Origin of the sequence: Rhizobium sp. H4, assembly GCF_003013335.1 — a bacterium.
GTDB classification, from domain to species: Bacteria; Pseudomonadota; Alphaproteobacteria; order Rhizobiales; family Rhizobiaceae; genus Rhizobium; species Rhizobium sophoriradicis.
The window spans coordinates 1-112,512 of record NZ_PSOW01000009.1 but is presented as its reverse complement, the minus strand read 5'-3'; the positions used below and the strand labels follow the sequence as shown (position 1 = coordinate 112,512).

Below are 112,512 nucleotides of genomic sequence, written 5' to 3'. Positions count from 1 at the left end.
TTCGGCCCATTTCGCCTCAGCTCCAGGTGCGATCCCAGGAATATTCATCGTCCCAGTGATCCGTAGGCTGCCAAATGCCGGTGACACCCGGCTGCAGATGCTGCGAGATCACCTCGTCATCGACATCGTCAATCCCCAACCCCGGCTTGTCCGAAACAGTGATGAAGCCGTCCTGCGCCAGCGGCTTGGGAAGGCCGGTGACGATATCGTCCCACCAGTCGATATCGGCAGAGTGGTATTCGAGCGCCATGAAGTTCTCGGTCGCCGTCGCGACGTGTGCGGCGGCCATTGCGGCGATCGGAGTTTCCGCCATGTGTATGGCCATGGCGACACCATGGTCCTGTGCCATATCGCCGATCTTCTTGGTCTCGAGGATGCCGCCACTGGTAAGGAGGTCCGGATGGATAACCGAGACGCCGCCGCTCTTGAGCAGAGGCTCGAAGCCCTCCTTGAGGTATATGTCCTCGCCGGTGCAGATCGGCACCGTGGTGGAGTCCTGTAGTTGTCGGTACTGCTCGGTATACTGCCATGGGATCACATCCTCGAGCCAGGCCGGCACATACTTTTCAATTCGCCTGGCAAGGCGAATGCCGTTCTGCATTGAAATATGGCCGATGTGGTCGATCGCGAGCGGAACCTGCATGCCGATGACCTCGCGAACCTCGGCAATGTATTGCTCAAGCAGGTCGAGGCCCTTGTCGGAAAAGTGGAGACCAGTAAATGGGTGCGCGACGTTGTGCAGATCGTAGGTAGCATTGCGGACGCGCCGCTCTTCAATGGTCTTCAGCGGTCCGCGGCCGGGGCGGTCGCGGTACCCTTCAAGTGAGCCGGCAGGAAAAACGACAGCACCCGGCACATCCGCGATCTGCATCAGGCCCAGATCCATCTTAAGGAAGGTGAAGCCGAGCTCCATGCGCCGTTTGAGGCGTCTGCCGGTCTCGGTGCCGCTCGGCACCGTGGCGTCAGTATCGCAGTAGAGGCGCACTTTCTCCCGGAACCGGCCGCCGAGCATCTGATAGACGGGAACGCCATAGGCCTTGCCGGCAAGATCCCACAACGCGATCTCAACCGCCGATACGCCTCCGCCTTGTCGACCGTGCCCGCCGAACTGCTTGATCCGTCGAAACAGTCGATCGATGTTGCAAGGGTTCTCACCAAGCAGCCGGCTCTTCAGCATCAGCGCGTAGGTGGCACTGGCGCCGTCGCGCACCTCGCCGAGCCCGACGATGCCCTGGTTCGTGTAAATCTTCAGCAGCACTGAGGTGAACGGCGCGTCGACAATTTCGGCTACCCGCATGTCGGTTATGCGAAGGTCGGACGGTTTGGAATGCGTGTTCACCCGATTGAGCGCCTGGTCGGCTCCATATGCCTCTGGCATGATTTACCTCGTTTCGGTAGGCGGGCTCGTCGCCGTCCGCGCTGGGCGACATGGAGTGTTGCTAGTCCAGCTCTATCTCGTGGCTTTCAAGGTAGTCGCGGTTCATCTCGACCCCGAGACCAGGCTTTGCCGAAAGCTTTAGGCTGCCGTTCGAAACATCGAGTGGCCTGTCGATGAGGTGATCGTATTTGCCGAGGTTCCACTCTGACGTTTCGAGTTTGTAGAAATTGGGAACGGTCATCATCACCTGCGCACCCGCAACCACGTTGATCGGCCCTGCGGCGTCATGCGGCGAGACCGGGATGTAGTAGGCCTCGCAGAGGGCGGAAATCTTCTTGAGTTCGGTAATGCCGCCGGTCCAGGTGACATCCGGCATGATGTAGTCGGCAAGCTTGTTTTCCAGCACCGGCACGAAATCCCACTTCGTGTGGCCGCGCTCGCCCCACGAGATGGGGACCGTGACCTTCTCGCGGACCTGTCTGAGAGCGTTGAGGCTCTCCGGTGGACAAGGCTCCTCGAACCAGTCGATCTGACCAGCTTCCTCAAGGCTCCGACAAAGGCGAATGGCGGTGGGTACGTCGAACCGGCCATGCGCATCAATGAGGATGTCGACATCAGACCCCGCTGTCTCACGGATCAGAGAAGTGAGTTCGGCAGCTTCGCGCTCGTCCTTGCGGGTCATGCCGCCATCGAGGTAGCCGTCCCGCTGTTCGCGCGGCATTCCATCGGCGGTGCGTCCCTGGTAAGGGAAAGGATCGAACTTGAGCGCAGTGTGGCCGGAATCGACTATGTCTCGAATCTCGCGGACCACAGCCTCATTGCTGGTAAATTTGGCCTGGTTGGGATGGGTGTAGAGCGAAATTTCATCGCGTACCTGCCCACCCAACAGCTCGTAAATCGGCTTACCAAGGACTTTGCCTCGAATGTCCCACAGGGCTATGTCGACGGCGCTGACGCATTCCACTGCGGCGCCGCGACTGCCCATATAGGTGAAGCTGCGGAATATCTTGTGCCACAGATACTCGATACGAGCCGGGTCCTCGCCTGTCAAAGCGGCACCGATCTGACGCAGGATCGTGCAGAGGGCGCGATTGGCGAGCCTTGTCGTGGTCGTGATCTCACCCCAGCCGCTCAGCCCTTCGTCAGTCGTCACTTCGACGAACAGAAACTCTCCCCAATAAGAAGCATCGGACTTGATTAGCCACGGCCGAACGCTGGTGATTTTCATCTCAACTGCCCTTCAAGTGGTCGGGATAAACGATATTCCAGGCCCGGTATTCTACCCTGCGCGGGCGGCATTACGCGCACGCATGTGTTCGAGGATGTGCCTGCCGGAGCCCTCGACATGGCGCGCAATGAGTTCGCCTGCTTCGTTTGCATTCCCCGCTTTCACATGCGCGATGAGCTCGCGATGCTCGCTAAGGATCGCGGCACGCCGGGCGAGCGTGAAGTTGAAACGCCGGCTCACGGCTCGAAGCACTTCGCGATGTTTCCACCAAAGCTCGGCTGCGTGGCGGTTGTAGTGCCTTTGGTACATTACGGTGTGGAAGGCGGTGTCCAGCTCGCTGTGCCTGAACGTGTCGGCGAAGTCGTTCTCTTCAATCAGGCCCTGGATGCGTTCGAGTTCAGCAATGTCCTCGACGGTGGCCATATTCACGAACCAGCGCGTCAGTGAGGGTTCGATCAAAACGCCTATCTCGTAGATATCCCGAACAAAGTCCTGATCGATGGGCCGGACGCGCGCTCCGCGGTTGGGAACGAAGGTGACGAAGCCCTCGCCGCGCAACAGTTGCAAAGCCTCCCGCACGGGGTTGGTCGAGGTGCCGTGGCGCCGGGCGAGATCGGTGATGACGAGCCGCTCGTTGGCCGCGAGCCTCCCTTCGATGATGTCGTCCCTGATCAGCTGGTAGACAGAGGCGCCCTCGCTCGAGGCCCCGGTAGCGTCGATCCCCTCGGGGGGCTGTGCTTTAAATTCACTTGTTTCAGCCAAGACTGTCCCCAATCCATACACATATCCTGGGGATATCACGCAAATCCCCTCAAAACAATGTACGATTTCTTCAGTTGACAGACAATCTTTGACGTGAAAACGTATGATAAGGTCGAAGGGATACATTAAGTGGGAGAATCCCACGGCCTGGGAGCAAGACCGCCTTGATTGAGAGCGGCTTGGGAGAAACCTGGGAGAATACCTATGACGAGTCTTTCGCTCGGCGGTGTCGTGGTACGCGGCACTGTATCCACTGCTTTGATGGTATCGTTGATGTCCGTGTCTGCGCTCAGCGCGCCGGTCGACTTGAGCAAGTGGTCGCCGCAATATGTGCGCTCCATTGCGGGGACACAGGAGTTTGACACGGCGGCCGATTGCTCCAAGGTCACCCCGCTCGACTACAAGGGGCGACTGACTTTCTGGTATCAGGGCGTGTTCGAGGGCGACCCCGACCTCCTGCGCCAGTATTACAAGGACTTCTTCGAGACCTTCCGCAAAACCTATCCAAACATCCAGCTTGAGGAACAAGCCCTCACCTACAATGACCTGCTGGACAAGTTCCGGACCGCGCTCCTTGGCAATGCAGCGCCCATGGCGGTTCGCCTGCAAATCCTGGGTGGTACCGAGTTCGCCGCGAAGGGCTATTTGCAGCCTCTCAAACCCGAGGACGTAGGATATTCGGCCGAGGATTTCTGGCCCGGCGCAATGAAGGCTGTAAGCTGGGAGGGGGAGACCTACGGCATTCCAACTAACAACGAGACGATGGCGTTCATCTGGAATGCCGACATCTTCAAGCGTGCAGGCCTCGATCCGGACAAGGCCCCGGCAACCTGGGACGACGTCGTCAAGTATTCCAAGCAGATCCACGACAAGCTCGGCATTGCTGGATACGGCCTCGTGGCTCGCAAGAATGCCGGAAATACGCCATACCGCTTCATGCCGCAGCTGTGGGCCTATGGCGGCGGCGTTTTCGACGAAGCTACTGCCAACCCGACCTATAAGGAGGTTCAGCTCAATAGCCCGCAGAGCAAGGCGGCATTGCAAGCCTCCTATGATATGTATGTACGCGACAAGTCGGTTCCGGTTTCGGCGCTCACCAACCAGCAGGCCGACAACCAGCCTCTGTTCCTCGCTGGCCAGCTCGGCATGATGATCTCGCATCCGTCCGACTACAACGTCATGCTCGATCTGCAGAAAAAGGCGACGGATACCGACAAGGACAAGGCGCAGACGGTGATCGACAACATGCGCTACGGCCTCATTCCGACCGGCCCGGACGGCAAGCGTGCCGTCGTGTTCGGCGGCTCCAACATTCACATCCTGAAGCCCGAATATGTTGAGGGCGGCAAGGTAGACGAGCCGGCTGCAAAAGCCATCATCTGCATGTGGACGAGCCCCGAATGGTCGCTGAAGATGGCTTATGCCGGGTCGAACCCGGGGAACCTTAACGGCTTCAAGACCAAATGGATGAAGGAACGTCTGGACAGCATCAAGTTCCTCGATGTCACGACCTCGATGCTGCCATACGGCATCCCCTTCCCGGCGCTGCCACAGTCCCCCGAGATCATGAACATCATCATCCCGGACATGCTGCAAAATGCCCTGACCGGAGCCATGACCGTCGACCAAGCGGCGGACGACGCAGCCAAGAAGGTAGAAGACCTGATGGACGGCGGACTCTAGTCCAAGCCTGACGCTCTGACCGGCTGCGCCTCGATTGCAGCCGGTTTTCTCCGAAGAATAAGGGCACGGCACAGTGACGATCTTGACTGGCAAGGCCGAGCCTCGGCAAAGACCAAAACCCGATAGGCTCGGCGCCCTGCGAAAGACGTGGGAGCATCGCGCTGACTACGCTTACGTGCTGCCTGCGCTCGCCGTGATGCTCATCGTCATAGCCTACCCGATCTACTACACGATCGAGCTGTCGTTCTTTAATACTCCGCCTGGCCTGCAGCTCCGGGACAAGATCTTCGTCGGCTTCGACAACTACACCGCAATTCTCACAAGCCCGGTGTTTTGGAAGGTCACCTCGAACACTCTAATCTGGACACTGGCGTCAACTTTGATCGCATTTGTCCTTGGCTACGCCTGCGCCCTGGCTCTCCATCGTGAATTTGTCGGCCGAGGCATCCTGCGCGCCATCTTGATCATTCCCTGGGTCATCAGCGCGGTCGCCGCGTCCTATATCTGGAAGTGGATCTACCACTCCGACTTTGGGATCGTTGGCGCGGTGCTGGTCGGCCTCGGATGGGCAGACAGGCCGCCGAATTTTATCGACAGCGTCGGCACAGTGCTGCCCTCGCTGATTGTCGTCAATATTTGGCGGGAGTTCCCATTTGCCATGATCATGATGATGGCCGGCCTGCAGACGGTACCCGACCAGTTGCTGCGCGCCGCAAAGGTCGACGGTGCCAACGCATGGCAACGGTTCTGGCACGTAACGTTTCCGCACCTGAGAAACGTGTCGACGGTGACGGTCCTTCTGCTTGCAGTAGCCAACTTCAATTCTTTCATCATCCCATGGATCATGACGGGCGGCGGGCCTTCGAACGCATCACATATCTGGATCACCCACATTTACGAACTCGCCTTCGGCCGCCAGCGCTGGGGGGTGGCATCGGCCTATTCGGTGCTGCTGTTCCTGATCCTGATGTCGCTCGGCTACTTCTACGTCCGTGCGCTGAACGGTAACGAGCGGAAGGACGAGAGCCAATGAGCACGAATGCCGAGACTGCTCATCGTGCCCACGCCCGTCGCCGTATGCGCATCGACGGATGGCGATGGGGCGGACGTATCTTCCTGGTGTTCATGCTGCTTTACACCGCATTACCAATGATCTGGATGCTGATCACCTCGATCAAGTCCGGCTTCGCGGCCATGCAATTCCCACCGCAATGGTGGCCGGACCAGCCCACCCTCGCCAGCTACCGAAAGCTGCTCGATCCGCAAAACAGCGTCGGCCAGGACTTCTTGCGCTTCTTCTGGAACAGCCTTTTTGTCTCCACCGCCACGACCATCCTTTCGGTGATCGTGGCAGTTCCCGCGGCCTACGCGTTTTCGCGCTTCACCTTCCCGGGCCGCAACTTTCTGTTCTTCGCCGTCTTGCTTCGGAACATGTTCCCGGCAGTGATCTTTCTTGTGCCGCTCTTCATCCTGATGCGCGCAATCGGGCTGGTGAACACGCATGGGTCGCTCGTCCTCACCTACCTCACATTCGGCCTGCCGCTGGCAATCTGGCTCCTTAAGGGATTCTACGACAACATCCCGGTGCAACTCGAGCAGGCCGCGCGCATCGACGGGGCAACGCGGTTCCAGGCCTTTCTCCTGATCGTCATGCCGCTTTCGGCGCCGGGCATCATCGCCACGGCGATCTATTCCTTCATCGGTGCGTGGAACGAGTACATCTACGCCTACACCTTCCTCTCCAAAAACGACCAATTGACACTGCCGGTCGGCATCCAGCGCTTCTTTTCAGAAAATACGACGGACTTTCCGGGCCTGATGGCGGCCAGCTTCATGATGAGCGTGCCGGTCGTGGTCCTGTTCCTCGTCCTGCAACGATACTTCGTACGCGCCCTCACGGAAGGCGCAGTCAAGCACTAGGGAGTTGCCGGTGGCCCACGTGGTCCTCAAAAATCTGGTCAAGACCTATGGCAGCTTCAAAGCTGTCAACAATGTTTCGCTGACGGTCAACGACGGCGAATTCGTAGCGCTCGTCGGCCCTTCAGGCTGCGGCAAGACGACCACGCTCAACCTTGTGGCGGGGCTCATCCCCATCACATCTGGCGACATCGTCATCGGCGACCGGGTGGTCAACGACCTCGACCCCAAGGACCGGGATATCGCGATGGTGTTCCAGAACTACGCGCTCTATCCGCAGAAATCGGTCTACAAAAATCTGGCCTTCCCGCTACAGATGCGCAAACTGCCCAGAGACGAGATCGACAAGAAGGTCAAGGAAGCGGCGCGGGTGCTCGACATGACGCAATTGCTCGAGCGCAAGCCACGCGAACTTTCGGGCGGGCAACAGCAGCGGGTGGCGCTGGGCCGTGCCCTGGTTCGCGATCCGGCGGTATTCCTGATGGATGAACCACTCTCCAATCTCGACGCTAAGCTGCGCGTGCAAATGCGGTCGGAGATCAAGCGTTTCCACCAGGACCTCAAGGCGACGATCATCTACGTGACGCACGACCAGCTCGAAGCCGTGACCATGGCCGACAGGATGGCGGTGATGAACGGCGGCTACCTGCAGCAATATGATTCCCCGGCGCAGGTCTTTGCCCATCCGGTGAACATGTTCGTCGCGAGCTTCGTCGGCAGCCCGGCGATGAGCCTTGTTCCGCTGGAGGCATCAACGGCAAGCGGCAACACTGTCTTGACGAGCGCGGAGGGCTGGCGCCTCGACCTCTCGCCAACCAACGCCCAAAAGGTCGCGAGGGCAAGAAGCAAGAGAATCGTGCTCGGCGCCCGTCACTCGACGATCAAGCTGCACAAGAGCGCGACGCCTGGAAGCGTCCCTGCCAGGGCCTATACGGTGGAGCCGACCGGAGACGTCACCTTCGTACAGGCGTTTCTGTCCGGCGCAATCGTCAATGTCAGCGTGCCGCCGACCATTGCCGTCGCGCCCGACGAACGGATCTGGCTCGAATTCGATCAGGAGCGGATGCATTTGTTCGACGGCGAAACAGAAATGGCCCTCAAAGCCCACTGAGGCCAAGCGGATGCGTGTGAAACGAGGGCCTGGATGACTACGAAGCTTAAGATCACTGCGATCAAGCCCTATCCGGTATGGGTAGGAACGCGCAACCAGATGCTGGTCAAGATCGAGACCGACACCGGCGTCTTCGGCTGGGGCGAGAGCGGCCTGAGCGGTCGCGAAAAGGCCGTGGCCGGCGCGATTGAGCATTATCGCGAGTTTCTCATCGGCCGCGACCCGATGCAGATCGGTCGGATCTGGCAGGAAATCTATCGCAGCCAATACTTCGAAGGCGGGCGGGTTCTGCAGGCGGCGATTTCTGCCATCGACATTGCCCTTCACGACATCAAGGGCAAGGCGCTGGGGGTGCCGGCTTACGAACTCTTGGGCGGCAAGCAGCGCGACCGCATTCCCACCTTCGCCTCGACCGGCGACGAGGCCGAGGGCGAAGTAGCCATCGAACGCGCCCGCGAACTACGTGCACAAGGATGGCAGGCGATCCGCTTCTTCCCCATCGGGCAAAACAGCAACGACATTTTTGAGCCGCGCGAGTCGATCGGCGCAACCGCGACGATGCTGAACAAGGCGCGCGAGGCGCTGGGCGACGACGTCGTCCTCGGCATCGACTATCATCATCGGCTCTCGGTGGCAGAGGCGGCGAGCTTCTGCAACAAGCTCGGCCGCGGCGTGCTTGATTTCCTTGAGGAGCCGATACGGGACGAGACACCCGAGGCCTACGAATCCCTACGCACGATGACCGACATCCCGTTCGCCATCGGTGAGGAATTTGCCAGCAAATGGCAATTCCTGCCCTACGTCGAGCGCGGCATCCATCAGTTCAACCGGCTCGATGTCTGCAATGTTGGCGGGCTCACCGAAGCGATGAAGGTCGCTGGTTGGAGCGAGGCGCACTATGTGGACCTGATGCCGCACAATCCGCTGGGCCCAGTCTGCACGGCCGCGACTATCCATCTCGCCGCCGCTGTGCCGAATTTCGCCTGGCTCGAGACCAGAGCGCCAGAGGCAAAGCTGGGCTTCGATAATTCCGACTTCTTCCCCGTGCAACCACGGCTCGACGGCCCCGACTACCCGGTCAGCGATCAGCCGGGGCTTGGCGTCGAGGTCAACGAAGAGGCGGTCAAGGCGGAGAGCTTTCGTTTCTGGGAAGCGCCTCACCTGAAGCGCCGCGACGGTTCTGTCACAAACTGGTAGTTTCATCCACCGGAGCCTAAAATGACCCATACGCCCGACATTACGCGACCGTCCAAAGAGCTGATCGACGCACTGAAGGAGATCGGCGCCGCGACGGTTTCCGGCACGCTTGGCCACATGGGCTTCCGCAATCCGCACATGGTCGGTCCGGTGTCGCAGAATCGCGGAAAGTCGATCGTCGGGCCGGCCCTGACGCTTCAATTCTTGCCGCAGCGGCCGGACCTCTTCACCGAGGGAGAATATGCCGATCCGGAGACGCAGCTGCACCGCCATGTGCTTTATCACGTGCAGGAGGGCGATGTGGTCGTGGTCGACGCGCGCGCCGACATGAGTTCGGGCGTCTTCGGTGATATGATGTCGACCTATTTCAAGGGCCGAGGCGGCGCTGGGATCGTGATTGATGGGTGCATGCGCGACCGGCCCAATGTCGAGAAGCTGGATCTGCCTTTATGGCTGCGCGGCTGGACGCCCAACTATCATGTGCAGACTGGCATCTATCCCAACGCCGTCAACGTTCCGATTGCCTGCGGCGGTGTCACGGTAATCCCCGGAGACATCATCGTCGCCGACGATGATGGGGTGGTGGTGCTTCCCGTCGCAATGGCCCCTGAGGTAGTCGAAGAATCGCAGAAGCATCATGATTGGGAGGAATTCTCGCGAGTGAAGCTGATGGCGGGCGGGTCGTTGCAGCGCTACTATCCGCTGCATGACGATGCCCGCGGAGAGTACGAAGAGTGGCGCAAAACAAACCGCCTGGGAACAACTTAGCCAATGAATTTATTTTGGATTGAGTCGTAACTCAGCCTGCCAGCGCGCATTCCTAAATCGCCCGATTTCTACTCTGCAGACGGATCCGGTATCGATTGTCGCCACCGGCCCCGGACTGACTTCCGCACGCGCCGCCCCTGAACATGGCGATCGCACAGGTTTTCGCCGCCGACAGGCTCTGTTCTGTGTACCGCCTGCGGCATAGCTCGATTTTCGTGCAAGTCACACCACGTGCCGGTTGGGATTTTTACCTTTTGAGGACGATACCCCGCTCAAGCGAGGATGGGCAGTGTAAAAAGCAATCCGTCCCTTCCGCGATTAATTGCGCGCCTCAAAATACTCATCGTGTCCGATCCACTGGCGTCAGAATGAAATCGAAATCTGAACGCCAAATCGTCTGGCCGTCTTCGATCCTTTCGAACGGCGCCACGAGGCTCGACTTAACCCCGAATACCGTATCTGAACCTAGATAGTTATCATCGCCGACAAAGGTGTGGGTGACGAGCTTCTGGTAACCTTCGGCGGTGACCAGATAGTGGGTATGGGCAGGCCGGTATGGATGTCGGCCGAGCGCTTTCAGCATCTGGCCGACGGGGCCATCGTCCGGGATCGGATAGGAGACCGGCTTGATGCCGACGAAGCTGTAGACGCCGTCCGGGCCGGTGATGAAGATGCCGCGATTGTTCCATTTCGGCTGGGTGTCGGGCTGCTGCACATCATAAAAGCCGTCGGCATTGTCGGACCAGACGTCGATGCGAGCACCCTTTATCGGCCGTCCCTCGAGGTCGAGCACGCGGCCATTAAATAGGCAGCTCTCGCCCTTTCCGTCGAGGGAGATATTGTCGCCCATCTGCCGGATCGGCGCGCCTTCGACGTGAAACGGCCCGAATACGGTGTTTTCTGTCGCGCCCGGCGGGCGACGGTTGTTGATCGCATCCACGAGCATGGAGAAGCCGAGCGTATCGCTGAGCAGGATGAATTCCTGCCGCTCGTCATGGCACAGATGGCCGGTACGGGTGAGGAAGGCGATCGCCAGTTCCCACTCGGCCTGGGAGAGGGCGACATCCCTGGCAAAGGCGTGGAGGTGCTTGACCAACGACGCCATGACTTCCGCGAGACGCGGGTTGATGTCCTTCCCCATCCTCGCATTGACGGTTTCAACGGATTTCTCCTCGCTGAAATATCCGGACATGGCAGTTTCCTCCAAACAGGTCATTGCGGCCGCGCACCTTCCCAGGCAGCTTGCAACAGGGCGCGGATCGCTTGCTGCTCGATCGGACGCGGGTTCCAGTAAGGCGCCCGGGTAGCGAGTTCGGCCGCACGGTCGAGATCCGCCTCCTTCATCCCCAGATCCTTCAGCGTGAGCGGCGCACCGAGCGACGCGGCGAACTTATGCAACCCGCCGCCTATTGGCCCGCCGAACAGATCGGCCGCAGGTGCCAGCGCCTCGGCGGCGGCCTTTGCATTGTAGGCTGCAGAATGCGGCAGCAGGACAGCGTGGGTTTCCGCGTGCGGCAGGTCAAAACTGCCGCCCAGCGTGTGACAGAGCTTGTGATGCAGCGCCATTCCAACAGCTCCAAGCACCGTTCCGCACAGCCAGGAGCCGTAGAGCGCTTGGCTGCGGGCATCGATGTCACTCGGCCGCAACAGGATTTTTGGCAGCGACTGCTTCAGTGCGCGGATGCCCTCCATCGCCATCATGGACGAGATCGGGTTGCGGTCCTGCGCATAAAGTCCCTCGACTGCATGCGCCATTGCATTGAGACCGCTGCTGATACTCATGGCGACCGGTAGGCCGAGCGTCAGATCGGGATCGTAGATCACGACTTCCGGCAGGATGCGCGGATGCCGGACCGTCGTCTTTACGCCATTCTCGGTCTGGCCGAGGATCGGCGTCACTTCCGAACCCGCATAGGTGGTCGCAACGACGATCTGCGGCGCGTCGTTGCGATAGGCGATCGCCTTACCGAGCCCGATGGTCGAGCCGCCGCCGATGGCGATGATGCAATCGGCGCTGGCAGCTTTATAAGCGGCTATCGCCCGTTCGGTAACGTCGACCGGGGTGTGCATGGCTGCATCGGCAAAAACCCCAGCCGCGAGCGGTCCGAGCCGTCCGGCAACCTCGTTCGCCATCTGCTGTTGCGGCCGGGTCGACAGGACAAGGGCACGCTTGCAGCCTTGGGCTTCGACCATCTCGGCAAGCCGGCAGACCGAGCCCGCCCCGAAAACGATACGGGACGGACTGACGGCATAGGTGAAGGGCGCGACCATGCTATCGATCGAGCTTGAACAGTGACATCGCGTTGGTACGGCCGATCTTCAGTCGGTCCGCTTCCGCGATCGTCGCGCCATCGAACCAGTCTGCCGCATGGTCGATGTTCTCGAACGGCCAGTCAGCCGAGAACAGAATGCGGTCGGAACTGATTTCCAGCATCGCGTCGATCAGCGACTGGGTGCGGAAGTTGCCTGACGTGGTGATGTAGAAGTTCTCGTTGAAATAGTCGGCAATGCGGCGTTTAGCGGGGTAGCTCTTTTCGACCTTTACCCAGGCATTGCGGTTGTCGATGCGCCACATCATGTAAGGAAGCCCCTCGCCCATGTGGCCGACAATGATGCGCAGCGACGGATGCTCGTCGAACAGACCCGAACCCATCAGGCGCAGGGCATGGACTGCCGTCTCCTGCGCGAAGGCCCAGGTAGGCCCCATCAACCAGGAATGACCGGCATAAATGCGGCTGTCCTGCGGCAGCGGATTGCGCGGGTGCAGGTAGAAGGGAACATCGAGCTTCGCGACTTCCGCCCAGAACGGACGATATTGCGGCAGGTCGTAATACAGCGGCGTCTGTCCGTCGCCTTCCTGCGAGAAGCCGTTCACCAGTGCGCCGACAAAACCCATTGTCGTGACGCAGCGCTGCAGCTCCTGTGCCGCTGCCTCCGGATCCTGCAGCGGCAGAGCTGCAAATCCGAGGAAGCGGTTTGGGTTCTTCGCGCATTGTTCTGCCAGGAAATCGTTCGCACGGCGAGCGATGTCAATTGCATGCGCTTTATCAGGGATGGCCTGGACGGCCGGCGCGTTCAGGGACAGGATCATTTTCTCGATCCCGTAGTCGTCCATCAGCTTCAGACGCTTGTCCTGGATATCCAGAAGGCGGGCGGATAGTTCGGTCCAGTAGTCGCCCGGCACGAAGCCTGCCGAATCCTGCAACGTGTCGGGAATGGCGAAATGTTCTTCAAGTGCGATCTTACCTTGCACGATATGCTCTCTTTCTCTCGCTAAATCGGTGTTTATGCAGCGGTCAGTATTGGCCCTTGGGTGGAAGCCCGAGGAGCTGCTGGCCGACCATCGTGCCTACGGCGTCCCAGTTCATGGAAATGTGGCGTCCGACGGCGTTCGCATCCCGCCATGCCCGCTGCACGGGATTGGACATCTGCAGACCGAGCCCGCCCGTTGAAGCGTTCATGGCCTCGACCGCACGCAGCGCGAGGCTTACGCCGAATGATTGCGTGCGGCGGGCAAGAAGCCGGTCGTCATCAGTGATTTCAACCGTGCCGTCTTCGCGTCGCTGAGCGAGGTCCTGGGCGCGGGCGATGTCGCGCAGCATAATCTCGCGCGCCGCATCGATCGAGGCGGCTGCCTCGGCGACGCGGAGCTGGATCGTCGGAAACTCGGCGATCTTGTTGTTGCCGCCAGCGACAGCGCCGCGCGTCACGCGGCTGCCCATGTGGTCGAGATAGCTCGACAGCGCGCCTTTTGCAGCACCGACCGCCGTGCTGGCGAGGCAGAACGGGACACCCATCAGAAGCGGGATGTTGAACAGTCCAATTCCCTTGTAAAACCTACCGCCAGGCGTACGGCCCGTCGTGGCGTCCGGGAAGGTCAGGGTGCGGTATTCGGGAACGAAGACGTCGTTGAGGGTCAGGCTTTTCGAGCCAGTGCCGCCAAGCCCGACCACGTCCCAGGTCTCTGCTATCGCGTAATCGGTGGCAGGGACAAGGAGGAAGGCCGGAACCGGCCGCTCACCTTCACTGTGCGGCGGAAGGATCGCCGCACAAAGCGCCCACTGGGCGTTCTCGCAACCACTTGCGAACGCCCAGTCACCGGACAGGCGAAATCCGTCTTTGACCCTTTCGGCCATGCGCACCGGCGCATAGGAGCCGCACAGCAGCGCATCGGGATTGGCGTTCCACACGTCCTCCTGGACCCGTTCGCCGAACATCGCCAGAAGCCACTGATGAGCCGACAAGAGGCCTGCGACCCAGCCGGTAGACGCACAGGCCGCTGATAGTTCAATATTGGCAGCGACCAGTTCTGCGAAAGAACCCTGCTCGCCACCAAAGCGTGCAGGCTTGACAATGTCGAAATACCCGACGCCGCGGAGCAGGTCGATATTGCGCGTGGGCACCCTGCCCGCCCTTTCCGTTTCGCGCGCACTGGCGCGGATCTCTTCGAGAACCGGGGCGATACGGTCTGCAAGACATGCTTTTTCTGCCCGCACCGGCGCGGGGAACAGGGCTGCTGTATTGGTCATGGGTTACCCTTTAGCTCTGGGATGTGGAAAGCGCGTGCCGCGGCGCGCAATAACTGGCGTTCTCGTACATCAGCGGCACGGTCGCCTCTGAAAGGCGGGTGTCGATTACCTGACCGATGAAAATCGTGTGGGTGCCATAGGGAACGGCGCCCATGCGGCGGCAAACGACCGAAGCATGAGCAGTTTCAAGCACCATCATGCCGCGTCCATGGCGCACCCATTCGCTCGAGTCGAAGCGAAGCTCCGGCGCAACCTTGCCGCTGAACCCTTCGGAAACCGCCACCTGGCGGTCGGTCAGCACGTTGACGGCAAATTCCGGGCCCTCGAGCAGCATGTCGTGCAGGTAGGTGCGATTGTTGAGACAGATGACCAGTGAAGGCGGCTCCATCGAAAGCGACGTCACGGCGGTGGCCGTCATTCCGTGGTCGGCGCCGTTGCGACACGCTGAAATCACCGTAACCGTGGCGGGAAATCTGCGCATGATGGAGCGGAACGCATCGCTGATCATTGGGTGTGCCAACGTGACCGCGGATTTTGGGGCGGCTGTCGGCACGACGCCGATGGAAGCTGTGGCAGACATGATTTCCTCCCGTGTCTCCTGGGCATAAATTATTGCATTTGCAACTATTGTCAACGCAAATTTATTCGGGTTGGAAAAAATACGGGGTATGGTCCGGTTTTCAGCGCCGTGAAAAGACGACCGTGTTGTCATCGCGGTCAATTGCGTGCATGTCGAAGACTGAACAAAGCAGGCGGAATCCCACCGGCAGATCAGGCACATGTATAAACTTACCGATTCCGTTCCATACCTTCTCAACCGCGCCGGCGTTCGAATTGCCGAAGTGTTCGCGCAGAGAATTTCCGAACATGACCTCACCGTCGCCATGTATCGGGTTCTGGCCATGCTCAAGGAGCGAAACGAGAGTACGCTGGGCGACCTTGCCGACGTCGTCTCGGTTGAGATCTCGACGCTGTCGCGCCTCGTCGGCACTCTGGCGAAACGCAAGCTCGTGTCCCGGACGCGGCCGGAAGACAATGGCCGTATAGTGATCGTGCGGCTTACCCCGCAGGGCGAGGCGCTGACCCAACAACTCATGCCGCTGGCGGTGGAGTTGGAACGAACCGCCGTTCAGGACATGTCCGACGAGGAGATCGAAGCGCTGAAGAAGGCGCTACGCCGGATGCACAGCAACCTGCCCGCCATCTCGACCAAAGGAAAAAGTGCGGAGCGGTAAGTTTGCAGTTGCAAATATTTTATTCGCAAGTATTTAATAGCGCCTAGTCGTTGCTTTGACATCGTCCGTGGAGGGGCGAGGTTCGGCGCTGGGAGGAACCATGCCGGCAACGATCCTGGAGGATTTGTACACGGATTGACGCCAACTTGCCGCAGGCGGAGCGTACTTCCTGTACTCGGAAGTATGGGGAGGAACCAATGGCCATACAAGATATTGCTATCGTCAAGGAAAGCGTGCGCAGCTCGAACATGATCGTCGCCCTTTGCGGCCTGTTGATCCTCTTCGATGGCTACGACTTGATTGTCTATGGCGCAGTCGCGCCAGCACTGCTCAGAGAGGCGAGCTGGGCGCTGACACCAGGCATGGTCGGACGCGCCGCCTCTATCACCCTGTTCGGCATGCTGCTCGGCGCGCTTGTCGCCGGAACGCTCGCCGACCGGATCGGTCGTCGCAAGGTCATCATCGGCAGCTTGCTGAGCTTTTCCGTCATGATGATTGGCAGCGGCTTCGCGCCGAGCTTCCTCGCCTTCGAGGGCACGCGCTTTCTCGCCGGTCTGGGTCTCGGCGCACTGTTCCCGACCGTCACCGCGCTGATCATTGAATTCTCTCCGCCGAAACGGAAGGCCATGGCCTATTCGATCACGCTCCTCGGCTATCTGATCGGCGGTATCCTGTCCGGCATTCTCGGTATCCTGCTGGTTCAGACCTATGGTTGGCGGCCACTGATGATCATCGGCGGCGCGCCGATCCTGCTCCTGCCGCTCTTCCTGCGCCTCATCCCTGAATCGCCCGAATGGCTGGCAAGCAAGGACCGTCAGGCCGAAGCCAACGAGATCGCTACCCAATTCGGCCTGCCCCGCCCGACCCCCCGCCCTGCAGCGGACCGCCAGGCCGGCGTAAAGTCGCTGTTTTCCGAGGGTCGTCTTCTGCCGACGCTGAATGCCTGGGGCATCCACTTCTGTTCGCTTCTGCTGACCTTCGGCATGGTCAATTGGCTTCCGACCATCATGAACAAGATGGGCTACGACCTTGGCTCTGCGCTGCTGTTCTCCGTGACGCTCAATCTTGGCGCGGCGATCGGGCTGTTGATCGGCGCTAGGATCGCTGACCGAGGCAATGTCAAGTTGGTCGTCGCCGGCATGTTCGCGCTCGGTGCCTGCGCCATCTGGCTGCTGACGCAAGTCGATGAGGGCTTGCAGGTCTATGGACTCGTGGCGCTCGCTGGAACCGGCACCATCGGCACACAGATTCTTGCCAATGTTCTCGTCGGCAGTCTCTATCCGGTCGAAATCCGCGGCACGGGCCTTGGCTTCTCGCTTGGCATCGGCCGTATCGGCGGCATGATCGGCCCAGCCATCGGCGGCGCCGTGCTTGGCGCCGGTCTCGCCCCGCAATGGAACTTCTACATCTTCGCGGCGGTCGGCGCAGTAGGTTGCGTTCTTGCAGCCGCCACTCTGCTCTACTCAAGCAAGGCCCATTAAGACGGGTCGCCGGCAGGTCTCGATGTCAAAAAACCTGCCGGCATTTTTTCATGGGAGCTCGAGTTTCCAGGAATGGTCAACCGTCGGACCTCGGCTCAAATGACCGAGGTTTTTTTCCGCAGCTCTAAAGACGCGCCTTATGACGACCCTTGTCCCTGTAGGATGTAGTTGCGCGTCGTTATTTTAGAACTGAAGGAAAAAATCCGAGCGGCTCGGCTAAAGGCGGCGGTTTCCGTAAACCGAGAACTGATGCTCCTCTTTTGAGCAATCCGCCGCGGCCCGCCATGGTGACCCAGCCTCGCCAGATCGGCTTGTCGCGGCGAGCTTACAGCCCCCTGCATTTCGGTCTCACGGCTGGCGTTGTACACGACGTCAATGCCCCGGACACGGATAAAAAAGGCCAAGCAAGTTCCTTCTGCGCATTTGGCTTGGCATTCATCCGGTTCAGCTCGCTCCGGATGGAAATTTGCCGTCGCAGCTGGCTGGTCTGCTGCGTTTCGCCATCCCCCAGGAACCATCAATTTCACAGTTTTCGCCACATCGCAGCCCAGCTGATCGCTGCAATGAATGTCGGTTCTGTCTAGCAGAGGTCGGTTTTCGACAAGCCGACGGTCGTAACGGAGGCGAGTGGAAACCGGGTGATCTGCTAGTCACATAAAGAAGGCGGCCCCAGAGCCGCAAGGTCACAAAGGCGCGTTCAGCGTCGTTAGCTTTACGGCATTGGCATCATGACTTGGCCTCTCGGACAGGTTCTATCGCGATGCCGATTTTAAAATTCAAAGGGAACGTCAGCACATAAACCTTGGAGGGATAAGCATGTCGACTGCGAACAGACTCCGCAGCATAGATCCGGCGGTATTCTGGCCGGCAATAGCAATAGCGGCCGGGTTCATCTCATGGGGAGCGGTGGCTCCGGAGAGCCTTGCCTCCGTCACCCAAGCTGCGCTTTCGGCGATTATCGGCGATTTCGGATGGGGCTTTGTTGTCTCGACCGCGTTCTTCCTGATCTTTGCCGGGTTCCTGGCGATCAGCCGTTTCGGCAAGATCAGGCTTGGGGCCGATGACGAGGTTCCGGAATTCCGGACGGCTTGCATGATGTTCAGCGTCGGCATGGGCATCGGCTTGATGTTCTGGGGCGTTGCCGAGCCAGTTTTCCATTTTGGCGCACCTCCTCACGGTCTGGCGGCCGCGCAAAGCCGGGAAGCTGCGCTAGTCGCAATGAAATACTCCTACTTTCATTGGGCGCTGCACCCTTGGGCGATCTATGCCATTGTCGGGCTGGCGATCGCCTACTTCACCTACCGTAAGGGCTTGCCTATCCTGATATCGAGCGCATTCACCCCCCTGCTCGGTAGCGCCGTCAACGGACCGATCGGTAAGACGATCGATATTCTCGCCGTTATAGCCACGCTGTTCGGCACGGCGACATCGCTCGGCCTTGGCGCCCAACAGATCAACAGCGGTCTGAATTTTCTTTGGGGAATCGGTGAGGGGACGGGAGTGGCCCTTGCGATCATCGCGGTGTTGTCGGTGCTATTTATCCTTTCGGCAGTTTCCGGGGTGGGCAAGGGCGTTCAGTTCCTGAGCAACATGAACATGGTGATCGCGGCCGTGCTGCTACTGTTCCTAGCCATCGTCGGGCCGACCATCTTCATCCTCAACACCTTCACCGAGGCGCTTGGCGACTATCTATCCGATCTCGTCACCATGTCGTTCCGCACCGCCGCCTTCAGCGACGGTAAATGGTTGGGCAGCTGGACAATCTTCTACTGGGCTTGGTGGGTTTCCTGGGCGCCTTTCGTAGGGGTCTTCATTGCACGCATCTCCAAGGGGCGTACGATCCGTGAATTCATCATCGGCGTTCTGCTCATTCCGAGCGGCGTAACCTTCCTCTGGTTCACGATCATGGGTGGCACAGCGCTACATTCCGAACTGATGGGAGCCGGCGGCCTCGTCGAGGCCGTCAACACCAAGGGGGCCGCCATCTCGCTGTTTGCCCTGCTTGAACAATATCCTGCAACCGCGCTCACCTCATTCGTCGCGATCTTCCTTGTCGCCATCTTCTTTATCTCGGGCGCGGATGCCGCCTCGATAGTGATGGGCATGCTCTCGTCTCGCGGCACGCTTGAGCCCGCACGCGGCGTCGTCGTGCTGTGGGGTGGCCTCGCCGGAGCGTCGGCCTGTGTGCTGCTGGTGATGGGAGGCTTGCAGGGCTTGCAGACCGCGTCGATTATCGCCGCAGCACCCTTCCTCGTCGTGATGGTCGGACTATGCGTCTCGCTATGGACGGCACTGCTGAACGACCTCGAAGACCGGCCTGAGCCACTCTCTCCCCTTTCCGAAGGTCCGCAATTGGCCACATCAACTGCTGAATAGATCACGAGTCTCCCCATCCAGCGCCAATAAACCGCACCTGGTGAAATTCAGGTGCGGCTTTGACGTGGGAGTGTACGGCGGCATAATCGAGTTTGAAGCAGAAACGCACGATGCGAGGCCCATGGTTGCAACCCTTAGCCGGCGAACCCCGCGTCGGACACCGTAACGACAACTACATCGAACGGGCTTGATGTCGGTAGTACCCGGCTATTGCCCTTCGCAGTATGGGCGGCTCCGGCTCGTATCACCGGCTAAGCGTTTGCTTGATGCTGGATCCCGCGGCGCTGGATCCCTTGGCGTCTCTGCGCCGCTGCGGCCTTCTAAAGGGTTCCGTCTCGCCATATTGGCTTCCGGACGTCTCGCATTCCGGCCAGCCGCCGGACCTCAAGCTTTCCGACTTCCCATGATGACGGGCAATAGACGTTCACCTCGATGTAAGCACTCTTGTTGCATTCTTGGCAGACAAACCTCAGGCGGCTCAAGGTGGTGTTCCTATGGAGCTTAAGAATGTCATCCGGCAGAAACCGACGTGTAATATTGCAAAGCCCGCAGCGGATAACCAGTAGGTGTCCTACTTGCCGTGCCTCCTCCAACGACCAGCGCGACAGCTTCTTCGATATGTTCATTTCCGGCATTATCGGTCTCGATCGTAGCTCGGGCCAACCGCGGGCTCATAGCGCCTTCTGTCAGTGCCAACTGCCGACGCAGGTGGCGGATGTCGTCCAGCACTTTGCTCTTGCTGCTGGCATATCGCCCCTGTGATAGCGATTACTCGAGCCCTTCGTCTTCCACGACTTTGCCGGTCGGCTGCTCGCGCATATCCGTGCTCTATACATTCGTTTTCAGATTGGCGGCCGCCTCGCCGATGTTCCTATTATGTTCACATTGCGTGATGAGTCAATAATCAATCTTGGTCAACCGCTTTTGAAGGTGTTGCTGATGTCATAGCGGCATGACAAAGCGCGTCAGCGCAAAGACAACAAGAGCCGCGCTCTCATCAAGCCGGGCGTGTAATCATGAGCCAGATAATTGCCAGGACCGCAGCGAAAGCCGGAAAGCCGAAACAGAACCAGGTCCAAAATAGCTTGTGATAGCGCGCCGGCAGCGGCTCACCCTTCACCACTGCTTGCTTCGCGATATTGCGCATCTCCATCTGCATCCAAACGACCGGCAACCAAAAGGCGCCCGTGACCAGATAGAGGATGATCGACCAAAATATCCAACGATCCCAAAGGGAATAACCGACATGCCAGGCCAGCGCTATGCCGGTGATCGGCTGAACGATCACGGCCGTTGTCGTGAAGACGAAATCCGCAAGCACCACGATCCGCGCGACGGCGGCTACGGTGATCGCATTGCCGGTGCGATGCGCCACCAACATAAAGAAGGCGATCCCCGCGCCGGTGCCGAGAAGAACAGCGGCGCCGATGATATGCAGGAATTTCAGTACGAAATAGATCATCGCTCCTCCAGAATCGCCAGAGCGACCAAGTGTAGCACGAGGATCGGCCATATCTTGGTCAGCGGGCCGAGGGGCTCATTCCACAACTCCGGCAATATTGCCGTGCCGGCTGCTGCATAGAAGAGTGATAGCAGGACAGCTGCGTAGAGGCCCCAACGCGCTGTGCGGCGCAAAGCGATAGCGCATCCGACCACGATGTCTGCAAGAGCTCCGGCAACCACGCTTGGTGCCGCGAGCCAACCTGCGCCGCCCGCCAGCATCAGTTCGACGCCCTCCTCGAAACCCGACGTCAGCGAAATTATCCCGGTCGCTATCCAGAAGAGTGGCAGCAGCAGAAAAATGACCGGCTTCAGAAAGTAGAGTTTGGCAAACCAACGCTCCTGGACCGAAACAGGGCGACGCGCCAAAGCATCGTCCAACGATAACGGCCGGATTCCGGTAGCGGCGGTCCAATCCGTTGGATCGCCCACGGCGCCGCGGACGATCTCCCTTGCGGCGGTGCTTCGAACCGGCGGCCGCCATCCCAGCAATCCTGCGATATCGCCGAGCCGATAGAGAAGGCTGGCGAGCGGGCGGGGCAGCAGATAGCGCTTGGCGGGAGGCCAGCCAAGCCATCTCCGGTACCGCGCTACAATCTCGTCGAAATCAAGCGGTTGCGGGCCGACGATTTCAAGCGAGAGTTTCGATGGGTCTGCTTTGTCGACAAAACGAAGGACGGTCTCCGTGACGTCCTCGAGCTGCACCACCTGAAGTTTCCCGGTCGACGGCATCGCCGGCAGAACCGGCAGAGCGGCAAGTCCCCGGAACAATGCACTGGAACCGAACGCGGCGTCCCCAAGGATCACGGCGGGACGCAGGATCACCCAATCGAGATTCGTCTCCATCAGAGCCATGTCGCCGGAAAGCTTCGTGCGTGAGAACGCTGACGGCTGCTGCCGATCCACCCCGATCGCCGAGAAATGAATAATTCGGCGTACACCGGATTGCTCGCATGCACTGAACAAGGCTCGCGGTCCCTGCGCGTGGACGGCCGTCATGTTGTGCCTCATTCCGTCCTGCAGCGCCCCGGCGCAGTTGACGACCGCATCTATTCCTTCGAGGTGAGGCAGCCAGTCAGAGGGTTCAACCGCCTTTGCTATGTCGACTTCAACCCAGGTGCCGAGCCCTCCATCGGGCTGTTTGCCAGGACGAACCGCGCTGATGACATTATGTCCGCCCGTCGCCAGCCCGGCGCAGACGGCGCTACCAACCAGCCCTGTCGCTCCGATAACCAGAATCTTCATGCTTGCGGGCCTTCTCGCTCAACAGACCCGAACTTGTGCGGACAAATTTCGTTCCAGTGCCAGCCTAACCGCACCCCACATGGCGTCCGCCTCGACATCCGCATTCGCCATGAACGGTTGCGGCTTGTTTCGGCGTAAATCTCCAGGTGCCAATGCCATTGCGATCACTGAAGCCGCCATGAACCAGGTGAGTGCCACGCGGTGGATTGTCAACGAATGACGCGTTTCCCTGCGCCTGTCGGATCGGCGTTTTTGCGATCGACTGAACATTCAGACGCGATGGCCTGCCTTGTCGGGCGCCCCGGACAAATTATAGTCCCCTCGCCTTGAAGGGTAGTCGAACCAACTGGCTCAGGTGGTCTTGAGCGTACCGTTCATCCCTTCCGGATAGAAGCCGCCCTTGCTCACTCCGTCCTTGTCGGTGAGGTAGACGATCCGCAGCACCTCCTGCGGCGTTCTGGTGAACGCGATCGCATCGGGCGTCGAGGGAACGATGTTGGCTTTTCCGTCCGCCTGAATCCCCTGGTCCTTGTCGTCTGACCCGTCGATTTTGTCTCGCGCATCGGAGACAGCGTTGGCGGCCTTCCAGGCTTCCTCTCCCTTTCGGTATAGCGTAGATCGCGCCATTCCCATGTGATAGGCCTCGACCGCCAGGATGCCTGCGGCTGCGGCGAGGAAGTCCTTGTTTTTCAGAACTGTCGCCGCACCGGCATAGGCGGTGACGCCGACATCCTCGAACAACATCCCGCCGAGAACGAAGTTCGTCTCGTTGCCGAAGGGGTCGAAATCCGGCCCGAGGCCTGCTGCTTGCGCGACGGCTTTGAAGCCCGCATCGAAATCGATGGCCGGCCGGTCAACCGCGTCGGTTCCAAGCGTCTTGCGGTAGAAGCGGACGTGCGCGAGTTCATTTTCCGCCACTTCCTGCATGAATTCGCCGATGGCGGGCGTCTCGAACGAGACTTGCTTTCCACCAACGACGTCGCCGGGTTTCGAACCGGCATCGGCTGCGTCGATGCCCTTTCCGGTGGTGCCGCGCAGGTAGTATTCAGCCTCCATATATTCGAGGTTGAGCGCAAAACGGAAAATGTCCTCGTCCGATATGTCCTGTGCCAATACCGGAGAAGGCCGCGCGATTCCGCTCAGTGCCGCTCCGGCACCGAGTACGATAAGTCCCTGAAGCGACTGACGCCGGGATAGGTGAAGTGCGCCGTGCATGGCGGTCTCCTATGTTTGTTGATTCAACACCGCTGTCAGCACCGCGGCACCGAATGCATTTGCCTGACGATTAGATGGTCCGGGCCGCCAAAATATTCCCGTGTCCCGCTACAAAGGCCCTGCGAAAGGAGCCGGCGTAATCTCGGCGTGGACGGCGTCTACCTGCGCTCAGTTGCCGCGTTCAACAGATCCTTTGGAACCAAGGATTGCGAGCCGAGCGAGGACTGATTGCGCGAGGCGGTCGCAACGAGCGCCGGCGAAGAGAAACGTATCCGTGAACACGGTTGCGAGCTTGTCCTCCAGCGCCTCGCGGAGCAGCCGGCGTGCGCGATAAAGACGGGTGCTCACTGTCTGAGGTCGCAATGCCAAAAGAAAAGCGGTTTCCTCAATGCTCATTTCCTCGACGTCCCGCATGACAAAGACGATGCGAAACGGCTCCGGCAAGTCACCGACGGCTCGCTCCAGGAGGCCGCGGATTCCAGCGAGAGCGGCCGCCTCTTCGGGATCAGGCTTGTGTGCGCTGAACGGAGCGACCATGCCTTCGATGACTTTCGCGTCCACGGTGGGTCGCCTTTTCCGGCGGCGTCCCAGCGCCTCGTTCAGCGCGATCCGGGTGAGCCAGGTCGACAGCCGCGCCTCCGCGCGGAATTCGGCCAGATGGGTGAAGGCGTGGATATAGGTCTCCTGAAGTACGTCCTCCGCCTCGGTGTCGTCATTCAGGATGGCGCGGGCGACCCGGTGAAGCCGCTGATTGTGACGCTTGATGATCAGCCAGAATGCGGCGGAGTCTCGATGTCGCGCGTGTTCAACCAGCCCCGCGTCGTCAAGGTCCTCGATTCTCACTGCCTCGGTGGATCCGCTCGGCTTCATCATAGGCGCTCCAGATGCATCAGCTTACTATGAGATAAGCGTATTCCTGCTTTTCGGTCTGCGGCCAGGTGGAGACTTGGGACTCTAGCGGACCAGAGGCCTGCTGACCAAGTAAATCGGCGCGGAGCAGTTCCATCTTCTGGTTTCGGTGCAACTGAGACTAACAGAGTGGTCGCCGGCGATATCTGCTTTCAGAAGCCGTAAAAGGTATAAGCCGCTGTTTTCTCGTTGGTTTGTTGTTTGCTTGTCATTGGAGCTTGGCGACAGTATCGCGGTACGGACTACCGTTCTCGATTTCGCTTGCCTGCCGAGACGGCGCCCACGTCCCAGTCGCGCAGTGCTTCGCAGACTTCCACTCTGGTGGGTGCGCCGATGCGTCCGCCGAACTTCCGGCATTTCAGAGCCGCCGCCATCGATGACAATCGCATCGCTTCTTCGATCGGCATGTTTTCCGCAATCGCCAGCGCAAAAGCGCCATGGAAGATGTCGCCCGCCGCAAGCGTATCGATCGCTCTTACCTTCGGAGCGACAAGACGACGGATGTCGCCGCTTGCATCATCGAACCACAGCGAACCGTTCTCGCCAGCCGTGACACTGATGAAGGCATGTGCGAATTTCCGCTTCAGAAGGCCGACGGTGCCGACGAGATCAGCGGTCCCGGCAAGCCGCTCGGCTGCAGGCTGCGAAAAGATGATGTGGCTGGCGGCCGGCGCCAGCATCTCGATGACGCCCTCGCCCGCAACGTCGCCGTCGAGAATGGCCGGCTTGGCAGCCTTGCCGGCCGCGATCAGCGTCCGCAGCGCAAGCTTCGGCCACCGGACGTCGACAAGCACGGCGTCGAAGGCAGAAATCTCCTGCTCGGTGACCGGCCTGACCGTATCGTGCAGCCGCGCATCGTAAAAGGGCACGATCAAGCGCTCGCCCTCATCATCGATGAGGATCGTCGAGACGGCCGAGCCGGCGCCCTGCACAACCGTCATGCCGCTCGTGTCTATGTCGCTATCGCCGAGATCGGAGATGATGCGTTCGCCTGTGGCATCGTCGCCAACCGCGCCCCAGAGGCTGGCATGGCCGCCAAGCCGGGCGACGGCGAATGCCGCGCTCGACGCCATGCCTTCGGCGACCTGCATCATCTCGTAAGGCAGGATCTTGCCCTGGCCCGTGGGCAGCGAGTGCACGCGGAAGAGGGTATCGAGAACCGCCGCGCCGACGCATAGGACGCGGCGCGCCGGATTGGGCGGCAGGTCGAAGCCAGAGGAAGTCATCGACGGTCGCCTCGCCCGTTCATTTGACGGCGCCGGCCGTTAGCCCCGCCACGATCTGCCGTTGCGCAAACACGGTCAAGATCAGCACAGGCAAGGTGACGATCAACGCCGCCGCTGCAAGCGGCCCCCAACTGACCTGTTCGAAGGAGAGCATGTTGTAGACGGCGACGGGGAGTGTGCGCGTCTCGCGGCTGGCGAGCACGATGCCGAAGACGAAATTGTTCCACGAGAAGATGACCGACAGGATGAAGGCGACGACGATTCCGGGTCTTGCGATCGGCAGGGCGACAAGGCGGAAAACCTGCCACGGCGTGGCGCCGTCGATGCTCGCCGCCTCTTCCAGCTCCATCGGCGTCGTCTCGAAATAGCCGATCATGATCCAGACGACGATCGGCACGGTGACCACGAGGTGGATGATGATCTGCGGCATCAGCGTACCGAGCAGGTTCAGCCACTGGAACAGCAGGAAGAGCGGAATAAGGAAGGACAGGCCCGGCGTCATGCGCGCGATCATGATGACCATGGCGGACTTCTCGGCCTTCAGTCGCGCGATGCCGTAGCCCGCCGGCACGCCGATCAGCAGCGCCAGAAGCGTGGCCGATCCCGTCACCAGCACTGAATTCCAGAGATAGAGGAAGAAATTGTTCTCCTCGAAGACCTTCAGATAGTTCGTCCAGGCGAAACGCTCCGGAACGAAGATCGGTGGATAGGCGCCGTTGTCGATCTCGTATTTCAGCGACAGCGAGATCATCCAAAGGAAAAACAGGACGACCGGCGAGATCATCACCAGCGCGACGAACAGCAGTCCGATGCGATCGAGCGTCTTGCGCTTCATCAGCGTGCCTCCCCGTCGGACCAGTTCACGCGCTGCCGGATCATCATAAGGACGAAGGAGAGCAGGACGATGAGGATGAAGAAGACGACCGCCATGGCCGAGCCGTAGCCGATGTCGTAATAGGCGAAGGCGGTGTTGTAGAGATAGATGTTGATCGTTTCAGACGCCGTGCCCGGGCCGCCCTGGGTCATGGCGTAGATAATGTCGAAGCTTTTCACGGCATCGATGCTGCGGATGATCGCCGCAATCATCAGGAATGGCGCGATCATCGGCAGCGTCAGATAGCGGAATTTCTGCCAGACATTGGCGCCGTCGATCTCCGCACTTTCATAAGGTTCGCGCGGAACCGCCGCCAGGCCGCCGAGCACGATCAGCATGACGAGCGGCGTCCACTGCCAGCTCTCGACCAGAACCAGCGAGGGAATGACGCTGCTCTGATTGTAGATCCATTCCTGCGGGCCGATGCCGACGAAGGAGAGGAGATAGTTGAGCACGCCGAGCTGCGGGTGGTACATCATCGTCCAGACGAGCGCGATGGCGACCGGGGTCGCCATCATCGGCATCACGAATATGCCGCGGATAACACCGCGGAGCGGAAATTGGGCATCGAAGATCAGCGCGGCGAGCGTGCCCAAAAACAGGGGGACGACCACGGAGAGCGTCGTATAGAGCACCGTGTGCCACAGCGACTCCCAGAAGCGCATGTCGGTAGCAAGACGGACATAATTGTCGAGCCCCGCAAAGACCTGCGACTGACCGAGCGTCCAGCTGTTGACGCTCATCCACACCGTAAACACCCATGGAAAGACGATGACGGCTGATATGACGATGAGCGCCGGGATGACGAAGGGCCAGTAGTTGGGAGCAAACCGGTCCGGTTTGCTCCCGCCTTTCGGCGCCTTGGCCACTGCGGCCGTTTCGATGCTTGCCGAGGCCATTATCCCTCGCTTTTCGCCAGGACGGGTTCGAACTGCGCCGTCGCCGCCTTCAGTTCGGCTTCAGGATCGGCGCCGCCGATCATGTTGGTGAGGCCGACGCCATAGATATCACGGAACTCGGTGACCGGAATGATGACCGGCAGGGCGAGCTGCGAGATCTTGCCGGAGCCGACGACGGCATCGAGCCAGGCCCCCGGCATCTTGACGCCTTCGCGGACCTTGGCATCCTCGAGCACGGACTGGCGGAACGGAACGCCGGCGCCGGCCTGCAGCAAGCGGGCGCCCATTTCATGCGAAATCGCCCATTGGCAGAAGAGATAGGCGGCTTCCTTCTTCTGGCTTGCCGCGACGACGCCGAGGCCGTCGCCGAAGGTGCCTGCGGCCTGTGCCTTCGGACCCTTCGGCATGATGCCGTAGCCGACCTGGCCGACGACGCGCGACTTTTCCGGGTTCTCGATCGGCGGCGCAAAACCGACGCCATCCAGCCACATGCCGATCTTGCCCTGCAGGAAAGCCGACTGCGCCTCGGCCCAGTTGAAGCCGGAGACGCCGGGAGGGGCGGTCTTGGTCATCAGCTTCTGGTAAAGCTTGGCCGCATCGATCGCTTCCGGCGACGTCGTGCGCAGCTTGCCGTCGGGACCGAGCGGGCTCGAGCCATAGCCGAGCAGCAGCGACGTCCAGACCGGCGTATTGGCGTTCTTCAGGCCGCGGGCGACGAAGCCGTAGGTGTTGGTCGAGGGATCGGTCAGCGCTTCGGCAGCACTTGCCAGCTCTTCGAAGCTGGTCGGGTAGGCCAGGCCCTTCTTCTCGAATAGCGTCTTGTTCCAGTAGATGATCCAGTAATCGACCGAGAAGGGGAGAGAGCGCAGCACGCCGTCACCGTCCTTGGCGAAGGCAAGCCCGGCTTCAGCGAAATCACTTTCCACGAGCGACGGATCGGTCAGCGCGGGATCCTTGAGGAAGCCGCTGATATCGGCAAGCCAGCCACCCTTTTCGAACTGCCGCTTCTGGACGTGGTAGCTCATGTGGACCACGTCGAAGCTCGGCTTGCCGGAGCTGAGCTCGATCGTCGTCTTCTGGCGCTGCTGCTGTTCGGGCGTCGCTTCAGCATTGACCTTGATGCCGGTGAGCTCCTCGAATTCGGGCAGGTACTTCAGAAGGATTTCGCTGCGCGGGCTTTTGACCAAGTTGACTTCGAGCGTGGTGCCAGTGAAGCGCTTCCAGTCGACGGCAGCGGCGGCCGGGCGCATGCCGAGCATGCTGCTGGCCCCAAGCGCGGCAGTCCCCGCCAGAAAACCGCGGCGTGTCGGATTGAAGAATGATGGCATGTTGATCCTCCTCCTTGTTGCCGGCGATCTCCTCATCCCCGGCTGTTCATTCCCGATTATATCCTGAGCGCACGATCCCTTGCATGATTGATATGTGCGACAAGGCTGTTGACGGCGTCCTCCGCCGATCGTCGTTCGATTGCCTCGAGCACTTTCAGATGCTCGCCCATAACGGGTCCGACGTGACCGTCGATGCGAAAGCGATCCTGGCTGATCAGGCGCATCTTGATCGAATTCACGCGGTAGGCGTTCGAAATGATGGTATTTCCCAGGGCATCGATAAAGGCATCGTGCATGCCCCAATCGACGGCCTGGGCACGCAGCTCCAATTCGTGCGAGCCATCGCCGTTTCGGATGGCCGTGGCAATATCCCGATGCTGCTTCAACAGTCCGGCGATCGTCTCGTCCGACGCCGACCGGGTGAAGAGCGCCACCGCCTCCTTTTCCAGGAACACGCGCAGCTGGAAGGCTTCGCGAATGAGGTTCAAATCGATGTGAGCGATCTGCAAGCCCCGCTGCGGCACCGTCTTGATCAGCCCCTCGGCTTCAAGCCTCGGGATGAGCTCGCGGATGGCGCCGAGCGTCAGTCCCGTCAATTCCACGAGACGGCGCTGCGAAACGAACTGGCCGGGACGCACGTCACGCGCAAGCAGGTGGCGCGTGAAACTTGCATAGGCCTTTTCCCGCAGCGTCGGCTGCTCGTCCGTTCCGTCCATCGCCTCCTCCAGCAACATGTCCGACCTACGCGGCTTTCGACCGGAAAAGATCGTCGAAAGCGCGGGCGAGCTGGGCCTGCCCCTCCCCCGATATTGAAACGAGCGGCGGACGAACCGCAAGCCAGATCTCATCCGATGTCTGATGTGCCACCATGGCTTTCACGGCTGGGACGACCGGAAATTTGAGCAGTTCGTCCACGAATGCCTCGATGCGGGGGTCGTCCTTGCCGTCTTCGGCCATCAGCTTGACGTCGGGAGGTACGAAATTCGCCATGCCAGAGATCGCCCCCTGGCCGCCAAGCCGAACGCCTCTAGCGAGATGGCGTTCGTCGCCGATCAGGATGATGAGGTCGCCATGCGCCTTGAGCAGGCTTTCCGTGAACGGCCAGTCGCCGGAAGAATCCTTGACGCCTGTGACGATGTTCGGAAAGGCAGTCCGCAAGCGGCCGATCAGCGACACCGTCAGCGGGACCATGGTGATCGAGGGAATATTGTAGACGATGATGTCGCGTGCCTGATCGCCCAGCATGGCGAAGACCGCTGAAAACCACTGGAACACGCCCTCGTCGCCGACATTTTTGAAATAGGACGGCGGAGCCAGAAGGATATTCCTCGCTCCGAGCGAAAGGGCATGACCGGCCTGTACCGCCGCATCCTCCACCGAGTCGACCAGCACGCCGGCGATGATGTCTTCCGCCGCGATCCCTGCGTCGAGGAACGCCGCGAGCATGCGCTCGCGTTCCCGACTTCCGATGGATGAGCCCTCGCCCGTCGTGCCGAACAGCGTCACGCTGGCGCAGCCAGCAGCCAGGCACCGTTGCCCCTGCGCAATCATCGCCTCGAGGGCGATATCGCTGTTGCCGTCAAACGGCGTGGCAAGGGCGACAGACAGCCCGAATTTTGTTGGCAATATCATTCCTCCCCATCTAGTGGATCAGGCTTAGCAGACTAACATGTTAGTTGTAAAGACCTGGTGGTGGGACTTAGGGAGCAATGGCAAACAATCCTTCAGTAAAGCCGCTCTGCAGGGTCCGTGCCGCTCTCCTGTGCGCTAACTTGGCGCCAACGCCGTTGCGTGTCGGCCAAAGGGCACCCTAGGACGTTCTTTCGATTTCGCAATAGACAATGCTGCGATTTGAGCCGGACCATACCGACACCTTCACATCCGCCCCAGTCACGCTTTCACCTGCGATCAACCCCATCTCGTGTTCTGACCGCAACAGCAGCGCCCAGTTCATGAATGTCTCCATGTAACCATCGACATCCGTTGCCGGTGAGAAGTTGGCGAAGAGGAACGTGCCGCCGGGCTTAAGCATGCCGACGCACTTCCTGGTCAGTTTGACGGCGACCGCGTCCGGCAAATAGTCATAGAGACCGGCGGCGTAGACGAAATCGAACATTCCGAGCGCATGCCTTCCACCGAGCAGGGATTTGACCGACCCGTTCACAGCCTCGACAGGCGTACCGGCGAAATCGCGGGCTACGGTTCCGACGCTCATTGGGTCCTGATCCAAAGCCACCCAGCGTTTGATCGCGCCGGCGCCGAGCGCGCGCGACAAAGGCGCTTCCCGAAGATGCCCCGACGCAATGGCCAGGATCTCGGTGGAGCCCGGCCGAACCGAAGCGATTTCGTCGACGCGGCGCGCCAGAATATCTCGACGCTCCCTTACCGCTAGGGATGACGAAGCGTTTCGGGTATAGGCGTAGATCGAACGTCCCAACTTGCTCGATGATGCGACTGCGTCCTCGATCTCAGGCCTGCCGTAGATGAAGTCGAGAAGACGTGCGTCGCCAGAATAGCCGCGCGGCTTTTCAAACGACCAGCGGGTCAATGGATCCTGATGCAGATAGTCGGCAACCGGATGAGATTGCGCGATCGGAACGATGACGTCCCACACGTCGGGGTGAAAGCGGCGCCGCAACTGATGCAGGGCGTCGGTGAGACGCTGGATTATCGCACCAGGCTCGACGCCGGATTTGAACTGACGGATCGACAGGTCAAGGCTGAGGGCAAGCTCGGCTTTGGCAACAATAAGGTCGCCGGGCTTTGGCGCGGCAAACCTCCTCGTTGCCTGACGAATTTCACCGGGCGCCACAAGACTTTCACCATCCAAGACAAGACTTCGTGCCATTTCGAGACTCCTTGACCTAGCGTTAAGCATAATCAACCTCGAAACAGGATGCGACTAGAATCTACACGGGATAAGGGTAATTCTACTGTTGCGGGTGGGAACCTGCTTCTCTACGAAGGTTAAATAATAAGACAAACCCGTTGCAGGTTGCCGAACGAAATTCTGGAGGGCGCCGAAGCATGGCTTGCAGTTTAGTTTCGATAGATCGTAGCCGGGCTGGCATCGTTACATGAGCGCGGCTTACCCGACTGTGCGGTGCGATGAATCAACCGACAGCTTTTCATTTGCGGAGGCTTGCAAGTCTCTGGAAGCCGAAAATGATTCTGTCAGAAGGCAAAGCGCACGGCATGGTCTTTGGATCGCCGTCGCCGTTTATGTGTCCTTCGCACTTCCCGACCAGTGGCTTATCCCCGACGTTGCTCCTGTGACGATCGCCGCGCGATTCGTCGTCGCAGTGATGGCGCTGCTGGCTTTCGAAGCCCTGCGACTGGCAAAAGCGAAAATCGTCTGGCTCGACATCACGTGCGCCGCGGCATTGCTTGCGGGCTATTTGGGCTGGCTTTATCCGGCGATCGGCACCCGTGACGTCGCTGCCATGTCTTACTATATGATTTTCGGCGCCATCTTCATGATGGGCGCCAACCTCTTTTTCAGTTTCTCGTTTCGGCTGTCGGTGATCACCTCCAGCGTCGTGCTCTGCGCATTTTTCGTCACGATCGAGACGTATTTCCCTTCCAGCCAAGTCTACAAGATTGCCTTCGGGATGTTCTACATTTCCTGCTTTGTATTCACCTCTTCCATCAATTGGCGATTGAATGTCGAGCGTCGAAGCGTGTTGCTGAATGCGGCGGAGGCGCGCTATCAGCACTGGGAAGCGTCCGAGCGCGGACGGTCGCTGCTCGAGCTTTCAAATACCGACTACCTGACGGGGATAAACAACCGGCGTGCGCTCGATCGACGTCTCGACGAATGCTGGGCCGCCTGGAAAGACGAGGGCCGCGACTTCGTCGTGTTCCTCATCGATGTCGACTTTTTCAAACGCTTCAATGATCGCTACGGGCATCAGGAAGGGGACCGATGCCTGGCTGTGATCGCCAATCTGCTGAAGGCGGTTGTAGAATCGTCCGGCGGCATGATCGGCAGATACGGCGGCGAGGAGTTTATCGTGGTCATGCCGGCCGAAACCCCCTCGGTCGCGATGAGCCTGGCCGAGAGGATCAGGATGGAAGTCGAGTTTCTTGCGATCGCTCATGACGAGCGACCAGATGACAGCGCGATCGTAACCGTCAGCATTGGCGTCGCTTTCACCAGCGAGGACGTTGGAGAGAAAGTTGAACGAATAGTGCGAGAAGCCGATCTCGCTCTCTACAATGCCAAAGCGAGTGGCCGAAATTGCATTCGCAGGTTTGATCCCTCGTTGCCTCGGCCCGACGACAACGCTGGTAAACTCGTCCCGCTGCTGACAGCCGCCATTGACCGCAAACTGGTCTCGCTCGTCTACCAACCGATCTTCGACCTGACGAACGAGAGAGCAAAAGCCGTCGAGGCTTTGATGCGCCTCAGGATGCCGGATGGCACTGCGGTTTCGCCGAGGACATTCATTCCGGTTGCAGAACGAACCGGCGCTATCCTCGAATTGGGCAAGTGGGCGATCGAGACGGCGTGCCGTGACATACTGATGACGGATCGGATGGCCACCGTCAGCGTCAACGTGTCGCCCATACAACTGCGCTCCCCCGGCTTCGCCGCGAGCGTCGCTGATATTCTTGCTCGGTGCGGGGTCTCCGGGTCGCGGCTGGCCTTGGAAGTCACCGAGGGTCTGGACATGGATATGCAGTCGGAGGTGCTGAAATGCATTGCAGATCTGCGGGCTCTCGGCGTCGAAATTTGGCTTGACGATTTCGGCTCCGGCTTCGCCGGTCTCTCTTGGCTGAGGGCGATCGAGTTTCAGACGGTCAAGGTCGATCGAACCTTCCTGCACGACTGCTCCAACCAACGCGGTTTGACGATGCTTCAGGACATGGTTGCGCTCATCCGCAATCGTGGCAATACGATCCTGGTGGAAGGCGTCGAAACTGCTGCACAATTGTCCCTGCTGAAGGATCTTCGCATCGATCGCGTCCAAGGCTTTCATATGGGCATGCCGGTGAGCGCCGAACGTCTGAACGCGGCATAACTCGAGCAACGGTTCCAGAAACCGATATCTTTTGGCGACCGGCTGGGAATGTGTTGCCGAAGCTCCGAAGGCAAAAGGGCCGGTTTCGCTGATCACTTTTGTTCAAGAAGCGTCGCGGTAAAACTGTTATATCCGCCCGATGCAGAATATTTCCCAGGAACAGGCGACCGAAGCCATGCCACTCGCGGGAGCAGAGACGACGCGCTTTTGGCGCGATCCGCGCTTCGGCGGCATGGAATGCCTGAGCGCAACCTTCCTGACGCATGAGTTCGCACCGCACGCCCATGATACGTTCAGCATCGGCGCCATCGAGAGCGGCAGCCAGATCGCCACGATCTGCGGTGCTCGCGAAGCCTCCGGCCCCGGCGATCTCTATTTGATCAATCCAGGCGAGACGCATGACGGGGCGCCGACCGATGGCGGCTATCGCTATCGCATGATCTATCCCGACCTGTCGCTCTTTCGCGAAATCCTCGAGGATGTCACCGGGCGCGTCTTTCACGGCACGCCGGCCTTCGGCAAGCAGATCCTTCATGATCCCAAACTGGGCGCGGCGTTTCTTGGTGCCCACCGGACCTTGGAGGCCGGAGTCGGGGCACTGGAGACCAGCCAGAGCATGTTCCTGGTGCTCGACGCAATGTTTCGCCAACATGGAAGCTCGATCATCGTGCCGGCCGACACCTCGGAGCGTTCAGCGGTTCGGCGCGCGCGGGATTATCTGACGGAACACTATGCGACCGATCTGGGGCTGGAAGAACTCGCCGCCGTCGCCGGCCTCAGCCGCGCGCATCTGATCCGCGCCTTCCGCAAGGAATTCCATATCACGCCGCACGCCTTCCTGACCGATGTCCGCATCAGGAGCGCGCGCCGCCGGCTACGGGCGGGTGACCTGCCGGCAGAGGTCGCGCTGGAATGCGGTTTTGCCGACCAGGCCCATTTCACCAGGCACTTCAAGGCGCGCACGGGATTAACCCCTGGCCAGTACCGGGCGCGATAATCACTTTCGTTCAAGACGTCGCTTCGCCACGGTTCTATGACCTCGGCATCAAGCGGAGGTTCGAACGTGCGCAAAAATAAAATCTGGGCCGAATTTTCAGGCGGAATGCGGGCGATCGCGCCACTCGTTGCCGCCGTCATCCCCATTGGGCTGGTGTTCGGCGCCGTCGCCGCGACGAAGGGGCTCTCGGCTCTTGAAGTCGGCCTGATGAGCGCGCTGGTTTTTGCCGGCGGCTCGCAATTCGTGGCGATGGATATCTGGACACATCCCGCCTCCTGGACAAGCCTCGGCTTGGCAGCCCTTCTCGTCAACATCCGCCATGTGCTGATGGGAGCATCGATCGTCACAAAGATGCAGTCGTTTTCACCGCGCGCCCGTTATCTCTCCATACTTTTTCTGGCCGATGAAATCTGGGCGATGGCGGAATTCCGCGCCGGGGTGGCGAGGCTGAAACCGGCATGGTTTGCTGGGCTGGCAGCGCCCTTCTACCTGGCATGGGTTCTTTCCGGGCTGGCGGGCGCCACACTCGGGACGTTCCTCGGCGATCCCGCAACGCTCGGATTGGACTTTGCCTTTCCGGCCGTCTTCATCGTGCTCGTCATGGGTTTCTGGAAGGGACGCGAGACCGGCGCCGTTCTGCTTGCGAGTGCGGCGGCGGCCGTGCTTACCCATCACTTCGTACCCGGCGTCTGGTATGTCGCGGCCGGTGCTCTTGCCGGTGTCGCGGCCGCGACCTTCAGCGGTATGCGCCGCCTGGAGGTGACGCCATGACGCTCGACCTGCAGACCTTGTTCGCCATTCTGGCCATGGCGGCTGCGACGATCCTGACGCGTGTCAGCGGGCTCTTTCTGCTGCGGTATGTGTCGCTGGACGGCAGCAGGCGCAAAGCGATCGAATCCATTCCACCCGCAGTGCTCATGGCCGTGGTGGCGCCGACCGCTTTTGCGACAGGGATCGCGGAGAGCGCCGCCTGTGCCGTTACCGCGCTCGCGGCCCTTCGCTTGCCGATGCTGGTCTCCGTCGCGGCCGGCGTCGTCTGCGTAGCGTTGCTCAGGGCGATCGGCCTGAACTGAACGGCTTTGAAGGGGACTAGGTACCGCGCACAAGTCCGATTCCATTTGCGCTTGCCCATTGTCCGATATCCTGCTTCGTCAGGGCAACGGCCATCAAGTCAGGAAATTGATCCGGCGTGCAGGCGAAGACCGGGCAATCCATGGCGGCGATCGCGCCGGCGTGGCGGGCGTCGTAGCCCGGCCTGCCGTCGTCGGAGAGCGCCAGCAGAACGATGACGTTGACGCCGGATTGCTTGAGCGCGGCGACACGCGCCAGCATGGAGCCGGCATCCCCGCCTTCGTAAAGGTCGGTGATGAGAACGAGATGGGTCTTGTTCGGTCGGTCGATCTTGGTCTCGCAATAGGCAAGCGCCGCATTGATATCCGTGCCGCCGCCGAGTTGCACGCCGAACAAAACCTTGACCGGATCGGCCAGATCTTCCGTCAGGTCGACGATCGCGGTGTCGAAACAGACGAGCTTCGTCGACAGGACCGGAAGCGACGCCATGACGGCGGCAAAGATCGATGCGTAAACGACCGAAGATGCCATCGAACCGGACTGGTCGACGCACAGCATGACATGATCGAGATCGGCCTGCGTCCGGCTTTTGCGCGCGAACCCCACCAGGGTCTCCGGCACGATCGTGTGGAAATCCTCCTGGTAGTGACGAAGATTGGCGCGGATCGTCCTTGGCCAGTCGATATCGGCGTGGCGAGGCCGGTGGGTGCGCTGCGAACGGTTCAGGGCGCCGGTCACCTTCTCCACCGTTTTGGACTGCAATCGCTTCATCAGATCCTCGACCACCTTGTTGACCACCGCGCGGGCAGTCTCCATGGTCTTCGCGGGCATTGCACCGCGCAGGGAGATGAGATCGGCAACGAGATGCACGTCCGCTTCCAGCGTCTCGAGAAACTCCGGCTCCAGCATCAGCGCCTTGAGATTGAGACGCTCGAACGCGTCCTTCTGGATGACCTGGACGACAGGCGAAGGAAAGAACTCGCGGATGTCGCCGAGCCAGCGCGATACTTTCGGCGAGGACGCACCGAGCCCGCCGCGCCCCTTGCGCCCTTCGGATTCGTAGAGAACCGACAGCGCGCGGCTCAGGCGCTGGTCCCGCTCGCCGAGACCCTCCATGTCGTCGTCACCAAGTGCCAGCTTCCAGCGTCGGATACGTTCAGAAGTCATGCGCGTCCATTCCCAGGATCGTCTTCAGCAAAGGCAGCGCCCGTTCGAAGGCAGGGTTGTCCTCGATCACATCAGGCGCGGCCGATCGTTCCTTTCTTCCACCGGCGACGCGTTCCATGATCCGCTTGCGGCCGACCGCATCGAAACCGGTCAGCGCACGCCGGAAGAGCGGCAGGCTCTCCACGAAAACCTCCTCGTCCAGCCCGCAGAGCCATTCGTCGATGAGGAAGAGCAGCGTCTGATCCTGGATCAGCACCTCCGCAGACCCCGAAATGAAGGCTTCGATGAAGGCGCCGGCCCGTGTGGGGCTCTCGCCCACGATCTGCCGCGAGAAGGCAGCCGAGAGCCGCGGCTCGTCCCAAAGGCTAAGGTCATGCAGACGGCGGAGACTGAAGCCCACGACCGGCGCCGCCGCCTGCTCGTCGTCGACCAGGAGGGCAAGTTGGCGCCGCCATTCCGCAAGCAGCGCGGGATCGCCAAACAGGCCAAGAGCTTCGTCATAGGCGCGTCGGCATTGACTTCGACGCTGAGTGCGGTGATCAGCGCGCGAAGCTCCGACTCCGGCAGCTTGCGGGCGGTTCCGTAGCGGACAATGCGCACCAGCGGCGCGACCGCGTTCATCAGATCGGTGATGTCATTGTTCTGCACGGCGGCGGCCTGCAGAAGATCGATACAGGCGCTGGCGGCTTCGGGAAGATCGGCAACCAGCGCGCCGCGCACCAGTTCCGAAAGCGCCGCGATGCCGTTCGCGTTTCTGCCTCGATCGATCGTCGCAGCCGCTGCGGCCTGTTCGATCGTCAGGCCCCAGACAAACGCCTCCGCCAGCCCGACGGACATGTCCGGCGACCATGCGAGGCTCCAAATTTCGCGGTAGGTTCCGCGCCCGGCCTCCGCGTCGATCAGCCGGCCCCAATGGACGCCAATCAGGTTGAGGCGGTGCAGGAAGGTCGATTTGAGCAGCCCCGCCTCGCTGCGCAGATCGAGCTTGATCTCGCTTGCCGTTTCTTCCGGCTTCAGCCGTGTCCTGCGGCACCACAGCTCGAAATCCTTGGCGAGCGGCATTTGCGGCACCGCTTCGTCGATCTCGCCGATCTGGCTGCCGATATAAAGCCTGCGTTCGATCATCGCGAGCGGGATGTCGTCGCCATGGCATAGGCTGGAAAGCGAGGCATCCCGCATTTCGGCCAGTCCGGGCACGCTCAGTCCCCGCATGCTGGCGAGCCCGAGCGCAAGGCGGGCCGCCTCAATGGCTGAGGCTGTCGAAGCGTCAAAACCTTCCTGCCGCAAAAGAGCTGCCGTCCGCGCCTGCCAGACGGCGGCAAAGGCTTCCGGTCCGTCATGACGATCGCTGGAATAGAGGCTCCAGAGATGCCGATACCAGCCGGGCGAAATGTCGCCTGCGCCATAGCCGGACGCGTAGCTCAACCGCCCGTCGCTCCAGGGCGCCCAGGTCGCTTCCACCTTCACCCTCGGCAGATCCTTGACGATGGCGCGGTCCTCGGCGACCGTCGTCTCGGTGCGCAGCCCACCCACATGCCAGGCGCCGATCACGACCGCAACCTCGCCGTCATGCTGCTTCAGCGCATCCCGGATATGCCCGCGCATGAAGGCTTCACGGCGCTTTTCACGCAGCCATTCGGCATCGCTCATGCCGCCGGCATCCGCCTGATGTTGACGCGCTTCCGTCATTGCCGCTTCTATGGAGGCGAAAATTTCAAGCGGCGACTGGCCGCTGCCGTGCTGTTCGATCAATACGTTCCAGAAGCTCTCGCCATCACCATATCCGGCGGCCTCGGCAAGCAGATCGAGCGGGTCGAGGCGGATCGTGGGGGCTTCCGAAGCGCCCTCCTCCGGATCTTCGCCGTCGCTATTTTCTGTCAACTCCGCCGCCTTCCTTTCGAGGGCGGCAAGCCGTTCCTCCCGGGCCGCTTTGGTGAGCGCCAGAGACACGGCGGCGGGCCAGTCGATGAAACGGACAGGACGGCCGTGCGCAAGCGCCCATTGCATGGCCACCCATTCCGGAGAAAATTCCGCAAAGGGCGCGAAGACGGCATTGGCGGCCTCGTCCGCCGCGTAAAACAGCATGGCCAATGGCGGCTTCATGCCAGGCAGCGCCGCATGCTGGATCAGCGCATCGCCTTCCGTCGACCCTTCGATCAGCACGCAGGCCGGATCGAGCGCATCGAGCGCGCCCTTCAGAAGCGCCGCCGAACCCGGCCCGTGATGGCGGATGCCGAAGAGATGAGCCTTCCGCTTCATGGTTCAGATCACCTCGCGGATGGCCTCGTAAAGATCGCGCCAGCCGTCGCGGGTGCGCACTACGGTTTCAAGATATTCCGACAAGGCGACGCCATCCTGCACCGGATCCTTGACGACCGCGCCGACAATATTGGTGGCAAGCGCATTGGCATCGATGCGGCCATCGCCGAAATGAGCGGCTTCCGCCCAGGCCGAAACGCCGACGGAGATCGCCTCGGCGGTCGACAGCGTACCGGTCGAGGTCTTCAGTTTCGTCTTGCCGTTCAGGGTCTTGCCGTCCGAATTTCACGGAACAGGGTAACGACGCGGGCGAGTTCCTTGTCCGCGGGCTGGATCGGCGGCAGACTGAGGTTGGTGCCGATCTCGCCGACGCGCTTCACGACGATCTGGGTTTCCTCTTCGAGCGTGTTCGGCGATGGCAGGACCACGACGTTGAAACGCCGCTTCAGTGCCGAGGAAAGCTCGTTGACGCCCTTGTCGCGATTATTGGCCGTGGCGATGACGTTGAAGCCGCGTTCGGCATCGATCGCGATATCGAGCTCCGGCACAGGCAGGATCTTTTCCGAAAGAACCGTGATCAGCGTGTCCTGCACGTCGGAGCCCATGCGGGTCAGTTCCTCGAGCCGGAGCAGCGTTCCCTCCTCCATCGCCCGCACCAAAGGCGTCTTGACCAGCGCCTCCGGCGACGGCCCCTTGGCGAGCAGCAAGGCATAGTTCCAGCCATAGCGGATTTGATTTTCGTCCGTGCCGGCTGTGCACTGGATCAGGCGTTGCGAAGAACCTGATATCGCCGCGGCCAGATGTTCGGAAACCCAGGATTTCGCCGTCCCCGGCAGGCCAAGCAGCAGCAGCGCCCGATCCGTCGCGAGCGTGGCGACGGCCGTTTCGATCAGTCGCCGGTTGCCGACGTATTTGGCCGATACCGGCGCTCCATCGGATGCCTTTCCGCCAAGGAGATAGGTAACGACCGCCTGCGGAGAGAGCTTCCAGTTGGCGGGTCGGGGACGGTCGTCGCCCTTCGCAAGGGCGGCCAGTTCGCCCGCGTAGATCTGCTCTGCAGGACGGCGAAGTTGGGCTTCAGGCATTTGCGGTCTCCAGGCTGTCCATGAGGTCGAGGAAAAGAATGGCATTGCTGCTTTTGGCGGGATCGAGCCCGGCAAGCTCGGCGCGCAGCGTCGAACGCATCGATGACGGGCACATGACGGCCATGCTGTCGGCGATATCGGCTTCGAAGCGCCCACTGTCCCCGCGCAACGCCTGCCACGGCTTGGAGCGCAGGATATCGCCGAAGACGTTCTCCGTCGTCTGCCCTCCCAGCCATTGCGCCATCGCCCGCATCGCCCAAGGCGACGTGTCGGCCGCCCACCTGCCCGGCCGAAAGATGTATTCGATCCAGAGCTGCCGCATGTCAGCGGGATAATCCGCCAGCATTTCGCTATCGAGCTGGTGAAAGGCCTCCCAACCGTTGAGGAGATGGCGCTCGGTGATCAGCTTGACGATATCCAGCCGCTATCCTGCGTCGCCATGAAAAGCAGTGCCGCCAAGAGGTCGCCTTGCTTCTCGCCGGCAGCCACCACGCCATCTACCGTCATCGACAAGGCGTCGGCCAGAACCTCCAGACCGATTGGGCCGAAGGTCTCGTTGAGCCAGCTCATCTTTGTAAAATCTCGGACGGTGGCGGGCACGTCGAGCGACAGGGCCGCCTTCTTGAAAATCAGCCCGGTCTGCGAAACCTTGATGCGTTCCAGGGCGGCGCGCAAAGCCGGATTGTCCCCGTCGAACCCCGGTAAGCGGACGAGCAGCCTCTGAGCGAGCTCGCGAACGCGTGGCGCGCGATCCTTCTCCAAGCTCCTCAGAAACGGCGCATCTGCTTCCGACAGATTTTTCCAGAACGCTGCGAGAAGGCGGACGCGGCTATCGGCATTCTCCGACGTCCAGGCTGCCTCGACCATCGCCCGCGCAGCATCCGGATCGGAAGTTCTGCGGCCGTTGATGTAGCCAGCTTTCACGGCTGGCGTCGCCAGCATCCAGGTGTCGTCACTCAGGCTGTCGGGCGCGAAGTAATTCTGCTTCTGCGCGACCGGCGTTTCACGCTCGGAAAAAGCAAGCGCTTCCGCTCCGAGATTTTCGGCGTGGGCTTTCACGAACGGTTCGAGCCTGGGCAGATCGAACGGATGCAGCCGGAGCCTCTTTTCGGCAAGCTTTTGGACGATTGCCGCGGACAGTTGACCTGACGCCTGGTTCTTGCCGGAAAGCAGCCGAAGCAAGAGCTTCCTTGCCGCGTCCGGCAGGATTGCCGCATGATCGGTGATAGCCTCCTCGGTTTGGAACTGTCCCGGTGGCGGCGGACGGTCGAACCGCAATGCCTGGCCAGCCAGCGCCAGCGCCTGCAGGGGATCGGTGGCGCCGATACGATCGAGCGGCAAACCGCTCCGGGTACCGGACAGAAGCTTCGGCAGGATCTCGCTCTTCAGGCTGGTCAAGCTCATGCGGTCCACCGTCCAAGCGCCGTTTCAGACCAGCAGAGCGTCAGCTCGGTCCCATCCCAAAGCCCGGCGCCATCGATCGCTTCGAGCTGCAGGAGCGGCCAGCTTGCCGCCGATTGCGATTTCGCAAGCGGAAGACTGATCCCATGGCCGCTGAGGTGGATGGTTTCGCCCGAGCGCCTGAGCCGCGCCCCGCGAAACATGACCGGATAGTCGCCGAGCCAGGGTTTTTCGGTCAAGGCCTCCTCGTAAAGCCCATAGGCGTCGGCGAGATCGTGCGGCGGAAGCGCCAGCGCAGCGTCGGACATGACGCTGCCGGTTGCCTGGCTGGCGATCAGCGCGCGCAATGGCACGCTCGACGGATAAAAAATCAATTCAGCTTCGAAAGTATCGCCAACGCTGTAGCCGCTTGAGGAGGCGCCCGTGGAAACCGGGACGTATTCGATGAGCACCGCATGCCTGTCGCTACCGTGAAGCCAGGTCTCGATCCGGCGGAGCTTATCCGGCTGCACCTCGCTGCGGGTCGCCCAAACTCGCCAGGCGCCGGAAACGCGCAGCGCCCGTTCATCCTCGAGCAGCGCTTCACGCGTGACGTTCCAGCCCATCATCTGCCTGAGATCCTGGCGCAATGGCTCGGACAGGCTATCCTGGCGGCGATAGGCCTCGGCCAGCAGATGCAGGGTAGCGAGTTCCTGAATGGCAGCAATCGGGCGGGCCGCCTCCGCGCGGGCGAAAAGCCGCGCCGGAATGGTATCGACCCGGAGCGCCAGGCCGGAGGCCTTGGCGTCAAACAGGCGCTGAGCCATTACCCGGCAGGTAGCCGTTGCCTTGGCCGGAAAGGCGGCGAAACCAGCATCCATCTGGTCGGCAATCCAGGTATTGAGTTCGTCGAGGCCGTTGGCGATGGACGTCTCGCGCTCAAGCCGGTTGCGTTCCCGAGCCGCCGCCGCGCGGGCCTCCGCCTTCGGATCAACCACCGCCTCGATTTCCTCGGTCGCCGCGATCGACGCTTTGGGTTTATCGGCGCCGGCTGTTGGAGCGCCCGCATAAGGTCCGCGTCGGCGCGACAGCCAGTCGTTCACCCAGTCCGGCGCCGTTCCGGTCGCAAAATCGACCTTGCCGTCAGCGCGCATCCACATCAAGGCGAGCGAATGCTTGCAGGGAAACTTCCGGCTGGGGCAACTGCATTTGTAGCCGGCATCGGGTTCGGTGACGGAAATTCTGTAGGGCGTGGCGCCGGAGCCTTGGCATTCGCCCCAGATGAGGCCCGATCCGTCCTGGGCGAGCGTCGGCCAGCTCGAGGGTTTGAGAAGCTTCTTGGCCGCGGCGAGCGAGCCTTGATCCGGGGCAAGCTCTTCTATCTTTGCCAAACTCAAACTCAAACTCAATGGAACCCCCGACTCGGCCACATTCCACTATCGCGTGTTTTCTGGCATGGCATAGCAGAAAGTGCAACGCCTGCCCGGCGCAACAACCCGTCATGGAATCACTCTGCTTCAAACGAGTGGGATATTCTCGCGAAAGATGATCCGTGGCTCGATGTTCTTCAAAGACAAGGTCGGCGTGCTTGCCGCGATCGAGCCGAGAAGTCTTATGACAACCTGCTCGCCGATCAGGCGCGCATTCTGGTCGATCACGACGTCGATCAGATCTTCTGCCAGCCATGCCCGCGTCGCGTCAGTGAGGTCATGCATGATGACGAAGGGACGCTTGTTTCCTTTCGCTGCTTGCAGAACTTCGGCGATGCCGGCCCTGCCTGCGCCGACGCAATAGACGCCGACGAGATCGTCGGTGTCGCGCAGCATCCGTTCCATCGCCGGCTGGGACAGCTTGTTCTCGTCACGGGTTTCGATGGCAGGAAGGATCGTCAGATGCTTGAATTGCTCCTCCAGCAATGTCCGGAATCCATATTCCCGCTGCTGGTGTCCGTGGAGCGTTCGCGAGCCGAGGAACAGTCCTATCGATCCCTTCTTCTCACGCGACGTGAGGCCCATGATCAGCGCCGCGGTTCGCCCCGCCACCAGATTGTCGACGCCGACGAAGGCAGAGCGTGGGGTCGAGAGAACATCCGTCACGATGGTCACGACGCGGACCCCGGATTCGCACAGGCGCCGGATCGCATGCCGTGTCTTCGGGTGATCGACGGCAATCACCCCGACGCCGTTGGTCCGGAGCGGAAGACCTTCCAGCGCCGCTACGAGCGCGTCAGGGTCGATGCCGTCGAGTGCCGTGACATTGCACGACGCCACGAGCGGCAGGGATGACGCGAAGGTGGTGATCTTCCTGGCGACGTCCTGCATGAATGAGTTGTGCGCAAAGGGGATGAAGAACTCCAGATGTGCGGGGCGCGAGGGCAAGGCAAGCATTCCCTCGGTCGGCAGATAGCCCAGTTCCTTCGCGGCGCGAAACACCCTCTGGCGATTGGCGGCGCTGACACCACCACGGTCGTTCAATGCTCGATCGACCGTTGCAGTCGAGAGGCCAGCCTTCCGGGCGACATCGGAAATGGTCGTTTTCTTCATGGTCCTTCCCTTTGCACAGTTGAGGGAAATGCCGTTTTGTCACATCAAAAGATGAGGTTAATCACATCATACCCCACCTGCAACATAAGTAAGAACCGCGAAATGAAGTGAGCGTCTAAAATATAATAATTACCAAGAGTTCCGCTGAAATCCAATCAATATGGGAGGAGGTAACTGATGTGATTTGATGTGATATCGAGTTGCGAAGCTTCTATCGGCAGCCCAGTTTGGCATCAGCAGGGTCATTACAACATCACCGGGGCAGGCCGAGGATCGGCAGATCTCGCAGCGGCCCTGCGTGATGAATATGGATGTAGGGGCGAACGGGTGATGTGTCCGGAGCGGTCCGAGGTGCCGGCGGCAATACAGGTGAACGGCTTGAGCGGGACCGGTCAGTCGCTTTCAGCGCAGCATTTGTTCCCGCCACCGGAGATGATCGCATGAGCGCCAATTCGGCTAATAGCGAAACATGCGGGCAGTCTGCCGCCCTCCCCCGCGACTACGGTTTGACCGGTGCTTCCGCCAGACAAGCCGTCGAGGCGGGTCTGGTAGCGGCCGAATGGTATCACACCGACGTGCCGCGCAAGCTGATGAAGGAGTTGATGCAGCGCAGCGATCAGCCGGCGATCCGCGACACGATTCTATGGGCAGTTCTCCACGTGGCTTTTGCCGTTGGCGGCATCTGGTTCTGGGGCAGCTGGTGGGCGGTGCCGTTCTGGTTTGCCTATGGGGTGATGTATGGCTCGGCCTGCGATGCACGCTGGCACGAATGCGGCCACGGCACCGCCTTTCGCACGCGCTGGATGAATGACGTGCTTTATCACATCTGCTCGTTTCAGGTGGCACGCAACCCGGTGAACTGGCGCTGGAGCCACGCCCGCCACCATACCGATACAATCATTGTCGGCCGAGACCCTGAGATCGCCTGGATGCATCCAATCGCGCTGACGCTGAAAGCGCTCGCCTATACCGGCGTGGTCGAGGTCTGGCAGAACCTCAGGACGCTGGCGCGTAATGCGGCCGGCGCCCTCTCGCCGGACGAGAAGGACTACGTGCCCGAGAGCGAATGGCCCAAGGCGGTGTTCTGGGCGCGGGTGCATATGGCAATCTACGCGGCCGCTATACTGACCACCATAGGCATGCTCGTCGCCGGTGCAGGTTGGAAGGCGGCGATCCCGCTTCTTCTGATCGGCGGTCCGCGCATCTATGGCTGTTGGCATATGGTGATGACCGGGCTCCTCCAGCACGGCGGGCTCGCGGAGGACGTGCTCGACCATAGGCTTAATTCGCGCACCGTCTATATGAATCCCGTCAGCCGCTTCATCTATTGGAACATGGGCTATCACGTCGAACACCACATGTTCCCGATGGTGCCTTACCATGCGCTGGCAAGGCTGCACGAGGCGATCAAGCACGACCTGCCGCCCGCCAACACCTCGATCTGGGCCGGCTATCGCGAGGTGTTTCAAGCGATCATGCGGCAGAGACGGGAGCCCGGCTATTATCTCAAGCGTGCCTTGCCGCAAGGGGCGAAGCCTTATCGCGAAGAGCTGCATGCGGCTGTGCCGGAAAGGTCCCTCGCATGATCGCCCGGCCATCAGAGATGCCCATTGAACATGGAAACGAGGACCATATGCCCTGGATCGCTGCCTGCGCCGAAGACGACATCGAAAAGGAAGACGTTTTGGGCTGGATCCATGGCGGACGGAGCTTTGCAATCTTTCGCAGCCCTGACGACGAATTCTTTTGCACCGATGGGCTCTGTACCCACGAGCAGGTGGAGCTCTCAGACGGATTGGTGCTCGACTATGTGATCGAGTGTCCCAGACATAATGGCCAATTCGACTATCGAACGGGTGAGGCCAAGCGCTCGCCTGCCTGCGAGAACCTGCGAACCTATTCCGTCCGGCGCGAGGGCGGGCAAGTCCTGGTGCTGGTCGAATGACAGAGTTGAGAAGACAGGAGAGCCGGGGCGCCGCATCACGCCGTTTGCCGACGGTGGCGGACCTGCGCGCCTGGAAGGGCCGGCGTCAGTTGACCATGTTGCGCTATTTCAGCCTCGATGAGGCGGCAGCCGCCGAAGCGGCGGGGATCGATGTCGCCTCCGTGCCGGCCGAGATCGTCCTTGATCCGCACTACCGCGCGGTTGCGCCGACGGTCTTCTCGATGACCGGGCAGACCCATCTCGAGATGGGTACCCCGGACGATTATCTGCGCTGGTGCGGCAATGCGCTGAGCCGCGGCGCCGACGCGGTCTACTGTTCGGGCTCGCTGAAGACGGTCGAAAAGCTCTCCCGTGAATATTTTCCCGTCGTTGGTCACGTCGGGCTGGTTCCTACCCGCGCCACCTGGACCGGTGGCTTCAAAGCCGTCGGCAAGACTGCCGAGGCGGCGTTGCGGCTCTTCAAGGAGGTCAAAGCCTATGAGAGCGCCGGTGCCTTCGCGGTCGAAATTGAAGTGGTGCCCGCCGAAGTCGCGGCCGAGATCAGCAAACGGGTCGAAATCCTTTTATGGTCGATGGGTGCCGGGGCTGGCTGCGACGCGCAGTATCTCTTCGCCAACGATATACTGGGCTACACCGAAGGTCACGTCCCGCGCCACGCCCGAACCTATCGCGATTTCGATGCCGAATATGCGCGGCTGCAACGCGAGCGGATCGCAGCTTTCACCGAATATGCCGCGGACGTCGCCGGTGGTGCCTTCCCGCAGGATTGTCATCTGATCCGCATGGATCCGCGCGAACTGGAGAAGTTCATCGACGGGGTCGATCGGCAATGAGGAGGCCGCCCGCCGCCACGTCACGCGTCATACAACAGCTTTCACCGGCCGGGAGGAGCTATAGACCGGCCAAACCAAAGGGAGGAAACGGGACATGCTGAGACGGACTTTTCTGGGCGCGGTGGCCGCATTGGCGCTGATGCCGGCAGCAGCAATGGCGCAGAGTGCGGCGAACAAAACCTTTTACTGGATATCGCACGGCTCCCCGACCGATCCGGTCTGGACCTACTTTCTTCAGGGTGCCGAGAAATTCGCTGCCGATACCGGCGTGAAGGTGAACACGTCCTTCCATTCGAATGATGTACCGAGCCATCAGGAAGCCATCCGCGCCGCCATCGCCGCCGGCGCGAACGGCATCTGCACGACGAGCCCGGGGCCTGGCACCTTGGTGGATGTTGTCAACGAGGCCAACCGGGCCAACATCCCGGTCATCAACTTCAACACCAAGGACCCGGCGCCGGCCTGGAGAGCCTATGTCGGCGTCGATCTCAAGGTCGTCGGCCGCACCTGGGCACAGTATCTGGTCGACCATAAGCTGGTGAAGAAGGGAGATTTCGTCTGGATGCCGCTCGAAGTTCCGGGTGCAGGCTACGGCGAAGAGGAATCGGCGGGTGCCGACGAAGTGTTCAAGCCGCTCGGGATCACTTGGGAAATCCAGGATGCGTCCTACGACCAGGCCGAGGCCATCAACCGGATGACCGACTACGTGACCGCCAACCGTAAGAAGATCAATGCCGTCATCGGTCTCGGCGATCTCGTAACCGGTTCTGTCAAACGCGTGTGGGATCAGGCCGGCATCGCCAAAGGCGAGATTCCGGTGGTGGGATGGGGCAACTCGTTGGATACGACTACGGAGGTCAGCGAAGGTTATGTGAATGCCGGAATGTGGCAGGATCCGTTGGCGACCTCATACATGTGCCTTTCGGCGCTGATGTCTGAAGCGAGCGGAATCCCGATCAACTTCGACATCATCACTGGCGCACTCTACGAGGCCGATAAGGCGCCGTTCTACGCTAAGATCATGGGCGGCAAATAAGCATGCCAACCCGGCATCCGCGGTAGCTTGCCGCGGATGCCTGTTATAGCCCCAACGCGAGAGTCCACCATGATCGAGCAAAGCAGCGACGCTCTTACTCCGCCACGCGACAGGCCTAGCCTGGTCAGGACGTTTATCGCCTATCCGGAATTCGGGCCTTTCGTCCTTCTGATCGCGATGCTCGTCATTTTCACGGCGATCAACCCCGCCTTCCTGTCGCTGATCAATGTCGGCAATGCCCTCACTTTCACCGTCGAACTCGGCCTCATCGCGCTCGCAATGACCCTTCTGATGACCGCGGGAGAATTTGACCTTTCGGTCGGTTCCGTCTTCGGCTTCGCCCCCGTGGTGATGTGGACTTTGTTCAATGCGGACGTGCTTCCCTTACCGCTGGCGTTCCTTGCGGGCATAGCCGTCGCTCTGGCGATCGGTCTTTTCAACGGTCTGTTCGTCACCCGTCTCGCTATCCCTTCATTCCTGGTGACGCTGGGTACGCTGCTGGTCATCCGCGGCACGGCCTTGTGGCTGACGGCCGGCTTTCCGCAGCGCACCTGGGACGCCGAAGAGCAGTGGTTGGCGCAATTGCTGGTCGGCGACTTCTATATCGGCGACCTGCGTGTTTTCATGAGCCTCATCTGGTTCGTAGTGCTAGCGTTGGCGCTACACTACGTCCTGACCCGCACCCGGTTCGGCAACTGGATCCAGGCGACCGGCGGCAATCCCAATGCTGCCCGAAACCGCGGGGTGCCGATCGCCAGGGTCAAGGTCATCCTGTTCATGCTGTCTGCCGCAATGGCGGCCTTTGCCGGCATCGTCTCGTCGATCCGCGTCTCGGCCGCCAACCCCAATGCCGGAACCGGCTACGAACTCGAGGTCATCGCGATGGTGGTGATCGGCGGCACCGTGCTGAATGGCGGCCGCGGGACAATTCTTGGGACCCTGCTCGGCGTCCTGATCCTGCGACTGATGCGCAACGGGATCGTCCTGATCGGGGTGCCCGGTCTCGCCTACAATATTTTCATCGGTGCGATCATCCTGGCGATGATGGCGCTCCATGCCGGCCTCGAGCGCCGGCACAATACGGGGGTCTGAGGATGAGCGGTACCGAAACCCTCGTCGAGATGCGACACATTGAGAAATTCTATGGTCGCGTCCACGCCTTGCGCGATGTCAACCTCACCATAAGAAAGGGCGAGATCGTCGGCCTTCTCGGCGATAACGGCGCGGGCAAGTCCACCCTGATCAAGGTGCTGTCGGGCGCGGTTCCCTACACGTCCGGCCAGATCGTCATCAAGGGCCGCGAAGTGCGGTTGCGCAGCACCAACGACGCGATCGCGAGCGGCATCGAAACCATCTACCAAGACTCTGCCCTGGTCCCGCAGCTTTCCATTGCCCGCAATCTCTTTCTCGGACGGGAGCTCAGAACAGGCCCCCGCTTCCTCGACCGGCTGGATCAGGAGCGGATGAACGCAGTTGCCGCCGATCTTCTGAAGCGAGTCGGCATTTCGAAGAACATTCCGCCCACTACGCCGATCGGATCGCTGTCCGGCGGGGAACGGCAGGCGGTGGCAATCGCACGCGCCATGTATTTCGACAGCGACCTCATCGTCCTTGACGAACCCACCAACAATCTCGGTGTCGCCGAAACCCAGGGCGTGTTGCGTTTCGTGCGCGAGGCACGCGACACCGGGCACTCCTGCATTTTCATCGCGCACAACATCCATCATGTCTTCCAGGTGGTGGACCGCATGGTGGTGATGCGACGCGGCACCGTCGTCGCCGATGATCTAAGCCCCGCGACCTCATCGATCCAGGAGGTCGAAAAGATCATCACAGGCGAACATATCGCGGCATGATCGAGATCCGTGCCAAGGGAATCCGCTTCGGCTTCGATGCGCGGACCGGTCTCCTCGACGGCTTTACCGTGGAAGATGAGGGGCACGAAATCGCTCTGCTGCACCGTGCGCCCTGGGTCGGCACGGAGGAGATAATGCCGCCCGGTACGCCGCCGCATCTGATGGTGCTCGGCGGCGATTTCTTCTGCGCACCCTTCGCAGGCAGCCAAGAGGGATCACCCCTTCATGGCTGGACCGCCAATTCACCCTGGCACGTCACCGAACAGGAGGCCGGGCGGCTGCGGGCCAGGCTGCAACGCACCGTCTGCGGCGCGACCGTCACCAAGGAACTCGAGGTTGAAGACGGGCACGCCTGGGTCTACCAGCGCCATGTCTTCGCCGGCGGGAGCGGCCGCATTGCCATCTCGAACCATGCCAACGTGTCGCTGCCTCGGGGCGGACTCATCAGTTGCTCCCCCAAATCGGCATGGGAGACGCCGCCGGCGCCGCCCGAAGTCGATTCCGCCCGTGGGCGTTCCGGCCTGCGCTACCCCTCGCGGTCAACGGCGCCCGACCGCTTTCCTGGGATCGACGGATCGGTGGATCTGAGCCGGTTCCCGTGGAACCCGCGGCATGAGGATGTCGTCATCGCCATAGAAGGCCGCGAACACAGCTTGGGTTGGACCGCGGTGACGCGGCCGGTCGAGGGAGATCTGTTTCTTTCCCTCCGGAATGCCCGCCGCTTGCCCATGACTATTTTCTGGCATTCCAACGGCGGCCGCGACTATCCCCCGTGGTCGAGCCGACACTTCGGCTGTTTGGGGGTCGAAGAGAGTGCGGCCGCAGCCTTGCGCAGCCACTCCAGCGAAAACGACCTCTCAGGTCCCGGGGCACTCACCCTCGTCCGGGACGGGGAAGCTGAAGCGAGGCATGCCATAGGCGCCATCTCGTGGCCTTCAGGCGAACGCGTCGAGGATATTCGTGTGGTGGACCGCGCGATAGAAGTTTGCGGCGATCGAGGAGGGTTCCGGCGCCTGGCTTTCCGGACGCACTTTCTCGACTGAGGCGAAGGACGCAAGATCGGTGGGTAGAGCCCTGGCCGAAAACCGGGCCACTGAGTATCGGCGTGTTGGAGCGGTTTCGCACTGCTACCCTGCACTGTCAGTGCTGCGTGCAGAGCGGCTTCGATGGCAAGGCAAAATGACTTGCCTTGCCCGTTGCCGATAAGCCCGGTCCGGGCGCTACTCCTTCACCGCGCCCGTCATCGACGACACGTAGTAGTCGACGAAGAAGGAATAGAGGATGACGACAGGCAGCGAGCCGAACAGCGCGCCGGCCATCAGCGATCCCCATTCGAACACGTCGCCGCGCACCAGCTCGGTCAGTACCCCGACCGGAATGGTCTTATTCTCCGAGGACTGGATGAAGGTCAGTGCATAGATGAATTCGTTCCACGACAGGGTGAAGGCGAAGATGCCGGCGGAGATCAGGCCGGGCACGGCGAGCGGCAGGATGATTTTGACCAGGATCTGCCAGCGGTTGGCACCATCGACCAGCGCGCTTTCCTCCAGTTCGAACGGAATGGAGCGGAAATAGCCCATCAGCAGCCAGGTGCAGAAGGGAATGAGGAAGGTCGGGTATGTGAAGATCAGCGCCAGGCGCGAGTCGTAGATGCCGAGCTTGAAGACGATGAAGGCGAGCGGGATGAACAGGATTGACGGCGGAATGAGATAGGCGAGAAAGATGACGAGGCCGATCTGCCGCGAGCCGGTGAAGCGCACGCGCTCGATCGCATAGGCGCCGAAGACCGAGGCCACGAGCGACAGCGCCGTCGACCCCACAGCCACTAGCATCGTGTTCCACAGCCAGCCCGGATAGGAGGTTTCCAGGAAGAGGTATTTGATGTGGTCGAACGTCGGCCCGACCACCCAGAACGGGCTGTAATTGTTGTAATCCGTCAGCTGCTCGTTCGGCTTCACGGCGGTGATCGCCATCCAATAGAAGGGAAAGAGCAGCACAAAGACGAAGACCGCCATCGGCAGGTAGAGCATCACCACGCGGCGCGGCAGGCGGTTCAAATAGCTCATGCCCTCGGCATTGTCGGTCAGGACCTCATCGGCCGTTTTGAGATTGGTCGACATCGTTATACCCCCTTAATCCTGGCCGCCCTGCTGCCATTTGCGGCGCTGCAGACCGAAGAAGCTGAACATGATGGCTCCGAGCAGGAAGGGCACCATGGCAACGGCGATGGCCGCGCCCTCGCCGAGCTGCCCACCCGGAATGCCGCGCTGGAATGACAGCGTCGCCATCAGGTGCGTGGCGTTGACCGGCCCGCCCTTGGTCAGCACGTAGATCAGCTGGAAATCCGTGAAGGTGAAGAGCACCGAGAAGGTCATGACGACGGCGATGATCGGCGTTAGCATTGGCAGCGTCACATAGCGGAATCGCTGCCAGCTCGTCGCGCCATCGAGCGAGGCGGCCTCCTGCAGCGAGGCCGGGATGGTCTGCAGGCCGGCGAGCAGCGAGATCGCCACGAAGGGGATGCCGCGCCAGACATTGGCGACGATGACAGAGATGCGTGCATTTGTGGGATCGCCGAGGAAGTTGATCGGCGCGTCGATCAGGCCGAGCTTCATCAGAGACCAGGAGACGATTGAGAACTGGGAATCGTAGATCCACCAGAAGGCGAGCGCCGAAAGCACGGTCGGCACCACCCAGGGCAGCAGCACAATCGCCCGGAAGAAGGATTTGAACGGAAGGTGCTGGTTCAGAAGCAGCGCCAGCCACAGGCCGAGCGCGAATTTCAGCACCGACGCGACCAGCGTGTAAAGGATGGTGTTGAAGACCGACAGCCAGAAAACCGCGTCATCGGCGAGGAACTCATAGTTCTCCAAGCCGATGAAGATGCCGTCTCGGCCGATCCTCGTGTCGGTAAAGCCAAGCCAGACGCCGAGCCCCAGGGGATAGGTGAGGAAGCAGACCAGAAACACGGCGGCCGGCAGCATGAACAGGAAGCCGAGCACATTGTTGTTCTGCATGAGCGAGGGGCCGCGCGTATCCCCGGATTTCAAGGTCGACATTGCTGGTCTCCAGATTGCATTCAGTCCTTGAGGACATGCGGCATGCCGGTATCAGGCATGCCGCAACCCTCGGTTCCGGATCAGACGCGGTAGTAGCGGTTCGCCCGACGTTCGGCTTCCTTCATCGCGTCCTCCGGCGACTTCTGGCCGGTGACGGCGGCGGCGTACATGTCGACCAGCACATAATCGGCCATGGTCGCGGCCGAGGCATAGCCGAGCGGGCCGGCATAACCGTTCGGGCGCAGCTTTTCCGAAGCGTGCGCATAGGGTGCGTGGACTGGATCGGCGGTCCAGACCGGATTCTTGGCGAAGGCCTTGAGAGGCTGGCAGCAATAGGCGCTGGAGCCTTGGATCCAGGCGTTCATCTGGTCGGCCTCCATCATGAACTTGATGTAGGCCTTGGCCGCTTCCGGATATTTGGTGTGCTTGAAGAGCAGCAGCGAGCTCGTCTGGAAAAGCTCGACGCTCTTGCCGACCGGTCCGATCGGGAAGTTCGTCGTGCGCATGTCCTTGGCGATCTCGGCGAGCTTCGGATCGTTCTTGGCCGTGTAATAGACCGAGACGCCATTTGCGATCAGCGATACCTGGCCCGCCAGGAAGGCGCGGTTGTTGTTGACGTCCTGCCAGCTTTCCGTGCCCGGAATGAAGGTTGCGTAGAGCTCCTTGGCGTAGTTGATCGAGGCGAGCGTTTCCGGGCTGTTGATCGTCACCGTGCCGCTTTCATCGACCATCTTGCCGCCATGGCTCCAGAGCAGCCAATGGGCGTAGTTGTTGCCGTCTCCGACGGCCTTACCATGCGGGAAGCCGGCGGGCGTGCCCTTCGCCTTCATGGCCTTGCACAGCTCGAGGAAGCCCGCGGTATCGTTCGGAAATTCGTTGAAGCCTGCGGCCTTCACATGGCTGTCGCGATAGACGACCGCATTGCCGATCGCCGTCAGCGGCATGGCGATGAACTTGTCGTCGCGGGTGGCGTAACCCTTCACGCCGTCGTACCAGCCCTCATATTTGTTGCCGAGATAGTTGCCGAGTTCGGTGAGATCGACCAGCTTGTCCGGATATTGATGCGCGTCGTCGAACCAGCACATGATGAGATCGGGACCGGAGCCGACATTGGCCGCGACGGCTGCCTTCGGACGTATGTCCTCCCAGCTTTCCTTGTCGATGCGCACTTCCACGCCTGTGGCTTCGGTGAATTTCTTGGTATTGGCGATCCAGGCATCCTCATCGCCTTTCACGAAAGGCGTCCAGCGCAGGAGCCTGAGGCTCGCACCGCTTTCCGGCGTGTAGGTCGGTTCGGCCTGCGCAAAGGACGGTTTGATGCCGAGGCCGGCGACACCGGCAACGGCTGCCGATGCAGCAAGAAATTCACGTCTCTTGATCGTCATGAGATTCCTCCTCATTGAAACAGCGGGAGCAATTCTCCGGCATTCACCTCCCGCTTGGTGAACGGCGGCCTGGCATCTCCGCGGGAGCTTGCGCTCCCGGAATGCTTGCTCTCCGGCGGCAGGGAGAACTCCTCCTCCCCCGTGCCACCGCCGGATGGCATCAGTCGGTCAATCTCTTGCCGCCTTCGGCATCGAAGAGGTGAACATGCGCGGCGTCGATCGCCACGCGGATGGCTTCACCCGGGCGGGCATTGACACGCTCGCGGAAGACGCAACTGACCTCGCTGCCGCCAAGGCGGACGGTCAGATGTGTTTCATAACCGGTCGGCTCGATCACCACGATCTCCGCCGGCAGCCCATTCGGATCGAGCGAGATATATTCGGGGCGCAGCCCGTAAACGAGGTCGCGGCCCACAGCACTCGCGGGCGGATTGGCGACCGGCAGCCGCGTGCCGTTGGCTGCGACGAATTCACCGGGATTTTCCGGATCGAGCCTGCCGTGGATCATGTTCATCGCCGGCGAGCCGATGAAACCGCCGACGAAGAGATTGGCGGGACGGTCGTAAAGCTCGAGCGGCGAACCGATCTGCTCGACTATGCCGTCATGCATGACGACGATCTTGTCGGCCATCGTCATCGCCTCGATCTGGTCATGGGTGACGTAGACGGTCGTCGTCTTCAGGCGCTGGTGCAGCTCCTTGATCTCGGCGCGCATGGCGACGCGCAGTTTCGCATCGAGGTTGGAGAGCGGCTCGTCGAACAGGAAAACTTCGGGATCGCGCACGATGGCGCGGCCCATGGCGACGCGCTGGCGCTGGCCGCCGGAAAGCTGGCGCGGATAGCGGTCGAGCAGCTTGTCGAGGCCGAGGATGCCGGCGGCATATTTCACCCTTTTCTCGGCTTCCGCCTTCGGCGCCTTGTTGAGCATGAGCGAAAAGCCCATGTTCTGCTCCACCGTCATATGCGGATAAAGCGCATAGTTCTGGAAGACCATGGCAATGTCGCGGTCCTTCGGCGGCAGAGTGTTGACGACGCGCCCGCCGATCTTGATCTCGCCGCCGGAAATATTCTCGAGCCCAGCCAGCATCCTCAGAAGAGTGGATTTGCCGCAGCCCGAGGGACCGACGAGGATGACGAATTCGCCATCGGCGATATCGATGTCCACCCCCTTGATGACCGGATGCGCGCCGAATGATTTCCGGACATCTTCGAATTGAACGTTTGCCATACTCCCTCCTCCCAGGTCATGAGCATTACGCAAGCACTGTATCTATGTCGTTTTCGGCCGGCGGCATCCCGCCTTCTCACCCTCGCCCGACGAAGGGCATCTTCGTCGCCATCACTGTCATGGTCAGCACATTGGCGCTGAGTGGCAGGCCGGCCATATAGACGACGGCATCGGCAATATGCGCCGGGTCGATCGTCGCTTCCGCGGCGATGCTGCCGTTTGCCTGCAACACGCCGGCCGCAATCCTCGTTGTCATGTCGCTTGCCGCATTGCCGATATCGATCTGGCCGCAGGCGATGTCGAATTCGCGCCCGTCGAGGGCGGTGGATTTCGTCAATCCTGTTATGGCGTGCTTCGTCGCCGTGTAAGGTGCGGAATTCGGGCGCGGCGTGGTGGCGGAAACGGAGCCGTTATTGATGATGCGCCCGCCGCGCGGGTTCTGGCTCTTCATCAGCCGGAAGGCCTGCTGTGTGCAGAGAAAAGCGCCGGTGAGATTGGCGGCGACGATGGCGTTCCACTGCTCGAACGAGACCTCTTCCAGCGCCACACCAGGCACGGTGACGCCGGCATTATTGACCAGGAGGTCGAGCCGTCCGTATTTTTTCGAGATGGCGTCGAAAAGAGCCCGCACCGAAGCGGGATCGCCGACATCCGCGGAAACCGCGAAGAACTCCGCGCCGGTTTCGCCGCCAAGCTCGCCTGCGGCCTTTTCAAGCACGTCCGTCCGCCGTCCAGAAATGACGACCGTGTAGCCGGCAGCGCCGAGCCCTCGCGATATGGCGCGCCCGACGCCGGTGCCGCCGCCGGTGACAAGCGCGATCCTTGCCTCTCCGCTGGCCGATATGCTCATGCGATCCTCCCGTCGAGTTCATCCTCGATATGTACCTTCAGAATCTCGTCGAAGCTCGTCTCCGCCTTGAAGCCGAGCGAGGACGCTCTCTCCGCAACGAACTGGGTCGGCCAGCCGGCGACGATGCGTTCGATTATGGGATCGGGAACGCGTTTGATCAGAGCGACTGCCTTGTCGCCGGCTACGCGGCGCAAGGCTTCGATCTCTTCGGAGACCAGCGCGGAAAGACCCGGCATGGTGAGGTTGCGCCGGGCGCCGATCTTTGCGGTATCGATCGTCGCGGCATGGACGAAGAAGCCGACGGCCGCGCGCGGGCTCGCGAACCAGTGCCGCACGTTGTCGCTGACCGGAAGCACCGCTTCCTTGCCGACCAGCGGTTCGCGCAGGATGTTGGAGAAGAAGCCCGATGCCGCCTTATTCGGTGTGCCGGGCCGCACGCAAATGGTCGGCAGCCGGATGCCGATACCGTCGAAAATGCCGCGGCGGGAATAGTCGGCAAGCAGCAGTTCGGCGATCGCCTTCTGGGTGCCGTAGCTCGTCAGCGGCGTCGTGAAGAATTCGTCGGGAATAACCTCGGGAAACGGCGTGCCGAAGACGGCGATCGAGGAGGCGAAGACGAGACGCGGCACATAGGCGCTGGTGAGGCCGGCCTGGCGGACCGCATCAAACAGCGCGCGCGTGCCGTCGAGATTGACGGCATATCCCTTGTCGAAATCCGCTTCCGCCTCTCCCGAGACGATGGCGGCGAGATGGAAGATCACGTCCGGCAGGCCTTCGATCAGCCTGTCGGCGGCGCCGGCACCGGCGAGGTCGACCGTCAGCACCGTCGAGATCGGCCGGAGCGGTTCCGGCACCGGCGGCGCAAAGGCGTCCACCAGCGTCAGCCGGGTGACGGGCCGGCCGAAAGCCAGCGGCTCGCGCGCGATCTTCTCAACCAGCTTGCGGCCGACCATACCGGCTGCGCCCAAAATCATCACATGCATGGCGGCTCTTCCTCCCGTTCAGCCGGTGTCTTCGGCAAGATCGCACTGCTCGTCGCATTGTCCTGGCGGTCACTGCCTGTCGCAGCTGGCGGCGCGATCGGAATGTGTCCGATCGAATTCAGATAGGTATGCAACCTGCAGGTCAAGCCGGATTGGCTGATGCGCAGATCTTGGCAGTCAAACATTTCTACGATGCCGGACGCCCGAAGCTTTGTCCGTCTCGTTTCTGCTCGAGGTTTGTTTGCCGGTATCGATACCGGTATCGGTAACAACGCCTATTTTGGTCGCATATGTCAAGTAGTGCGTGTTTTCCTTTTTTGGAAAAGAGCCTATGAATCTGGTGTTGGCCGCTGGCGAGGCAATTCGACTAAGGAATCGGTTCGATGCGCAAATCTACATTGGAAGAGGTTGCCGCCGCGGCCGGCGTCAGCAAGATGACGGCATCGCGGGCCCTTCGGGGCGCGGCCGACGTCTCCAAGGAGACGCGCGAAAAAGTGCTCCAGCAGGCCGAGCGGCTGAGCTATGTCGGCAACCGGCTGGCGCTCTCGCTGTCGTCGCAGCGCACCAACCTCGTCGCCGTCGTCGTTCCCAGCATGTCGAACATCGTCTTTCCCGAAATGCTGGCGGGCATCTCGGCCGGATTGCGGGGATCCGGCATGCAGGCGGTTTTCGGCATCTCCGACTACGACATGGCGAAGGAGCGCGAGATCATTCGCGACATGCTCTCCTGGCGGCCTGCCGCCATTATCGTGACAGGTCTCGATCAGCCGGCAGAAACGGTCAGAATGCTGCAGAATGCGGAGATCCCCGTCATCCAACTGATGGATCTCGACGGCACGCCCATCGATTTCAACGTCGGCCTTTCGCACGGCAAGGCTGGAGAAGAGATGGCAAGGGCGCTTTTGGCGGCCGGCCGGCGGCGGTTCGGCTATATCGGCAGCGCGATCGACCGAGATTTGCGGGCCGGCAAACGAAGGGCCGGCTTCGAGAAGGTGCTGCGCGAGAGTGGCCTTTCATTCGTGGACGAGCGGATCAACGCCCCCTATTCCTCGGTGGCGCACGGCAAGCGGCTGTCGCTCTCCATGCTCGCGGCGACCCGGGATCTCGATTGCATCTATTATTCCAACGATGACATGGCCACAGGCGGCGCCTTTGCATGTCTGGAGCTCGGCATTGCCAGCCCCATGGAAATCCTGATCGCCGGATTCAACGGGTTGGATGTTGCCAGTGCCCTCCCCGTCAGAATCGCGACCTCGATTTCGCCACGGCGCCAGATGGGTGAAACCGCCGCCGCGCTTCTGCTCGCTGCGAGCAGCGGAGACGAAAGCCGCATATCCGAGAAGATAATTGCCTTCACGCCGGAGATCACCGGGGTCGGTTGATGTCCTTACGAAATAGAATGAGGGGAGAAAGGCCGCGGTCATCATTCTCGACCGAGTTGCTTGAGGAGGTCGGCAATCATTGCGCGCTGGCCCTTGAGGATCTTGATCTCCGCCCTCCCGGTTGGAAACCATTCGGCGCGGTCGACCTCGGGGAAATTCTGGATGCGGCCCGATCGCGGTGGCCATTCGATCTGAAACTCCGAACTCCGTATCGCCTCGACACTCAGCGTCGCGTTCGCCTCCGCTGACCAGACGACCACGACTTTTCCGCTGGGCTGGCGATATTCTCCGAGCCGGGCGAAGGCTCCTTGAATTTCGACGCCTACCTCCTCCTGCGCCTCCCGGATCGCTGCTGACAACTCGTCTTCACCGGGTTCGATCAATCCTTTCGGGATCGACCAGGCGCCCTCGTCCTTCTTCGCCCAGAAGGGACCGCCGGGATGGACGAGCAGGACTTCCAGCCGCGTCTCGAAAAAGCGGTAGATGAGAAGTCCGGCGCTACGGACCGGCATCGGCAACTCCCCGGATGATCATGGTCATTCCTCGATGACAACTTTCCGCGCGGTGGTGCGTTAGGGATGACAGCCACACAGACGCACGGAGAATATCATGCCCAAAGGATTTCGTTTCGACCTGCTTGCGAAGAGCGGTTATGTGGCGCGCGGCGCCGTATTCCTTCTTGTGGCGGGCTTGGCCCTCTTCTCCGGCGTCGCCGGGGGAGAGCCGGAAACGAAGTCGGCACTTTCAACGCTTCTCGGACAGCCCTTCGGCCGCGTTTGGGTCGGGCTCATTGGCCTTGGACTTCTTGGTTTCGTCGGCTGGCGACTGGCGCAGTCCCTGGCCGACAGCGATGGCCACGGCAGCACCGCCAAGGCTGTCGCCATTCGCGCGGTTTTCTTCGGCAGCGCTGTCGTCTACCTCGGGCTTGCCGGATACGCGCTGGGACACGCACTTTTCAGCGGCGGCGGAAGCGAGGGATCGGGTGAGAAGGGCTTGGCCCAATGGATCATGTCGCAGCCGTTCGGCGCCTATCTCGCCGTGGCCGTCGGCCTCGGCTTTATCATCGGCGGGGTGGTGACGGCAGCCAAGGGCATTACAAAGAAATTCGAGCGCTATCTCAGGCTCGCCGACGCCAGCGGCGTGGTGACCACGGTCTGCATATACGGGCTCGTCGCCCGCGGCGTCGTTTTTGCGATCATGGGAATCTTTTTCGCCTATGCCGGCTTCCGCGTCGACCCGCAACAGGCGGGCAGTATGGCGGACGCGCTTGAGTGGGTGAGACAGCTCCCGTTCGGCTCGATCCTCTACATCGCCGTCGCGATCGGACTGGCGGCCTTCGGTGTCTATAACCTCATTGAAGCGCGCTATCGCATCGTGCGAAGCCCTTCCCTTGCCGATGTCAAACATCCGATCGCGACAGCTGGCCATTAGCCACGGCTTTTCAACGGCGCGGGCTGCGCCATCTCTGTCAGATGATCTATTTTACCGGCGATACCCATTTTGCAGATCCGCGCGTCCTCCGCATCGACCGGCGCCCCTTCCCCGACATGGCCTCGCATGATGTGACGCTGATCCGGAACTGGAACGAGATCGTCGGTCCGCAGGACGACATCTGGCATCTCGGCGACGTCATGTCTTTCCGCGGCGGGGACTGCGACCAGCTGCTTTCCATGCTGAACGGGCGCAAGCACCTCATCGTCGGGAACAATGATCCTCCGACGACGACGGAGGCGACGGGATGGGCAAGTGTTCAGCACTACAAGGAGATGACGCTGGACGACCATCTGCTGATCCTGTGCCACTACCCGTTCCGCACCTGGAACAAGATGGGCAAGAAATCGATCAATCTGCACGGACATTCCCACGGCCGTCTGAAGCCCCTGCCGCGCCAGTACGATGTCGGCGTCGATCGGCAGGGCCTCAGGCCGGTGTCTCTGGATGCCTTGTTGTCAACGAAGCGCGGGCTTTGATCCCGCCGCATCGATAGAGGATGATCTGGCCGGTGGCGCCGCCGTTTGCTTTATGGTGGGCGAGAGATTTCGCTAGCGTGACTGGAAACGGATGGAAAGCATGGGTCGGCAGGACGAGATGAAGGCCTGGTTCTCTTCGCTGAAGCCGGTTCGGCCGGGCGAGATGATCGGCTTGTGGAGGGGGGCGGGCATTCCGTCCGATCACCCGCTCGACGGCGTTCTCGAGAACCTTGGCTGGTTCGGCAAGCGGTTTCACGGCGACATGCGCGCGGACGCACTGCTCTTTCAGTGGCGTGCGGATCGGCTGGTGGCCATTGAACCCCGGTTTTTACCAGTCGGACTGGCCATCAAGGCCGCACCGTTCGGGCGCACAAGGGTTGCGCGGACCTGGTTCTCCTATCTGCAGAAGGCATTGCGTGCGCGGGGCACGACCGCATCGCTTGCGCTTCAGACCTCGGGGGACGACGCCACCGCGGCAATGCGTTACGACGGGCAGCCGATCGTCGATTATTTTCGCAGGATGAATGCGCAAGAGCTGGCTGGCATGATGTGTGTTGCAGGTGACGACCGTCGTTATTTCTTCAAGCTGCGCAGAATCGACGCCATCGCAGCGACGGAGGCGTAAGTCGTAAAGCGCCGCCATTCACGCGCAACAAAAACGATCCGACGCCGGGAACAATCTGCCATGCTGATCTGTTGTCCGAACATGCAAATTTGGGGGCTACCATGCGTACTTTCCTGATCGCAACTTTGCTCCTGCTGTCTCGTCTTCCTGTCGGGGCAATGGCGTCAGAGGTCGGTTTTTTGCAGTCTTTGGCCGGCGACTGGAGCGGGACTGGAAAGGTGCTCACGCGGATTGGCGGCACGAACCTGAACGTCTCCTGCACCCTCCGATCTGATGCGAGCGCATCCACCGTTTCGATGAACGGCAAGTGTCGCGGCCTTGCGGTTTTCACCAGAACCTTCTCGGCGACCGTCAAGGCTGACGGAGAGCGTTATACCGGCAATTATGTCGGGCCGTTAGGACTGCCGTCGAAGCTTGCAGGCAGCAGGAAAGGTACCGCCCTCAACCTGCGTGTGACCTGGGCGCGGCTGGTCAACGGTGATCGAGACGCAGTTTTGATGATCGAGAAAGTCGGGCAGAACCGGCTTCGGCTGCAGACCGTCGACCAAGATCCTGCTTCTGGCCAGTCGGTCGTGACCAGTCGCATCGATTTGCAGCGGCCCTCGGCGGCTAAGAGATAGCAGGCCGCGCAACATCCCGATCGCTGCCTTGGTTTCAGTGCTTTTTGGCGTGATGGTCGCCGCGATCGCCTTCTCCGGGCTTCGCATCATTCTTCGCCTTGCGCCGCTTGTCGGCCGACAGCGAGCGGCCGACGTCCGCCGACTCGGTGAAGCGGCCCTGATCGTTGCGGCGGACGTAGCGCTTGTCGGTGCCAGTATCGATGAGCTCACGTTTGGACATGATGTTCTCCCGCTGTTTGATCAGGGAAACGCACAGGATTCCAAAAGGATGCATTGGCCGCGGTATATCAGGTGGCTAGCCGGTGCCCCGGCTCACCTATTAGGCGGCCATTCTGACGAGCGCGTCGCAGAGCTGGCGAGTATCGTAAGGCTTGGGGAAGAAAACGCCACGCTCGGGCAATTCATCTTTGCCCGGCTGCTTCATGCCGGAGACGATGATGATTTCGACGGGCGGCCAGCGATTGCGGACGGCATTTGCGAGTTTCAAACCGTCCATGCTTCCCGGCATGTCGATGTCTGTGAACAGGATCCGAATCCCGGGCACACTTTCGAAGAGCATGAGAGCCTCATCGGCATTGCGTGCTTCGAGCGCTTCCAAGCCTGCTTCCTCGACGATGCCGACTGCCATCATCAGCAGCAGAGCTTCGTCCTCGACCACGACTACCTTGGTTTTCATGTTCTGCTCGTATGCAAGTCATCCTTACCCAGAGGGTCAACTTCGCCTTTCGCAACCGGTTCCCCGATCAAAAATATTACTTCGAAGACGAGACCCCCGGGCCTGTAGTCCGACCTGGAGCGCGCCTGCGCCTTCGACGGGAAGGCCCGCTCGATCAGCACCGAACCGAAGCCCCGTTTCATCGGCGTCGAAACCGGCGGTCCACCCGCTTCCGTCCAGACGAGAAGGACGCGTCCGTCATCGTGCTTCCACTCGATGGTGACGGTTCCATACTCGCTTCCGAGACTTCCATACTTGGTTGCGTTGGTTGCCAGCTCGTGCACCACGAGCGAAAGCGGCAGGGCGATGTCTGCGGGAAGAACCACTTCCGGGCCATCCAGGCGAATGCGCTCGGTCTGCGACGCGACGTGGGCGCGCAAGGCTGCGGAGACAATCTCCCTGACGGGCGAGGCCGACCCCTCGCGCGACAGGATGAGATCATACGTGCCGGCGAGCGCTGCGAGCCTCTCGGCGAAGGAATTGTATCTTTCCGGATCGGAGCGCGAGAAGGTTTGCCGGGCGATCGCCTGAACGAGGGTGAAGCCATTCTTGACCCTATGCGCCAGTTCGCGGACAAGGAGGCTGCGCTCCTCCTCCGCCTCTTGGCTCTGGCGTCTTCGTTCATCGAGTTCGTCAAGCAGCCGGTCGAGGGTCGCACCGACGACATCGAGCTCGTCTGGTCCTTTCATGCCGGTCCGCGCCGTCGTTTGGCCGCCGCGCCACTTTTCCATTACATCCGCGATCCTGGAAATCGGCGCCAGAATGAAGCGGTTGCCGATGAAGATGGCGGCGAGGAAAGCGAAAAGCGCGCCGCCGAAAATGGCGAGCGTGTTCATCAATGTCGCCCGGTTGATCGGCGCGAAAACCTCCGGTTTCGAGAAGCCGGCGCTGACATAAAGGGGGCTGGACGGCAGAGCGATCGGGCGATAGCCGAGGATGCGCGCTGTTCCGTCCTGGCCGATGATCTCGACCACGTCGGGCTGCTCGGCATGGACCAGGCGCTGGTATTCGTCGGATATGACAGTGCCGACGAACCGTTCGGGAAGGGGGACGCGCGCGACGACGATTCCCTTGTCGTCGGCTATGGTCACCTCGTTGCCCGGCGCTACGCCGCGCTCGGTAATGCGGTTCTGCAGCCAGTCCACCCGGATCCCGCTGACGATAACGGCCTTGACGGCGTCGCCTTCCGTCAGCGGCATGGCGAGCGGCAGCACGGGTCTGTCGACAAGGCGGCTCTGGGTATAGTTGCCGACGGCAAAGCTCTTGGTCTTGAGCACCTGCTGGAAATAGTCGCGATCTGAGAACGTCACGCCATCGGGAAAAGCCATGCTGCCGCAGACCGGCCGTCCGTCGAGGCCGACGACGAAGATGGTGCGGATGTTCGGAATGTTCTCGGCGACCGATTTGAGAGCTTCATTGCAGCCTCGGACGTCGAGGTGCCGCACGGACGGCATAGCGGACACGGAGACGAGTAGGGCGCGCAGGCCCTCCACGATCCTGTCGACTTCCGAAGATGCTTGTCTGGCCGCTTGTGCCGCGGATGCGCGCACTTCTTCATTGCGCTGATGGCGGAGCGCGATTTCGTTGTAAACGAGCATCGCCACCACCGGCGCCAGCGCCGCGACCGCAACTGCGACCAGCTTAAGTCTCATCCTGCTCCCTCTCGGAACAAGCTAGTTAGCATGTTCGAAAGGGTCTGGCCCAGATCACGCGGCCAAACTTGTTTACAAAATATCAACGCAGGAATCAGGACGTCCGCGCGGCAGCCTTGCCGAGTTTCCGATTGCGGCTAGATAGAGCAAAGATGAATGATGCCAAAAGCACGTCCTTCGACCGTCCTGCAGCCGGGTCTTTCTCGCCGCAGCCGTTGACCGGCGCGATGGCGGATGAGGTCGAACGCCTTTTATCGGGTCGAACCCGCGACATTCGCCTGTCGGGCGACCTGCGGCGCCGGTTCGACGAAAGGCTATGGCGCCAGAGGGCGAAAGTCATTCGGTCCTGGATGACATGGGTCGCTTTCGTCGGCGTTCTGACGCTGGCGCTGAATGCCATGCTGCTTCCCCGTGAGGTTGCCCTGTTGATGGTCGCCCCGGCCTGCCTGCTGCCGCCGGCGGCGATCCTGACGGCGCTCGTCTGGACCAAGCCGCGCCCGGCGGCGGTTCAACGCGCATCGCTCCTCGGCGGAATGTGCCTCATTCTGCTGTCGGTCGCACTCGTCGGCGTCTTTGCGGGAGGCGAATTCTACGAGCGCCATCTGACCATCATGCTGTTCGTCGCCACAAGCGCCATCACCATCTTCAGCGTGCCGCTCGGCTGGACGATCGCCATCGCCTGTTATGCCCTCTGCCTCTATTTCGCCTTTCAATGGTACAACCCGCTCGTGGAAGCGGGCAGTGTCGTGGCCGGGACCCTGTTCTTTTCCTGTGGGATCATCGCGACCGTGGTCGCCAGGCGAACGATGAACATCCTGGCGCAGAAGACATTTCTGCTCGACTGCAGGGACCAGCGCCGCGTCGCGGAATTGGCCGATGCGAATGCCCGATTGGAACGGCTGGCCAGAACCGATCCGCTGACGGGGATCGCCAACCGGCGCTGGATGATGGAAACGCTTGAGAGCCTCTGGCGCCACGGCCGTGAAACCGGCATCGTCGCCATGCTCATGTGCGACATCGACCACTTCAAGGCGCTCAACGACAAGCTCGGGCATGGCGAAGGTGATCGCTGTCTTGTCAAGATCGCCGGCATCATCCAGAGCTGCGTGCGTGCCGATCGCGACCTCGTCTCACGACACGGCGGCGAGGAATTTCTCATCGTCCTTCCCGATGTCGAAGAAGAAGATGCGGTCGCGGTGGCGAAGCGAATACGTGAAAGCGTGGAAGCCGCCGCGCTTCCGAACCCGTCTTCCAGCGTCGGCCCGTCGGTGACGCTGAGCGTCGGCGTGGCCTTCAAATCGGCGGTCGACACCGGCGTTTCCCTGGCTGATCTCCAGCACGAGGCCGACATGGCTCTTTATCGCGCCAAGGAAGCGGGGCGCAACCAGGTCTCAGTCTTTCGCCGTCCGCCGCCTGCTGCGGAACAGATCGCCGCCCGACGCTGACATGTCCGGGGCTGGTTTGCCGTCAGGGCGCGAAACCAAAAAGCTGCGAATGGAAAAATTGTCCTCGGGTGAACCGCACTCGGAATGGTAGAGCGGCCCAGACTGGTTGGGTGGCGAAGACACGGTCCAGACCGAAGGCAGCCCATCATGGCGGTCCGGAACTCGCGGAGCAGAAAAGGGCTGCTATCAGTCATACTCGCCTGCGGATCATTGTCCAGCCGACAGCGAGCATGACCGCTCCCCACGCTAAGAAGCCGATATCCCAGTAGAGCCATGCTGACCGATCGGCAGTTTCATTCACATGATGGATGCCCAGCAGCTGGTGGTTGACCAGTCCTTCCACAAGGTTGAACAGGCCGAAGCCTGTCAGCGCCGTGCCGATCAATTCCTTGGTTGACCAGCGGAAATGCGGGCGGCGCGCCGAGCGCCAGAAAATGAACAGGCCGGCGAGAAGGAACAGATAGGTCGCCGAGTGGAAAACCCCGTCCCAGAAGGTGTTGAACGCGAGGTTGTCGATAGAGTCGATCGGATACCAGGCACTGAACATGTGGTGCCACTGCAGCAGCTGGTGGAAGACAATGCCGTCGAAGAAGCCGCCGAGGCCAAGGCCGAACAGGATACCCGAGGACCGTGGGAAGTGCCGATCAATGGCCACGCGGGTGGTTGAGCTCATCGGATCACCGGGATCGCCGCCGTGGAAACTGCGGAGATGAAGCCGGCAGCGCTCAGGCCGAAGGTCAGATATTCTGCCGCTCTTTGCCGGTGGACGAGCTCCGCATTTTCACGGCCGGCCGCAAGGCCGCCAGCTATCCAGCGCGCCAACGTCAACCAACCGAGGAGCAGCGCCGACTGCCTTGCCGTGTTCATTGCCTGCTCCCGTTCCTGATGGCCGCCGGCAGGGAATTTCCCGTGCGGATTTACCAGTAACAAGGCGAGGTTCGCTTTGTTTCTGTGCGGTATCGCACGTTGCTGTGGATGCTGGCCGTGGCGCAGGAGCGTGGGCGAGGCCTCTTGCGGAGGGCATGTCTGCGTGTGCAATGTGACGGCAACGGTTGGTGACTTTCGTGGGAGGAGGTAGCCGGATGATTGCCATACCGCGATAATGCGGCTTCAGATCGGTTTGACGCGGCGGCGAACTTTCTCTTGCAATCGCCCGCGCTCCAAACGGTGTCGGCGGCACGGTTGAACGCCGAAGAATCCCTGCCTCTTGCGACCAACGATTACTGTTTCCTCAGGTAGATATCAGGCGCATGATCTGCCGCGGGAGGAAAGGAGGTCCACATGGACCGGACAATGGTGGAGAAACATTTGCAGCAGGCGCGCGAGCATGTCGCTGCGGGAGAACTGCACCTGGCTCGGCAGCGTGAGATCGTGGCTGAGCTGATCGATCGCGGCGCCGACGTCACGGAAGCGAATCGGCTTCTGATGAATTTCGAAGAGTCTCAGATCATGCATGTTGCTCACCTCGACAGGCTCAAGGCGGAGCTTCTTGCGTTGGCAAGCGGGGCGTGAGGCAAGCAGACAGGCGGAGCCTGACGGTTGCAGCGCTTATCGACGGACCGGCAATTTGTCCGACGATAGTGGACATGGGATTATGACTGGTGTGCGGCGGCGATTGCCGCTTGCAGCGTTTCTATCAGCCGCGACATGTCGACGGGCTTGGCATAGCAGCTCATCGACTTGAACCTTGCTGGTAACGTCGAGGCGTCGTAGCCGGTGGTGAACACGAAAGGAACATGGCGTTCCAGAAGCGTGTCGGCAATCGGATACACCTGCTTTCCATGCAGATTGACGTCCAGGACCGCTGCGTCGAGGACATCGGCTGCGGTCAGCAGCTCGAATGCGCGCTCAAGAGATTGCGCCGGTCCCAGCACGAGCGCACCCGCCTCGGCGAGTTGCTGGGACATGTCCTCCGCCAACATGAACTCGTCCTCAACGATGAGCACGCGGCGTCCGCGCAGCAGCCCTTCAGCCATAGACTTCGGCCTCGATCAGATTGCTGAGAGAAACCGGAATTGCGATCGTGCAATGAACCCCGTCCTCACCGAGAACGTAGGACGTCTTCGCATCGAGCTGATAAGGCAGCGCTCGCTCTATCAGTTCGCGGCCCTGACCACCCCCTTGCGGCCCGGAATCCGCGGGTGGCATTTTCACCCCGCTTTCCTGCCATTCGACATGCAGCCATGGCTTGCCGCCTTCGCCGGATTGCTCGACGCGCCAGGTGATGGCCAGATGCGCCCGGGCCTGGCTGAGCGCTCCATATTTGGCCGCGTTGGTGCCGAGTTCGTGCATGGCCAATGCCATTGTCTGCACGGTCGTGGAACGAAGCCTGACGCCATCAGGACCTTGCAGGCTTATCCGGCTGTTTTCGCCTTCCAGCGTGCCATGCGCGGCTAGTTCAGAGCGGATGAGCTGGTCGAAGGTTATGCGATCGCCTTCCTGCAGCCGCGACAAGAGGCCCTGCACTCGAGCCAACACGTCCAGACGGTCCCGGAACCTTTCGTGGAAGTCGGCCAGATCGGTGCTGGTGCGCATGGTCTTTTCGGCCATCGACCGGACGACGGCCATCAGGTTACGCGTGCGGTGCTGAAGCTCGGCGACGAGAACCTTCATCCGCTCGGCAGAGGCTTTTTCCTCGGTAATATCGCGGCCGATACCGCCGATCTGCTTGACGTTTCCTTCCTCGCCGAAAAGCGGGAAATCCGCGTTCCGCAACCAGCGGATCTCGTGGTCAGAGGCGCGCCTGATGCGGTACTCGAATTCGACGCGCTCGCCATTCCGCACCCGGCCGATCTCGGAGAGCGCCTGTTCCCGATCTTCGGGAATGATCAGTTCCGCCCAGCTTCGGAAATTGTTGCCGGTCATCGCCTGCTCGCGGTCGACACCATAGATGGTCTCGAAGGCCGGCGTCAGATAGACCCATTGCAGCGTCTCCGCATCGCGGATCCACAATACGTCGGTGGAGGCTTCGCCGAACAGGCGGAACTGCTCCTCCCCCTGCCGCAGAGCTGCCTGCGCCTGTTTTCGGGCCGAGATGTCGATGCAGAACTCGGCGACCGTGCCGTCGCCAAGATCGCGACCGGCAAACAACATCCAGCGACGCGTCCCGTCGGCGAGAAAATACTCCTTCTCATAGGGGCCGATTTTGCCCGTTTCTTGCAGAACCTCCATCTGGGCCTCGCTCTCGGCGTGGTGCTCCTCCGGGGTCAGCCGGCGCCAGTGCAGGTCGCCGCGCTCCATTTGCGAGCGGGTGTAACCCGACATCTTCAGGAAGACTTCGTTGGCGTCGAATATGACACCATCCTGATTGAGGAAAATTACGCCGACCGCATCCGTTTCCAGGACTCGCTGCAGGCGCTCCTCACTGCGTCGAAGCGCAACTTCAGCCTCGTAAGTGGCGGTCAGGTCGGTGAAGGTTACGACAGCACCGCTGATATAATTGTCGACGCTGCGGTAAGGCAGGGCGCGTGCGGCGTAGTGCCGGTTGTTGGTGGGATCGCTGACCTTTCGGTCAGTAGGCACAAGCGTTCTGAGAACGAGGCGAACATCATCCAGCAGTTCCGGATAGGCGACGCGAGAGACGACATGGTCGAGCGGCCGGCCGACATCGGTGTCGAGCAGATGGAATATTTCGGTCGCAGCCGGGGTAAAGCTCCTGACGCGCAGATCGTTGTCGAGGAAAACGGTGGCGATCTGCGTTGCCTCGAGGAGGTTCTTCAAGTCGGAATTGGTCCGGTCAAGTTCGGTAACACGGTGGGCAAGCTCGCCGTTGACCGTCTGCAGTTCCTCGTTGACCGACTGCAGCTCTTCCTTCGAGGTTTCCATCTCCTCATTGGCCGACTGCAGCTCTTCGTTGATCGACTGATATTCTTCGTTGGAGGATTTGAGCTCCTCGTTTGTCGATTCCAGCTCCTCGATCGTCGCCTGCAACCGGTCACGAGTGACGCGCAGATCGGTCTCGAGACGTTGGACGTGCTCTTCGCTCGTCAGCCTTCCGCCATCGGGCGCAGTGCCTTCGGCCACCTGCCCCGCGTCTTGAAACAGGACGATCAGCGAGGTGACGTCGCCGCTGCCGAGCGGTTCGACGATGATGTTAACGGCGTAGGTGCGGTCATCCTGGCGCAGCAGCACCCGTGGCACCTCGACCTTGACGGCTTCCGTCGTCGCACGCTGCAGGGCCGAACGCATGTCGAGTCGGAGGTCGCGATGGGCAAGGCTCAACAGGTTGAGCGTCGCCGTCCCCGACGCCGGTTCGAGATAGCGGCCTGTGCGTCCGGAGAAATGCAACACGTCGTAATGCGAATCGACGACCACATAGGCGGGGGCGAAGCGCTCGGCGACGACCTCCGCCTGCCGGCTGATCGTAGCCGACAGCCGCCCGGTCTGCAGCATCGGAGCCGGTGCCGAAAGCGGATGGTCGGGGCTCCGCGGGCGCGGACTGAGCGGGAAATCGGGAATAATGCGAGTGGCCGTTTCCAGCCTTCGAAACAGCCGATTTTTGCGGTCGACGGGTGCAAAAAGCTTGGCGTGGCGGGTGACGTTTTCCGAAGAACCCAAAAACAGGATGCCGCTTGGCCTGAGGGCAAAGTGGAAGATCGGGATCACCCGGTTTTGCAGCTCACTGTCGAGATAGATCAGCAGGTTCCGGCAAGACAGGATGTCGATGCGCGAGAATGGCGCATCCTTGACGATGTTGTGCGGCGAGAAGATGCACATTTCCCGCAATTCCTTGACAACGCAATAGGTGTCGCCTTCACGCACGAACCAGCGGGCCAGCCGTTCGGGCGGTACCTGTGAGGTTATCGCCGCGGAATAGCGGCCGCCACGCGCGATCCCCAGCGCGCGCGCGTCAAGATCGGTCGCGAATATCTGCACATCCGGGGGGTAATCCATGGTGGCCATATGCTCGCGTAGCAGCATGGCGATCGAGTAGGCCTCCTCGCCGGTGGCGCAACCGAGCACCCAGACGCGCAACTGGTCTCCCGGCTCCTTGCCTTCGAACAGCCTAGGAATCTCGCGCTCAAGCGCTTCGAACTCGGCCGGATCCCTGAAGAACTGCGTCACGCCGATCAAAAAGGTCCTGGAAAAGGTTCTGGACCTCGTCGCGGCTGGCGCGCAGCCGCTCGATATAGGCCTCGATGCTGCCGATCTGCAGCACCTGCATGCGTCGCTGAACGCGCCGCGTGAAGGTGCCGCGCTTGTATCCGTGGAAGTCATGGCTGGTGACATTGCGGAGAATGGTGGCAATCTGCGTGATCTGCGCCTCGATCGCGCTTGGCGGTTCGTCATCGAGACCAGCGTCTTCTTCCTCGGTCACATTGCCGGCGTATAGCGAGATATGCGTTGCAATCCCCTGTGCCGCCAGGCGCAGGTCGGCAATTGCCAACGCCCCTCCCCCTTCCTCGGGAGATCCACCATCGGCGCCTTCGCCTGACTCCACAATCGACAGGCCGCCAAATTTCTTGGTCGCCGCCACACCGGCTGTTCCGTCACTCTCGAGCCCCCTGAGGACTACGGCAATGGCACGCTCCTGGGCATGCTCCGCGAGTGAGATCAACATCGTGTCGATCGTGCCCCGATGGCCGATCGGCTCCGATGCCGGCCGAATGCGGATGTGACCGTCTTCGAGGGTCATCATATCGTCCGACCCGCCGATGTAGATATGATTTGGAACAATCCGCTCTCCATCGACTGCGACCGTCACCGCCAGTCGATCCTGCCGACCGAGCATATCAAGAACGGCAGCGGCATCGACCCCTTCCTGACGCACCGCCACAAGGTAGGATGCACCGAGGTCTGGGTTGATCTGCGAGAATATCTGTTCGAGTGAGCTAACAGATTGCGCACACACGGCTATGCCGACGATCACGACCGGCTGTTCGTGGCGGCCCTGGTCAGGCGCGCTTGCCTGCTGCTCCATGCTTTGCTGTTCGTCGTACGCCATCATCGATCCATGCCTCTGCTGCGCCGACTCTAGACGTTCGGCACAGCAGAAAGATACAACTTTATCAGCTATCTTGGAAACGCGATGCGCGACCGAGGCGCAGAGACGTCAGGGCAGCTTGCCGCAAAGTCTCCGAATACTGCTTGTACTCGACAGCCCTTGCCTCGTAGAGCTCGGCGACGGCGGGGCGGCCGGTGTCGCGCGCGTCCCGTGCCATCCGCTCCACCAGCGTCAGCCGCTCCTCCATCACCCGCATGGCAATCCTGATCGCCGCGTCGAGCTCATCGATATGCGCGACCAGCGCGTCGGCGGTATAGGCGTGGCCGATCTGACAGCGAAACCGCAGCGGCTGTGAGCCGCGAACCTCGGAAAGCACGCCGTGACAGTCGGGACAGGTTAGGGCAGTCGGAGAGGCGATCTTGCGAAGTTCGGCACTGCCAAGTCGTGCGCCAGCCGCAATATCGACTTCCAGCCGCAGACCGTCCGATGGCGAACCGCAAGCCGGCCCGGCATCGCTTCCCGCGATGCCTGCGAGGAGCTTGCCAAGGTCAGCCGCAGGGGCCACATGATCGACCTCCACTGCCTCAAGCGCCGCCAAGGGCATCTGGTCTGCCTCCGCGTCGAGCGGGTGCTGCACTACGGTCGTCCCCCCATTGGTTTTGATCGCGTGCAATCCTGCCGCTCCGTCGTTCAGCATCCCGGTCAGCACGAGCCCGACCACCCGCGGGCCGAAAGACAGGGCAGCAGAGCGAAACATGGGATCGATCGACGGCCGGACCATGTTTTCCCGGGGGCCGGCACCGAACTTGATCGTCTCGCCCATGAGCAACAAGTGGCGATCGGGTGCAGCGAGATAGATGTGGCCCCCGCTCGATCGGCTGCCCGTCGATCGCCTGCGTGACCGGAAGCTTGGACCGTGCCGATAGGATCTCCGGCAGAAAGCCCGGAGAATTCGCGGGAATATGGGTACTGACGAAGACGCTTGCAGGAAGGTCGGCGGGCAAATCAGCGACCAGGGTTTTCAAGACAGCACTGCTCCCTGCCGACCCGCCAATCGCAATGATATCCTTGGTCGCGCTGGAAGACATAGATTTTGACCTTTCCTGATCAGGTTCAACAACCGACGAGCCCTCTTGGTTCCGCCGGGCACCCGGAATCGCTCCGCTCGTTGCTGCATGCACCGCCGAAAGCTGCAGATTCCCGGAGCCCGACTGGGGTGATCAATTCAGAGGCTGGGACCCTGCCCGGCCAAAGAGCGCGACGGCGATCTTTTCGAGCTCGGTCGGTTTCTCGCAGAGAGCAAACCCTCGATACTTTGCGGGGATGTGTGACGGGTCGTAGCCGGTCGCAAAGACAAAATTGATCTCTCGTTCCTCCAGTTCATCGGAGACAGCAAATACCAGCTCGTCGCCAAGAAAGACGTCCAGGATCGCCGCATCGACGCGTTCGCGATTGATGAGGTCAAGCGCGCGGCCAACATTCGCCGCAGGGCCAATGACGGTCGCGCCGAAATCCTCCAATTGCCGGCGGGTCTCGTCGGCAAGAAAATACTCGTCCTCAACGATCAGGATACGCTTCCCCGAGAAGAGTTTCGTGTAATTGCCTTTTTCCACTGGGTTCTTTCCAATCGGGCCGGAGGTCAAAGAGAGCGGCGGACTCCGGGCGGCTGCCGTACCGGCAGACCAGCCAGGACCGTCAGCAGCTCTCGTTCATCGCAGGGTTTGTTGAGACAGGGCATCATGCTGAATGGCTCGGGAACGGAATCGCAGTCGTAACCCGTGACGACAACGAAGGGGATTCCTTGCTCGGCAAGCCTCTCGGCCACCGGGTGGGCCATTATCCCACGCAAGTTGATGTCGAGAATTGCGGCATCAAGTTCGGACGCGCGCTCAGAGACGAGCTTCAAAGCGCCGGCGACATTAGATACAGGCCCGGCGACTTCGGCTCCTGCGTCCTCCAGCGCCATGACCATGCTGGAAGCGGCGAGGTACTCGTCTTCGACGACCAGGTAGAATCGCCCCGCGAACGAAAATGGTCTTTGCATGATCCAGCTCCTTCGCATGCCGAACTCCCGCTGCGGGCGAAAGTTGCGCCGTCGAACGGATAATAGCTTCACGATGTTCCGGCCGTGACAGAATCTATTCGCGTCCTTTTTGCCCGCGTATGGGGGGTGCTAAAATGGGCGCGTGATTGACGGTGTTTTTCCCAGCGCTCCTTGCACCGTTTAACGGGAATCCCATCAGGCGCTCGTACTCAGCTTCCGGAATGCCGTAGGAGCCGTGAGCTTTGAGAATGAGTCCGGCCCGGTCCACAATGATGACCTTCCCTCGTAAGGACCTGATGAGCTTCTCGCCCTCCAGGACGTGGAGCGCGCCCGTCACGCCGGAACGCCTGACGCCGAGCATGAAGGACATGTATTCGTGAGTCAGATGCAGCACCGGGTTGTCTGTTCGGTCGAGGAGCATCAGCAACCAACGCGCCAGTCTCTGTTCTATGGAGTATCGTCCGTTGGCCAAGGCGGTGTAGCTGATTTGAATTCCGAGCGCTCGCGAAAAGGAATGTGAAAGAGAGCGCAACTGCGGGGCTCGGTGCGTAAGACGAAGGAAACTATCGACATCGATGCGCTGCGCGGTTCCTTCGATCTGCACCATAAGGTTGTAAGGCGTTCGCCAATCGCCCTCCAACAACCCGGCACCGGTCACGCCTTCACGTCCGATCAGGCCGGCTTCGACCTGCCTGCCATCGAGAGACGCGGCGACAAGGGAAACGACACCGGTTTCGATGAAGGACACCGTTGTTATTTCTACAAACTGCTGCTCGAGGACCTCACCTTGGATCAGCTGCACCGGCTTCAGATGTGGCCGGATGATCTCGCTTTCGCGTCGAGAAAGCATCGAAAGGATCAAGTTCTTTTGGCCACCCGCCGCCTTTTCAATTGAGCGCCGGCAGTCGGAAAGCGCATCGTAAACCGCGCTCTTGTCCAACGGCTTTTCCACGAAAATGCGATCGGCAAAACGCGGAGGAACAACGTCTCGGCTGTAGCCGGTTGCAAAGAAGAAGGGGATATTGCGCCTTGATAGCTCGTCGGCAACCGGAAATACCATGGTTCCGGCCAGATTGATGTCCAAAATGGCAACGTCGATTTGGGAGGAATCATCAATATATTTCAGTGCCTGCTCGACGTTGGGGGCAGGGCCGACAATCTTGACGCCGATTTCGCTCAGGTTGGAAGCGAGATCACTCGCCAGCACATAGTCATCCTCGACGACCAGGACAACCCTTCCCCGAGGTTTGTCAAAAGCCGTATTCATGCGGATCTGTCTCCCAGCGCCATGTCGATTTATACTGGAAACGTTCGCGTTGCGCACCTGTTCCGAAGCGGCACGACCGACCATCGACCGTAGGTTCGCCGATAGCCTCAATAAGCTGAGGCTCCCCGAGCGCGCCGCGCTTTTGCGCCATGTCGTCGCCCGCGAAAACTTCCGTGCTCTATAAGGTCAGCTGCACCTTGCAAGCAGCCGTACGGTCACCGGCAAGGATGAAAGCGGCGTCGGCCTCTTCGAGGGGCAGGCTGTGACTGATGATTGGCCGCACGTCGATCTCGCGACTTGAGATCAGCGCGACGGCGGCGGCGAATTCCTCGTGGAACCGCTGCGTGCCATGGATATGGAGTTCCTTGCCGACGATGGCGTTGAGCGGGACCGGAATCTCTCCCGTGACACCGACCTGCACGATCGTGCCGCGCGGCCTGATGGCGGCAATGGCGCTGCGGATGGCGGGCGCGGCGGCCGAGCATTCGAAGACGAGATCGAAATAGCCCTTCCCCGTCTCGAATTCGGCAAGCGCCGCACCCTCTCGAGACACATTGATCGTCCGGCTCGCCCCCATCGCCTCTGCCCTCTCCAGTGCCGCATTGGCCAGATCGGTCACGACGATTTCGGCCGCGCTGTGATAGCGGGCGGCGGCAACCATCAGGCAGCCGATCGGGCCGGCGCCTGTGACGAGGACGCGCTTGCCCGAGATCTCTCCCGCACGCGATGCCGCGTGCAGGCAAACGGCCAAAGGCTCGCTGCAGGCGGCTTCCGCGGCGGTCGTCGCCGCTCCGACTTCGAAGCACTGCCTGGCCGGCACCACCAGCCATTCCCGGAACATGCCCTGCTCATGAGGCAGGCGCATCGCGCTGCCCATGAAACGCATGTCGAGGCAGTGGATCGGCAGTCCCTTCCCGCAATATTCGCATTCGCCGCAGGGCTGGCTGGGGTTGACCGCCACCAGCGTTCCGGGTTTCAGGTCTGCCCCCTCCCCTGCCCTCTCGACGATTCCCGATGCCTCGTGACCCGGAATGATCGGCTCGCGCACCCGGATCGGTCCGAAGCCGCCATCCTGATAATAATGCAGGTCGGAGCCGCAGATGCCTGCGGCTGCCATTTTCAGCAGCACCTCGCCTGGGCCGGGAGCCGGAACGGTGTCGGTCTCCACCCTGAGATCGCCCTTTTGGTAAAGCCGTGCCAGACGTGTCCGCATCATCGCCCTCCTATCTCAACAGTCCGAGTTGCTGCGGCAGCCAGAGCGATACGGCTGGGATGAAGGTGATCAGGATCAATGCGAGGAAGAGCGGCACCAGCCAGGGCAGGATCGCCATGGTGGTGCGTTCGACCGAGAGTTTCGCGACTCTGGACAGCACGAACAGCACCATGCCGAGCGGCGGATGCAACAGGCCGATCATCAGGTTCAGCGTCATGATCAGGCCGAACTGAACCGGATCGATACCGAACCTGGCGACAATCGGCAGCAGGATCGGCACGAGGATCGTGATTGCGGCGATCGTATCCAGGAAGCAGCCGACGAAAAGCATCAGCAGGTTCACGAGGATGAGGAACACCCATTTATTGTCGGTGATCGACAGGATTGCATCGGAAAGCAGCTGTGCGGCCTGGCTGACCGTCAGCAGCCATGCGAAGACGGAAGCCGCGGTGACGATGAAGAGAACGGATGCCGTCGTCTCGATCGTATCGAAGCTGGCCTTGGCGAGCGTCGAGAACGTCATAGTGCGGTAGCGCACCAGGCCGAGGAACAGCGACCAGAGCACGGCGGCGACCGCGGCTTCGGTCGGCGTGAACCAGCCCATCGTCATCCCGCCGATCAGGATCACCGGGGTCATCAGCGCCATGACGGCGGAAAAGGCGAAATACCAGTCGAGCGCCAGAAGCACGAGAAGGGCGATGCCCGTGGCCGCATTCATCGACAGCCCAGCCCGCATCATCAGATAGATCGCCACGGGCACCATCAGCACGACGAGGATCTCCAATCCGGCCGACAGCAACTGCCTGACGTCGAAGGGTGCGTCCGAGCCCCAGCGCTTGTAATAGGCAAAGGCGGCGACGGTGACCATCATCAGCAGCGTCATGACGACGCCGGGCAGAACGCCGGCCATGAACAGAGCGCCGATCGAGACATTGGCCATCATGCCGTAGATCACGAAAGGCAGCGACGGCGGGAAGATCGGCCCGAGCGTGGCCGACGCCGCCGTCACGCCGACCGCCGCTTCGACGGGATAGCCGTGATCCTTCATCGCCTTGATCTCGATAGTGCCGATCCCGGCCGCATCGGCAAGTGCGGTGCCCGACATGCCGGAGAAAATGACCGAGCCGATGATGTTGACCTGCGCCAGCCCGCCCTTCATCCAGCCGACGAGCGCGACGGCGAAGGAATAGATGCGGCCGGTGACGCCCGCCGAGTTCATCAGATTGCCGGCGAGGATAAAGAAGGGCACGGCCAGAAGCGGGAAGCTTTCGACACCGGCGATCATGCGCTGGGCGACGATTATGTCAGGGGCGATGCCGTAAAGTACGATATAGAGCACGGATGCGACGGCCATCGAAATGGCCACAGGCACGCCGACAAGCATCAGCAGCAGAAACGAACCAAGCAGCAGCAACATCGGATTACCCTTCGACGGTCTGGAATTCTTCCGGCCGCTCCAGGACGGAGTAGCCGCGGCGCATATTGGCGATGAAGACGATGACCGCGCGGATCAGCATCAGTACGAAGGCAACAAGGACGGAGTAAAAGACGATATTGCGCGGCAGCTCGATGGTGACCATCTGCTCGTCGGCGACGATCTCGACGTAACGCCACATCAGATAGCAGCCATAGGCGAAGAAGCCGATGCGGACGATATCGACGAAGGTCGCGAGCACGCGCGCCAGACCCGCCGGCATATAGTGATAGAACACATCCACCTGAATGTGCCGCGACATGCGCACGCACATGGCGGACCCCAGGAAGACGACGCCGATCAGGCAGTTGATGGCGATTTCCTCGGTCCAGGCGTAACTGTCGTTCAGCACATAACGCGTGAAGAACTGCACGAAGACGCAAGCTGTCATCAGCCAGAAGACGATCAACGTGATCCAGTCCTCGATGGCATAATCCGCGACATTTGCAGTCGGCGCGTGCCCTTCGAATTCGTGGCCGATTTCCTCGGCCGTGATTGGCGTGTGAATTTCTTGCGACATGATCGGCCTTGTTCCTGTTGGGGAGGATGGCGCGGCGCGGGCGGCGCGACCTTTAGTTCGTTGAGGCAGGCGCTGCCCCTCATCCGGCTGCCGCCACCTTCTCCCCGCACGCGGGGAGAAGGGACATGCCGCAGCCTCTCGGCTCGCCCCGGCCTCTCGCCTGGCACGTCCCCTCGCCCCGTTTACGGGGAGAGGGTTAGGGTGAGGGGCAGTCTTCGCTGACGAGCTTACTGAATCGCCCGGATCGCTTCCCAGTCGGACTTCTCGTAGCCGAAGTCCTCGAACTTGACCTTCTCCATCACAGTCTTCTCGAAGTCGGACTTATCGACTTCGGCGACATTCAGGCCCTTTTCCTTGAAGGTTGCGACGAGGCTGTTCTCCTTGCCGGCGATTGTCTTGGTGGTGCGCTCTGCCGCCTGCTGCATCACCTCACCGAAGATCTTCTTGTCCTCGTCGGAAAGCTTCGCCCACAGCTGCTTGGAAACAACCGTGTTCAGGTGGTCGACGATATGGCCGGTGAGAATGATGTTCTTCTGGACTTCGAAGAACTTCTTCGCCTCGATCGTCGTCAGCGGGTTTTCCTGCGCCTCGACGGTGCCGTTCTGCAGAGCAAGATAGACTTCGGCAAAGGCGATTGGCGTCGTGTTGGCGCCGCAGGCACGCGGCATGGCGAGATAGGCCGGAACGTCGGGCACGCGGATCTTCAGGCCCTGCATATCAGCGCATTTGGCGATCGGCTTGTTCGAGGTCGTATGGCGCGTGCCGTAGTAGCTGACGGCGGCGATGTGGTTGCCGGTCTTGTCTTCATAACCCTTGGCGAGGCGCTTGAAGACGTCGCTCTTCGTATAGGCGATCAGGTGATCGGGGCTGCGGAAGATATAGGGGAAGTAGGTGACACCGATCGGCTTATAGTCGCGCGCCGCAAAACTCGACCCCGATATGATGATGTCCACGGTGCCGAGCTTGAGGCCCTGGTTGATGTCGGCTTCCTTGCCGAGCTGCGAGGCCGGATAGACCTCGATCTTGTAGCGTCCGTCAGTGCGCTTGGCGATCTCCTCCGCGGCCCAGACGGAATCGGTGTGGAAGGGCTCGGACGTTTCATAGACATGTGCCCATTTCAGCACTGTTTGGGCGTGGGCGATCGCCGTGCTCGCCATGATCGCGGCTGCGGTGCAAAGTATCGTTGCCAGTCTGCTCTTCATCGCTCTCTCCTCCGAGCTCGGTTAAGTCTTGACGGTTCCTTTCGCGCGCCCCTGAGCGGAGCCGCGCTTCTCCTCTCCCGAAAACTCCTCCCCGAAGCTCTCGGAAAACCTCTTCTGTGACATGGTAAGATGGGTGCGCATGGCGGCCTTTGCGCCCGCTGCATCGCCGGCGGCGATCGCATCGCGAATGGCCCGATGTTCGTCGAGAGCGCTGCGCCATGTCGTCGGCCCCTCGAAATGGCTGGCGAGCCTGGCGAAATAAGGGGTCATGCGCATGTCGAACATTTCGCCCGTCACCCGGATCAGCGTCGCATTGCCGACGATGGCGGCAATGCCGGTGTGGAAGGCACGGTCGGCGGCAAGCACCGCGCTCGCATCATTGACGCCGCCGCTCATGCGCATCAGCGCCTCGTCCAGCACGGCGATGCCGTCCGGCTTGGCGCAGCCCGCCGCTTCTTCGGCAATGGCACATTCGATGATGGCGCGCGCCTGCAGCAATTCGAAAGGTCCCTCCACCGGCTCGCGTTCGCTTGCCGCGGCATTGGCGCTATGCTGGCGCACCACATATATGCCGGATCCCATGCGGATGTTGATGAGGCCTTCGACTTCCAGGACGATCAGCGCCTCGCGCACCGTCGGGCGTGATACGGACAATTGCTCCGCCAGATCGCGCTCGGCCGGCAGCCGCTGGCCGACGGCAAGCTCGCCGCTCGCGATCATTAAACGAATCTGATCCGCTACCTGGCGATAGAGGCGGCGTGATTCCACTGGCGAAAACATCACGGTCTCCCTGGCGGCTTCTCCTCAAGCCGCGGTTGGTCAACTGGCCTGACCAATTAACGCATCGATACCATTCCTCGGGTTGTGCGTCAATACGCCGCATAAACGCAGAACACGAATGCTGCTGTTGAGGCCGGTCGCTCTGACCGGGTCGGCGGGTGGTTGCGGAGTGCTGGGAACCTTCGCGGCCATCCAGTGTTTTGGTAGCCGATTTGGGAGCATGATGATGAATTATCTCTGGCTTTTTGCGGTGGCGGGAGGAGCGGCCCTTCTGGGCGTTGCTCTCTGCTTCGGAATGATCAAGCAGGATGGCCGGCGCTCGATCGCCGCCATTGCCGGCGCCTTCGTGGTTGCCATCGGCGCCCTGGGAGTGGGTGTCTATGTCGCCACCGCCCCGACGGCGCCCCTGCGTGCCTCCGATAGGGAGGGCTCGCAAAACAGGCTTCCGGCGGCCGCCACGACTGAAAAGGATCTGCCGGGAAGGTGACTAAAGCATGTTCGCGCAAAAGCGTGCAGCGGTTTTGCGGCAACGACATGCGTGAAAACAAAGATCTAAAGCGCGAGAAGCGAATCGGAAAGATCGCGACGCCGCTTTAGGGCCGCCCGCCCAATACGGCGAGCGGGCTCGCCACCATCGGCAGGAGGTGCACCATGGCGGGTTTTGCGGTTATTCAGGAGCGTGCGTTCGCCGCAGCGCTCAAATCAATGACGGACGAAGAGCTTTTCCGCCTGATGGCAAAACTGGAAATGCGTAGCCAAGGATCGGGCCGATCCTCTTTAACAGACGAAACCTTCGTCAAGATCGTTCTCACCGAAAGCGCCATCGAAAGGCGTTTCCCAGGCCAGATGCTGAGGCCTTACAAGGAATGGCAAGTGCGGCTGCGACGGCAGGAGGCCCATCAGTGGGCGGCAGCTCGTGCGCGGGGCGGTCGGGCGATTTCGGGTGAAGCGGGGCCGGAGACGCCTGGGAGGTCATAGGCATCGGCCGCGAAAGCTTCGAGGGCCCGGCGGTTGCGGATGATCACCAGGCCGCGGGTGGAATAAATGAGATGCTCGCCTTCCAGGATGTGTAAGGCATCGGTAACGCTCGACCGCCTGACGCCAAGCACCGTCGCGAGATGCTCATGAGTAATGGCAATCTCCTCGCCGTTCAGACGATCATTGCACATCAGGATCCACTTCGCCAATCGCACGTCGATCTTGTGTACGGCGTTGGAGAGCGCGGTGTGGGCGACCTGCGCGAAGAAGTTATGGAAAAAATGCGAGAGCAGCGGCAAGACCGCGGGATTCTCACGCAGAAATCCTGCCAGGGCAGCGGTCTCGACGCGACGTCCATGGCCGGCGACCTGCATCGTGATCTCGAAAGGGAAGCTATTCCCTTCCATGATAAGGGCCGGCGGCGACACGCCGTCCCTGCCGACAAGGCCGATCTCCGCGCTCCTGCCCGCGGCAGATGCCGCTACCACGGAGGCTATACCGTTTTCCAGAAAGTAATAGTGACAGACCGGCATGCCGGTATGAACGAGACGCAGATCGCGCGGCAGGATGAGCGGCTCGAGTACCGTCTCGAAGGCCAGAAACTCGGTATCCGTCAAATGCGATAGGATGAGATTTTGGGTGCATCGCATGGCCCTGTCCCTTGCTTGGCAAGAGCACATCGCTCTTAGCCGCCAGCGCCATAAAATCTGCTGAAGATGCCAGCAATTATGGACCCCGGGAGGAGAGATTGCAAGCCGCCTGGCGCTGCCTGCATCGTCGAGCAGGTTGCGCAGACCCAAGGCTTTTGTACGCAAGCGCACGTCGGACCGAAACTGCCGTGGCAGGTGCTAATGTAGCGGAATGGAATTCCGGGAGTGCGCTGGTATGGATCAATATACCTTTCCGGGCGACGACGCAGAAATCTATCGCCACATCGTCGAGAGTGCGCTGGACTACGCCATATTTGCGATGGATCTCGAGGGCACGGTGGCGACGTGGAGCACCGGCGCGGAACGCCTCTTCGGTTATTCAGCACCGGAAATCCTCGGACAGAACAGCGCCGTGATCTTTACCTTCGAGGATCAGCTCGCCGGTGCAGCGCTCAAGGAGATGAGGCTTGCTCTTACCGCCGGACGTGCCAGCGACGATCGATGGCACGTCCGAAAAGACAACAGCATGTTCTGGGCCTCCGGGCTGATGATGCCGCTTCGTAACGACACCGGCCAGATCTACGGCCTGATGAAGGTCGTCCGCGACCGCACACGAAGGCTGCAGCAGGACGAAGCGCTGCGCGCCAGTGAGGAGCGCCTGCAACTTATTCTCAAAAGTGCGATCGACTATGCAATCTTCGCCTTCGATCGGGAAGGAATGATCATCAGCTGGAACACGGGAGCCTGCCGGATCTTCGGCTATGAGGAACAGGAGATTCTCGGGCGCGACGCGCGTATTCTATTTCTCCCGGAGGACCGAGAAGACGGCGCACCGGAACGCGAGATGAAGGCCGCGCTGGGGCACGGCCGCGCGGAAAACGAACGCTTCCACTTACGTAAGGACGGTTCGACATTCTGGGGCAGCGGATTGACGATGCCGCTGCGTGCCCATCACCATGGTGCCGGCTTTCTCAAGGTGCTCCGGGACGACACCCAGCGGCACTCCGCCGACGAACATCAGCAGGTGATGATGCGGGAGATGAGCCATCGCATCAAAAACAGCCTCGCGCTGGTTGCGGGAATGCTCGCGATGCAGGCGCGCTCTACGAAACACCCGGACGTCGAGCAGGCCCTGCGTGACGCGGAAGCACGCGTCGGAACGATCGCCCAGGTGCATGATCAATTGTGGCGGCAGCCGCATATCGAAACGGTGGATCTCGCCGACTTCCTGTCGAGTCTGTGCCAGCGCCTCGAACAGTCGACCTCCCTCCACACCGTCTCCGTCGACGCGGATCCATGCATTGTCGATGCCGACCGTGCCATCCAGATCGCCCTTCTGGTCAACGAGCTGGTAACGAACGCCTTCAAGCACGCCTATTGCGATGGCGGCGGCGCGGTCTGCGTCGTCGCGCGCAACAACGGCGGTGAGCTCCGTCTCGAAATATCGGACGGCGGCAAGGGCCTGCCCCCGGAATTTTCGTCCGACGAAAATGGCGGAAAAAGCCTGGGAATGAAGGTGGTGCGCGCGCTTGTGCAGCAACTGAGGGCCGAGCTCCAGATCGAAGATCGACGGCCGGGTGCGGGTTTCGTCATTCGATTGCCGAGAGATTCTTGAGCGGCCGCTGGCCGGCAACGACCTGCCGCTCACCCCATGAATTCCTGGCGCTTGTGCTCGGCGTGCGGCGCTCCGGCGTGTCGAACGAACTGCATGTCATCGAAGGACTGAGAGCCTCAGGTCGTCCGGTGTGGGGCATGGGATCAATGGTAGGTGATGGCGGCGCCGGTTTGAAGGCGCATGATCGTCGCGCGAAGCTGGAGGAGTTCCCTGAGGATATCTTCCCAGCAATCCTCATCGGCGCTGGCGATCGATGTCATCGACCTGCGGATCGTTTGAAGGAGACGGTGGAGGGCCTGTCGATCGGAACGGTCGTCGCAGAGATGCTGAAGATCATCGATGATCTGTCTGAGGACAATCCGCCGTTCTCGAAAGCTCAGGGACGAGGAACAAGCCGCGATGAGGGCGTTAGGCCGCCTCCTAATCATCATGACACGCTAACCGGTCGGCCTTGACGGCTGGCGAGCGCGCGCCTGATGTGGCTGTCGAGATTGGCAAGCTTTCGAAATCCAGATGCATGTGCCGCATCAAACCACTGAGCCTATGCGGGTTGCGGATCCCGCATTCGAACCAGGAGACAAGTTCCCGCGCAACCTGCTGCGCCGCCGGACTGCCGATTTCGCAGGACTTTTCCCGACACCATTCCTTCAGTACAGAGTGTAACATGCCGATGTCCTCGGGCTGCAGCGCCGGCTTCGTAATTCCCGAATGCTGGGTCATTTCCGCATTCCTCCCCATTACGTGAGGTGATCCTAATCTTCGGATTTTCGATTTCAATCACGGGTACGGAAGCGTACGTATGCGGGTTGCCGGGTTGATTTCCAGCCACAAGACCGTGGAACCAACGAGGTCGGATCAGGTTCGGCAGGAACGAGGAAGAACGTCGCACGGCAGGCTTGAATGTGATACGCAGGGTGCAGAAGCGGATCGCCTGAGGTTTGAGTCGCCATTAGCAGCATGATCATCGTCAAACCAAGGCTATTGTAGGCGCCCGCCATGAAATCGCTCAACCCGGTCGCCGGCAAGACGATCCTCATTATCGGTGAGTCCGGCTTTCTGTCGAACGAGGCAAAACGGGCATTGATCCGCCGCCAGGCTTCGATCGCCGGGCCTGTCGTCGTCTCCAGCGCGATGGAGCGCTTAAGCGAAGGTCTTCAATTCGAGGCGGTAATCATCGACATCAGGATTTCCGATCAAGCCATGCTCTGGCTGAACGACTGGCTCGAGACACGCCGAATCCCCTTCGTCTTTGCCCATCACCAGCAGTCGCAAGCGCCTCCCGGCGGCTTTGTGCTGAGCGGTCGTTCTTCCGATATCGATGCGGTGGCCGCGGCTTTGTTCGGACCTGATGCCTCCTATTATCATTGAGGATGTTCGCTTCCGTACAGTTCTGCCAGGGGAGTTGTACCGGCCTTCGTCGAACGCCATTATTAAGCGGCACAATGGGAAGCTTCGGCATCAGGAAGGGCGCTATGCCTGACTGTCAGTCCAAACATCTCAAAGCACTGGATTCTGCCGATATCAGCCGCTTGCGGTCCATCTTGAATGCGATCTGCCGCGAGACCGGCGAGCCGTTGTGCGGCCCTGCGATGCAGACGATCGCCGCATTGCTGATCGGCCTCTTTCGCCACGGCGTGACAGACCCTGACAAGCTGCTATCGGTTGGCCGCCTCGCACTGACACAGAATGCGCGCGGTATGACAAAAGCCACCGCATTCAAGCCTGGCGGGCAGGTGGAGGCGCCATAGCCGAACGCGATCCGATGTTACAGCGCCAGACGCCCGCAAGGTCGAGCGTGGCGACTTCATTTGCAAAGCGAAAGGGAGAATGGCGTGAACGAGGACAAGAAGGCGCAGGCGGACATCGAAGGGACCGACAAGAAACCATCCGAGGCAACCCGCCTTCCGGCCGCCGGTCCGCATGCCAAGGACCGACTTACAGATGAAAGCAAACCCCCCGGCGCCGGATCGTTACCTGAGAAGGGCGAGCAAAGCGTTCTGCCGGGCTCGGGCTGACCAACGGCCGCCTGCATGAAGGATCAATGGAACCCGATGGCGCGGCCGAAGTTCGGGGAGATGGAACCGAACCACGACATCAGCAAATTTGAACCGACGACCAATCCGGCGATCACTGGATTGCTCGGCCGTTGCCCGCGATGTCAGCGGGGCCATCTGTTTGCGACTTATCTGAAGCTCGCACGCCACTGTGATGTCTGCGGCCTGGACTACTCCTTCGCGGATCCGGCAGATGGGCCCGCTTTCTTCTCAATGAGCATCGCCGCCGTGCCCGCCCTCGCCTTCGCCCTATGGATCCAATTGGCGTTCGAGCCGCCGATCTGGGTTCATCTTCTGGTCACCCTCCCGGTGACCGCACTTGCCTGTGTCCTCCTTCTGCGTCCGCTCAAGGGCTGGCTCGTCTGCTCGCAATTCTTCCATAAAGCGGAAGAGGGCAGGATTGATGCTGACTGGCACGCGTCAGAAGCCGAGCGGAAAAGCAAAAACTGATCGGCGCAGCCGCAAGATTCCAGGCAGGTCCGTTCCAGACGTGGCGGATCGAACGTCGGTACAGGCTCAACGCGTGAGTTGAGTGCCGATCAATCGTCTATATTCCTCTTCGGCTGCACCGTAGGATCCGTGCGCCTCTTCGATCAGTCCGCGCCGGTTGAGGATAACGATCTGCCGACGGGTGGAGCGGATTAGCCCTTTGCCTTCGAGCAGGTGTAGCGCGACGGTGACGCCGGCCCGACGGACGCCCAACATCACAGCCAGAAACTCATGCGTCAGCCAGATGGTCGTGCCATCGGTTCGGTCATGCACCATCAACAGCCAGCGCGCGAGCCGCTCCTCAAGCTTGGCATGGCCGTTGGCAAGAACCGTCGAGGTCGTCTGGGCAAGCAGCGTCTGAACATAGGCAAGAAGAAGACTGCGCAGGGCGCGGCTTTCTTCCACGGCGGCAGAAAGGACGGGTGCGGGCAATTTGAAGCCGTGTCCGGAAATCTGCATGAATGTCCGGTTCGCGGACTGTTCGCCTCCGAGTATGACTGCGGCGCCGGTCATGCCCTCACGGCCGACGATTCCCACTTCGAGGTCGCGCCCGCCCGGAAATCTCGCCACGATCGACGCAAGCCCAGATTCCAGAATATAGACATTGCTGATCGGCGTATCTTCCAATTCAAGGACCAAGGGAACCTCGAGATCGAGCGGCTCCAGATAGGGCACGAGAAGTGCACGCTCCTGCGGCCCCATGGCCCGCAAAAGTTCGTTTCGAAAAGTCAATTGCTGGTGATCCATATTCATTCGCGCATCTATGGTAATGCGACCCTCTCGCGGGCGAACCTAACCATATAGAATCGTTGAGCAACACACTGTGCACTAGCGTACAAATCTGCGGCTGCTGCTGATGCGTCTGATGAACCCTCCAGCCTTACCTTGGGGCCGCTCGATGTCGTCTTCGGCGACAGATTTTGATGTTGAGAAGTGCTGATAAGCCGGAACATGCCAGATGACCGCCTAGCTCGAGCCCTCCGCCGTCGCGATCGTCCTCGATATCCATTCACGGACAAGTCTGTTTGCTCTCGCCGCCAGCTTCGTCGGGAAGCGATTGAAGCCGTGCGGGGCTTCGGGAAAGATCACGCAGTCGGCGTTGCTGCTTTGCTGCTGCCATTGCCGCGCCATGGAAAGGCTGTCGTCGATGATCGGATCGAGTGCTCCGGCGATCAGCAAGGCGGGCGGAAGCCCCGAGAGATCGGCAAACAGCGGACCTTTGGCCTCTCGCCCGTTTAGGCTCCGTGTCAGCCGCTGAAGGTTGCGGAGTGCCGATGGCCCGTCGATCACGAGACTCTTTCCGCTCGACCGCCGCAGGCTCTCCGATCCGGTCAAGTCGAAACCACCGCACATGGAAACAAATCCTGCAACTGCCTGTGCCTTGCCGCACTCGCGCAGATGAAGAAGCGCCTCCGCGGCAAGATGGGCGCCGGAGGACTCGCCGCCGAGGATGATCCGTTCAACCTGCAGTTCGGCGAGGTGCTCGACAAGCCACTTGACCGTCGTCCTGCAGCCATCGAGGGTGACGTCGAGCCGATCATCGACGGCGTTATGGAAATTCACCGCGGCCACCAGCATCCCGCAATCCCTTGCGATCGGGCGGGTGATGCCGTCATCGAGACGGGCATTGCCCATCACCCAGGCACCGCCATGGAAATGGATATAAAGGCCACGAGCGTTCGCTCGCGGCAGGATCATTCTTACGCCGACAGGACTGCCAACGCTCAAGGTAGTGCGGCCGGCGGTTTGGCCGTGACGGGCCAGCAGATCAGGAACCAGGGACTGGACCGCCCGAACCACGGCTTGGATCGTTTTGGCATTCCAGCGCCGATCGGTGTGGTAACGAGGCAAGAGACCGAGGAGCGCGTTGAGCCTTCGAGCGCCGCGCAGTTCCTGCGTGGTGAAAGAGGGCCCCGAACCGGCTTTTTTCCTGATGCTGGCCACGCTCACTTTGAGGTCAGCCCCTGGATCCTCGTCAAATGCATCCTGAGGTCCGGCAGAATCTTCTGCGAGGCGCGTTTCACCGCGCCGTCCGGACCATTTTGTGAATAGTCCGCGAAGAGCGCTACAGCCTCCTGATGCGCCGTCAGCTGTGTCGAAAGATAGGCTTGGTCGAGATTTGCCTGATCGCTTTGGCGAAGCGCCTCGAGCTTCTTGTTGTACTGGTCGTCGAGCGCTGTGGGCAGCGCAATGCCGTCCTCCTTGGCCGCATCGGCAAGCGTCGACCCTGCCCGGCCGTGATCCTTCAACATGTCGCCGGCAAACTGCCTGGCGTCCTCTGCCTTACCTTTGGCAGCTTCAATCTTGGCTGCCTCCACTTCGAACATATTCGACATGGCGGCGCGGGCGACGAAATCGGTTGCTTTGCTGCGAGCGGCATCATCGGCAGCGAAGCTGGGTACCGACGTCAACAAGAGCAGGCAAAGGTTGAATATCAGCCGCATGATTGTCTCCTCATCCTTGATTTAGCGACGTCGCAATTGCGAATGCTCCCCAACAAGCGGATGCGGGGACGGTTCCGGCGTCCATGGCAGCCGCGCCTGAATCTTCTTTTGGAACCAGGACGAGACCGTGCAGTTAGGCTGGCGAAAAAGGAGAACTGATATGGCAGAGAACGAAATTCGCGACGTCTTCGTCGTCGGTCTGAGAAATGCGCACGCCATGGAAAACCAGGCGCTCAGCATCATGAAGCCGCAATTGAAACGGATCGAGAACTATCCTGAAGTTGCCGAAAAGCTCGACCGACATATACGCGAAACCGACGGCCAGATCGTGCGGCTGGAGGAGATTCTCGATGGATTGGGCGAGGATAAATCGACCCTGAAAGATATGGCGCTTTCGGTTGCCGGGTCCGTGGCCGCTCTCGGCCATGCGGCTGCCGGCGATGAGATCCTGAAGAACGCCTTCGCCAATTTCGCCTTCGAAAACTACGAAGCTGCCGCTTATAAATCGCTGCTGGCGGTCGCCGAGGCGGGCGGATACGGAGCGGCTACGTCCGGTCTTCAGGCTAATCTGGGCGAAGAGCTGGCGATGGCGGAATGGATCAATGGCAATCTGGTCGCTCTTACGACGAAGTTCCTGTCGCTGCGCCAGTTGGGCGAGACGGCCAAGGTGTAGGCTTTCAATTCAGCGGCTCACCAGCTGACCAAAGCGGAACCGATTGACGAAGTCGGCTGGGGGCCAACCATCGCGTCCATGAACCCATAACACTGCCTGCAGTCCCGCACTCATAGGAGAGCGAATATGGCAGAAACGACGATGCAGCCGAAGGAGAACCGCCTGCTGGGCCTGTTGCCCGAGGATGAGTATGCGGCGGTTGTCGCCCATCTCGAACCCTGCGCCACACCTCGCGGTTTCATCATCGCCCCGGCCGACGCAATCATCGAGCACGCCTATTTTCCCTGCGAGGGGATAGGTTCGGTCATCAATATCTCGCCCGAGGGCAATCGTGTCGAAGCAGGGTTGTTCGGTCGCGACGGCTTTGCACCGGCGGCTGCGGTGGTCGGTGCAAGCATCAGTGTCCCGGAAGTCACCGTCCAGGTGCCGGGTTTCGCCTATCGTCTATCGATGAACGGTTGGCCCGCTGGATCTTGATGTGTCACGACAGGATCGACGGCAACGAACTTGCGCTCACGCACGAGTTCATCGCCTTGATGTTGGCGGTGCGGCGGCCGAGCGTCACCACGGCCCTGCATCTGCTCGAAGGCTACCGCTTCATCCGCTCCGTTCGCGGCCTGGTGATCGTCAGGGATCGCGCCGGCCTGGAGGACTTCGCCTCCGACGCCTATGGCAAGGCAGAGGACGAATATGAGCGGCTGATCGGACCTCTCAGGAAACCGAAGCGTGGTCCGAACGACATACCTTCCCCACGCCCGGCCTGAGCAAGCGGATCGAAGCCCGGCCGCGACTTATCTTCCGGCATACCCGCCGCCGGACCTCGCCTGCTCCGCTGGTAGAGCCCTTCTCAACCGGTTGTCCGGAACATTCCGCCTTTCGGCTGGTTCGGGAGCCGAAGGAGAGGAAGATGAACCAAGGTTCGGATCGTCGCGCTTTCGCGGTCTATATCGCAGCCATCGTCCTAGTCGGGCTTTTGATCGTGCTCGGCACTACGCTTTCGGCCGTTCCATCACGGATTGGCCTCCCTTGAAAACTCGATGCTATGATCGCTTCTGCTGCCTGCGTTCCAGGAGAGCGACGGTTCGGTCCGGGTGGACGGGCTGAGCAGTGAACAGCAGCGGAACGGCCTGAAACCCCTGTGGCTGGTCATCGCCATATTAGAGCAACAATGGTCGCCATCGCCTTTCTGCTTTACGTCTCGATCCTCGTCTACGGCGTAATGCAAAGGATGTAGCACGCGCGGGCGGAATTTCCTGGCGAACGACCGCCATCGAAGGGCAGAGCCTATTTTTCCCTGCGTCGAGCGGCCAGCCGGAGCCGGATGGCGAAGTGATCGAGAGTGCCGGGCAGATTGTCGACAGCAAGCGAGGGTTGGAGCAGCACAACATCAGCCGCCGACAAGAAGGCGCCGACGGCAAGGCTCGCAACCGTCGGTACGAGATTATGTGCCGGGCAGATGACGGGACCGGCACTGAAGGGTACGAGCCCTGCTGCCGGCAACGCATCATTCGGACCCCAGATGCTCGGGTCCATCCGATTGGCGTAGAGGAACTCGGGGTCTCGATGGAAGAATGGTGCGAAGATGATGACGCCCGTGCCACGCGGGATGATCCTGCCGCCACATTTGATATCCTCGGTCAGCTGTCTGAGGATGACGGGTGTTGTCGGCCAGAGCCGCAAGACCTCGAGCAGGCAACTGCGGGTGAAAGGACGATCGAGGTCCCCGCTCATGGCCTCTTCCACGGCTTTGCCCCAATAGCTCACATGGCAGGCCAGCATCGCCAGCGTCCTGATGACGGTAATTCCGGCCGCGTCGAAAGCGAACAGCCACTGGGCCACCTGGCTTTCCGGGGCGATCTCACCGCCTTTCGGAAGCCGGCTGACGAGACTGTGCTTGTCAGGTTCGCTGAGATAGCGACCGACCTGCTGATGAAACAGGGCAAGCTCGCGCCGGTCGACCGGGGCGGCAGAAGCCCAGTTCGCCCGTCCCCGCAGGTCGTTCAAGGTCTCGGTCAATTTGATGTCATTGCGCGCCCGCTCGCCGAGGACGAGTCGCCTGACGACCCGAAACCAGGCCTGCGAAAAAGCTGGCCAATCGAGCTCACCCGACCGGTTGGATCTGATGTCGCCCAAAAGCTGGAGGAATTCGGCGTCGATGACACCCTTGAAATGGGCGGAATATGGATGGAGCCGATCTGCTGTTGCCAATGCCTGCTCATGAGCTGGCCGAAGCTCGGCGCGCCGCGGGGCCGACGACACAAGGACGTTCTTCGGTTCGAAGTGGGCAAGGGCGGCGTGCTTTTCCGGCGTTGCGGCGGCAAACGGTTCGGGCGAAGATTGGAGCACCGTGGAGACATCGGCCGGATCCAGGAGGAGCAGTTGCGGCCGGAATGGAATAGGTAGCAGAAGAGGCGCCGGACCGTATATCTTTTTCAGCCGCTGCATCTGTTTCACGGCTTTTGCATTCCAGTCCTGGCGTTCCGCCAGATGCTCGATCGTCGGGCGGCGGATGATGATGCCCTTGGCAACCGTCGGGGCCACGATCGTCATGATCACCCGAAGCGTATCGGTCCACCCGGCACGGTTTACTCTGGGAAAAACAGCGTGGCTTCGCGCATTCATGACACTCCAGCCCGGTCGGCAGCGGCCCTCCATGGCGGAGGGGTCTGACCTGTACGTGTAGAGCCATCTTATCGGCTTGAATTTGGAACCGGGACGAGGACCTTTTGTTCCTGCCGGCCGGCCGATGAACCGACTGGGCGCTCAGTCGGCGAGATGGTTTCCGAGCATCTGCAGCAGGGACTCGCGGGCACGGCTGACGCGGCTTTTCAAGGTGCCGATCCGGCACCCGCACATCCTGGCGGCATCCTCGTAGCTCGTTCCGGCAGCTACCAATGTCAGTGCGCGGCGCCGGTCGTCGGAAAGACGTGTCAGGGCCCGCTGCAGCTCGTGCTCCCGTAGCGTCCACTCCTGGGTCGGCGCGATCGCAACCTGTTCCAGCGCCGCATCCATCCCGACCGGCTCGCGTTTTTGCCGGCGGTAATTGGTGCAGAACGTATTTCGAAGGATGGTGAAAAGCCAAGATTTGAGCGAGGTGCCGGGCTGATAGAGATGCAGCGAGTTCAGCGCCTTCAGCAAGGTCTCCTGGACGAGATCATCAATGTCGTCCTCACTGCGCAGAAACCTGCGGGCAAAGGCGCGCAATGCCGGCGTCAGTTCGACGATCTCAAGCTCGATTGCGGACTTTTCTTTGCAATGCGACGCAGGACGTACGGAAGACGAGGAAGTCATTTTTCTCTCCTGGGATGAGAGGGAAAGTTCCAGCCGTCCTATTCGTTGCCGTACGATATCGGACAAAGCGGTGTTTTGCCTGGACCGGCTTTCTCGTCGACCAGTCACGACCTCGCCCGCGACCAGCATTGCGGATAGGGAGCATTCACGACCGTACAAATGGGAACAACGGCTTTCGGCGATTGTTCGGCTGATCGCCGTCCCGACAGTCTCGGGTCGGCCTCTTCCTTGGCCGGATAGAGATGACGCCTCCAGCCACGGAGGCGTCATTTCCACGCGGAACATCCGGCCGATGCGAGAGTTGATTGTCGTCACGACACGCCACAGGAGGACTGAAATGGCAACCGAGAAGACTCTGAACGACCTGTTTCTCGATACCCTTAAGGACATCTACTATGCCGAAAAGCAGATACTGAAAGCCCTGCCGAAGATGGCCCGCGCCGCGCAATCGGAAGAGGGCAAGGCCGCGTTTCTGCAGCATCGCGACGAGACCCAGGCTCAAGTCGAACGCCTCGAGCAGGTTTTCGAGATGGTCGGCAAGCCGGCCCGCGGCAAGACATGCGAAGCCATTCAGGGCATCATCGCCGAAGCCGAGGAAATCATGGACGAGTTCAAGGGCACGGTCGCCCTCGACGCCGGCCTGATCTCATCGGCGCAGTCCGTCGAGCATTATGAGATCGCCCGCTATGGCACGCTGATCGCATGGGCAAAGCAGCTCGGCCTCAAGGATGCCGTGCCGCTACTGCAGGCAACGCTGGCCGAAGAAGAGGCGACCGACAAGAAACTCACGCGGATCGCCGAGGCTTCGGCCAACGTGAAGGGCAAGGGCAAGGCAGCCTGAGCCCGTTCATTCAGCAACGGCCGCCGCCTCGGCGGCCGTGCTTTGCACCGGCTTCTCCTGAGATCAAAGACCAAGCTGCCAGATTTCGGCGGCGATGATATTTCCCTCGGGTGCGATCAGACGCGCTGTGCTCACCCCCTTGAAGCCGGGCAGCCGCTTGGTTCCGGTCCAGCGCCCATCGTCGGCAAAGACTTCGATCGAGCCCGCATCGAGCAAGATCCGGATGGTCGACGGGCGCGCGCCGGCGGCGATATAGCGGGGCGATGGCTTGGCATTCGCCACCGAGAAGGGAATGCTCAGCCCGCCGTCGTTCAGCTGCACCGCGACCGTCGCCTCGGGATGTTCGAGATCGAGGCGGAAAGCGCTGCCGGCCTGGCCGAGGGTCAGCAGGATTTCGACGGAGCCATTGGCGAGATCGACGGTCCGGCCATCGAGAAGGCCTCCGGCATTCAGCTGGCGTTGCCGCAGGCTTTCGACGCCTGACACCGGCGGCGTGATCAGCGCACCGTCTCGCAATGCCAGCCGTCGCGGCAGGGTCATCGCCGTCGGCATGTCGATCTCTCTCGAAATATCCGTCCAGTTCGCAAGCCAGGCAATGCCGACCGGACCGGCCTCGTCGACGAAGGCCTGGAACGCGTAGGCGTCGGTGCCGAAATCCAGCTCCTGCTCGAATTCCACGGAGAAGCTGCGGCCATCGAAACGGCCGACGGTCGCAAGCGTCATGTTGCGCCGGCCGGTTGTCGGGTCGCGGCTGGTCAGCAGGCCGAAGATCAGGGCCCAGCGGGTCGTCGGATCGCTGGCGGGGCCATCGAGGGGCAGCATGCAGGGGCATTCCGCCGCCGTCATCCCGAAGCGGTTCTCGCGGTGAAGCGTGCCGAGGAAGGTCCATCCCTCCGCCGCGGCCGGATCGTCGGCTTCGTAGAGCAGGATGACGCCGCCCTCGCGGTCTCGCGTGCCGAGCAGCATCTTCCATTTGCCGTCGGGGCCTTTGAAGACGTAAGGGTCGCGGAAATCGGTCGTCAGCCCGAGCCCGGCGGGACGCGCCGGCAGGATCAGGCGCGCCGGCTCGACATTGACAAGATCGCGGCTGGTGGCGGTGAACTGAACCTGTTCCTCCGGTTCCCGGTCCTTCATATGCTCGGTGAAGAAAATGCGAAGGCCGGCTTGATCGCCGGGAAGAGCGATCGCCGAGCCGGAAAATGCCCCGCCCCGCCCGTCGGCCCGCGCGGCGAGTTCATCCGAAGGGAAAAGAAAGATCGGGAGATGCGTCCAGCGAAGATAGTCCTTCGAGACCGCATGACCCCAATGCATGTTGTTCCACCGAAGGCTATGGGGATAGTGCTGGTAGAAGAGGTGCAGCTTGCCGCCGAACCTTCCAAACCCGTTCGGATCGTTCATCCAGCCGAAAGGCGGGCGGAAATGATAGCCACCCGGCACTTCGGGGGCGGCGTTGGCAGGGCGGGCATGCAGCAGCCGGATGCCTTCTTCGAGAACCGAGGCTTGGCGGAAGGCATAGAGTACCGAGACCTCTGTTGTAGCAGGATCGTAGGAGAAGGCGGTTTCTCCGCCTCGTTCCAGCATCAGCGGCCGAAACTCGAATTCATCAGGATTTGACGTTTCGAGGGCGCCGGTCAGGTCTCCATCGACATGTGACGTCAGCCTTGCCGGGGCGCCGTCATGCGTCGCCTTGATCCAGGCATGGATCGTGCAACCCGCCGGCAGCACGGCGCTGATCGTCTCCAGCCCCGCTTCATCCGAGGGCGAAATCGCTTGGCTTGTCATCAATTCAACCTTTCACGGCAGAGCCGATAAAGGAGCTCACGAACCAGCGCTGGAATGCGAGGTAGAGCCCCAGGATCGGGATCATCATCAAAACGGAGGCGGCCATCGCCCGATCCCAGTAGATGCTGTCCTGCCCGAAGAAGGTGGCGATGGCCACCGCGATGGGGCGGGCATAATCGGTCTGCGTGACGAGGATCGGCCAGAGATACTGGTTCCAGGTCTCGATGCCCATGAGGATCGACACGGTGGCGAGTGCCGGCAGGCTGAGCGGCAGGAAGATGGAGCGATAGGCCCGGAAAAAGGATGCGCCGTCGACCTCTGCGGCCTCAAGCAATTCCTTCGGCAGCTGCGCGAAGAACTGGTAGAACAGGAAGATGTAAAGCGGGCTTGCGACCCAGGGCACGATCTGCACCGCGAAGGTATCTGACATACCCGCCCTGGAAACCATGATCACCAGCGGCATGATGATGCTTTCCTGCGGGATCACGTAGAGCGCAATCACGACGGACAGGATGACGGCGCGGCCCTTTAGCGATCCACAGGCCAATACGAAGCCGGCCATCGAATTGACGATCAGGCCGGAACAGACCGTGGTGATCAGGATGATCAACGAGTTGATGAGATAGCGTCCGAAGGCGAGTTCGCCGGAGAGGTGGCCGACCTCGGCGTAGTTGGAAAGCGTCGGGTTCGACACCCAGAAGGCCCGGAAGCTACCCATATCGGCCAGAATCTGGAACCGGTCGTCCTTGAGGCTGGCGACGACGAGCAGCAGCAATGGAGAGACGATCACCAATGCGATGATGAAGATGCAGACGGTCTGGATGGTGCGCAGAATCCTCGTGGCGGAACGCGGCTGCGCCGTGCTGGCCTGCGGGATCGAGAGAGCGATATCAGACATCGAAGCGCCTCAGGAGCTGGCGCTGGATCAGCGCGATGACGAGAACGATCACGAACAGGATGACCGAGACGGCGGAGGCATAACCCATCTTCTGCTCTTCGAAGCCGGCGCGGACCATGTAGTGCACCACCGTTTCGGTGCTGCTTTTCGGCCCGCCCTGCGTGAGGATAGCGACCTGGGTATAGAGCTTGAAGGCCTGGATGGTGGTGATGACAAGCACGAAGACATGGGTCGGCCTGAGGCCGGGCATGGTCACATGCCAGAAGCGGCGGAAAGCGTTGGCGCCGTCGATCTTGGCCGCATCGTAGAGTTCGTCAGGAATGCCCTGAAGCCCGGCGAGGTAGACGATCATCTGGAAACCATAGGCCTGCCAGGCCGAGAGCAGCACGAGCGAGAACATTGCCCATTGCGGATCGCCGAGCCAGTCGATCGGCTGGATCGCCCCGCCCGAGAGGAAACCGAGGATCTGGTTGAACGGCCCGGTGGGATACTGGAACAGCGTGCCCCAGATGACGCAGACCACGACCATCGAGGTGATTGCTGGCAGGAAGAACATGCCGCGCAGCAGGTTGCGGAACGGCAGCTTCTGATGGAGCAGCAGCGCCGTCGCAAAAGCGAGGCCGCACTGCGCTGGAATGATCCAGAAGGTGAAGCGGGACACGTTCCAAAGGGCCGTCCAGAACAGGTCGTCCTGAAAGATACGGATGAAATTGTTAAACCAGACGAACCGGACCGGCGTCGGCCGCGGCACCAGAGGCTGGTTGGTCATCGCCGTCCAGAAGGACAGGAGGAACGGCACGATCAGAAAGAGGGTCAACAGGATGACGGCCGGCGCCAGCATGGCGGCTTCCTGCATCAGCCGTCCCTTGTCGTGGCGGCGCGCCGAGGCTTTTCGAACTGATGTCGAAGATGTCGATTGCTGCAGGACCATATAGCTCCTCCTTTCCCAATTTGGCTGCCGGTCGCGCCCGGCGATGTCTGCCGGAGACATCGCCGGGCCGCGACCTGTCGACGACGAGACGCCTATTGCTCGTCGCCGAATGGCGGATAGCCGTCATTGTCCTCGATATCCTGGTCGATCTTCTTGGCGGCCGATGTCAGCGCTTCCTTCGGATCGCCGCCATTGAACACCTCGTCGACGGCCTGCATGAAGGCGGAGGTGATGGTCGGATAGGCTGGGTGCGGCGGGCGGGCGATGGCCGTCTTCGAGGCCTGCTCGAAGGCGATCGCCATCGGGCCGCCGGGAGCATAGAGCGGAGATTCAGCGGCGAAACTCTTCAGGCCGGGATAGCCGGACTGGCTTGCGACGTAAGTGCGGAACTCCTTGTCCTTCAGCAGGAAGCTGACGAACTTGCCTGCGATCTCGGGATGCGCCGACGTCTTGGTGACAGCCCAGATCCAGGTGCCGTCGGGGCTCGCGCCCTTGGCGCCGAATTTCGGAAGCGGCAGCACGACGATGTTGTCCTTCATGGTCGCGGCGGCTTCCGCATAGACCCAGTGTCCGCCGAGCGCCAACGCTGCCGGATTGCCTTCGGCGAAGAACTGGTTGGTTCCGGCCGATTGCGGCACGACCCAGCCGTTCTTGACCCATTTCTGCATCATGACAAGCGCATCGACGCAGGCGTCGTTGTCGAGCGTGCCCTCGGATTTCCAGGCCTTGCGGTCGATCAGATCGCAGCCGGCCGATTGCAGGATCGGGCCATAGGCATAGGTGATCCATTCGGTCTTGATGCCGTAGCCGCGGAAGGTGTCGATCGGCCACTTCACGCCGTCGACTTTGGAAAGCTTCTCAAGATAGGTTTCGAACTCCTCCCGGGTCCAGGCATCCTCGACGGATTTCGGGATGCGGGCGCCGATCGCTTCGAGATATTTCTTGTTGCCGTAAAGAACGACCGAGGAGTCGGTCAGGCCGATCGCGTAGAGGTCCTTATCGATCGGGTATGTGCCCTGGGCGATGTTGGACTCCGTCATGTCGTCGAGGAGATCCTTGTCGATCAGCGGTTTGATGGGCTGAAGATAGCCCGACCAGACGTAATTGGCGAGGAACGGTGCATCGAGCTCCATGACGTCGGGCAGCTGCTTGGCCATGACGGCGGCGCTGAACTTCTCGTTATAGGCATCGTGCGGCGCATAGATGAACTGCACGTCAACATCGGGATTGGCCGCCTCGAACCGTTCGGCGACCGTGCCATAGGCGGCGACAAAACCGGGATCGCCCTGGTGCATGACCTGGATGACGGTTTTCTCGGCTGCCTGCGCCCCCATGGCTGATAAGGCCGAGGACAGGACCAGAGACCAAAGTAAACGTTTACCCATTAGAATTCCTCCTCAATTGAATGGGCCTATTTCAATTTATACGGATGCCCGCTCCACCAGTTGGAACGGCAGTTTCTGCACCCCGACCGGGACCCGGTCTTCGGCAAGCAGGATTTGTGCGGCCTGGCGGCCCATGGCGCGATGGGGAAGCGCCATGGTGGTCAGCGGTGGGTCGAGACGCGAGGCGATCTCGACCTGGTTGTCGAAACTCGCAACGGCGACGTCGTCGGGAATGGACGCGCCTGTCCGGCGCAGCGCGGCATAGACCTCCATGGCAACGCGGTCATTGCCGCACAGGATGGCATCGGGGCGCCGGGAGCCGTTCATCATCGCATGCACATGCGCGGAGACAAGGCTGTGGGCCCGGTCGCTGTAGATCGCCTTGCTGACGGCGGGCAGGACGATGGCGCCGGCTCCGTCGATATCAGCCTGATCGAGCGCCTGCCGGAAGCCGAGTTCACGAAGTTCGCCGGCGAGCAGCCCCGGCAGATTGATGAAGGCGATGTTGCGGCGGCCGGCATCGATGAGATAGTTGGTAATCTCGAGCGCCGCCCCAGTTTCATCGGGCACCAGCGAAGTGACGCGGTCGTTGGCATCGCGGCAATTGATCATGACGCCGACCGCATCGGCAAATTCGGGCGGCAGGTCGACGCTCTTGTGATACATGGCGGCGTAGGCGATCGCCCGCGGACGAAAGCGCCGCATCTCGTCGAGGATCGATGCGATGCTCCGGTGGCCGCCGAGCGTCATGGCGAAGACGGCCATGTCGGCGGCGCGCACGGCGCCGTCGAGCCCCCTGATGATCTCCGTGGCAAAAGGCGAGGTGATCAGATCATCGGCGACAAGGCCGACGAGCGGCATCCAGCCCTGCCGCATGCTGCGGGCGGCGAAGTTGGTGACATAGCCGAGCTCCTCGGCGATCTCCTTGATCCGCTGCCGGGTTTCATCGGACATGCGCGCGGAGCCGCCATGTAACGCGCCTGAGACGGTCTTGACGGAAACGCCTGCACGGGCGGCTATGTCGTTGAGTGAAGCGGTCACTGGCTTGCTTTGGGTTATCGATTACCCATACCGGTATCAATCCCATTTTGATGAGTCAAGCGGGTGCAGTTCGCCGCTGTGGATCGCGTGCGCTGCGCGCCAGCCCTTTTTTACGTCATCTTCCGCTGCCTTGTCGGGTGCGGAATCCCCTCCCCGCGCGGCATGGCACGGCATCCTCCAACGCACCTCGGCAACGAGAGTGAGCTTCTCTGCGACCCCGAACCCCGCCGAAGCGGGGTTCCTGGGCAGGCAAGCCGTCAATTGTTGTGGGCTGCGCACGCTTCGTCCATCGGAGTAGCATTGCTCCTGCCGCCCTGCGTCTGGAGATTGTCGGAATTGTTCACCGGATCGGGGCACTTGACCTTGTCCGTCTTCATCGTGCCGCCGGTCGTTGAGCCGGTCGTGGTGGTATCAGTGGCCATCGGCTTCTTGGCTTTCATGTCGCCGCTCGCGCCGCCGCCCTGATCTGCCGCATTCTTGTCGATCGTGGCGCCGGCCGGAGCCGGATTGGACTGGGCGAAGGCTGATGTGGCCATGCCGATGGCAAACAGCGAAGCTGCTACGAGTTTCATATGCATTGCGATATCCTCCTTGGGAATTTTGCCTTATTGGCCTATCCACAACCTCACTGGCAGGTCATTGTTCCGCAACGGCTGCTGACAAATATGTGGCGATTGGGCGCCTTCGACCGGCAGATGCAGCAGCGATTGAACGCCTGATCGGGCGCGTCAGAGCGTCCGGTCGAACAGCGCCAGCGACTGCGCATCTTTCAGGCGAAACATCTGGGCGGGCCGGTTGCTCGCCCGGCGCATTTCGCCCTCGACCGGCTCCAGGAAATCGGCTTCGGCCATGCGCTTTCGAAAGGCCGATTTGTCGAGCTTGCGGCCGAGAAGGGTCTCATAGACCGATTGCAGCTCGCTCAAGGTGAAATGGACCGGAAGCAGATGGCCGGGCAGGCTCGAATATTCGACCTTGCTGCGGATGCGGCCGAGCGCCTCCTTCAGGAGAGCCGCATGGTCGAAGGCAAGGGACAAGCCGACGCCCTCGCCCCCGATCGGCCGCCATTCGGCCTCTCCGGCCATTCCACCCTGCCGTTCGGCGACGTCATCGGCCGATAGCAGCGCGATATAGACGATGCTGATGCTCCAGCCCCTCGGGTCGCGGGTGCGGCTGCCCGTGGTTTGCAGCTGTTCGAGATAGGGTGTCTCGACCCCGGTTTTTTCCTTCAGCACGCGCCGTGCCGCAGCTTCCAGATCCGCATCCTCGTCAATATGGATCCAGCCGCCGGGCAAGGCCCAGTCGCCGGAAAAGGGTGCGTTCGCCCGCCGCACGAGAAGCACGGAAAGGCCCGCCGGCGACAGCGAGAAGATCGCGAGATCGACGGTCGCGATCGGTTTGAAGGCGTCATTGTCATGCGATGTCATGATGCGAACATAGCATACGCGAGGCTTAGTGTAAATATCCAACTAAGTTAGTTGACATTTATCACTAAGTCATGTTTTCTCCATGTCGACACGAGCAGGGGCTCGCGCCAGCAACAGGGAAAAGGTCATGTTCGGACTGCGCTTCATCAAGACGGAACCTACGCAATACGTCATCCAATATCAAAACGGCAAAGCCATTCGTGAAGGCGCCGGTCTGGCCTTCTGGCATTTTGCGCCGTCGAGCTCGCTGGTGCTTGTGCCGACGGCGAGCGTCAACGACCCCTTCATCTTTCCGCTGGTGACATCCGACTTCCAGGAAGTGACCGTGCAGGGGCAGATCACCTATCGCATCGCCGAGCCGCGCCGCACGGCAGCACTCCTGAACTTCACGCTTGACCACAAGGGCCGCTATGTCTCGGAGGATCCGCAGAAGCTTTCGACCCGGGTGATCGACCGCGTGCAGGTGGCGATGCGCGCCGAAGTTCAGACGCTGTCGCTCAAGGAAGTTCTCGCCTCGGGTGAGGCGCTCGTCGCCGGCGTGGCGGAAGCGCTTAAGGTACATCCGACGATCGAAGCGCTCGGCCTTGAAATTCTCGGCCTGTCGCTGCTCGCCGTCATGCCGAAGGCCGAGACGGCCAAGGCGCTGGAAGCCCATGCCCGCGAGGCCCTGCTTCGCCAGGCCGACGAGGCTATCTATAGCAGGCGCAATGCCGCCATCGAGCAGGAGCGGACGATCAAGGAAAACGAGATCGCCACCGAGATCACGCTTGAGAACAAGAGGCGGCAGGTGCGCGAGGCGCAGATGGAAGCCGAACGCGCCGTGCAGGAGCGGCAGCTGCAGATCCGGCGGGAAGAAATGGCCGGCAAGATCGCGCTGGAAGAGCAGAACCGCGATCTGGTGACGCTTGCCGCGACCAACGCCAAGGCCGAGGCCGATGCCCAGGCCTATGCGCTGACGGCGATGATGAAATCCTTCGAGCAGGCCGATCCGAAAGTGCTGCAGGCGCTCGCCTCGGTCGGCATGAAGCCAGGCCAGCTGATGGCGCTCGCTTTCCGCGACCTCGCCGACAATGCGACGAAGATCGGCCAGCTCAACGTCTCGCCCGATCTTCTGCGCGAGATATTGCAGCCGCAGGAGGGCAAGGACCGTGCCGGCCTCTGACGAACGCAAGATCATCCTCGTCGTCCGCCCGACCCGCCTCGACGAACTCATCGCCCGGTTCAACACGGTGCAGCAGGCGCAATTCTACGTCGAGCATCTCGGTGCCGATTTCAGCGATTACCTCGCCGAGAACAAGCGCTACGAAACGGCGATCGCCGAGGTGGAGGCCATCCTGCGCGCCGTCGCCCGCGTGCAGCGTCTCGACCGCCGCTACCTCCCGAACTTCGTCTTCGGCCCCGACGATGTCGTCGTCGTGCTCGGTCAGGACGGGCTGGTCGCCAATACGCTGAAATATCTCGACGGCCAGCCGGTGCTTGGCGTCAACCCTGATCCTGCACGCTGGGACGGCCCGCTGCTTCCCTTCAACCCCAAGAGCCTGCCGAAGGTGATCGGCGAAGCGCTGAGGAACAAGCGGCCGATCAAACGCGTCAGCATGGCCAAGGCAACGCTGAATACCGGCGCCGTCATCCATGCGGTCAACGATCTCTTCATCGGCCCGCAAAGCCACGTCTCGGCCCGCTATGTCCTGCAGGCCGAGGAGCGCGAGGAGCGCCAGTCCTCGAGCGGCATCATCGTCTCCACGGGCATGGGCTCGACCGGCTGGCTGAAGAGCCTCTATTCCGGCTGGCTCGGAACCGCTAGCGCGCTCGGTCTCGACCCCGCTGAGCGGACGATCGACATGTCCTTCGGCTGGGACGCCGACTTCCTGCGCTATTTCGTGCGCGAACCCTTCCCGAGCCGCACCACCGGCGCCACCATTGTCGCCGGCCTGGTCTCCAATACCCGGCCGCTGACCATCGTCTCCGAAATGCCCGAACACGGCGTCATCTTCAGCGACGGCATCGAGGCGGATTTTCTGGAATTCAATGCCGGGACGCGGGCGGTGGTGACACTGGCGGAGAGGCAGGGGTTGCTGGTGGTCTGAGGGGTGGGGCAGAGGATCGGATATAGACCACTGTCCGCCGCCATTGCGACCTTCGCGATATCCCCTATTCTGCCGATCTCTCAGCGTGCAACTGGAAAGCTGACACTCTCATGAGCATTTTCGTTTTGCTGACAGGCTTCCCCGGCGTGGGGAAACTGACTATCGCGACAGAACTGAGTTCTCTCTTCCCTGCAAAGATCATCGATAATCATTGGTTCAATAATCCGATACTCCGCCTGCTCGATGACGACGGTGCGACACCGCTTCCGAAGGGAATCTGGGAGTACACCGGCAGAGTACGGCAGACGGTGCTGGATGCGATTGTCGCATACTGCCCTCACCCGGCGAACTTCATTTTCACCCATGCCGGTATCGACGGTGACGAGCGTAGCGCTCGCACTTTTCAGCAGATTTCCGACGCTGCCCGACAATGCCAAGCGCTGCTGGTTCCGATTAGATTGCTTTGCGATGAGGAGGAATTGGCACGCCGTGTTTCCACACCCGCGCGTCGTGAGCGGTTGAAGTCGATCGACGCGCAAGCCTCCAGAGAGAAATGCAGGCAAGCGCGTGTCTTCGATCCCGGACATCGGTTTACCCTGGATCTGGATGTTACTGCCAGATCCGCTGAGGCCAGCGCAGCAGCAATATGTCATCATATTTCGCGCGTTGCCGGCGGCGATTTTGGTTCGCCTTAGAGAAAGGTGCTGTGATCGCACCATCGGCTTTCACTGCTGAGCCGAAAACCGAAGCATAACGCATTGATTTCTCTGCGACGGATTTCTTTATGGAAGTAATCTGATGATTCAATTCCGTTACATCCGGGGGGGGGGGCGATATGACGCCGACGTCCCGAGAAACCTATAAGCGCCAGCGCTCAAGCAGTTCCAATTGCGGCAAGCTCAAGAGAGCCACATCCCTGAGGCGCGGAAGCCGAAGGCTGGAGCCTCGAAGGATGAGGTAGGCGGGTCAGTGTTCATTCATGCAAGGAGCGGCGTTGCGGCCTGTCCTTCGAGGCTTCGCCCTAGGGGGCTGCGCGCCTCAGGATGAGGAGCATTGGAGGATGCCGCGCTGGCGCTCGATGGAGCCTCTAGGAAGGCCGCCACCGCCGCAAGGTGGCCGCGAGCACGCAAACATTCCAAGATGCTGCAGGCGCTCAAGAGAACCTCAGTTGAGGTGCGGAATCCAAAGGCTGGAGCCTCGAAGGGGCCAGGCCGGTGCGCCGAAACCGGAAGAATGCAAGGAGTGGCATCGCGGCGCGTCTTCGAGGCTTCGCCCTACGGGCTGCGCGCCTCAAGATGAGGGGCGTTGGAGGATGCCGCGCCGATGAGAAACCTTCAGATGGCCGCAAGCGCTCAAGAGAGCCTCATCCTGAGGTGCCCCCGCAGGGGCCCGAAGGACGAGGCGGGTGCATCGAGATCGGAACAGCGCCGTCAAACTCCGGCAACGCGCCTTTGGATCAGCGCCCTCGCTAGCCCCGCGACGGGTCATTTGCGGCAGCGGCCGGTGAGACCAATCCGCGCTGCGCATGCTTCGCTCGCTCGCTGTCGGTCCTGTTCGATGTCTGGGGGGCATCCAATGAGGGAGGTTGGAGAGTATAGGGCGGCCAGGCGCTCAGGGGAGCCCGACACCGACGTGCTCGAAGGGAGGCCGACGCGCCGGCGCTTTTCGGAGGAGAGAAGCCCGGCGCGGGAGAGGGCGCCGGGCTTCAATAATGACCGACAGCATGGGAGGAGGAGTGCTGTCCATCGGGCCGACGCAGCTTAGGAGGGGACGGCGCGTCAGCTCGTTACGACGTAGGGAGGCAAGACGGCGAATTCAAGCCCGCGGTTGTGTCAATACTGCGCAGATGTAGATGCGAGCCGGGAGCGTGGCTGCGGATGCGGCGTTTGTTCATCGCCAGCTGTCAGCCCTGGTGCGATGTTGTCCGTGGACAACCAGTTGCAGCCAGCCGCACTCTATTTGCTGTCTTTTGGATGCCGGCACTCACTCAAGTGCGTAGCAATACCCAACAGTCCATCCGGCGGTGCGTAGCGCATGGCGGCCCCGCGGTATGCGGTGCAATGCTTCCCTTCATCTATTAAGTGCCGATGCGTCTGTCCCTATTCGGCGTTCTGCAGGGCTGGAGGCTGTTTTTGAAAGACTGCGGGGTGGCTCATGGGTGGCGGTCAAGTTGGTGACGTCCGGCGATTTTGCTCCTCCTGCTCCAGTGTGGATATCGAACGGGTTGTCCGCGGACAACGGATGGGCAACCGGTCATTCGTATTCGTCACGTTTCTGAATGCCAGCTGATGAAACGCTGGTGAGAGCGTGGCCCTTGAGGTTGGCGGGTTTGAAGGTTAGACTCCGGATCTGGAGGCCCACACCAAACCTGCTGCCGGGTTGAAGGGCGTTTGGAATCTATCGACGGCCATGTTCACCAAGGTCGAAGCGTAATCGGCAGACTTCGACCAAGAACATTGGATCGTCCTATGCTCCATCCATCGATGAGATTCTCGCCTTCGAACATCGCCGCCTTGAAGAAGGCTCTGCGGCGGCAATATCCCCACATCAAGTCATCGCACCTCGATGAGGCCATCGCCGCATCCTTTGGCTTCAACTCATATGCCGCCATGCGTCCGACGCTGAATCAGGTCAGCGCCTATGCGAGACTGGTCGTCGTGATCGACCATCTGCTGATGCTGCTTCGGCTGGAGGGGCTTGGATATCGGAGCATCCCCCGGGAGGCGTTGCATCGCCTCCTCTGGAACATCGTATTCCCCGATGACAGATACGACAGCGCAGTAGGGGAAATCATCCAGGCCCGCAGGAGGCCAGCGGCGGCGAATGCGGAGTAGCGCTCAGTCGCGTATTGCATGTCTGAATGTTACGCTGTGAACGTTGTCCGCGGACAACCGGCTGAATCGGCCCCCTCGATTCAGTGTCATGCAGTCGCCGCGGCCGATAACCGTTTCGGTCTTCGCCGTCACAGGTCGGCGCGGCGAATGAGCTTGATGTGGTGGTCTATAGGTCGCCACTTGTTTGTGTGTTAACCTTCGGCACGGCGTCTTGTGAGGGGGCCATGGAGAGGAAGCTTGCGGCCATCCTTGCGGCCGACGTCGTTGGATATTCGGCGCTGATGGAGCGTGACGAGGCCGGGACGTTCGAGCGTCTTATCGGGATTCGAAAAGCACTGATCGAGCCGGAAATCGCGAAGCGGCGCGGCCGTATCTTCAAGCTCATGGGCGACGGGTTGCTCGCCGAGTTCGGCAGCGTCGTGGATGCAGTCGAATGCGCGGTGTCGCTGCAGGGTGCGCTCAAGGAGCGCAACGCTGAGGTGAAGGAGAACGAGCGGCTCGAATTGAGAATGGGGCTCAATCTCGGCGAAATCATCGTCGATGGCGACGACTGCTATGGCGATGGCGTCAACGTGTCAGCGCGTTTGCAGCAACTCGCCGATCCTGGCGGTGTTTGCATCTCCGGCAAAGTCGCGCGTGAGGTCGAAAAGACGCTCGCCTTCGGCTTTGAAGCGATGGGTGAGCAGCAGGTCAAAAACATTGCCGAGCCGATCACGGTTCACCGTCTCGTGCAGGAAGGTGCCTCCCCGCAGGCGCGGCTGTCCAGGCCGCCTGCTTTGCCGAACAAACCGTCGATAGCCGTGCTGGCCTTTGCGAACATGAGCGGTGATCCTGAGCAGGAGTATTTTGCCGATGGGCTGGTCGAGGATGTCATCACCAACCTCTCGAGAATTCCGAGCCTGTTTGTCATCGCGCGAAATTCCACCTTCGCCTACAAAAGCAAGGCGACCGACGTCAGGCAGATTGCCAGGGAACTCGGCGTCCGCTACGTGCTGGAAGGCAGCATCAGGCGGGCGGCAAGCCGGGTGCGCATCAGCGCGCAATTGATTGAAGGGAAGGATGCCACCCATATATGGGCCGACAAGTTCGAGGGTGCGGCCGAAGATATTTTCGATCTGCAGGATCAGTTGACCGAGGGCATTGTCGGGATGCTCGTGCCGACGATCAGGCGTGCCGAGATAGAGAGGGCGCGTCGCAAGCGGCCTGATAGCCTGGACGCTTATGATTTCTTCCTTCGCGCATTGCCGCATAGCTATGCCAACACCCCGGCGGACACCAGCGAAGCATTGCGGCTGCTGACCGAAGCTTTGCGTCTGGATCCCAACTATGCCGCCGTGCACGGCTATGCCGCCTGGGGATACGAGCAGCGATTCCTGCGCGGCGGCTTCGATCCCGAGGACAGGGCCGCGGCGCTCGGCCACGCCGATGCGGCGCTCGTCACCGGCTCGGACGATCCGCAAGCGCTGTGTCTCGGAGCTTTCGTCCACGCCACCATCACCCATGACTACGAGCGCTCGATCAATGCGCTCGACAGGGCTTTGATGCTGGACGGCAATTCGTCGCTCGCCTACGGGCTGAGCGCGATGGTACATATGTTCAACGAGACCTATGACCGGTCCCGAGACCACGCATTCAAGGCCCTTCGGCTCAGTCCGCTCGATCCGATGAATTATCATTCCTATCTCGCATTGGCCTGGGTCAGCCTGTTTACCGGGCGGTTCGAGGATGCCGTGAAATACTCGGCTCTGGGAATTCAGGTGAACCCGGGATTCAGCATTCTCCACGCCAGCCTGGTGGCAAGCTATGCCAATCTCCATCGTCTGGAGGCTGCGCGAGCGGCGGCCGCGCGATTGCTGAAAGTTGCGCCGGACTGGACAATAGGCGGTTTCGTGCGAATGGATGTCGTGCGGCCGCAGCTCATGAAGGGGCTGGCGTCGGCTTTGCGCAAGGCCGGCCTCCCGGAATAAGGAATTCCCCGCTGGCCCTCCGCATGCGTCGATCGGATCCGGCCGCTTGGGCGCGTCAAGAAATGCAAACGCAGCCGCCCTGCCGCCATCTGCCCGGGCCGCGTTATTTAGGCATAATCGGGCCTCTACGAGCCCGAACCGCGAAGCCTCGACATTAGCCGTTACACAGCAGTAACGAAACCAAAGTCGTGTTTTGCTTCCGTAGTGCACTGTTAATTTAATAAAACCAGAGGCTTGCAGTTTGCGAAGCTGCCGCGGGCCTGGCCTTCTTAGGGCGCCGGGCCCTTCGCCTGCTGGAATCTCCGCAAGAAAGCAACGGTTTGCATCCTTTAGCGGCTATCGGCGTTATCCCCGCAGCAAATCGGAGGATAGGGTAATGGCAGACGCGTTCCGCCTCAAGAGGTTCTCCATCGGCGCGACGGCGATGGCCGCAGCGATCGCCGCGCTTGTTATCCTTGAGGCAAGGCAGCGCGGTGCTGTCGTCCCGCCCGGCGATACCTCCCGCGACGACGATCATGGGCGCAGCGCCGCTACGCCGGAGGCCATTCCGCTCAGCGGTCTTCGTGACGTGTTCTGGCGGGTCTTCCACGAGATCCTGCACGACCGTGTCACTCTGATTGCCGCCGGCGTCACCTTCTATCTGCTGCTGGCGATATTTCCCGCGCTGGCGGCGCTCGTCTCCCTCTACGGGCTGGTTGCCGATCCGGTCACCATATCCGAACATCTCCGCGAGCTGGTCGTTCTCCTGCCGCCCGGGGCGTTCGATCTTCTCGCCGACCAAATCAAGGCGCTCGTCGAACGACGCGAGAGCACGCTCGGCATCGCCTTCTTCGTTGGTCTCGCCATCGCCCTCTGGAGTACGCACAACGGCACGCTCGCCATTTTCGATGCGATGAACGTGGCCTATGAGGAGGATGAGAAACGGAGCCTCGTGCGACTGAACCTTATCGGCCTCTGCTTCACCTTATGCGCAGTGTTCTTCGCCGTCCTCATGGTGGCGCTTGTCGGCGTGATGCCGCTTGTGCTCTCCTATCTCTGGCTCGATCAGTTCAAGGAGCAGATGGCGCTCCTCCTCAGGTGGCCGCTGCTGCTGCTCGTAGTGGCGGTGGCCGTTACACTGGTGTATCGCTTCGGGCCGAGTCGCGAGCCTGCGAGGGTTCGATGGATGACGTGGGGCGCGGCTCTGACGACCGTTACCTGGGCCGCCATGTCGCTCGGTTTCTCTTTCTATCTCGAGCATTTCGCCAATTATAATGCGACATACGGTGCCCTCGGTGCGCTGATCGGTTTTCTCGTCTGGATCTGGCTTTCCGTCGTCATTCTCATCATCGGCGCTGAACTCAACGCCGAGCTCGAGCATCAGACGGCCAAGGACACGACGACGGGGCAGCCATTGCCGATGGGCGCGCGCGGGGCTTATGTCGCGGACACTTTGGGCGAGACCGTGAGCTGATCGTTAAGGAGCGGCATCGATGCCCGCTGCTTCGATGCGGTTTTGATGTATTTTATGCTTCGGCAGGTTCGACAGAGGAGACGATCATGACCGCCCCGCATCCTTCCAAAACGCATATCGGCAATCATGCACTGCATCCCGAAACGCAGATGCTGAACTACGGCTACGACCCCGAGCTTTCGGAAGGGGCGGTTAAGCCGCCGGTGTTCCTGACCTCCACCTTCGTCTTCAATACTGCCGAGGACGGCAAGGATTTCTTCGACTATGTATCGGGCCGTCGTGAGCCGCCGGCCGGCAAGGGCGCTGGCCTCGTCTATTCGCGCTTCAACCACCCCAACAGCGAGATCGTCGAGGATCGCCTCGCCGTCTATGAGCGGACGGAAAGCGGCGCGCTGTTTTCCTCAGGCATGGCGGCGATCGCCACGACTCTCTTCGCCTTCGTGCGGCCGGGCGATGCGATCCTGCATTCGCAGCCGCTCTATGGCGGCACGGAAACCCTGCTGGCAAAGACCTTCCTCAATTTCGGCGTCGCCGCGGTCGGCTTTGCGGATGGCGTCAGCGAGGGATCGGTGCAGAAGGCGGCGGAAGAGGCGATGGCCAAGGGCCGCGTCTCCGTCATCCTGATCGAGACGCCGGCCAATCCGACCAACAGCCTGGTCGATGTCGCGATGATCCGGCGCGTCGCCGATGCGATCGGCGCGAAGCAGGGGCATACGCCGATCGTCGTCTGCGACAACACCCTGCTCGGCCCGGTCTTCCAGCGGCCGATCGAGAATGGCGCCGATATCTCGCTCTATTCGCTGACCAAATATGTCGGCGGCCATTCCGACCTCATCGCCGGCGCCGTTCTCGGCCGCAAGGCTGTGATCAAGCAGGTCAAGGCGCTGCGCGGCGCAATCGGCACGCAGCTTGATCCGCATTCCTGCTGGATGCTCGGCCGCTCGCTCGAAACGCTGCAGCTGCGCATGGAACGGGCGAACAGCAACGCCCGCGCGGTCGCCGATTTCCTGCGCGACCACCCAAAGGTCGAGAGAGTGCATTACCTGCCCTATCACGATCCGGACTCGCCGTCGGGCCGCACCTTCGCCGCCCAATGCAGCGGCGCGGGCTCGACCTTCTCCTTCGATATCCGCGGCGGCCAACCGGCCTCCTTCAAATTCCTGAATGCGCTGCAGGTGTTCAAGCTCGCCGTCAGCCTTGGCGGCACGGAGTCGCTCGCAAGCCATCCGGCCGCCATGACGCATTCCGGCGTGCCCGCCGAAATAAGAGAGCGGATCGGCGTGCTGGAATCGACCATCCGCCTGTCCATCGGCATCGAGCATCCGGACGATCTGATCGCCGACCTGGAATTGGCGCTGCAGGCGGCCTGAGGCGGCAGGGGACGATGCCCGGCGGCGCCGGGCATCGCGGGCCGCCTACTTGTCGTCGATCGTCAGTTCCGTTTCGGTGGTATCGAGCACGAAGACTGCCAGCAGTTTTGCCGGCTCGGTCTTGCTGGCATTGGCGCTGACGCTGTGATGATCGCCGGGAAATTCGGAGAAGCTTTCTCCGGCCTTATAGGTTTTCTCCGGGCCCTTGTTCACCGCACTGCGGATCGCCCCTTCGAGAACGGTAGCATAGATGAAGGCCGAGTCTGGATGGGTATGCCCAGGCGACATGCCGCCCGGCGCATACTCCACCAGCACCGCCTTCATGCTCTTGCCTGGAACATTGGGAAGCTTCTGATCGTAAACGACGGTTATCCGCGCTCTGTTTTCCCCGGCCTGCGCTTGCGTGCCGGCGGCCAGAGTGAGGGCGAGTGCCGCCGCCGAGATGATCTTTCCTGGCATGTCTGGTCTCCTCAATTGATACGACAGGCGCAAATCCCTGTCAGGCGCTCTTCTTCTGGGGCGGCTGCTGGTTGAGCCAGTCCTCGAAGCGGATCCGGCCGAGCCGCGCATTGGGGCCGGCCACGAGCGAGTCGTCATCGAGTTCGACGCCGAAATAGCGGGCGTGCGGATCGGTTACCACCTGGCGCGGATCGTTCGTTGCCTTGAAGAGGCGTGTCACGATCTCGGTGAGGCGGATCTTCTCAGGCCCGCCGATTTCGATCGTGCCATTGACGGGTGCGGCAAGCGCCACGTCGGCCATCACATCGGCGACGTCGTCCGAAGCGATTGGCTGCAGATAGGCGGGCGACAGATGCACGGTCTCGCCGACGGTGTTGGACTGAGCGATGCCGGCCATAAATTCGTGGAACTGGGTGGAATGCACGATCGTATAGGGAATGCCGGAGCCCCTGATCAGATCTTCCTGCGCCATCTTGGCGCGCATGTAGCCGCTGCCCTGCAGGCGCTCCATGCCGACGATCGAGAGTGCGATATGATGCTTCACGCCGGCGGCAGCCCCTGCCTTCAGCAGGTTGCGGCCCGAGGTCTGGAAGAATTCGAGAACGGCCTTGTCCTCAAAGGAAGTCGAGTTCGCAAGGTCGAGCACCACCTGAGCGCCTGCCAGCGCTTCGGCCACGCCCTTGCCGGTAATCGTGTCGACGCCTGTATTCGGCGAGGCGGCCAGCACCTCATGCCCCTTCTTGCGCAATCTCTCCACGGTCTTCGAGCCGATCAGGCCGGTGCCGCCGATAATGACGATCTTCATGGGTAGTCTCCTTGTCCTCAGCGAGGTTTTCCTCTGTTGACTGGAAGATGGCTGCCGAAGTCGCGTCCTCGGGAGGCAAGCGACTTCATCGGTACAGGGCGTCACCGCGCGAACTCCCGGCTGCCGGCGGTGGCCACCGATGCGTAGGAGAATGCGCCGGATCGCGGCCGCGAACCACTCTCCCTGCGTCGCTGTCACCCTATGCGAAGGCAGTAGACTGGCTGGTCTTGCGGTCGAAACGTTTTGCGGAACGGCAGGATTTCGCCTCCGCCGGATCACGAGGGACGAAGGCGGCGCGGCATATCCTCTTCTCCTCAACGGGGAGAAGGTGCCGGCAGGCGGATGAGGGGGCCGCGCGGAAAATCCTCTCGGTAAAGCTAATCCGCCACGTTGGCGGCGAGGCCATGCCTGGCACTCCAGTCGAACGCCTGCATAAGTTTTGCTGAAGCCCCGGCGTCCCAAGCCCCCTCATCCGCCCTACGGGCACCTTCCCCCCGCTGGGGAGAAGAGGGAATCGAGACGCTGCGGCATCCTCCCGGCCTCACGAAAGCCGGACCACCTCGAAAAGCGCCGTCAGCCCGATGCCACCGCCGATGCCGATCATCGCCAGACCGGTGGCGCCGGGA

The 112,512-nt window shown here is 61.1% G+C and carries 107 protein-coding genes and 5 pseudogenes; 46 read left to right on the top strand and 66 right to left on the bottom strand.

Annotated elements, in window-relative coordinates:
* Positions 1–16: 16 nt before the first annotated feature.
* The 3 genes from C4N04_RS15645 to C4N04_RS15635 form a co-directional block, all read right to left on the bottom strand.
* Positions 17–1,378: a mandelate racemase/muconate lactonizing enzyme family protein gene (locus tag C4N04_RS15645; protein WP_040112078.1), complete on the bottom strand. Its 1,362-nt coding sequence runs from the start codon at positions 1,376–1,378 to the stop codon at positions 17–19.
* 61 nt (positions 1,379–1,439) lie between these two features.
* Positions 1,440–2,606 carry a mandelate racemase/muconate lactonizing enzyme family protein gene (locus C4N04_RS15640; protein WP_106796461.1) on the bottom strand — a complete coding sequence of 389 codons (1,167 nt, stop codon included), beginning with the start codon at positions 2,604–2,606 and terminating at the stop codon, positions 1,440–1,442.
* Positions 2,607–2,657: 51 nt separating this feature from the next.
* Positions 2,658–3,368 (bottom strand): GntR family transcriptional regulator, encoded by a 711-nt coding sequence (locus C4N04_RS15635; RefSeq protein ID WP_077989888.1) that lies wholly within the window; start codon positions 3,366–3,368, stop codon positions 2,658–2,660.
* 204 nt (positions 3,369–3,572) lie between these two features.
* On the opposite strand from C4N04_RS15635, the gene C4N04_RS15630 reads away from it, so the two are divergent.
* From C4N04_RS15630 to C4N04_RS15605, 6 genes are all read left to right on the top strand, one after another.
* Positions 3,573–5,051, top strand: coding sequence for a sugar ABC transporter substrate-binding protein (locus C4N04_RS15630; protein WP_040112075.1), 1,479 nt, complete (start codon positions 3,573–3,575; stop codon positions 5,049–5,051).
* A gap of 73 nt (positions 5,052–5,124) precedes the next feature.
* Positions 5,125–6,084: a sugar ABC transporter permease gene (locus C4N04_RS15625; protein WP_077989820.1), complete on the top strand. Its 960-nt coding sequence runs from the start codon at positions 5,125–5,127 to the stop codon at positions 6,082–6,084.
* Positions 6,081–6,971, top strand: a complete 891-nt coding sequence (locus C4N04_RS15620; RefSeq protein ID WP_077989821.1) for a carbohydrate ABC transporter permease — start codon at positions 6,081–6,083, stop codon at positions 6,969–6,971. Before C4N04_RS15625 ends, C4N04_RS15620 begins: the two co-directional genes overlap by 4 nt.
* Before the next feature lie 10 nt (positions 6,972–6,981).
* A complete protein-coding gene (locus C4N04_RS15615) occupies positions 6,982–8,079 on the top strand; it encodes an ABC transporter ATP-binding protein (protein WP_040112522.1) in 1,098 nt (365 codons plus the stop codon).
* 33 nt (positions 8,080–8,112) lie between these two features.
* Positions 8,113–9,276 carry a mandelate racemase/muconate lactonizing enzyme family protein gene (locus C4N04_RS15610; protein ID WP_106796460.1) on the top strand — a complete coding sequence of 388 codons (1,164 nt, stop codon included), beginning with the start codon at positions 8,113–8,115 and terminating at the stop codon, positions 9,274–9,276.
* 21 nt (positions 9,277–9,297) lie between these two features.
* The gene (locus C4N04_RS15605) at positions 9,298–10,044 is read left to right on the top strand and encodes a ribonuclease activity regulator RraA (protein ID WP_040112072.1); all 747 of its coding nucleotides are present in this window, start codon (positions 9,298–9,300) and stop codon (positions 10,042–10,044) included.
* Between the two features lie 340 nt (positions 10,045–10,384).
* Here the strand turns inward: C4N04_RS15605 and C4N04_RS15600 are convergent, their stop codons facing one another.
* From C4N04_RS15600 to C4N04_RS15580, 5 genes are read right to left on the bottom strand one after another with little or no spacing between them, the layout of a single operon-like run.
* On the bottom strand, positions 10,385–11,236 hold the full coding sequence (locus tag C4N04_RS15600; RefSeq protein ID WP_106796459.1) for an intradiol ring-cleavage dioxygenase: 852 nt from the start codon (positions 11,234–11,236) through the stop codon (positions 10,385–10,387).
* 20 nt (positions 11,237–11,256) lie between these two features.
* On the bottom strand, positions 11,257–12,315 hold the full coding sequence (locus C4N04_RS15595; protein WP_106796458.1) for a maleylacetate reductase: 1,059 nt from the start codon (positions 12,313–12,315) through the stop codon (positions 11,257–11,259).
* 1 nt (position 12,316) lies between these two features.
* The gene (gene tsdA / locus C4N04_RS15590) at positions 12,317–13,297 is read right to left on the bottom strand and encodes a gamma-resorcylate decarboxylase (RefSeq protein ID WP_106796457.1); all 981 of its coding nucleotides are present in this window, start codon (positions 13,295–13,297) and stop codon (positions 12,317–12,319) included.
* Between the two features lie 43 nt (positions 13,298–13,340).
* On the bottom strand, positions 13,341–14,573 hold the full coding sequence (locus C4N04_RS15585) for an acyl-CoA dehydrogenase family protein (RefSeq protein ID WP_106796456.1): 1,233 nt from the start codon (positions 14,571–14,573) through the stop codon (positions 13,341–13,343).
* A 10-nt stretch (positions 14,574–14,583) separates the two neighbouring features.
* Positions 14,584–15,153 carry a flavin reductase family protein gene (locus C4N04_RS15580; protein WP_106796455.1) on the bottom strand — a complete coding sequence of 190 codons (570 nt, stop codon included), beginning with the start codon at positions 15,151–15,153 and terminating at the stop codon, positions 14,584–14,586.
* Positions 15,154–15,352: 199 nt separating this feature from the next.
* Here C4N04_RS15580 and C4N04_RS15575 point away from each other — a divergent pair, with 199 nt between their 5' ends.
* From C4N04_RS15575 to C4N04_RS15565, 3 genes are all read left to right on the top strand, one after another.
* The gene (locus tag C4N04_RS15575) at positions 15,353–15,808 is read left to right on the top strand and encodes a MarR family transcriptional regulator (RefSeq protein WP_040112066.1); all 456 of its coding nucleotides are present in this window, start codon (positions 15,353–15,355) and stop codon (positions 15,806–15,808) included.
* Positions 15,809–16,005: 197 nt separating this feature from the next.
* Positions 16,006–17,289 carry an aromatic acid/H+ symport family MFS transporter gene (locus tag C4N04_RS15570; protein WP_096762476.1) on the top strand — a complete coding sequence of 428 codons (1,284 nt, stop codon included), beginning with the start codon at positions 16,006–16,008 and terminating at the stop codon, positions 17,287–17,289.
* A gap of 816 nt (positions 17,290–18,105) precedes the next feature.
* Positions 18,106–19,665: a BCCT family transporter gene (locus C4N04_RS15565; protein ID WP_106796454.1), complete on the top strand. Its 1,560-nt coding sequence runs from the start codon at positions 18,106–18,108 to the stop codon at positions 19,663–19,665.
* Between the two features lie 997 nt (positions 19,666–20,662).
* Here C4N04_RS15565 and C4N04_RS15560 read toward each other — a convergent pair.
* The 11 genes from C4N04_RS15560 to C4N04_RS15510 all read right to left on the bottom strand — a co-directional run bounded on the left by C4N04_RS15560 (position 20,663) and on the right by C4N04_RS15510 (position 31,709).
* Positions 20,663–21,127: a DUF2269 family protein gene (locus C4N04_RS15560; protein WP_040112063.1), complete on the bottom strand. Its 465-nt coding sequence runs from the start codon at positions 21,125–21,127 to the stop codon at positions 20,663–20,665.
* Positions 21,124–22,410 carry an SDR family oxidoreductase gene (locus C4N04_RS15555; RefSeq protein WP_086156601.1) on the bottom strand — a complete coding sequence of 429 codons (1,287 nt, stop codon included), beginning with the start codon at positions 22,408–22,410 and terminating at the stop codon, positions 21,124–21,126. The genes C4N04_RS15560 and C4N04_RS15555 overlap by 4 nt, the downstream gene beginning before the upstream one ends.
* Positions 22,411–22,761: 351 nt before the next feature.
* Entirely contained in the window at positions 22,762–23,523 is a 762-nt protein-coding gene (locus tag C4N04_RS15550; protein ID WP_077989831.1) for a ferritin-like domain-containing protein, read from the bottom strand.
* A 270-nt stretch (positions 23,524–23,793) separates the two neighbouring features.
* Positions 23,794–24,498, bottom strand: a complete 705-nt coding sequence (locus C4N04_RS15545) for an RNA polymerase sigma factor (RefSeq protein ID WP_096762473.1) — start codon at positions 24,496–24,498, stop codon at positions 23,794–23,796.
* A 278-nt stretch (positions 24,499–24,776) separates the two neighbouring features.
* Positions 24,777–25,760: a sugar kinase gene (locus C4N04_RS15540; RefSeq protein WP_096762472.1), complete on the bottom strand. Its 984-nt coding sequence runs from the start codon at positions 25,758–25,760 to the stop codon at positions 24,777–24,779.
* Between the two features lie 19 nt (positions 25,761–25,779).
* Positions 25,780–26,595, bottom strand: coding sequence for a carbohydrate ABC transporter permease (locus tag C4N04_RS15535; protein WP_040112059.1), 816 nt, complete (start codon positions 26,593–26,595; stop codon positions 25,780–25,782).
* The gene (locus tag C4N04_RS15530; protein WP_096762471.1) at positions 26,595–27,533 is read right to left on the bottom strand and encodes a sugar ABC transporter permease; all 939 of its coding nucleotides are present in this window, start codon (positions 27,531–27,533) and stop codon (positions 26,595–26,597) included. The genes C4N04_RS15535 and C4N04_RS15530 overlap by 1 nt, the downstream gene beginning before the upstream one ends.
* A complete protein-coding gene (locus tag C4N04_RS15525; RefSeq protein ID WP_106796453.1) occupies positions 27,533–28,861 on the bottom strand; it encodes a sugar ABC transporter substrate-binding protein in 1,329 nt (442 codons plus the stop codon). Before C4N04_RS15525 ends, C4N04_RS15530 begins: the two co-directional genes overlap by 1 nt.
* A 56-nt stretch (positions 28,862–28,917) precedes the next feature.
* Positions 28,918–29,595 carry a GntR family transcriptional regulator gene (locus C4N04_RS15520; protein WP_199852472.1) on the bottom strand — a complete coding sequence of 226 codons (678 nt, stop codon included), beginning with the start codon at positions 29,593–29,595 and terminating at the stop codon, positions 28,918–28,920.
* Positions 29,596–29,602: 7 nt separating this feature from the next.
* Complete coding sequence (locus tag C4N04_RS15515; RefSeq protein WP_106796541.1) at positions 29,603–30,487, bottom strand: dihydrodipicolinate synthase family protein; 885 nt, start codon at positions 30,485–30,487, stop codon at positions 29,603–29,605.
* Positions 30,488–30,671: 184 nt separating this feature from the next.
* The gene (locus C4N04_RS15510) at positions 30,672–31,709 is read right to left on the bottom strand and encodes a class I SAM-dependent methyltransferase (protein WP_077989839.1); all 1,038 of its coding nucleotides are present in this window, start codon (positions 31,707–31,709) and stop codon (positions 30,672–30,674) included.
* Between the two features lie 229 nt (positions 31,710–31,938).
* Here C4N04_RS15510 and C4N04_RS15505 point away from each other — a divergent pair, with 229 nt between their 5' ends.
* The 4 genes from C4N04_RS15505 to C4N04_RS15490 all read left to right on the top strand — a co-directional run bounded on the left by C4N04_RS15505 (position 31,939) and on the right by C4N04_RS15490 (position 35,955).
* A complete protein-coding gene (locus C4N04_RS15505) occupies positions 31,939–33,885 on the top strand; it encodes an EAL domain-containing protein (RefSeq protein ID WP_096770009.1) in 1,947 nt (648 codons plus the stop codon).
* A gap of 139 nt (positions 33,886–34,024) precedes the next feature.
* Entirely contained in the window at positions 34,025–34,882 is an 858-nt protein-coding gene (locus tag C4N04_RS15500) for an AraC family transcriptional regulator (protein ID WP_106796451.1), read from the top strand.
* A 36-nt stretch (positions 34,883–34,918) separates the two neighbouring features.
* Positions 34,919–35,653, top strand: coding sequence for an AzlC family ABC transporter permease (locus C4N04_RS15495; RefSeq protein WP_077989842.1), 735 nt, complete (start codon positions 34,919–34,921; stop codon positions 35,651–35,653).
* A complete protein-coding gene (locus tag C4N04_RS15490) occupies positions 35,650–35,955 on the top strand; it encodes an AzlD domain-containing protein (protein ID WP_077989843.1) in 306 nt (101 codons plus the stop codon). The genes C4N04_RS15495 and C4N04_RS15490 overlap by 4 nt, the downstream gene beginning before the upstream one ends.
* Positions 35,956–35,971: 16 nt before the next feature.
* Here C4N04_RS15490 and C4N04_RS15485 read toward each other — a convergent pair whose 3' ends face one another.
* The 7 genes and pseudogenes from C4N04_RS15485 to C4N04_RS15455 all read right to left on the bottom strand — a co-directional run bounded on the left by C4N04_RS15485 (position 35,972) and on the right by C4N04_RS15455 (position 44,387).
* The gene (locus tag C4N04_RS15485) at positions 35,972–37,120 is read right to left on the bottom strand and encodes a VWA domain-containing protein (RefSeq protein WP_077989844.1); all 1,149 of its coding nucleotides are present in this window, start codon (positions 37,118–37,120) and stop codon (positions 35,972–35,974) included.
* A pseudogene (locus C4N04_RS15480) lies at positions 37,110–39,379 on the bottom strand (DUF5682 family protein). Before C4N04_RS15480 ends, C4N04_RS15485 begins: the two are co-directional and overlap by 11 nt.
* 3 nt (positions 39,380–39,382) lie before the next feature.
* Positions 39,383–40,464 (bottom strand): annotated as a pseudogene (locus tag C4N04_RS15475) (AAA family ATPase).
* Positions 40,457–40,810 (bottom strand): hypothetical protein, encoded by a 354-nt coding sequence (locus tag C4N04_RS15470; protein WP_106796450.1) that lies wholly within the window; start codon positions 40,808–40,810, stop codon positions 40,457–40,459. The pseudogene C4N04_RS15475 and the gene C4N04_RS15470 overlap by 8 nt, the downstream one beginning before the upstream one ends.
* Before the next feature lie 56 nt (positions 40,811–40,866).
* Positions 40,867–41,868 carry a DUF5691 domain-containing protein gene (locus tag C4N04_RS15465; protein ID WP_106796449.1) on the bottom strand — a complete coding sequence of 334 codons (1,002 nt, stop codon included), beginning with the start codon at positions 41,866–41,868 and terminating at the stop codon, positions 40,867–40,869.
* Complete coding sequence (locus C4N04_RS15460) at positions 41,865–43,235, bottom strand: SWIM zinc finger family protein (protein ID WP_225882608.1); 1,371 nt, start codon at positions 43,233–43,235, stop codon at positions 41,865–41,867. Before C4N04_RS15460 ends, C4N04_RS15465 begins: the two co-directional genes overlap by 4 nt.
* 126 nt (positions 43,236–43,361) lie before the next feature.
* Positions 43,362–44,387 carry a LacI family DNA-binding transcriptional regulator gene (locus C4N04_RS15455; RefSeq protein WP_086156596.1) on the bottom strand — a complete coding sequence of 342 codons (1,026 nt, stop codon included), beginning with the start codon at positions 44,385–44,387 and terminating at the stop codon, positions 43,362–43,364.
* Positions 44,388–44,827: 440 nt separating this feature from the next.
* Between C4N04_RS15455 and C4N04_RS15450 the strand changes: the two genes are divergently transcribed.
* The 7 genes from C4N04_RS15450 (at position 44,828) to C4N04_RS15420 (ending at position 51,100) form a co-directional block, all read left to right on the top strand.
* Positions 44,828–45,973, top strand: coding sequence for a fatty acid desaturase family protein (locus C4N04_RS15450; protein WP_077989849.1), 1,146 nt, complete (start codon positions 44,828–44,830; stop codon positions 45,971–45,973).
* Between the two features lie 47 nt (positions 45,974–46,020).
* Entirely contained in the window at positions 46,021–46,332 is a 312-nt protein-coding gene (locus C4N04_RS15445; protein ID WP_077989890.1) for a MocE family 2Fe-2S type ferredoxin, read from the top strand.
* Positions 46,329–47,165, top strand: coding sequence for a 3-methyl-2-oxobutanoate hydroxymethyltransferase (locus tag C4N04_RS15440; protein ID WP_077989850.1), 837 nt, complete (start codon positions 46,329–46,331; stop codon positions 47,163–47,165). Before C4N04_RS15445 ends, C4N04_RS15440 begins: the two co-directional genes overlap by 4 nt.
* A gap of 94 nt (positions 47,166–47,259) precedes the next feature.
* On the top strand, positions 47,260–48,201 hold the full coding sequence (locus C4N04_RS15435) for a substrate-binding domain-containing protein (RefSeq protein ID WP_077989851.1): 942 nt from the start codon (positions 47,260–47,262) through the stop codon (positions 48,199–48,201).
* Positions 48,202–48,270: 69 nt separating this feature from the next.
* Entirely contained in the window at positions 48,271–49,293 is a 1,023-nt protein-coding gene (locus tag C4N04_RS15430; protein WP_077989852.1) for an ABC transporter permease, read from the top strand.
* A gap of 2 nt (positions 49,294–49,295) precedes the next feature.
* A complete protein-coding gene (locus C4N04_RS15425) occupies positions 49,296–50,057 on the top strand; it encodes an ATP-binding cassette domain-containing protein (protein WP_077989853.1) in 762 nt (253 codons plus the stop codon).
* Positions 50,054–51,100: a hypothetical protein gene (locus C4N04_RS15420; RefSeq protein ID WP_077989854.1), complete on the top strand. Its 1,047-nt coding sequence runs from the start codon at positions 50,054–50,056 to the stop codon at positions 51,098–51,100. Before C4N04_RS15425 ends, C4N04_RS15420 begins: the two co-directional genes overlap by 4 nt.
* A 177-nt stretch (positions 51,101–51,277) precedes the next feature.
* Here C4N04_RS15420 and C4N04_RS15415 read toward each other — a convergent pair whose 3' ends face one another.
* From C4N04_RS15415 to denD, 6 genes are all read right to left on the bottom strand, one after another.
* A complete protein-coding gene (locus tag C4N04_RS15415; RefSeq protein WP_077989855.1) occupies positions 51,278–52,177 on the bottom strand; it encodes a carbohydrate ABC transporter permease in 900 nt (299 codons plus the stop codon).
* Positions 52,178–52,189: 12 nt separating this feature from the next.
* A complete protein-coding gene (locus C4N04_RS15410) occupies positions 52,190–53,116 on the bottom strand; it encodes a sugar ABC transporter permease (RefSeq protein WP_077989856.1) in 927 nt (308 codons plus the stop codon).
* 80 nt (positions 53,117–53,196) lie between these two features.
* The gene (locus C4N04_RS15405; protein WP_106796448.1) at positions 53,197–54,501 is read right to left on the bottom strand and encodes an ABC transporter substrate-binding protein; all 1,305 of its coding nucleotides are present in this window, start codon (positions 54,499–54,501) and stop codon (positions 53,197–53,199) included.
* A 160-nt stretch (positions 54,502–54,661) separates the two neighbouring features.
* Positions 54,662–55,729 (bottom strand): sn-glycerol-3-phosphate ABC transporter ATP-binding protein UgpC, encoded by a 1,068-nt coding sequence (ugpC, locus tag C4N04_RS15400; RefSeq protein ID WP_106796447.1) that lies wholly within the window; start codon positions 55,727–55,729, stop codon positions 54,662–54,664.
* Between the two features lie 76 nt (positions 55,730–55,805).
* On the bottom strand, positions 55,806–56,579 hold the full coding sequence (locus tag C4N04_RS15395; protein WP_106796446.1) for an SDR family oxidoreductase: 774 nt from the start codon (positions 56,577–56,579) through the stop codon (positions 55,806–55,808).
* A complete protein-coding gene (denD, locus tag C4N04_RS15390) occupies positions 56,576–57,562 on the bottom strand; it encodes a D-erythronate dehydrogenase (protein ID WP_106796445.1) in 987 nt (328 codons plus the stop codon). The genes C4N04_RS15395 and denD overlap by 4 nt, the downstream gene beginning before the upstream one ends.
* A gap of 383 nt (positions 57,563–57,945) precedes the next feature.
* Between denD and C4N04_RS15380 the strand changes: the two genes are divergently transcribed.
* Positions 57,946–58,944 carry a LacI family DNA-binding transcriptional regulator gene (locus C4N04_RS15380; RefSeq protein ID WP_106796443.1) on the top strand — a complete coding sequence of 333 codons (999 nt, stop codon included), beginning with the start codon at positions 57,946–57,948 and terminating at the stop codon, positions 58,942–58,944.
* A gap of 41 nt (positions 58,945–58,985) precedes the next feature.
* Here the strand turns inward: C4N04_RS15380 and C4N04_RS15375 are convergent, their stop codons facing one another.
* Positions 58,986–59,456: an NUDIX domain-containing protein gene (locus C4N04_RS15375; protein WP_106796442.1), complete on the bottom strand. Its 471-nt coding sequence runs from the start codon at positions 59,454–59,456 to the stop codon at positions 58,986–58,988.
* Positions 59,457–59,553: 97 nt separating this feature from the next.
* Here C4N04_RS15375 and C4N04_RS15370 point away from each other — a divergent pair, with 97 nt between their 5' ends.
* The 4 genes from C4N04_RS15370 (at position 59,554) to C4N04_RS15355 (ending at position 62,159) form a co-directional block, all read left to right on the top strand.
* Positions 59,554–60,375 carry a DUF1206 domain-containing protein gene (locus C4N04_RS15370; RefSeq protein ID WP_106796441.1) on the top strand — a complete coding sequence of 274 codons (822 nt, stop codon included), beginning with the start codon at positions 59,554–59,556 and terminating at the stop codon, positions 60,373–60,375.
* Between the two features lie 41 nt (positions 60,376–60,416).
* On the top strand, positions 60,417–60,914 hold the full coding sequence (locus C4N04_RS15365; RefSeq protein WP_106796440.1) for a hydrolase: 498 nt from the start codon (positions 60,417–60,419) through the stop codon (positions 60,912–60,914).
* A 91-nt stretch (positions 60,915–61,005) separates the two neighbouring features.
* Complete coding sequence (locus tag C4N04_RS15360) at positions 61,006–61,539, top strand: GXWXG domain-containing protein (RefSeq protein ID WP_106796439.1); 534 nt, start codon at positions 61,006–61,008, stop codon at positions 61,537–61,539.
* A 101-nt stretch (positions 61,540–61,640) separates the two neighbouring features.
* Positions 61,641–62,159 carry a hypothetical protein gene (locus tag C4N04_RS15355; protein WP_106796438.1) on the top strand — a complete coding sequence of 173 codons (519 nt, stop codon included), beginning with the start codon at positions 61,641–61,643 and terminating at the stop codon, positions 62,157–62,159.
* 34 nt (positions 62,160–62,193) lie between these two features.
* On the opposite strand, the gene C4N04_RS15350 is transcribed toward C4N04_RS15355, so the two are convergent.
* The 3 genes from C4N04_RS15350 to C4N04_RS15340 all read right to left on the bottom strand — a co-directional run bounded on the left by C4N04_RS15350 (position 62,194) and on the right by C4N04_RS15340 (position 64,526).
* A complete protein-coding gene (locus C4N04_RS15350) occupies positions 62,194–62,379 on the bottom strand; it encodes a hypothetical protein (RefSeq protein ID WP_040112035.1) in 186 nt (61 codons plus the stop codon).
* 99 nt (positions 62,380–62,478) lie between these two features.
* Positions 62,479–62,835, bottom strand: a complete 357-nt coding sequence (locus C4N04_RS15345; protein ID WP_010048629.1) for a response regulator — start codon at positions 62,833–62,835, stop codon at positions 62,479–62,481.
* Positions 62,832–64,526, bottom strand: coding sequence for an HWE histidine kinase domain-containing protein (locus C4N04_RS15340; RefSeq protein ID WP_106796437.1), 1,695 nt, complete (start codon positions 64,524–64,526; stop codon positions 62,832–62,834). The genes C4N04_RS15345 and C4N04_RS15340 overlap by 4 nt, the downstream gene beginning before the upstream one ends.
* A 152-nt stretch (positions 64,527–64,678) precedes the next feature.
* Between C4N04_RS15340 and C4N04_RS15335 the strand changes: the two genes are divergently transcribed.
* Positions 64,679–65,971, top strand: a complete 1,293-nt coding sequence (locus C4N04_RS15335; protein WP_040112033.1) for a diguanylate cyclase — start codon at positions 64,679–64,681, stop codon at positions 65,969–65,971.
* Between the two features lie 190 nt (positions 65,972–66,161).
* Here the strand turns inward: C4N04_RS15335 and C4N04_RS15330 are convergent, their stop codons facing one another.
* Complete coding sequence (locus C4N04_RS15330; protein ID WP_051649954.1) at positions 66,162–66,644, bottom strand: DUF2243 domain-containing protein; 483 nt, start codon at positions 66,642–66,644, stop codon at positions 66,162–66,164.
* A complete protein-coding gene (locus C4N04_RS15325) occupies positions 66,641–66,838 on the bottom strand; it encodes a hypothetical protein (protein WP_051649953.1) in 198 nt (65 codons plus the stop codon). Before C4N04_RS15325 ends, C4N04_RS15330 begins: the two co-directional genes overlap by 4 nt.
* Before the next feature lie 441 nt (positions 66,839–67,279).
* Here C4N04_RS15325 and C4N04_RS15320 point away from each other — a divergent pair, with 441 nt between their 5' ends.
* Positions 67,280–67,483 (top strand): hypothetical protein, encoded by a 204-nt coding sequence (locus tag C4N04_RS15320; RefSeq protein ID WP_245425584.1) that lies wholly within the window; start codon positions 67,280–67,282, stop codon positions 67,481–67,483.
* An 80-nt stretch (positions 67,484–67,563) separates the two neighbouring features.
* Here C4N04_RS15320 and C4N04_RS15315 read toward each other — a convergent pair whose 3' ends face one another.
* The 12 genes and pseudogenes from C4N04_RS15315 to C4N04_RS15260 form a co-directional block, all read right to left on the bottom strand.
* Positions 67,564–67,947 carry a response regulator gene (locus C4N04_RS15315; RefSeq protein WP_010037648.1) on the bottom strand — a complete coding sequence of 128 codons (384 nt, stop codon included), beginning with the start codon at positions 67,945–67,947 and terminating at the stop codon, positions 67,564–67,566.
* On the bottom strand, positions 67,940–71,035 hold the full coding sequence (locus tag C4N04_RS15310; protein WP_245425582.1) for a CheR family methyltransferase: 3,096 nt from the start codon (positions 71,033–71,035) through the stop codon (positions 67,940–67,942). Before C4N04_RS15310 ends, C4N04_RS15315 begins: the two co-directional genes overlap by 8 nt.
* Positions 70,992–71,891 (bottom strand): chemotaxis protein CheB, encoded by a 900-nt coding sequence (locus C4N04_RS32155; RefSeq protein ID WP_245425580.1) that lies wholly within the window; start codon positions 71,889–71,891, stop codon positions 70,992–70,994. Before C4N04_RS32155 ends, C4N04_RS15310 begins: the two co-directional genes overlap by 44 nt.
* An 88-nt stretch (positions 71,892–71,979) precedes the next feature.
* Positions 71,980–73,003, bottom strand: a pseudogene (locus tag C4N04_RS15305) (chemotaxis protein CheB).
* A 132-nt stretch (positions 73,004–73,135) separates the two neighbouring features.
* A complete protein-coding gene (locus C4N04_RS15300; protein WP_010057933.1) occupies positions 73,136–73,528 on the bottom strand; it encodes a response regulator in 393 nt (130 codons plus the stop codon).
* Positions 73,529–73,554: 26 nt separating this feature from the next.
* Complete coding sequence (locus C4N04_RS15295; RefSeq protein WP_106796540.1) at positions 73,555–73,959, bottom strand: response regulator; 405 nt, start codon at positions 73,957–73,959, stop codon at positions 73,555–73,557.
* Positions 73,960–74,053: 94 nt separating this feature from the next.
* Positions 74,054–75,226, bottom strand: coding sequence for a helix-turn-helix domain-containing protein (locus C4N04_RS15290; RefSeq protein ID WP_106796436.1), 1,173 nt, complete (start codon positions 75,224–75,226; stop codon positions 74,054–74,056).
* 178 nt (positions 75,227–75,404) lie between these two features.
* Positions 75,405–76,439, bottom strand: coding sequence for an L-idonate 5-dehydrogenase (locus C4N04_RS15285; protein WP_106796539.1), 1,035 nt, complete (start codon positions 76,437–76,439; stop codon positions 75,405–75,407).
* 10 nt (positions 76,440–76,449) lie between these two features.
* Positions 76,450–77,856, bottom strand: a complete 1,407-nt coding sequence (locus C4N04_RS15280) for a TRAP transporter large permease (RefSeq protein WP_106796435.1) — start codon at positions 77,854–77,856, stop codon at positions 76,450–76,452.
* Between the two features lie 4 nt (positions 77,857–77,860).
* Positions 77,861–78,433, bottom strand: a complete 573-nt coding sequence (locus tag C4N04_RS15275) for a TRAP transporter small permease (protein WP_106796434.1) — start codon at positions 78,431–78,433, stop codon at positions 77,861–77,863.
* Positions 78,434–78,660: 227 nt separating this feature from the next.
* A complete protein-coding gene (locus C4N04_RS15265; RefSeq protein WP_040112019.1) occupies positions 78,661–79,635 on the bottom strand; it encodes a sialic acid TRAP transporter substrate-binding protein SiaP in 975 nt (324 codons plus the stop codon).
* Positions 79,636–79,656: 21 nt separating this feature from the next.
* A complete protein-coding gene (locus tag C4N04_RS15260; protein ID WP_106796433.1) occupies positions 79,657–80,415 on the bottom strand; it encodes a FadR/GntR family transcriptional regulator in 759 nt (252 codons plus the stop codon).
* A 226-nt stretch (positions 80,416–80,641) separates the two neighbouring features.
* Here C4N04_RS15260 and C4N04_RS15255 point away from each other — a divergent pair, with 226 nt between their 5' ends.
* On the top strand, positions 80,642–80,902 hold the full coding sequence (locus tag C4N04_RS15255; RefSeq protein ID WP_009996590.1) for a hypothetical protein: 261 nt from the start codon (positions 80,642–80,644) through the stop codon (positions 80,900–80,902).
* 412 nt (positions 80,903–81,314) lie between these two features.
* On the opposite strand, the gene C4N04_RS15245 is transcribed toward C4N04_RS15255, so the two are convergent.
* Complete coding sequence (locus tag C4N04_RS15245; RefSeq protein WP_106796432.1) at positions 81,315–82,043, bottom strand: Crp/Fnr family transcriptional regulator; 729 nt, start codon at positions 82,041–82,043, stop codon at positions 81,315–81,317.
* A gap of 235 nt (positions 82,044–82,278) precedes the next feature.
* Between C4N04_RS15245 and C4N04_RS15240 the strand changes: the two genes are divergently transcribed.
* From C4N04_RS15240 to C4N04_RS15230, 3 genes and pseudogenes are all read left to right on the top strand, one after another.
* Complete coding sequence (locus tag C4N04_RS15240; protein WP_106796431.1) at positions 82,279–83,658, top strand: PAS domain S-box protein; 1,380 nt, start codon at positions 82,279–82,281, stop codon at positions 83,656–83,658.
* A gap of 13 nt (positions 83,659–83,671) precedes the next feature.
* Positions 83,672–83,774: pseudogene (locus C4N04_RS15235) on the top strand (Crp/Fnr family transcriptional regulator); the annotation flags it as partial.
* Between the two features lie 21 nt (positions 83,775–83,795).
* On the top strand, positions 83,796–84,113 hold the full coding sequence (locus C4N04_RS15230) for a hypothetical protein (protein WP_245425592.1): 318 nt from the start codon (positions 83,796–83,798) through the stop codon (positions 84,111–84,113).
* Here the strand turns inward: C4N04_RS15230 and C4N04_RS15225 are convergent.
* On the bottom strand, positions 84,079–84,378 hold the full coding sequence (locus C4N04_RS15225; RefSeq protein ID WP_106796430.1) for a hypothetical protein: 300 nt from the start codon (positions 84,376–84,378) through the stop codon (positions 84,079–84,081). The two genes, C4N04_RS15230 and C4N04_RS15225, sit on opposite strands and share 35 nt — an antisense overlap.
* A 276-nt stretch (positions 84,379–84,654) precedes the next feature.
* Between C4N04_RS15225 and C4N04_RS15220 the strand changes: the two genes are divergently transcribed.
* The 4 genes from C4N04_RS15220 (at position 84,655) to C4N04_RS15205 (ending at position 86,162) form a co-directional block, all read left to right on the top strand.
* A complete protein-coding gene (locus tag C4N04_RS15220; RefSeq protein ID WP_040112015.1) occupies positions 84,655–85,026 on the top strand; it encodes a hypothetical protein in 372 nt (123 codons plus the stop codon).
* Positions 85,027–85,100: 74 nt separating this feature from the next.
* Complete coding sequence (locus tag C4N04_RS15215) at positions 85,101–85,406, top strand: hypothetical protein (RefSeq protein WP_245425578.1); 306 nt, start codon at positions 85,101–85,103, stop codon at positions 85,404–85,406.
* A gap of 84 nt (positions 85,407–85,490) precedes the next feature.
* Complete coding sequence (locus C4N04_RS15210; RefSeq protein WP_106796428.1) at positions 85,491–85,673, top strand: hypothetical protein; 183 nt, start codon at positions 85,491–85,493, stop codon at positions 85,671–85,673.
* A 60-nt stretch (positions 85,674–85,733) separates the two neighbouring features.
* A complete protein-coding gene (locus C4N04_RS15205; protein WP_106796537.1) occupies positions 85,734–86,162 on the top strand; it encodes a DUF983 domain-containing protein in 429 nt (142 codons plus the stop codon).
* A 66-nt stretch (positions 86,163–86,228) separates the two neighbouring features.
* On the opposite strand, the gene C4N04_RS15200 is transcribed toward C4N04_RS15205, so the two are convergent.
* The 3 genes from C4N04_RS15200 to C4N04_RS15190 form a co-directional block, all read right to left on the bottom strand.
* Positions 86,229–86,948: a Crp/Fnr family transcriptional regulator gene (locus C4N04_RS15200; protein WP_040142355.1), complete on the bottom strand. Its 720-nt coding sequence runs from the start codon at positions 86,946–86,948 to the stop codon at positions 86,229–86,231.
* Between the two features lie 219 nt (positions 86,949–87,167).
* A complete protein-coding gene (locus C4N04_RS15195; RefSeq protein ID WP_245425576.1) occupies positions 87,168–87,899 on the bottom strand; it encodes an alpha/beta hydrolase fold domain-containing protein in 732 nt (243 codons plus the stop codon).
* A gap of 248 nt (positions 87,900–88,147) precedes the next feature.
* Positions 88,148–88,645, bottom strand: coding sequence for a DUF4142 domain-containing protein (locus C4N04_RS15190; RefSeq protein WP_106796427.1), 498 nt, complete (start codon positions 88,643–88,645; stop codon positions 88,148–88,150).
* Positions 88,646–88,805: 160 nt separating this feature from the next.
* On the opposite strand from C4N04_RS15190, the gene C4N04_RS15185 reads away from it, so the two are divergent.
* The 3 genes and pseudogenes from C4N04_RS15185 to C4N04_RS32490 all read left to right on the top strand — a co-directional run bounded on the left by C4N04_RS15185 (position 88,806) and on the right by C4N04_RS32490 (position 90,348).
* A complete protein-coding gene (locus tag C4N04_RS15185; RefSeq protein WP_106796426.1) occupies positions 88,806–89,318 on the top strand; it encodes a ferritin-like domain-containing protein in 513 nt (170 codons plus the stop codon).
* A gap of 126 nt (positions 89,319–89,444) precedes the next feature.
* Positions 89,445–90,082 (top strand): annotated as a pseudogene (locus tag C4N04_RS15180) (Crp/Fnr family transcriptional regulator).
* 143 nt (positions 90,083–90,225) lie between these two features.
* Positions 90,226–90,348, top strand: coding sequence for a hypothetical protein (locus C4N04_RS32490; protein WP_280950812.1), 123 nt, complete (start codon positions 90,226–90,228; stop codon positions 90,346–90,348).
* Between the two features lie 254 nt (positions 90,349–90,602).
* On the opposite strand, the gene C4N04_RS15175 is transcribed toward C4N04_RS32490, so the two are convergent.
* Positions 90,603–91,940 (bottom strand): cytochrome P450, encoded by a 1,338-nt coding sequence (locus C4N04_RS15175; RefSeq protein ID WP_106796425.1) that lies wholly within the window; start codon positions 91,938–91,940, stop codon positions 90,603–90,605.
* 141 nt (positions 91,941–92,081) lie between these two features.
* Positions 92,082–92,609: a sigma-70 family RNA polymerase sigma factor gene (locus tag C4N04_RS15170; protein WP_040112008.1), complete on the bottom strand. Its 528-nt coding sequence runs from the start codon at positions 92,607–92,609 to the stop codon at positions 92,082–92,084.
* Between the two features lie 337 nt (positions 92,610–92,946).
* Between C4N04_RS15170 and C4N04_RS15165 the strand changes: the two genes are divergently transcribed.
* A complete protein-coding gene (locus C4N04_RS15165; RefSeq protein ID WP_009990029.1) occupies positions 92,947–93,450 on the top strand; it encodes a ferritin-like domain-containing protein in 504 nt (167 codons plus the stop codon).
* A gap of 63 nt (positions 93,451–93,513) precedes the next feature.
* Here the strand turns inward: C4N04_RS15165 and C4N04_RS15160 are convergent, their stop codons facing one another.
* From C4N04_RS15160 to C4N04_RS15125, 7 genes are all read right to left on the bottom strand, one after another.
* A complete protein-coding gene (locus C4N04_RS15160; protein WP_106796535.1) occupies positions 93,514–95,232 on the bottom strand; it encodes a glycoside hydrolase family 32 protein in 1,719 nt (572 codons plus the stop codon).
* A 4-nt stretch (positions 95,233–95,236) separates the two neighbouring features.
* The gene (locus C4N04_RS15155) at positions 95,237–96,130 is read right to left on the bottom strand and encodes a carbohydrate ABC transporter permease (protein ID WP_077989873.1); all 894 of its coding nucleotides are present in this window, start codon (positions 96,128–96,130) and stop codon (positions 95,237–95,239) included.
* On the bottom strand, positions 96,123–97,061 hold the full coding sequence (locus C4N04_RS15150; protein ID WP_077989874.1) for a sugar ABC transporter permease: 939 nt from the start codon (positions 97,059–97,061) through the stop codon (positions 96,123–96,125). The genes C4N04_RS15155 and C4N04_RS15150 overlap by 8 nt, the downstream gene beginning before the upstream one ends.
* A 92-nt stretch (positions 97,062–97,153) precedes the next feature.
* Entirely contained in the window at positions 97,154–98,446 is a 1,293-nt protein-coding gene (locus C4N04_RS15140) for a sugar ABC transporter substrate-binding protein (protein ID WP_106796424.1), read from the bottom strand.
* A 36-nt stretch (positions 98,447–98,482) separates the two neighbouring features.
* The gene (locus C4N04_RS15135; protein WP_077989875.1) at positions 98,483–99,487 is read right to left on the bottom strand and encodes a LacI family DNA-binding transcriptional regulator; all 1,005 of its coding nucleotides are present in this window, start codon (positions 99,485–99,487) and stop codon (positions 98,483–98,485) included.
* Positions 99,488–99,744: 257 nt separating this feature from the next.
* Positions 99,745–100,065, bottom strand: a complete 321-nt coding sequence (locus C4N04_RS15130; RefSeq protein ID WP_064684170.1) for a hypothetical protein — start codon at positions 100,063–100,065, stop codon at positions 99,745–99,747.
* Between the two features lie 150 nt (positions 100,066–100,215).
* On the bottom strand, positions 100,216–100,911 hold the full coding sequence (locus C4N04_RS15125) for an NUDIX domain-containing protein (RefSeq protein WP_077989876.1): 696 nt from the start codon (positions 100,909–100,911) through the stop codon (positions 100,216–100,218).
* 127 nt (positions 100,912–101,038) lie between these two features.
* Here C4N04_RS15125 and C4N04_RS15120 point away from each other — a divergent pair, with 127 nt between their 5' ends.
* The 7 genes from C4N04_RS15120 to C4N04_RS15090 all read left to right on the top strand — a co-directional run bounded on the left by C4N04_RS15120 (position 101,039) and on the right by C4N04_RS15090 (position 110,622).
* The gene (locus C4N04_RS15120) at positions 101,039–102,073 is read left to right on the top strand and encodes an SPFH domain-containing protein (protein ID WP_086156592.1); all 1,035 of its coding nucleotides are present in this window, start codon (positions 101,039–101,041) and stop codon (positions 102,071–102,073) included.
* Positions 102,060–102,998: a sugar kinase gene (locus tag C4N04_RS15115; protein WP_106796423.1), complete on the top strand. Its 939-nt coding sequence runs from the start codon at positions 102,060–102,062 to the stop codon at positions 102,996–102,998. Before C4N04_RS15120 ends, C4N04_RS15115 begins: the two co-directional genes overlap by 14 nt.
* A 110-nt stretch (positions 102,999–103,108) precedes the next feature.
* Entirely contained in the window at positions 103,109–103,693 is a 585-nt protein-coding gene (locus C4N04_RS15110) for an AAA family ATPase (protein ID WP_009995267.1), read from the top strand.
* Positions 103,694–105,511: 1,818 nt separating this feature from the next.
* Entirely contained in the window at positions 105,512–105,832 is a 321-nt protein-coding gene (locus tag C4N04_RS15105; protein WP_225887956.1) for a hypothetical protein, read from the top strand.
* 224 nt (positions 105,833–106,056) lie between these two features.
* Positions 106,057–107,799: an adenylate/guanylate cyclase domain-containing protein gene (locus C4N04_RS15100; protein WP_106796422.1), complete on the top strand. Its 1,743-nt coding sequence runs from the start codon at positions 106,057–106,059 to the stop codon at positions 107,797–107,799.
* Positions 107,800–108,175: 376 nt separating this feature from the next.
* The gene (locus C4N04_RS15095; protein ID WP_040111991.1) at positions 108,176–109,252 is read left to right on the top strand and encodes a YihY/virulence factor BrkB family protein; all 1,077 of its coding nucleotides are present in this window, start codon (positions 108,176–108,178) and stop codon (positions 109,250–109,252) included.
* Between the two features lie 86 nt (positions 109,253–109,338).
* A complete protein-coding gene (locus C4N04_RS15090; protein ID WP_077989881.1) occupies positions 109,339–110,622 on the top strand; it encodes a cystathionine gamma-synthase family protein in 1,284 nt (427 codons plus the stop codon).
* A 45-nt stretch (positions 110,623–110,667) separates the two neighbouring features.
* On the opposite strand, the gene C4N04_RS15085 is transcribed toward C4N04_RS15090, so the two are convergent.
* On the bottom strand, positions 110,668–111,081 hold the full coding sequence (locus tag C4N04_RS15085; protein ID WP_106796421.1) for a cupin domain-containing protein: 414 nt from the start codon (positions 111,079–111,081) through the stop codon (positions 110,668–110,670).
* A gap of 40 nt (positions 111,082–111,121) precedes the next feature.
* On the bottom strand, positions 111,122–111,886 hold the full coding sequence (locus C4N04_RS15080) for an SDR family oxidoreductase (protein ID WP_106796420.1): 765 nt from the start codon (positions 111,884–111,886) through the stop codon (positions 111,122–111,124).
* Positions 111,887–112,512 lie beyond the last annotated feature (626 nt).

Coding starts and splice junctions, on each gene's coding strand:
- C4N04_RS15245 (WP_106796432.1), bottom strand. CDS start 82,043: ATGCGATGCACCCAAAATCTCATCCTATCGCATTTGACGGATACCGAG.
- C4N04_RS15100 (WP_106796422.1), top strand. CDS start 106,057: ATGGAGAGGAAGCTTGCGGCCATCCTTGCGGCCGACGTCGTTGGATAT.
- denD (WP_106796445.1), bottom strand. CDS start 57,562: ATGCATGTGATGATTTTGGGCGCAGCCGGTATGGTCGGCCGCAAGCTG.
- C4N04_RS15085 (WP_106796421.1), bottom strand. CDS start 111,081: ATGCCAGGAAAGATCATCTCGGCGGCGGCACTCGCCCTCACTCTGGCC.
- C4N04_RS15260 (WP_106796433.1), bottom strand. CDS start 80,415: ATGTTTTCGCCAGTGGAATCACGCCGCCTCTATCGCCAGGTAGCGGAT.
- C4N04_RS15355 (WP_106796438.1), top strand. CDS start 61,641: ATGCGTACTTTCCTGATCGCAACTTTGCTCCTGCTGTCTCGTCTTCCT.
- C4N04_RS15490 (WP_077989843.1), top strand. CDS start 35,650: ATGACGCTCGACCTGCAGACCTTGTTCGCCATTCTGGCCATGGCGGCT.
- C4N04_RS15435 (WP_077989851.1), top strand. CDS start 47,260: ATGCTGAGACGGACTTTTCTGGGCGCGGTGGCCGCATTGGCGCTGATG.
- C4N04_RS15500 (WP_106796451.1), top strand. CDS start 34,025: ATGCAGAATATTTCCCAGGAACAGGCGACCGAAGCCATGCCACTCGCG.
- C4N04_RS15405 (WP_106796448.1), bottom strand. CDS start 54,501: ATGACGATCAAGAGACGTGAATTTCTTGCTGCATCGGCAGCCGTTGCC.
- C4N04_RS15350 (WP_040112035.1), bottom strand. CDS start 62,379: ATGTCCAAACGTGAGCTCATCGATACTGGCACCGACAAGCGCTACGTC.
- C4N04_RS15280 (WP_106796435.1), bottom strand. CDS start 77,856: ATGTTGCTGCTGCTTGGTTCGTTTCTGCTGCTGATGCTTGTCGGCGTG.
- C4N04_RS15220 (WP_040112015.1), top strand. CDS start 84,655: ATGAAATCGCTCAACCCGGTCGCCGGCAAGACGATCCTCATTATCGGT.
- C4N04_RS15505 (WP_096770009.1), top strand. CDS start 31,939: ATGAGCGCGGCTTACCCGACTGTGCGGTGCGATGAATCAACCGACAGC.
- C4N04_RS15265 (WP_040112019.1), bottom strand. CDS start 79,635: ATGAAGAGCAGACTGGCAACGATACTTTGCACCGCAGCCGCGATCATG.
- C4N04_RS15535 (WP_040112059.1), bottom strand. CDS start 26,595: ATGAAGCGCAAGACGCTCGATCGCATCGGACTGCTGTTCGTCGCGCTG.
- C4N04_RS15275 (WP_106796434.1), bottom strand. CDS start 78,433: ATGTCGCAAGAAATTCACACGCCAATCACGGCCGAGGAAATCGGCCAC.
- C4N04_RS15360 (WP_106796439.1), top strand. CDS start 61,006: ATGGAAAGCATGGGTCGGCAGGACGAGATGAAGGCCTGGTTCTCTTCG.
- C4N04_RS15150 (WP_077989874.1), bottom strand. CDS start 97,061: ATGGTCCTGCAGCAATCGACATCTTCGACATCAGTTCGAAAAGCCTCG.
- C4N04_RS15315 (WP_010037648.1), bottom strand. CDS start 67,947: ATGGCTGAAGGGCTGCTGCGCGGACGCCGCGTGCTCATCGTTGAGGAC.
- C4N04_RS15295 (WP_106796540.1), bottom strand. CDS start 73,959: ATGCAAAGACCATTTTCGTTCGCGGGGCGATTCTACCTGGTCGTCGAA.
- C4N04_RS15130 (WP_064684170.1), bottom strand. CDS start 100,065: ATGCATATGAAACTCGTAGCAGCTTCGCTGTTTGCCATCGGCATGGCC.
- C4N04_RS15365 (WP_106796440.1), top strand. CDS start 60,417: ATGATCTATTTTACCGGCGATACCCATTTTGCAGATCCGCGCGTCCTC.
- C4N04_RS15335 (WP_040112033.1), top strand. CDS start 64,679: ATGAATGATGCCAAAAGCACGTCCTTCGACCGTCCTGCAGCCGGGTCT.
- C4N04_RS15520 (WP_199852472.1), bottom strand. CDS start 29,595: ATGTTGCTGGAGGAGGCGATGGACGGAACGGACGAGCAGCCGACGCTG.
- C4N04_RS15465 (WP_106796449.1), bottom strand. CDS start 41,868: ATGAGCTTGACCAGCCTGAAGAGCGAGATCCTGCCGAAGCTTCTGTCC.
- C4N04_RS15470 (WP_106796450.1), bottom strand. CDS start 40,810: ATGCTGGCGGATTATCCCGCTGACATGCGGCAGCTCTGGATCGAATAC.
- C4N04_RS15620 (WP_077989821.1), top strand. CDS start 6,081: ATGAGCACGAATGCCGAGACTGCTCATCGTGCCCACGCCCGTCGCCGT.
- C4N04_RS15630 (WP_040112075.1), top strand. CDS start 3,573: ATGACGAGTCTTTCGCTCGGCGGTGTCGTGGTACGCGGCACTGTATCC.
- C4N04_RS15445 (WP_077989890.1), top strand. CDS start 46,021: ATGCCCTGGATCGCTGCCTGCGCCGAAGACGACATCGAAAAGGAAGAC.
- C4N04_RS15455 (WP_086156596.1), bottom strand. CDS start 44,387: ATGAAGAAAACGACCATTTCCGATGTCGCCCGGAAGGCTGGCCTCTCG.
- C4N04_RS15325 (WP_051649953.1), bottom strand. CDS start 66,838: ATGAACACGGCAAGGCAGTCGGCGCTGCTCCTCGGTTGGTTGACGTTG.
- C4N04_RS15495 (WP_077989842.1), top strand. CDS start 34,919: ATGACCTCGGCATCAAGCGGAGGTTCGAACGTGCGCAAAAATAAAATC.
- C4N04_RS15430 (WP_077989852.1), top strand. CDS start 48,271: ATGATCGAGCAAAGCAGCGACGCTCTTACTCCGCCACGCGACAGGCCT.
- C4N04_RS15285 (WP_106796539.1), bottom strand. CDS start 76,439: ATGCGGACACGTCTGGCACGGCTTTACCAAAAGGGCGATCTCAGGGTG.
- C4N04_RS15595 (WP_106796458.1), bottom strand. CDS start 12,315: ATGGTCGCGCCCTTCACCTATGCCGTCAGTCCGTCCCGTATCGTTTTC.
- C4N04_RS15110 (WP_009995267.1), top strand. CDS start 103,109: ATGAGCATTTTCGTTTTGCTGACAGGCTTCCCCGGCGTGGGGAAACTG.
- C4N04_RS15525 (WP_106796453.1), bottom strand. CDS start 28,861: ATGCCATCATTCTTCAATCCGACACGCCGCGGTTTTCTGGCGGGGACT.
- C4N04_RS15370 (WP_106796441.1), top strand. CDS start 59,554: ATGCCCAAAGGATTTCGTTTCGACCTGCTTGCGAAGAGCGGTTATGTG.
- C4N04_RS15120 (WP_086156592.1), top strand. CDS start 101,039: ATGTTCGGACTGCGCTTCATCAAGACGGAACCTACGCAATACGTCATC.
- C4N04_RS15425 (WP_077989853.1), top strand. CDS start 49,296: ATGAGCGGTACCGAAACCCTCGTCGAGATGCGACACATTGAGAAATTC.
- C4N04_RS15125 (WP_077989876.1), bottom strand. CDS start 100,911: ATGACATCGCATGACAATGACGCCTTCAAACCGATCGCGACCGTCGAT.
- C4N04_RS15200 (WP_040142355.1), bottom strand. CDS start 86,948: ATGGATCACCAGCAATTGACTTTTCGAAACGAACTTTTGCGGGCCATG.
- C4N04_RS15140 (WP_106796424.1), bottom strand. CDS start 98,446: ATGGGTAAACGTTTACTTTGGTCTCTGGTCCTGTCCTCGGCCTTATCA.
- C4N04_RS15415 (WP_077989855.1), bottom strand. CDS start 52,177: ATGTCGACCAATCTCAAAACGGCCGATGAGGTCCTGACCGACAATGCC.
- C4N04_RS15605 (WP_040112072.1), top strand. CDS start 9,298: ATGACCCATACGCCCGACATTACGCGACCGTCCAAAGAGCTGATCGAC.
- C4N04_RS15560 (WP_040112063.1), bottom strand. CDS start 21,127: ATGATCTATTTCGTACTGAAATTCCTGCATATCATCGGCGCCGCTGTT.
- C4N04_RS15580 (WP_106796455.1), bottom strand. CDS start 15,153: ATGTCTGCCACAGCTTCCATCGGCGTCGTGCCGACAGCCGCCCCAAAA.
- C4N04_RS15255 (WP_009996590.1), top strand. CDS start 80,642: ATGAATTATCTCTGGCTTTTTGCGGTGGCGGGAGGAGCGGCCCTTCTG.
- C4N04_RS32490 (WP_280950812.1), top strand. CDS start 90,226: ATGAACCAAGGTTCGGATCGTCGCGCTTTCGCGGTCTATATCGCAGCC.
- C4N04_RS15450 (WP_077989849.1), top strand. CDS start 44,828: ATGAGCGCCAATTCGGCTAATAGCGAAACATGCGGGCAGTCTGCCGCC.
- C4N04_RS15375 (WP_106796442.1), bottom strand. CDS start 59,456: ATGCCGGTCCGTAGCGCCGGACTTCTCATCTACCGCTTTTTCGAGACG.
- C4N04_RS15555 (WP_086156601.1), bottom strand. CDS start 22,410: ATGAAGATTCTGGTTATCGGAGCGACAGGGCTGGTTGGTAGCGCCGTC.
- C4N04_RS15640 (WP_106796461.1), bottom strand. CDS start 2,606: ATGAAAATCACCAGCGTTCGGCCGTGGCTAATCAAGTCCGATGCTTCT.
- C4N04_RS15485 (WP_077989844.1), bottom strand. CDS start 37,120: ATGACTTCTGAACGTATCCGACGCTGGAAGCTGGCACTTGGTGACGAC.
- C4N04_RS15215 (WP_245425578.1), top strand. CDS start 85,101: ATGGGAAGCTTCGGCATCAGGAAGGGCGCTATGCCTGACTGTCAGTCC.
- C4N04_RS32155 (WP_245425580.1), bottom strand. CDS start 71,891: ATGGAGCAGCAGGCAAGCGCGCCTGACCAGGGCCGCCACGAACAGCCG.
- C4N04_RS15340 (WP_106796437.1), bottom strand. CDS start 64,526: ATGAGACTTAAGCTGGTCGCAGTTGCGGTCGCGGCGCTGGCGCCGGTG.
- C4N04_RS15545 (WP_096762473.1), bottom strand. CDS start 24,498: ATGATGAAGCCGAGCGGATCCACCGAGGCAGTGAGAATCGAGGACCTT.
- C4N04_RS15645 (WP_040112078.1), bottom strand. CDS start 1,378: ATGCCAGAGGCATATGGAGCCGACCAGGCGCTCAATCGGGTGAACACG.
- C4N04_RS15175 (WP_106796425.1), bottom strand. CDS start 91,940: ATGAATGCGCGAAGCCACGCTGTTTTTCCCAGAGTAAACCGTGCCGGG.
- C4N04_RS15440 (WP_077989850.1), top strand. CDS start 46,329: ATGACAGAGTTGAGAAGACAGGAGAGCCGGGGCGCCGCATCACGCCGT.
- C4N04_RS15155 (WP_077989873.1), bottom strand. CDS start 96,130: ATGTCTGATATCGCTCTCTCGATCCCGCAGGCCAGCACGGCGCAGCCG.
- C4N04_RS15565 (WP_106796454.1), top strand. CDS start 18,106: ATGTCGACTGCGAACAGACTCCGCAGCATAGATCCGGCGGTATTCTGG.
- C4N04_RS15190 (WP_106796427.1), bottom strand. CDS start 88,645: ATGCGGCTGATATTCAACCTTTGCCTGCTCTTGTTGACGTCGGTACCC.
- C4N04_RS15575 (WP_040112066.1), top strand. CDS start 15,353: ATGTATAAACTTACCGATTCCGTTCCATACCTTCTCAACCGCGCCGGC.
- C4N04_RS15570 (WP_096762476.1), top strand. CDS start 16,006: ATGGCCATACAAGATATTGCTATCGTCAAGGAAAGCGTGCGCAGCTCG.
- C4N04_RS15345 (WP_010048629.1), bottom strand. CDS start 62,835: ATGAAAACCAAGGTAGTCGTGGTCGAGGACGAAGCTCTGCTGCTGATG.
- C4N04_RS15395 (WP_106796446.1), bottom strand. CDS start 56,579: ATGAGCATATCGGCCAGCGGAGAGGCAAGGATCGCGCTTGTCACCGGC.
- C4N04_RS15090 (WP_077989881.1), top strand. CDS start 109,339: ATGACCGCCCCGCATCCTTCCAAAACGCATATCGGCAATCATGCACTG.
- C4N04_RS15380 (WP_106796443.1), top strand. CDS start 57,946: ATGCGCAAATCTACATTGGAAGAGGTTGCCGCCGCGGCCGGCGTCAGC.
- C4N04_RS15185 (WP_106796426.1), top strand. CDS start 88,806: ATGGCAGAGAACGAAATTCGCGACGTCTTCGTCGTCGGTCTGAGAAAT.
- C4N04_RS15160 (WP_106796535.1), bottom strand. CDS start 95,232: ATGACAAGCCAAGCGATTTCGCCCTCGGATGAAGCGGGGCTGGAGACG.
- C4N04_RS15170 (WP_040112008.1), bottom strand. CDS start 92,609: ATGACTTCCTCGTCTTCCGTACGTCCTGCGTCGCATTGCAAAGAAAAG.
- C4N04_RS15290 (WP_106796436.1), bottom strand. CDS start 75,226: ATGAATACGGCTTTTGACAAACCTCGGGGAAGGGTTGTCCTGGTCGTC.
- C4N04_RS15195 (WP_245425576.1), bottom strand. CDS start 87,899: ATGATCCTGCCGCGAGCGAACGCTCGTGGCCTTTATATCCATTTCCAT.
- C4N04_RS15330 (WP_051649954.1), bottom strand. CDS start 66,644: ATGAGCTCAACCACCCGCGTGGCCATTGATCGGCACTTCCCACGGTCC.
- ugpC (WP_106796447.1), bottom strand. CDS start 55,729: ATGGCAAACGTTCAATTCGAAGATGTCCGGAAATCATTCGGCGCGCAT.
- C4N04_RS15165 (WP_009990029.1), top strand. CDS start 92,947: ATGGCAACCGAGAAGACTCTGAACGACCTGTTTCTCGATACCCTTAAG.
- C4N04_RS15095 (WP_040111991.1), top strand. CDS start 108,176: ATGGCAGACGCGTTCCGCCTCAAGAGGTTCTCCATCGGCGCGACGGCG.
- C4N04_RS15600 (WP_106796459.1), bottom strand. CDS start 11,236: ATGTCCGGATATTTCAGCGAGGAGAAATCCGTTGAAACCGTCAATGCG.
- C4N04_RS15205 (WP_106796537.1), top strand. CDS start 85,734: ATGGAACCGAACCACGACATCAGCAAATTTGAACCGACGACCAATCCG.
- C4N04_RS15410 (WP_077989856.1), bottom strand. CDS start 53,116: ATGTCGACCTTGAAATCCGGGGATACGCGCGGCCCCTCGCTCATGCAG.
- C4N04_RS15540 (WP_096762472.1), bottom strand. CDS start 25,760: ATGACTTCCTCTGGCTTCGACCTGCCGCCCAATCCGGCGCGCCGCGTC.
- C4N04_RS15585 (WP_106796456.1), bottom strand. CDS start 14,573: ATGACCAATACAGCAGCCCTGTTCCCCGCGCCGGTGCGGGCAGAAAAA.
- C4N04_RS15230 (WP_245425592.1), top strand. CDS start 83,796: ATGGGATCAATGGTAGGTGATGGCGGCGCCGGTTTGAAGGCGCATGAT.
- C4N04_RS15240 (WP_106796431.1), top strand. CDS start 82,279: ATGGATCAATATACCTTTCCGGGCGACGACGCAGAAATCTATCGCCAC.
- C4N04_RS15225 (WP_106796430.1), bottom strand. CDS start 84,378: ATGACCCAGCATTCGGGAATTACGAAGCCGGCGCTGCAGCCCGAGGAC.
- C4N04_RS15510 (WP_077989839.1), bottom strand. CDS start 31,709: ATGGCACGAAGTCTTGTCTTGGATGGTGAAAGTCTTGTGGCGCCCGGT.
- C4N04_RS15530 (WP_096762471.1), bottom strand. CDS start 27,533: ATGGCCTCGGCAAGCATCGAAACGGCCGCAGTGGCCAAGGCGCCGAAA.
- C4N04_RS15420 (WP_077989854.1), top strand. CDS start 50,054: ATGATCGAGATCCGTGCCAAGGGAATCCGCTTCGGCTTCGATGCGCGG.
- C4N04_RS15080 (WP_106796420.1), bottom strand. CDS start 111,886: ATGAAGATCGTCATTATCGGCGGCACCGGCCTGATCGGCTCGAAGACC.
- C4N04_RS15610 (WP_106796460.1), top strand. CDS start 8,113: ATGACTACGAAGCTTAAGATCACTGCGATCAAGCCCTATCCGGTATGG.